Below are 115,343 nucleotides of genomic sequence, written 5' to 3'. Positions count from 1 at the left end.
ACCCGCGTATCGTCGCGGTGAAGGATGCGAAAGACGATCTGTACGCCGGGGCCTGGCTGCTCGAGAGCACCGGCCTGGAGGTGTACTCCGGCTCCGATCAGCTGAACCTGCCCTGGCTCAGCATCGGCGCCTCCGGCATGATCAGTGTCGTCGGCCATGTCGCGGCCGGGCCCTACCGCCGGATGGTGGAGGCCGTCGACGCAGGTGACCTGGTCACCGCGCGGCGGATCAACTCCGAGGTACTGCCCGCGGTGCGCGGCGTCATGACCCGCGCACAGGGCGCGGTGATGGCGAAGGCCGCCCTGGAACTCATGGGTGTACTGCCCACAAGAACAGTACGACTGCCGCAGATGGCGGCGACGAACGAGGAGGTAGCGCTGCTGCGCAGCGACCTCGAGGAGGCAAAACTTCTTTGAACCTGGCAAATCACACCGGCTCTGCGCTCTCGACGCGCGCCGGCACTGACGCGCGCCGCGAGGTGACCGCGTGACCAAGACCCTCAGCGAGCTCGGATCCCCGCGAGCCATCAGGGCCGGCGCCCTGCGCGTCGTCGCCCTCGGTGGCCTCGGCGAGGTCGGCCGCAACATGGCGGTGCTGGAGCACCAGGGCAAGCTCCTGGTCATCGACTGCGGCGTCCTCTTCCCGGAGGACCACCAGCCCGGCGTCGACCTGATCCTGCCCGACTTCTCCTACATCGCCGACCGTCTCGACGACGTGGTCGCCGTGGTGCTGACGCACGGCCACGAAGACCACATCGGCGCGGTGCCCTACCTGCTGCGTCTCAAGCAGGACCTGCCCCTGGTCGGCTCCCAGCTCACCCTCGCCCTGGTCGAGGCCAAGCTGAAGGAGCACCGGATCACCCCGATCACGCTCGCCGTGAAGGAGGGGCAGGTCGAGGAGTTCGGCCCGTTCAGCTGCGAGTTCGTCGCGGTGAACCACTCCATCCCGGATGCCCTGGCCGTCGCCGTCACCACCTCCGCGGGCACCGTCCTGCACACCGGTGACTTCAAGATGGACCAGCTGCCGCTCGACGGCCGGATCACCGACCTGCGCGCGTTCGCCCGCCTCGGCGAGGCCGGCGTCGACCTGTTCATGCCCGACTCGACCAACGCCGAGGTCCCGGGCTTCACGATCTCCGAGCGCGAGATCACCCCGGTGCTGAACTCGGTGTTCGCCGGGGCCGAGCGCCGCATCATCGTGGCCTCGTTCGCCTCGCACGTGCACCGCGTGCAGCAGGTGCTCGACGCCGCGCACGCCCACAACCGCCGCGTGGCCCTGGTCGGCCGCTCGATGGTGCGCAACATGGGTATCGCCCGCGACCTGGGCTACCTCACCGTCCCGCCGGGTGTCCTCATCGACATCAAGGCCGTGGGCGACCTGCCCGACGAGCGCGTCGTGCTGATGTGCACGGGCTCGCAGGGTGAGCCGATGGCCGCACTCTCGCGGATGGCCAACCGCGACCACCGCGTCGAGGTGGGGGTGGGCGACACCGTGGTGCTCGCCTCGTCCCTCATCCCCGGCAACGAGAACTCGGTGTTCCGCGTGATCAACGGGCTGACCCGCCTGGGCGCGAAGGTCGTGCACCAGGGCAACGCCCGGGTGCACGTCTCCGGCCACGCCAGCGCCGGTGAGCTGCTCTACTGCTACAACATCATCAAGCCGAAGAACGTCATGCCGGTGCACGGCGAGATGCGGCACCTGGTGGCGAACGCGGAGCTGGCCATCAAGACCGGTGTGCCGCGTGAGCGCGTGCTGGTGGCCGAGGACGGCGTGGTCGTCGACCTGATCGACGGCAAGGCCACGATGGTCGGCAAGATCGACTGCGGTCTGGTCTACGTCGACGGCTCCACGGTCGGCGAGATCACCGAGGCCGACCTGAAAGACCGGCGCATCCTCGGTGAGGAGGGCTTCATCTCGATCATCGTGGTCGTCGACCCGGCCAGCGGCAAGGTCGTCGCCGGGCCGGAGATCCACGCCCGTGGTTTCGCGGAGGACGAGGCGGTGTTCGACCAGGTGCGCCCGCGCATCGTCGACGCGCTGCGCGACGCCGCGAACAATGGCACCAACACCGACACGCACCAGCTGCAGCAGATCGTGCGGCGCGTCGTCGGCCGGTGGGTCAACGAGTCCTACCGCCGCCGGCCGATGATCATCCCGCTGGTGATCGAGGCCTGAGGCCGCACGGAAAGAAGGGGGCGCCCGTGGTGGGCGCCCCCTTCTTCGTGTCCCGCGGTCAGCAGCCGAGCCGCGCGGCCTCGGTCATCGCCGTCACGTAGGCCGGCACCCCGGCGGGGGACAGGTGGATCGTGTCCTTGCCGAACCACGCGTCCGCCGTACCGAACGCGTGCTGGTCACCCTGGGCGCCCCAGTCGTAGAACGCGAGCCGGCCCTGGCTGTCGGCATTGGCCCGCAGCACCGCGTTGATCCGCGCCGCGGCCAGCTCGAACCGGTCGCCGCGCTGGGTGCCGGTGCCCTTCTTGCCCTGGCTGGCCATGCTCATGACCACCGTGCAGTGCCCGCTCACCGCCATCTCGTCGAGCATGCTCTGCAGGTTCGACAGGGTCCAGCTAAGCCGTTCCTCGAACTGCGCGTCGGTGCGGGCCTGGCTGGCCCAGCTGGCGTCGTTCGTGCCCAGCGCCACCACCACGGAGCCCGCCTCGCGCAGCCCGCGCAGCTCGTCGAGCATCGTCCAGTTGGCCTGGTCGATCGGTTCGGTCGCGTCGGGGTCGGTCACCCAGCGGCGCCCGCCCTGACCGTCCACCTGCGGACGCATCCCGAGCGCGGTCAGAGAGGCGGCCAGCGGCCCCAGCTCGGGGACCGAGGTGGTCGGGACGGCGGACGGGGTGCTCCCGACGGCCGCGGCCGTCGGGTACAGGCTCGAGGTGACGGGCGGGACGTTCTCGTCGGCCACACCGCCGTCCTGCCCCACGGCGGGCACGATCAGCTGGGCGGTCAGGCTGTCGCCGACCACCGCGACCGAGCCCTTGCCCACGGCTCCCGGCCCGAACGCGGCCGCGTAGACCGTGCAGGCGCCGTCCGGCGTGACGTACCGCGGTGACATCGCGGCCGAGACGGCCACCCCGGACAGCCCCGACATCGGCGCGGTCAGCGAGTGGTCCCAGGCGAAGTCGGTGCCCGCGGCCTCGGCCGGGGCCTGGTTCCAGCGCAGCTGCCAGCGGTCGCCGCCGCGGTCGGTCCAGGCGCCGTCGGGCAGCGTGCGCGCGGCCATCGCGGTCGGCACCACGCCGATCTGCGGGGTCACGGTCCACGAGACCCGCCACTGCTGGCTGCGCGAGGGATCGGTGCAGGTGGACGAGCCGGTCTGCCCGGCCTGGGCGGGCCACGCGGGCACCGGGTCGGGTTCGAGCCGCCGGATCCCGACCACCGCGGCGATCACGGCCACGGCGACCAGCACGACCACGAACAGGGCCGGTCGGGTGTAGGGATGATGATGCAAGGGGCGGGCCGCACCGGTTTCCGGCTCGGCGTCCACCCGTAGTTCCTGGGCCGGCACGCCCCTGAATGTAGGGTGCCCGGTGCGTGCACCCGTAATCGCCCCTTCGGTGTGTCAGTCTCGAGGGGGTAAAGAGTTGAGTACGGAACAGGCGTTCACCCCGGCCCCGTGACGCTCGGCGTTGCACCCGTGATCAGGCGTGGCTATCGCGTAGCCTCGCCACCATGGCGACCCGTACGTCCACATCTGGCGGCAGATCTTCACGCTCGGCTGCCTCCCGAAGTGCGGCCGGCCGCTCCCGCAGCACCAGTGCGTCCAAGGGCCGCGCGCCGGCCAAGAAGGCAGCCGCGAAACCCCCCGCCCGCCGCAGCGCGCCGTCCCGTCCCGCCCTGCCCTTCCGCATGCTCGCGGCCCTCTACATGGGCGTCGCCCACCTGCTCGGCGGGGGAGCGCGGCTGGTCGGCCAGGGAGCCCGCGACCTCGACCCCGACCACCGCCGCGACGGCCTCGGCTTCATCCTCATCGCCGCCGCGATCGTGGTGGCGGCCCGTGAGTGGTGGGGGCTGCCGGGCGCGGTCGGCGTCGGCGTGCACGCGGTCGTCGCGGGCACGGTCGGCAAGGTCGGTCTGGTGCTGCCCCTGCTGCTGTTCGTCTGGGGCACGATGGTGATGCGGCGTCCCGAGGAGGTCGCCTCGGTCAACCGGATCGTCATCGGCACCACCGCGGTCTGCGTCTCCGCCACCGGCCTGACCCACCTGGCCGCCGGCATCCCCGGCCCCTCCGACGGCGCCCGCGAGATGCGCGCGGCGGGCGGCATGATCGGCTACCTGAGCGCCGCCCCGCTGAACGCCGGCGTGAGCCTGTGGGGTGCCGTGCCGATCCTGTTGCTGCTGGCCTTCTTCGGCGTCCTGGTCGTCACCGCCACCCCGGTCTACGCCATCCCCGAGCGCCTGCGGTACCTGCACGACTCGCTCACCGGCATGGGCACCGACGACGACGTGCGCTACCTCACCCGTCGCCGCCGCGGGCACTCCGACGACGACGGCCCGCTGCACGGTGACGAGGCCTACGCCCAGGCGATCGTGAAGCCGGAGGACGGCGACACCGCGCCGATCCCGACGAGGCCCCGCAAGAAGCAGAAGGTCTTCGACCTCGACGCGGCCGAGGAGGCCGACCGCGAGCGCGAGGCCGGTGAGATCGGGTTGTCCGAGCTGATGGACGCCGGCCGCGCCGCTCCGAAGCCGAAGCCCGACCTTCCGCCGCCCCCGCCGCCCGCCCCCTCGGCCAAGCTCCAGCCGGTCCCGTCGAAGGCTCCCGAGGCCCCGGAGACCACCCAGCTGCCCGAGCGCGTCGAGCAGCTGCTGCTCGCCGGTGACGTGACCTACCACCTGCCGCCCTCCGACATCCTGGCCGCCGGCCCGCCGCCCAAGGAGCGCAGCGAGGCCAACGACAAGGTGGTCGAGTCGCTCACCCGGGTGTTCGAGGACTTCGGCATCGACGCGCAGGTCACCGGCTTCAGCCGGGGCCCGACGGTGACCCGCTACGAGGTCGAGGTCGGCCAGGCGGTGAAGGTCGAGAAGGTCACCGCGCTGAGCAAGAACATCTCCTACGCGGTGGCCAGCGCCGACGTGCGCATCCTGTCGCCGATCCCGGGCAAGTCGGCGATCGGCATCGAGATCCCGAACACCGACCGCGAGACCGTCTCGCTCGGCGACGTGCTGCGCAGCCAGACCGCGCGCCGCTCCGAGCACCCGATGGTGATGGGCGTGGGCAAGGACGTCGAGGGCGGCTACGTCATCGCGAACCTGGCCAAGATGCCGCACATGCTGGTGGCCGGGGCCACCGGTGCGGGTAAGTCGTCGTTCGTGAACTCGATGATCACGTCGCTGCTGATGCGCTCCACGCCCGACGAGGTGCGCATGGTGCTGGTTGACCCCAAGCGCGTGGAACTGACCGCCTACGAGGGCATCCCGCACCTGATCACGCCGATCATCACCAACCCGAAGAAGGCCTCCGAGGCCCTCCAGTGGGTGGTGAAGGAGATGGACACCCGGTACGACGACCTGTCGGCGTTCGGGTTCAAGCACGTCGACGACTTCAACAAGGCCATCCGCAACGGCTCCGTGGTGCTGCCCCCGGGCAGCGACCGGCAGCTCACGCCGTACCCGTACCTCCTGGTCGTGGTCGACGAGCTCGCCGACCTGATGATGGTGGCCCCCCGGGACGTGGAGGACGCGATCGTCCGCATCACCCAGCTCGCCCGCGCCGCCGGCATCCACCTGGTGCTGGCCACCCAGCGTCCGTCGGTCGACGTCGTCACCGGCCTGATCAAGGCCAACGTGCCGTCGCGGATGGCGTTCGCCACCAGCTCGGTCACCGACTCCCGGGTGGTGCTCGACCAGCCCGGCGCGGAGAAGCTGATCGGCCAGGGTGACGCGCTGTTCCTGCCGATGGGTGCCTCCAAGCCCATGCGCGTGCAGGGCGCCTGGGTCAGCGAGAGCGAGGTGGAGCGGGTCGTCGAGCATGTCAAGACGCAGCTCCAGCCGGTCTACCGTGAGGACGTCGCCGCGCAGGTGGTGCGCAAGGAGATCGACGAGGACATCGGTGACGATCTTGAGTTGCTGCTCGCGGCTGCCGAACTGATCGTCACCTCGCAGTTCGGGTCGACCTCGATGCTGCAGCGCAAGCTGCGGGTCGGGTTCGCGAAGGCCGGTCGCCTGATGGACCTGCTGGAGTCCCGTGGCGTGGTGGGACCGAGTGAGGGCAGCAAGGCCCGTGACGTCATGGTGAAACCGGACGATCTTCCTGGCACGCTGGCTCTCATTCGGGGGGAGACCCCGCCGGATGACGATGCCGGGCGGGTAGAAGATCTATGGGAACCAGGTATGGATGATGATTGACGAAATGGGCGAGGAAGCCGCCCCCCTTTCTGCGGACGATGTGACCGGTACCGAGCTGGACCTGCTGGTCTGGGACGCGCCCAACATCGACATGACGCTCTCGAACGTGATCGGCGGCCGTCCCTCGGCCCAGTCCCGGCCGCGGTTCGACGCGGTCGCCAAGTGGCTGCTGGCCCAGGCGGGCGAGCGGGAGGTCGAGGGCGCGGTGTTCGCGAACGTGCCGCCCGGTGGCGCCGCCACCATGCGGGGCTGGGTGGAGGCCATCCGGTCGTTCGGTTACGCGGTGTTCGCCCGGCCCAAGCTGGGCCCGCTCGACGACGTGGACGCCGACATGCTGGCCCACATCGCCGAACGGCACCGCACCCACACGCTGCGGCGTCTGGTGGTGGCCAGCGGTGACGGGCGTAACTTCAACGAGCCGCTCGAGGAGCTGGCGCGCGAGGGCGTCGACGTCACCGTGCTGTCGTTCGTCGAGGTGGCGGGCTACGCGCAGGAGTCCGAGGTGATCCGGTTCGTCGACCTCGAGGACGTGCCCGGGGCCTTCACCACGCCGCTGCCGCGCGTGCGTCTCGACAACCTGCCCGCCGGTGGTGCGTGGCTGCAGCCGACGCGCTCGATGCGCTCGCTGCTCAACGAGAACGCCGGCGCGAACACCGGCGCCTGAGCTCAGCTGCTGTCCCCGGGGCGGTCCGACTGCTGTCCCCAGGGCGGTCCGACTGCTGTCCCCAGGGCGGTCCGATGGTGGACGACCCGGTCGCCGAACGCGGCCGGGTCGCCTGCCGTCGGGGGTCGGGACCGCTGCGGTTCGCCCTCCGAACGGGGCTTCCGGGACTCACAACCTGCTCACATCCGGCGCCTTCGGGGCCAGGGCAGAAACGGCACACCGAAACGGCCAGTAGTCTGTGGCCGTGGTTGCCCCTCGTTCCGACACCCGTTCCGTCGCTCTGGTCACCCTGGGATGCACCAGGAACGAGGTCGATTCGGAAGAATTGGCCGGTCGCCTGGCCGCTGCCGGGTGGGAGCTCGTCGACGACGCCGAGAACGCCGACGTCGCGGTGGTCAACACCTGCGGCTTCGTCGAGCAGGCGAAGAAAGACTCCATCGACGTGCTGATGGAGGCGGCCGAGCTGAAAGACGGCCCGGCCCGCACCAAGGCCGTCGTGGCCGTCGGCTGCATGGCCGAGCGGTACGGCGAGCAGCTGGCCGAGTCGCTGCCCGAGGCCGACGCGGTGCTCGGGTTCGACTCCTACGCCGACCTCTCCACCCACCTCGACGCGATCCTGCACGGTGAGAAGCCGAAGTCGCACGTGCCGGTCGACCGGCGCACGCTGCTGCCGCTGACGCCCTCCGCGCGCGCCGGTGCCGGCGCCGGGGTCTCGGTGCCCGGTCACGGCGCCTCGTCCGACCCGGTGATCATCGGCGACCTGCCCGACGGCGTGGCCCCGGTGAGCGGCCCGCGGGTGATCCGCCGCCGTCTCGACGGCCGGCCCTGGGCCCCGCTCAAGCTGGCCTCCGGCTGCGACCGCCGCTGCGCGTTCTGCGCCATCCCGGCCTTCCGTGGTGCCTTCCTGTCGCGCCGCCCGGCCGACGTGCTCACCGAGGCCCGCTGGCTGGCCGAGCGCGGCGTCAAGGAGCTGTTCCTGGTCAGCGAGAACTCCACCTCGTACGGCAAGGACCTGGGTGACATCCGCCTGCTCGAGACGCTGCTGCCCGAGCTGACCGCGGTCGAGGGCATCGACCTGGTGCGGGTCTCCTACCTGCAGCCGGCCGAGCTGCGTCCCGGTCTGCTCGACGCGATCGCCACCACGCCCGGCGTGGCCCCGTACTTCGACCTCTCGTTCCAGCACTCGTCCAACGCGGTGCTGCGGCGGATGCGCCGCTTCGGCAGCACCGGCGACTTCCTGAGCCTGCTCGGCACCGTGCGCCAGAAGAGCCCGCTGGCCGGCGTCCGGTCCAACGTGATCGTCGGGTTCCCGGGCGAGACCGAGGCCGACGTCGAGGAGCTGGCCGGCTTCCTGACCGAGGCCCGCCTCGACGTGGTCGGCGTGTTCGGCTACTCCGACGAAGACGGCACCGAGGCCGCCGGGCTCGACGGCAAGCTGTCGGCCGACGAGATCGCCGACCGGGTCTCGCACATCACCGGCCTGGTCGAGGAGCTCACGGCGCAGCGGGCCGAGGAGCGGATCGGCGAGCGCGTGCGCGTGCTCGTCGAGGGTGTCGACGAAGACGATCCGGACACCGTGGTCGGCCGGGCCGGTCACCAGGGCCCCGAGGTCGACGGGCAGGTGCTGCTGCCGGGGGTTTCGGCCACGCCCGGCGAATGGGTGGACGCGGTGGTCACCGAGTCCCTCGGGGTCGACCTGGTCGCCTCACCCGTCTCCGCCCTCGACGGTGTCCCGTCCGTCGCGGTGACCTCAGCAGGGTGAGCGCCACGACCACGGCGCCCAGCAACTGGAACATCGCGAACGCGCTGACGGGGCTGCGCATCGCGCTGGTCCCGTTGTTCGCCTTCCTGATGCTGCACGGCGACGGGCACGAGACCAGCTGGCGCATCGCGGCCACGGTGGCCTTCGGCGCCGCGATCATCACCGACCGCATCGACGGCGACCTGGCCCGCAGTCGCGGCCTGGTCACCGACCTGGGCAAGATCGCCGACCCGATCGCCGACAAGGCCCTGATCGGCGCCGCCCTGATCTCGCTGTCGATCATCGGGGCGCTGTGGTGGTGGGTCACCGTGCTGGTGCTCTTCCGCGAGCTCGGCATCACCGTCATGCGCTTCTTCATGATCCGCTACGGCGTGATGGCGGCCTCGCGCGGTGGCAAGGTGAAGACCGTTGCCCAGTCGTTCGCGATCATGCTCATGGTCTGCCCCCTGCCCTCCGTGGTGGAGCCGGTGGCCTTCGTGGCGATGGCCGTGGCCGTGGCCCTGACGCTGGGGACGGGCCTCGACTACGTCTTCCAGGCCGTGCGCCTGCGCCGTACCGCGAGAGGCGGGACCCCGGCCTAGGTGCCGGGTGCGCCCGGCGACCGGCCGGGGTTGTGCCTTGCCTGGTCTGTGCCTTGCCTGGGCTTCGTCTTGCCGGACCGGGCGCGGGCGCTGCTTCCCGCCACCTCGCGGGCGGTCTCTCTGCCCAAGCCCTCGACGCGCACCGATGGCAGTCTGTGCGGGTGCCTGAGACCCGTACCGACGACGCCCCCGAACCTCGACCCGGCAAGGCCGACGTGAGCGAGCTCGAGGCGTCCCCGCACCACGTCCTGGTCGACGAGTCAGCTGCGGATGTCGACCAGAGCGCGGCCCAGATCGTTTCAGCCCTGAGCGAACAGGGGCGCACCGTGGCGGTCGCCGAATCGCTCACGGGCGGCATGGTCTCGGCCTCGCTGGTGGCGATCGCGGGTGCGTCGGCGGTGCTGCGCGGGGCCGTCGTGGCCTACGCCGTGGACGTCAAAAGGGATGTTCTGGGCGTCGATCCGGATCTGCTCTCGGCGAACGGCCCCGTCGATCCGGAGGTCGCCGCACAGATGGCTCACGGGGTCCGGCGCCTGCTGAAGGCGGACTTCGGCCTCGCGACGACCGGGGTCGCCGGGCCCGGGCCGGCCGACGGGGCCCCCGCCGGGCGCGTTTTCGTGGCCGTCGCGGGCGCCCTGCCGAAGGTCCCGGAACCGGCGACTGATCAGCGCTTTTACCTCCCCGTAGGTCACGGCGAGATCACGGCCGCGGTGCTCCGGCTGGACCTGCCGGGAGACCGTGCGGCGGTCCGCCTGGGCAGCACCGGCCGGGTGCTCGAACTGCTGGCCGACCTCATCAGGTGACGCCCAGCTGAAGGCCTCACGCGAGGGCCCGGGAGTCAAGGGGTTGTCAAAGGTGAGTCAGGTCGCCTCAACCCCGGAACACCGGCATCCTCCGCACCGTTGATGCTCACATGTCGCCAGCTGCCAACCGGTCCGAAAGTGCTGTCTCGGCACGCGCAGTCCGGACTCCTACGCGACCGTTGTCGGTGCCGCGGGGTACGGTAAATCCACCACGACGCACATCGGCCGGTCCTCATGAATCGCGCACGATGAACGATCTGGGTATAGAACAGTCCGTCAAGTCGAACGGGCGCCGGACTGTCGGCCACACGGTCGTAACGGTTCGGGGGCAAGATGGTGCCAACACCGTCGAGTCCCGCCTTCCGGGCGGGGCGCCGAGGGTAGGACCACAGAAAGGAGGGCGCGCCATGGTGCTTCTACGGCAGGAGATCGGCGACGTGCTCCGTGATGCCAGGCGCCAGCAGGGCCGCACCCTGCGTGAGGTGTCCTCGGTGGCCCGTGTCTCCCTCGGTTACCTGAGCGAGGTCGAGCGCGGTCAGAAGGAGGCGTCGTCCGAGCTGCTGGCCTCGATCTGCGGGGCGCTCGCCGTGCCGCTGTCGTCGGTGCTGCACGAAGTGAGCGAGCGGGTCGCCGCCGCCGAGAACATCGTTCCGGCCGGTGTGCGGGTGCCCGACACCGTTCCCGACGGGCTGGCCGACGAGCTGGCCGGGGCCGCATAAACCCTAGAGTTTCTCACCACGCTGATGCCCCTCGATCCTCGCGGATCCCGGGGCATCGGCGCTTTGGGGCCGTCTCGGCGCCGGTTGGTCCGGGCCGCCGCCGAGGCCGGCCGCCCGCGATTGTGGGCCGTCCGCGAACCGGGGATCCCTTGACCTGCCCTGTTCGACGACCTGCCCTGTTCGTCGACCCGGCGGGCGCGCCCAGCCGCCGGGCCCGCGGACTGTCCGCGTCGTCCCTCGTCGTCAGCGCCGGTAGGGCGACCGGGGCGAGGTTCGCCGCCCCGAAGGTGCGCGTTCCGCGCCCAGGGGCCGCCGCTCGCGTCCGTCGTCGGTCGGCACCACCCCCGGCTGGCAGTGCGGGCACCAGAACACCGCGCGGTCGTTCGGTGCCTCCCCGAGCTGTGCCACCCGGATCGTCGTCCCACAGCGTCGGCAGGGCCGCCCCGACCGCGCGTGCACGTACGCCTCCTGCCCCTTCCGCGCATTGCCCGTGGTGACCTGCGTGGCCCGGTCGACGTTCACCACCATCAGCTTGTGCGCGAGGCGCACCAGCTGGTCGAGCTTCGTCACCGAGGAGGTCGGCGTCCACGGATTCACCCCGCGCAGGAACGCCGCCTCACTCATGAAGAACGTGCCGATCCCCGCGATCACCCGCTGATCGAGCAGCACCAGCCCGATCTCACGGGTGCCCTGGTCACGCACCCGCTGCACGGCGACGTCCGGATCCCAGGCGGGGGAGAGGATGTCCATGCCCAGGTGCCCGACCAGTGTGTGCTCCCGGTCGGTGGCGACCAGGTCGAGCATGCCGAGGTGATGGCCGATCGCGGTCCACTCCGAGTTGGCCAGCACGGCACGGATCTCGTGCTCGGTGCGCGGCCTCCGCCACGGCTCGCCGGTGCGGTGCACGTGCCAGGAGCCCTCCATGCGCAGATGGCTGTGCAGCGTGGCGTTCTGCTCGAGCCGGATCAGCAGGTGCTTGCCGATCGCGACGACCTCGAGCACCTCCAGGCCGACCAGGTTCTCCTCGGCGAGCGACGGCCAGCGCAGGTCCGCCGTGATCAGCTCACGTCCCGCGAGCGCGGCGTGCAACCGGCGCGCGGACCGCAGAACGACGTCACCTTCGGGCATCTGCCCAGCATGCCCGCAGGTCGGTGAAGGAGCCCGCCGGACCGGCCGGGTCAGTTCCACAAGGAACATTGCACAAGAAGTCTTGTGGAACTAGCCTGGGGGACATGACGCCGAGTGGAGACCCGGAGCAGCGTGACGGTGAACGGCCCGACCGTGCCGCCGAAACCGTCCGCCTCACCGATCCCAAGGCCATGCGTGTGCTGGCCCACCCGCTGCGCATCACGCTGCTCGGTGAGCTCCGGGTGCGCGGCCCGCAGTCGGTCGGCATGCTCGGCGACCTGGTCGACGAGGCCCCGGGCACGGTCAGCTACCACGTGGGCAAGCTGGCCGAGTTCGGCTTCGTCGAAGAAGCTCCCGAGCTGGCCCGCGACCGGCGCGAGCGCTGGTGGCGGGCGGTGCACGCGTCCACGAGCTGGTCGCCGGCCGACGATCTGAAAGACCCGGAACGCCACGTTGCCTCGAGCGCGCTGCGGCGCGCGATCGCGCATCGCTACGCCGATGTCTTCGAGCAGTACCTCGTCGCCGAACCGGCGATGCATCCCGACTGGGTGCACGCGTCCACCACCGGAGACGCCTATCTGCACCTCACCCTCGATCAGATGCGCGATCTGCAGAGTGAGGTGAACGATCTGGTCGAGCGCTGGGAAGCCCGGTCCGTGGCCAACGACCGCGAGAGCACGCAGACCGCGGTCCTCGTGTACCAGCTCTTCCGGAGGCCGGAATGACGCCGGCCGGCAGGCCGCTCCGCGCGCTCTACGCCGCCCACACCATCTCGCTGACCGGCAACATGATCACGCTGATCGCCCTGCCGCTCTACGTGCTCGAGGTAACCGGCTCGGCGTCCGCCACCGGTGCCGCCGGAGTGATCGCCAGCCTGCCCATCGTGCTCGGTGACGTCTTCGGCGGGGTCGTGGTCGACCGTCTCGGCTACCGGCGTGCCAGCATCCTCACCGATGTCCTCGGCGGCCTCTTCGTGGCCCTGGTGCCGATCCTCCACGTCACCGTCGGCCTGCCGCTCGGCGCGGTGCTGGCCCTGCTCTTCGTCGGCTCGCTGATCGACGCACCGGGCCAGACCGCGCGTCGCGCCCTCCTGCCGGAGGTGGCGAAGGAGGCCGGGGTTCCGCTGGAACGTGCCGTCGGCTGGATGGAGGCCACCGAGCGGGGCGCGCGGTTGCTGGGGGCGCCCGTGGCCGGGTTCCTCGTCGTGGCGCTGGGGGCGCTCGAGGCCCTGTTCGTCGACACGGCCACGTTCATGATCTCGGCGTTGCTCGTGGCCCGCCTCGTGACGTTCAGGAAACCGACGGTGGACGGGCCGGTCGAGTCGGCCACCTCGTCCGGCATCGGTGGGGTCACCTCGAAGGAGCAGAGCTACTGGACGGGATTGCGGGAAGGGCTGACGTTCGTCGCGAGAGAGCCCGTGCTGCGGGCAATCGTGCTGCTCGTCGTGGTGACGAACCTCTTCGACGCCGCCGGCAGCACGGTGCTCACGCCGGTGTACGCGCAGCGTGAGCTCGGGGGAGCGGTGGCCCTGGGGCTGATGGTGGGGGCGATGGGTGGCGGGGCCATGGTCGGCTCGCTGCTCTTCGGCGCGATCGGCCACCGTCTGCCCCGCCGGCGCACCCTGGTCGTGGCGTTCACCATCTGCGGCGGCCCGGTGTTCTTCGCGCTCGCGGCCGGGCTGCCGCTGTGGGCGCTGGTCGTGGTGAAGGCACTGGCCGGGCTGGCCGCGGGGGCGATCAACCCGATCCTCGGCACGGTCATGCTCGAGCGCATCCCCGACCGCATGCGAGCGCGGGCGTTCGGCCTGATCAACGCCGGGTGCTGGGCCGGGATGCCGCTGGGCAGCCTGGGGGCGGGCTTCGCCGTCGACCACCTGGGGCTGCGGCCCACGCTGCTCTTCATCGGGGTCGTCTACATGGTGATGACGCTCCAGCCGGCGAGGGGCGGGGTCTGGGTGGGCATAGACCGCATGGCCAAACCGATGCCGGTCACGGCCTGACGTCGCGCAGCTCGCCCGGGTCCCGCGACAGTCCGGGGCGCCCGTTGGGGCTGTGCAGCGCCTGGGCCAGCACGCGCCGTTTCGGGTCAAGACCCTCGGCCAGCGCGGCACCGATCGCGGTGAGCTGCTCGAACTGCTCGGCGGAGAGCCGGTTCACGAAGATTTCGTTGACCAGGCCGATGTGGCCGGCCGAGGCGGTGGTGAGCTTGTCCCAGCCGGCATCGGTCAGCTCGATCTGACGGGAACGGCCGTCGCGGGCGTGCATCCGGCGCTGCACGAAAGCATCGGCCTCCAGGCGGGCCACCACCCGGGAGATGCGGGGCAGGCCGAGGTTGGTGGTGGCGGCCAGGTCGGTGAGGCGCAGGGTGTGCCCGTCCGACTCGGCGAGCTGGGCCAGCACCAGGAACTCGACGAACGACAGGTCGCTGTCGCGCAGGAGCTGGGCGTCGAGCGCCACGGGCAGCAGCTCGACCACCGCGACCAGATTGAGCCACGCGTCCGCCGCCCGGCGGTCCAGCCAGCGGGTGCCCTCGGAGGCCATGTCCGGTCCCGGTGTCCCGGGACTCTCGTCGTGCTTCGTCATGAACAGCCCGTCTCGTCCCGTGTCCTTGGTCCCGATGTCAGGGCCCATGGTTGCGATCGCAATCATCCAGTGCTCTACTTGCGATCGCAAGTAAGTAATTGAGCACTCAAGCATGGAGTAGGTCATGAAGATCGGCATCATCGTCGGCTCGGTCCGTGACGGCGCGCGGCGCACGGAGGCCATCGCCAAGTGGGTCCTCGCCGCGACCGACGGCCGGACCGACGCGGAGTTCGAGCTGATCGACCTGAAGGCGTTCGACGTTCCGCTGCTGACCTCGTCGGTGGTGCCCGCCGCGGCCGGCAAGAAGTACGAGTCGGCCAACGTGCAGCGCTGGAGCGAGGCGGTCGACGCGGTCGACGGCTTCATCTTCGTGACGCCGGAGTACAACCACGGCGTGCCCGGCGCCTTCAAGAACGCCTTCGACTCACTCGGTGCCGAGTGGGCCAGCAAGCCGGTCGGTTTCGTGTCGTTCGGGGCCGACGGCGGTATCCGCGCCGTCGAGCAGTGGCGTCAGATCGTGGCGAACTTCCACATGGTGGACGTGCGGGCGCAGGTCGCGCTCTCGATGTTCTTCGACGTCGAGCCCAGCACCCAGGAGTTCGCGCCGATGGAGCGTCGTCAGGGGGAGGTCGCCGGTCTGCTCGAGCAGCTCGTCGCCTCGGTGAAGCTGCACTCGCAGGCTGTCTGAGCGCCCGTCCTCTCTCGCCGCGCAGGACCGCATCCGTTCTCACGGGGTGGGCCTGCGCGGCTTCGGTGTCGAGAGGAGTTCGCCGATCGGACGGGACCTGCCAACCTGGTCGTCTGCCCGGCGACAGGAGCCTGACATGAGCGAAACCTGGCCCTCCGGCCTGGCCGGGGTCCTGAGGCTGCCGTCCGGACGTCTCGTTCGTGGCCGCGGCCTGCGACACGGCCCTCCGCCCGGCCCTCCTCCGGAGTTCGGCCTCTACCTGCTGGGCGGCCCGCCGCCGGAGGTCGGATGGGAGTCGAGGTGGCTGCGCTGGCCGGACTTCCGTCTGCCCGGCGACTCGGCCGACGCGCGGGAAGCCTTGCGGGACATCCTGACCCGCGCCGGCACCGAGCGCGTCGAGATCGCCTGCAACGGTGGACGCGGGCGCACCGGCACCGCCCTCGCCTGCCTCGCCGTGCTCGACGGTGTGCCGCCCACCGAGGCCGTGGCCTATGTGCGCGAACGGTATTCACCACATGCGGTCGAGACGCCGTGGCAGAAGCGCTACGTCAGACGGTTCGGGCAACCCTGACCTGCCGCACCACCGTGACCCCATCTCAACCCCCGGTGCTCGACGGTCTATGTCCGGCCCCGGCGAGCGCTCCCTGGGGCCGGTGCTGCCGAGCCCGGTGCTGCCGAGCCCGGTGCTCCTCGGGCCGGTGCTGCCGGACTCAGCGCTTCTCGGGCCAGCGCTGCCGGGCCAGTGCTGCCGGGCCAGTGCTGCCGAGCTCAGCGCTCCCCGGCCCAGCCCTCCCCGGCCCTGGGCCCTGGGCCTTCGCCTCCTGGGGCCTACAGCCACTGACCCGTCCGTCCGATCCACCCGTCAGGCCCTCAGCCGCAACCCCCTCGGCGTCGCCCGGAACCCGGCGTTCTCCAGCGCCAGGGCCAGCGGGTTGTCGCGGCTGAGCACGTCTTCGCCGTCGGCCTTCTCGACCGTCAGCTTGCCCAGCGCCCCCTCGCGCACGGCCAGCGCGAGGGCATCGGCCGCCGCACCCAGCAGTTCTTCCTCGTCGGTCCAGGAGAGCAGCGTGCGCCCGCCTCTCTCGACGTAGAGCGTGAGCGCCCCGTCGACCAGGATGACGATCGCCCCCGCCTTGCGCCCCGGCCGGTGCCCGGCGTTGTCGGCCGGCCGCTCGGGCCACGGCAGCGCCGCGCCGTAGGGGTTGGCCGGGTCGGCGGCCGCGAGAACGACCGTACGCAGCCCACCCTCGGACGCGAACGTCTCCCCGGCCGGCCTCGCCGACGCCCGGAGCCGGTCGACCGCCCCGGTGCCCGCGAACTGGGAGGCCCCCAGCCCCTCGACGAAGTAGCCGCGCCGCACCCGGCCCGCGTCTTCGAAGCCGGCCAGCACCCGGTAGGCCGCCGCGAAACCACCGACCACCCGTTCGGCCATCACCGCGCCCCGGGTGACGACGCCGTGCCGCTCGAGCAGCACCTCGGCCTGGGCATGGGCCCGGGCGGTCGGGTCGGGTTCGCGCTCGGGAAGCAACGACCAGCGCCCGGCCGCCAGCGGCGGCCCGGTGCGGCTCGGCATCGACGGACGCCCGGCACCCGCCCCGGCCCGCCCCGCCCGCAGTCCGCCGTACCGCCCGTAGCGGGCCCGCGGCGTGGTCAGGCGGGTCTTGTGGGCCGTGCGGCCACCGGACAGCCGCGCCCGCAGTGCCGCCAGCGTGTCGTTGCTGATGCGCCCCGCCCACACCAGGTCCCACAGGGCCTGCGTGAGCTTCTGGTCGTCGGTGCTGGCCACCGCGTCGCTCAGCGCCCGGAAGAAGTACGCCCCACCGCCGGCCAGGGCGTCGAGCACCGCCAGATGCAGCTCCTCGGGCTCGAACTCGGCCTCCTCGGGCGCCAGGGTGAGCGGTGCCAGGTCGGCCGGGTGCAGCGAGACCCAGCCATCGTCACCGGGCAGGCTGCCGTGCCCCGCCCAGACCACCTCACCGGCGGATGTCAGCTCGTCGAGCATGGCCGGGGCGTAACCGGGCACCCGCCCCGGGATCACCAGGGTCTCCAGCGCGCTCGCCGGGATCCAGGCCCCGGCCAGCTGCTCGACGGTGCGCAGCACCCCGTCCACCCCGCGCGTACGACCGCCGACGCCCTGCCAGCCGGGCAGGAACCGGGCCAGGTCGAGCGCGGGAACCGGTTCCACCTCGGCCCGCAGCGCCGCCAGCGAGCGCCGCCTCAGCGTGCGCAGCACCTCGGCGTCGCAGTAGTCCATGCCCTGCCCGCCGCCGCTCTCCAGCGGGCGCAGCTCACCCTGCACCAGGCGCCCGGAGTCGGTGAGCCGCCGCAGCCCGTCGATCACCACGACCGCGCCCAGCCCCAGGCGGGTCGCCAGGTCCGCCGCCGTGAACGGGCCGTGCGACCGGGCGTACCGGGACAGCAGGTCGCCCAGCGGATCGGGCACCGGCTCGGTGAACACCTCGGCCACACCGACCGGCAGTGCGGTGCCGAGTGCGTCGCGCAGACGGCCGGCGTCTTCCACCGCCGCCCAGCGCTCCTCGCCGGCGACGCGCACCCGGATCAGCCGCCGAGCACCCTCGAGCTCGCTCAGCCAGTGCGCCACCTCGGCCGGGTCCACCGTGGGAACAGCCGGGGAGTAGCCCTTTTCGACCACCGACGCTTCCGGCGCCAGCTCGACACCCGGGTCGATGCTCCCGCCATCCGCACGCGGACTCTCACCGTCGTCGCCCGCCGCCGCGTGCCGCTCGGCCTCGGTCTCGTCGGACCCCCAGTCTTCGGCCCCGGCCCGAGGCCCCGGCAACTCTGCACCGGATTCACCGGATTCACCGGATTCACCGGATTCACCGGATTCACCGGATTCACCGGACGAAGCCGCCTCGACCAGCGCCCAGGCCTCGGCGTCGATCGTGCGTTCCACCACCTCCGCGGTCGACAGCGGCCCGATCATGCGCACCAGGTCGGCCACCTGCTCCAGCGTGCGGGCCCGCCGGTTCGGCGCCAGCCGCTGCAGCTCCTCCTCGGTGCGCCGCAGTGCCGACGGGTCGAGCAGGTCACGCAGCGAGGCCCCCTCGCCCCGCCCCAGCAGTTCGGCCAGCAGCGCCGGGTCGAGCGCGAGCGCGGCCGCCCGCCGTTCGGCCAGCGGTGAGTCACCCTCGTAGAGGAACTGCGCCACGTAACCGAACAGCAGACTCCGGGCGAACGGCGACGGCTGCTGCGTGGTCACCTCGAGCACCTTCACCGACCGCGAGCGCACGTCGCGCATCAGCGTCTCCAGCCCGGGCACGTCGAACACGTCTTGCAGGCACTCGCGCAGCGTCTCCAGCACGATCGGGAACGTGCCGTAGCGCGAAGCCACCTCGAGCAGCTGCGCCGCCCGCTGGCGCTGCTGCCACAGCGGCTGCCGTTTGCCCGGCTGACGGCGCGGCAGCAGCAGTGCCCGTGCCGCGCACTCGCGGAACCGCGACGCGAACAGCGCCGAGCCCCCGAGCTCGGCGGTGACCATCTCCTCGACGTCTTCCGGGTCGAGCACGATCAGGTCGGTGACGTCGGGCGCCGAGCCGTCGTCGGTCTCGATGTCGGGCAGCCTCAGCACGATGCCGTCGTCGCCCGGCGCGGCCTGCACATCGACCCCGAAACGCTCGCGGAACCGCGCGGCCAGCGCGAGCGCCCAGGGGGAGTGCACCTGACCGCCGAACGGCGAGTGCACCACCACCCGCCAGTCACCGATCTCGTCGCGGAAACGCTCGACCACGATGGTCTTGTCGTCGGGGAGGTGGCCCGTGGCCTGCTTCTGCTCGTCGAGGTAGGCCAGCAGGTTGTCGGTGGCCCAGTCGTCGAGCCCGGACGTGAGCACCCGCTCGCGCGCGGCCTCGGGCTTCATCCGGCCCACCGACCGCACGAAGGCGCCCACGGCCCGGCCCAGCTCGGCCGGCCGGCCCTGCTGGTCGCCCTTCCAGAACGGCAGCCGCCCGGGCTGGCCGGGAGCGGGCGTGACGAGAACCCGGTCGTGCGTGATGTCTTCGATGCGCCAGGCCGAGGAGCCGAGGGTGAAGACGTCGCCCACCCGTGACTCGTAGACCATCTCCTCGTCGAGCTCACCCACCCGGCGCCCGGCTCCCTTGCGCGCCTCGTCACCACCGGCCAGGAACACCCCGAACAGCCCCCGGTCGGGAATGGTGCCGCCGCTGGTGACCGCGAGGCGCTGCGCACCCGGCCGGGCGGTGAGCACGTCGCCGTGCCGGTCCCAGACGAGACGCGGCCTCAGCTCGGCGAACTCGTCGCTCGGGTACCGCCCGGCCAGCATGTCGAGCACCGACTCCAGCACACCCCGGGTGAGTGACGCGAACGGCGCGCACCGCCGCACCAGCTCTTCGAGTTCGGCGACCGGCCACTCGTCCATCGCGACCATCGCCACGATCTGCTGGGCCAACACGTCGAGCGGGCTGGCGGGCACCGAGAGCTGCTCGATCGAGCCCTCACGCATGCGCTCCACCACGACGGCCGTCTGTACCAGGTCTCCGCGGTACTTCGGGAACAGCGCCCCCTGCGACACCGCGCCCACCTGGTGACCGGCGCGGCCCACCCGCTGCAGACCGCTGGCCACGCTGGGCGGCGACTCGACCTGTACCACCAGGTCGACCGCGCCCATGTCGATGCCCAGCTCCAGGCTGGAGGTGGCGACCACGGCGGGAAGGCGCCCGGCCTTGAGCTCACCCTCGATGATGGCCCGCTGCTCCTTGCTGACCGACCCGTGGTGCGCCCGGGCCAGCACCGGCGCGGCCCCGGCGGAGGCACCGGACTGCGCCATGATCTCGGCCGGCTGCACGGAGCCGTGATCGGGCAGCTCCTCGAGCGCGAGCCGTTCGGCCCAGATCTCGTTGAGCCGTGCCGTGAGCCGCTCGGCCAGCCGCCGCGAGTTCGCGAACACCAGCGTGGAGCGGTGCTCGGCGATCAGGTCGACGATGCGCTCCTCGACGTGCGGCCAGATCGACGGGCGCCGGGCCGCGCCGGCCGCGGCGCCGGTGAGGTCGCCGTCCGGTTCGGGCGTCGCCCCCGGCATCCCGTTGTCGAGCTCGGCCATGTCGGGCACCGGCACGATCACCCGCAGGTCCCACTGCTTGGTGGACGCGGGCTGCACCACCTCGACCGGGTTGCGCCCGCCGAGCCACCGGGCGATCTCCTCGATCGGGCGCACCGTGGCGCTGAGCCCGACCCGCTGGGCGGGCCGGTCGAGCAACGCGTCGAGCCGCTCCAGTGAAAGGGCCAGGTGAGCACCCCGTTTCGACCCGGCGACGGCGTGCACCTCGTCGATGATGACGGTCTCGACGCCGGCGAGCACCTCGCGCGCCTGCGAGGTGAGCATGAGGAACAGCGACTCGGGCGTGGTGATCAGCACGTCGGGCGGGGTGCGGGAGATGGACCGGCGCTCGTCGGCCGGGGTGTCGCCCGAGCGCAGCGCCACCTTGACCTCGGGCAGCGGCAGGCCGAGCCGCCCGGCGGCCTGGCGGATGCCGGCCAGCGGTGAGCGCAGGTTGCGCTCCACGTCGACCGCGAGCGCCTTCAGCGGCGAGATGTAGAGCACCCGGCAGCGGCGCTTGGGGTCTTCGGGCGGAGGTGTGGAGGTCAGCCGGTCGAGCGCCCAGAGGAAGGCCGACAGCGTCTTGCCCGAGCCGGTGGGGGCGACGACCAGGGCGTGGCGCCCGGCGCTCACCGCGTTCCAGGCTCCGGCCTGGGCTGCCGTGGGCGCCGCGAAGGCCCCGGTGAACCACGCCCGCGTGGCCGGGGAGAACCTCTCGAGCACCTGATCCGTCACAACCGAAATCCTCACACGGACCACCGACAATTTCGGTTCGAGCCGCCGTCCGCCCAGGTCAGACCGCTCGCCCGGATCACGGCGCGCAGGGCCGGAACCACAATCCGCGAGCGCGCGCGGCCGGACGGGTGGCATGCTCGTGCGGTGCGCAGCAGTGAGTTCTGGGAACTGGTGGACGAGGAGTTCGGGCGGGCGGGTGGCCGCGTCCTGGTGCGTGACCACGTTCTGCTGGGGCTGGGCAACCGCACCGCGGAGCAGGCCATGGAGGCCGGGGAACCGTTCCGCGAGGTGTGGTTCGCCCTGTGTGAATCGATGGATGTGCCCCCGGAACGACGATGGGGCAAGGACGAGAAGGAGCAGCGCCGGGCATGACAGGCATGGCAGGGGAGGGGCCCACGACCGGTTCACGGACGACCGGGACGGGAACGACCCGGCCACCGGACGAGCAGGACGACCTCAGGATCGTGCAGGACGCCGACCGAGGTGCGAACGAGAACAGCCAGGACTTCGACGACGTGCTCCGGCACGCGGGTCTCCCGGCCGGCACCGGCCGCCACGACGTGGTGCCCGGGCCCGACAAGGCCCCACCCGCGTCGGTGACCGACACCGAGACCGCGCCCCGACGCGTCCAAAAGCCCGAAACCAAGCCAGAACCGAAGCCGGGACCCGAACCCGAGCCGGAACCGGAACCCGACATCCTGATCAGCGCCCGCGGCCTGACCAAGCACTTCGGCGACTTCGTCGCCGTCGACGGCATCGACCTCGACGTGCGCCGCGGGGAGGCCTTCGGTTTCCTGGGCCCGAACGGTGCCGGCAAGTCCTCGACGATGCGCATGATCGGCTGCGTCTCCCCGCTCACCGACGGCAGTCTGAGCCTGTTCGGACTCGACCCGGCCACCGACGGCCCGGCCATCCGCGGCCGGCTCGGCGTGGTGCCACAGAAAGACCTGCTCGACGAGGAACTCACCGTCCGCGAGAACCTGCTGGTCTACGGCCGCTACTTCGGCCTGTCCCGCTCCGAGGTCGCCCACCGCGCCGACGAGCTGCTGCGGTTCGCCCAGCTCAGCGACCGCGCCGACAGCCCGGTGGAACCGCTCTCGGGCGGGATGAAACGGCGCCTGACGATCGCCCGCGCCCTCATCAACGCCCCCGGCATCCTGCTGCTCGACGAGCCCACCACGGGCCTCGACCCGCAGGCCCGGCACGTGCTCTGGGACCGGCTCTACCGGCTCAAGCAGCAGGGCGTCACCCTGGTGCTGACCACGCACTACATGGACGAGGCGGAGCAGCTCTGCGACCGCCTGGTGGTGATGGACCACGGCAAGATCGTGGCCGAGGGCTCGCCCCGGCAGCTGATCGAGCGCTATTCGAGCCGTGAGGTGGTCGAGCTGCGCTACCCCGACCTCGAGCTCGAACCGCACCGCGACCGGCTGGACCTCGGTGACCTGGCCGAACGCGTCGAGGTGCTGCCCGACCGCCTGCTGATCTACACGCAGGACGGTGACACGGTCTCGCGCGTGGTCGAGGAGTCCGACGACCGCCCGATGTCCGTCCTGGTGCGCCGCAGCTCGCTGGAAGACGTCTTCCTGCGCCTGACCGGCCGCACCCTGGTCGACTGAGAGGACGACGATGAGCACACCCACCGTCGAGCTCGGTGACCCCGCCCGTTCCCTGGCCGCTTTCGAGTACTGGCTGCGCGCCTACCGCCGCACCTGGCGTTCCAGCGCGGTCACCGCGTTCGTCATGCCGGTGCTGTTCCTGGGCGCCTTCGGCCTCGGGCTGGGGAGCCTGGTCGACGCCGAGGGCCAGGGCATCGGGGGAGTGCCCTACCTGGAGTTCGTGGCGCCCGGCATCCTCGCCGCCTCCGCGATGCAGAGCGCGTTCTCGGAGTCGACCTGGCCGATCCTGTCCAGCAAGAAGATGAACGGCCACTACTTCGCCCAGGCCGGCTCACCCCTGACCGTCCCCGACATCGTCTCCGGCCAGCTCCTGTTCATCCTGTTCCGGCTGAGTCTCGGGGCCGTCGCCTTCACCGTGGTCGGAGCCCTGTTCGGTGCCTTCGCATCGCCCTGGGTCGCGCTCGCCGTGCCGATCGCGGTGCTCACCGGCCTGGCCCACGTGACGCCGCTGCTCGCCTTCTCGATCACTCGGGACTCGGACGCGGCCTTTCCCATGCTCATCCGCTTCGTGATGGTGCCGCTCTACCTCTTCGCGGGCACGTTCTTCCCGGTGAGCCAGCTCCCCGCGGTGGTCGAGTTCCTGGCCTGGCTCACCCCGCTGTGGCACGGCACGCAGTTGTGCCGGGACATCGCGACGGGGGACGCGCCGGTGCTGGCTCCCCTGGGGCACGTCGCCTACCTGGTCGCCTGGGTGGTAGGCGGGTACGTGCTCGCCGTGCGCAGTTACCGCAAGGTGCTGCACGCGTGAGCGTGACCTATCGGGTCGCCGCCGCGCTGGGGGAGTTCCGCGGGGCCGGGGCCGTGGTCGCCCGCAACGGACGCGCGGCGCGGCACGGGTACGCGGTGGTGCTGTCCGGCATCTTCGAGCCGGTGTTCTACCTGCTGTCGATCGGCGTCGGGATCGGCGCGGTGGTGGGCGGGGTGACCTACGGCGGCTCCCGGGTGAGCTACGCGGAGTTCGTCGCCCCGGCGCTGCTGGCGGCCTCGGCCATGAACGGCGCGGTGGCGGACTCGACGTTCAACGTGTTCTGGAAGCTCAAGTACGCCCGCGTCTACGACGGCATGCTGGCCACGCCACTGCGGCCTCGCGCGGTGGCCGCGGGCGAGATCGCCTGGGCTCTGCTGCGCGGGGCGGGCTACGCCACGGCGTTCCTGCTGGTGCTGCTCGTGGCGGGCTATGTGAGGTCGTGGTGGGCGGTGCTGGCGGTGCCGGCCGCCACGCTGATCGGGCTGGCCTTCGCCGGAGCCGGTATGGCGGCGACGACGTTCATGCGGTCGTGGCAGGACTTCGACCTGGTGAATCTCGTGGTGTTCCCGCTGCTCCTGCTGTCCACCACGTTCTACCCGCTCTCCACCTACCCGGCGGCGTTCGGCGTGCTCGTTCAGCTCACCCCGCTGTATCACGGGGTCGAGCTGGAGCGTGCCCTGGTACTGGGCACGGCGGACGCCTCACTGATCGTGCACGTGCTCTACCTGCTGGCGCTGGGCGCGGCCGGTCTGCTGCTGGCCGGCCGTCGGCTGGAGCGGTTGCTGCTGTCCTGACCGGCCCGAGGGGGCGCTGCCGCGGCTCTGGCTCAGGGCTCAGTCGCGCTGGCGGGGCAGAGCAATGGACGCGGTGGTCGCCGCGGAGGTGCGGTCGGCCTGGTCTCCGGTCAGGTTGCCGAGCCCCATGCGCTCGGCCAGACGGCGCGGGCTGATGCCGGTGGAGTTCGCGGCGTCCGGGTCGGCGCCGTGGGCCATGAGCGCCTCGGCGGCGGCCCGCTGGCCGTGCGCGGTGAAGACGGCGCGCCACAGCGGGGTGTTGCCCCAGCGGTCGGTGGCGGTGGTCTGCGCACCGGCGGCGATCAGCACGGCGACCACCTCGGGGTGCTGCTCCTGGGCGGCGAAGTGCAGCGGCGTGAAGCGCACCGCGTCGGGCTGGCCCGGGTCGGCGCCCTCGGCCAGGAGACGTGCGACCTCGGCGACGTCACCGTCGGCGGCGGCGTAGTGGAGCGCGGTACGCCCGAACTCGTCAGTTTCGCGGAGAGCATCGATCATGTCCGGCATTGTGCCTCTAAGTAACGCTGACCGCCACCCCATAAGAGCGTGTGTCACGGTGTGTTCCAGATTTTGTCATCAAGGCCCTGGCCAGTGATGATGCAGTGTCAACAGTGAACTACGGGGCGAGAGTGACATGACTTTGGGAGCTTTCGTGGCTCCTGTCTGTGATCACGCAACGTGTTGGGCTGCAGTTGCAGAGAGTTAAAAATCTAGGTTCACGAAATCGTGGACAGCGAATGCAATGTGGGCGTTTTCGCTGATTTGCGCCCCTGGCGTGACGGTTCGGATCCCCGGCGTGTCCGGCTCCCGTCCGAACACGTGTTCGGATAGAGTCCTCGCGTTCCGGTGGTCGTGGTCAACGGCGATCGTGTTTTCCACCGGCGCATCGAGTGCCCTGTTTTCCACAGGGCGAAGAGACTCGGCCAAGACTGTCGGTGGTCACGTCTAGCGTTTCCATCGACGAAGAACCCGGCGCCCGCGATCCCGCGATGCCGGCCGACTGTGAGGTGAACACACATGCCCGCTCCCGCGGACCGTGAAAAGGCTCTCGACGCCGCTCTTGCCCAGATCGACCGGCAGTTCGGCAAGGGTTCCGTCATGCGTCTCGGCGACGACACCCGTCCGCCGATCGAGATCATCCCGACGGGCTCCATCGCGCTCGACATCGCGCTCGGCATCGGCGGTCTTCCGCGTGGCCGTGTCGTCGAGATCTACGGCCCGGAGTCCTCCGGTAAGACGACCGTCGCCCTGCACGCCGTGGCCAGCGCCCAGCGAGCCGGCGGTATCGCCGCCTTCATCGACGCCGAGCACGCGCTCGACCCGGAGTACGCGAAGAAGCTCGGTGTCGACACCGACGCCCTGCTGGTGTCGCAGCCCGACACCGGTGAGCAGGCGCTGGAGATCGCCGACATGCTGGTGCGTTCCGGTGCGCTCGACATCATCGTCATCGACTCCGTGGCGGCCCTGGTGCCGAAGGCGGAAATCGAGGGCGAGATGGGCGACAGCCACGTTGGTCTGCAGGCCCGCCTGATGTCGCAGGCGCTGCGAAAGATCACCGGTGCGCTGAACAACTCGGGCACCACCGCGATCTTCATCAACCAGCTGCGCGAGAAGATCGGTGTGATGTTCGGGTCTCCCGAAACCACCACCGGTGGTAAGGCCCTCAAGTTCTACGCCTCGGTCCGGCTCGACGTGCGCCGCATCGAGACCCTGAAAGACGGCACCGACGCGGTCGGTAACCGCACCCGGGTCAAGGTCGTCAAGAACAAGATGAGCCCGCCGTTCAAGCAGGCCGAGTTCGACATCATCTACGGCCAGGGCATCTCCCGTGAGGGCGGCCTGATCGACATGGGTGTCGAGCACTCGTTCATCCGCAAGTCCGGCGCCTGGTACACCTACGAGGGCGACCAGCTCGGCCAGGGCAAGGAGAATGCGCGCGGCTTCCTGCGCGACAATCCCGACCTGGCCAACGAGCTCGAGAAGAAGATCAAGGAAAAGCTTGGTGTGGGCGCGAAGGCTGACGCTCCCGCCGAGGTCGCGGTCGCTTTCTGATCCCTCGTGACGTCCCGCTGCGGGTTCCGGCCGACCTCCTCCGGTACCGGTCGGTGTTCGTAGCGGGCCTCACACGGCCTTGTGGTGGGGCCTGAAAGGTGACGAAGGCATGACCGAAGACCAGCGACGGCCCCGGGGGGTCCCGGAGGGGGGCACCCCGGGGCTGGCGTCTGTCCACGATCTTTTTTCCGGACGGGGCAGCGGTGCAGCCGGTGCATCCGACGACAGTCGCCCGGCGCGAAAACGCAAGGTAGGCAAGAGCAGTCCCGGTGACGCTGCGTCAGACGCGGGCGCTGTCGTGAGCCTCGACGGCACCCGGCTGAACCAGCACGATCTGCGCGACATGATCGCCCAGAAAGAAGCCGAGTGGCGGGCCGGTCAGGGCGCTGCCGAAGACAGCGACGATGGCGGCAACCGTCACGGTGCCAGTGGCCGTCGCGGGGCCGAGAGTCGCGGGGCCGAGAGCCGCAGGGCCGAGAGCCGTCGCGCGACCGGTAGCGGTGCCGACGTTCTCCCGGACACCGATCCGGGTGCCGGGAACGGCGAGGTCCAGCCGCAGTGGTCGACTCCCGGCTGGGGGCCGGCCACCGCGAAATCCCGCGTGGGCCGAACCGCCCGTGAAGAGGTCGCGTCCCCCGGTGAGAGCACGCCCGGCGCCCGTAAGCCCCGAGGGCTGAACCGGCAACGTCGTGAGGCGGGGGATTCGCCGTGGGGGAGGTCGGGCAATTCGCTGCGCCGGCGTCCGAGGTCGGAGCGACGTGATGCCGACGACGCGGAGAACCCCGGGCTCGAGACCTCTGAGGGTGACGACGAGAGCGGTAGGGCTGGTCGCGAGGCCGGCCGGGAGCGGCCCCGTCCGCCCGCCGATCCCGAGCAGGAAGCCCGCGACATCCTGCTGAGGCAGCTGCATGCCGGTGCCCGCACCCGCTCGCAGCTGGCGAAAGTGCTGGCGCAGAAGGAGATTCCCGACGACGTGGCGTCCGCCGTGCTCGACCGGTTCGAAGAGGTCGACCTGGTCGACGACGCGGCGTTCTCCCAGCAGTACGTCGAGACCCGGCACTCGGGCAAGGGCCTGGCCAAGCGTGCCCTGGCCTACGAGCTGCGGCAGAAGGGCGTGGCCGACGAGACGGTCCGTGAGGCCGTCGACCAGCTCAGCTCCGACGACGAACTCGCCACCGCCCGCGACCTGGTGCGCAAGAAGGCCCGCAGCATGATGAAAGACGACCCGGAACGCCGCCTCCGCCGCCTCGCCGGGATGCTCGCCCGCAAGGGCTACAGCTCCGGCATCGCCTACCAGGCCATCCGGGAAGAACTCGCCGACCTCGACGCCGAGGCCCTGGACCACCCCGACCTCGACTGACGCCTGCCCAGACCTGGCGCCTGCCCGGACCTGGCGCCTGCCCGGACCTGGCGCCTGCCCGGACCTGGCGCCTGTCTCGACCTGCCGCCCGCCTAGACCTGCCGCCGACCTCGACTGACGCCCGCCTCGACCGAAACGGCACCGCCGGGTCGGCCGGTTCCGAGGTGAACCCGGCCCGAACCAAGGGCCGGGTTCAGGCGGCGCCGGGCCACGCGTCCGTCATCGGCGCGCCCCTACGGTGCGAAATTGCCGTTCCCCTGCAGGGTCACGTCGTGCGGCTCACCCGGCGCCGGGGTGCCCGTGCCGAACACCGCCTCGTGTGCCCTCCCGGTGAAGGGCGTCTCGGCCGGGTCGGCCGACGGGTCGGCCGCCGCCCCCGAGGTCGCGCTCGTGATCCGGGTGCGCCCGTCGAACGTGTGGAAGAACTCGTGCAGCCGCGCCACCTGGGCGTTCGACAGCGCGCCGTCGTGCGGCTCGATCTTCGGCTGGTTGTCGAGCATGCCCCGGTCGAACGTCAGGGAGAGCTGGTCGGAGGCGTCGGAGGTCAGGGCGGAGGCCGGGACGAACGAGACGTTCTCCCCGTCCGTGACCGAAAGCCATTCCGCATCATGGCCGGCGTCGTTGAAGTACACGCCGCTCACGTCACCGAGGCGCTCGCCCCGCACGTCGTGAAGGGTACGGCCCACCAGGTCACGGGCCTCTTCGGGCTTCAGATCCACGTCTCCTCCTCGGGTCGTGCACGTGCTGGCCAGTCTCACGCGACCGGCCGTGAACACCACTCGAGAGCGCCCGGACGTTGAACTTTCTCTGAAATCACCGACCTACCGTCACCGCCATGACTGGGACGATCGACTACCTGATCATCGGCGCCGGGCCGGCGGGACTGCAGCTCGCGGCCCGTCTGGAGCGCTCCGGCCGCAACTACCGGGTGCTCGAGGCGGGCGGGGGTCCCGGGACGTTCTTCGAGACGTACCCCCGGCACCGGACGCTGATCTCGGTCAACAAGCGGTACACCGGCTCGAGCGATCCCGAGTTCAGCCTGCGCATGGACTGGAACTCGATCCTCAGCAGCGACACCGACGACAACGACCCGAGTCTGCTCTTCACCGCCCGCACCCGGAAGTACTTCCCGGACGCCGACGAACTCGTGCGCTACCTGCGGGACTTCGCCGAGAAGACCGGTGTGAACGTGAGCTACGACAGTCGCGTGGAGAACGTCGTCAAGAAGCAGGGCCTGTTCGAGATCATCACCCGTCACGAAACCCTCACGGCGAGAACGGTCATCGTCGCCACGGGCGTGTCCAAGCTCAACTTCCCCGACGTCGAGGGCGCCGACACGATCGAGCGCTACGACACCGTCTCCGTCGACCCCGACGACTTCATCGACCAGCGCGTCCTCATCCTGGGCAAGGGCAACTCGGCCTTCGAGACCGCCGACAACCTGGTCGAGACCGCCGCCGTGCTGCACGTGGCCGGTGCGAGCCCGATACGGCTGGCCTGGCGCACGCACTACGTGGGTCACCTGCGCGCCGTCAACAACAACTTCCTCGACACCTACCAGCTCAAGTCGCAGAACGCGATCCTCGACGGCACCGTCAAGAGCATCCGCAATAACGAGAACGGCACCTACACCGTGGTGTTCAGCTTCTCCCGGGCCGACGAGGTGCAGAAGGAGCTCACCTACGACCGGGTGATCGCCTGCACCGGGTTCCGTTTCGACGCGAGCATCTTCGAGGGCGACGCCCGGCCCGAGCTGGTGATCAACGACCGCTTCCCGAACCAGACCTCGGCCTGGGAGTCGACCAACGTGCCCGGCCTGTACATCGCGGGAACGCTGAGCCAGGTGCGCGACTTCAAGAAGTCCACGAACGGGTTCATCCACGGATTCCGTTACGGTGTGAGGGCTCTGGGCAAGATCCTCGACCAGCGGTACGAGAACCAGGAATGGCCGTCGCGAGGCATCGAGGCCACCCCGGAGGCGATCACCGGCAAGATCATCGAGCGCATCAACCGCACCTCCGCGCTCTGGCAGCAGTTCGACGTGCTGGCCGACGTCGTCACCGTGCAAGGTGGGCAAGGCGTGCAAAGCCTGCAAGGCGGGCAGGACGCGCAGGACGGCCGGGCGAGTTACCTCGAGGAGGTACCGGTCGCGTACTTCAAGGACGGCGGCATCGGCAGTCCCGAGCATGCGTTCCTGGTCACGCTGGAGTACGGCCCCGACCACGACAAGGTCGACCCGTTCGACATCACGGTGACCCGCATCGCCCAGGACACCCCTGGTCAGGCGCACGACGCGGCCTACTTGCACCCGGTGGTGCGGCACTACCGCGACGGCGAGCTGGCCGGCACGCATCATCTGGCCGAGAACCTCGAGAACGAGTGGGACCGGCCCGCCGTGCACGTGGAACCCCTGATCGCCTTCGTCAAGGAGCAGCTGGGTGCCCGCTGACACCCGATGGTTCAGTCTTGACGACATCGAGAAGGCCGCTCAGAACACCCTGACCAAGGAGCACGCGGACTTCTTCGCCGGCGCCGCCGGTGACGAGAGCACGCTCCGGTCGAACCGGGACGCGTTCGAGCGGATCCGGCTGCGGCCACGGGTGTTACGGGACGTCTCGAGCAGAAGCACGGGCATCACCCTGCTCGGTCGTCACCTCGACACCCCGGTGATCGTGTCCCCGACCGCCTTCCACCGGCTCGCCCATCCGGACGGGGAGATCGCCACCGCCCGGGCGGTCGCCGCGGCCAACACCGTGATGATCGTGTCGATGGCCGCCACCACCCGGATCGAGGCGATCGGTGAGGAGACCGAGCGCTGGCTCCAGCTGTACCTGCAGCCCGACGGGGACTTCACGACCGCGCTGGTGCAGCGGGCCGAGAAGGCCGGGTACGGCGCACTCGTGGTCACGGTCGACTCGCCCGTTCTCGGTCGCCGGGAACGCGACCACCGCAACGGTTTCCACGATCTCCCGGCGGGCCTGAGGTGCGAGAACATGGTGGACGACGCGGGCACCCTGCGCTCGATCGCGATGGACGCGTCGGTCACCTGGGAGTCGGTCGACCGCCTCCGGGCGGTCACCGGGCTGCCGGTCCTGCTGAAGGGTGTGCTGCATCCCGACGACGCGCGCCGGGCCGTGGACCACGGGGTCGCCGGGATCGTCGTCTCCAACCACGGCGGCCGTCAGCTCGACGGGACGGTCGCCACGATCGACGCGCTGCCCGCGATCGCCGAGGCCGTGCCGGACGGGTTCCCTCTCATCCTCGACGGCGGGGTGCGCCGCGGCATCGACGTGGTGCGGGCCCTGGCCCTCGGGGCGAGCGCCGTCGGTATCGGCCGGCCGGTGCTCTGGGGGCTCGCCGCCGGCGGTCAGGACGGCGTCAGCCAGGTGCTCGACCTGCTGCGCACCGAGGTCGACGAGGCCCTCGCACTCTGCGGGGTGAGCCGTCCGGACCACCTCGACCCCGACGTCATCTGGACCGGCCCACCGACTCACCGCCGCGTCCCCAAGCACCCTGGAGGCCACCCATGATCGGCCGCACCCTGGCCGCCGCGGCCGTGACCGCGACCGCCCCCTGGTGGTTGCCCCCGGCCGTGATCCGCCTGCGCGAGAACATCTTCACCTGGATCAACGGCGAGGAGGGCATCCCGGTGCCCGGCCCGGCGATCGGCGCTGAGCACTTCGAGACGCTCTACTCACACCCCGCCGCCGACGGCCGCAGTGTGGGAGCGGGCCTCTCGGACCTGTTCTGGTACTGGCTCGCCCCCGGACCGCAGATGCACCAGGAACACCTGGAACCTGGCCCTCGCTACCGCACCGTGGCGAGGGCGACGCGGCAGGCGCTCGCGATCCCGCTGGCCGACGCGGAGCGACTGGCGCACGAGAAGACCGCGAAGATCCTCGACGAGCTGCCGCTGGAAGACGTCACCGCGGTCAGGCTGCGCGATCTGATGATGCCGATCTGGGCGGAGGCCTACTACGAACTGGTCTTCGGCGAACCCTGCCCGCGTGAGGCCCGCGACCTGATCGTGGGTAACGCCGACGACGTCATCACCGCGCTGAAGGGCTGCAGCCTGCGGCACATGGACCGCCGCGACGCCCTGACCCGTTATCTCGAAAAGCGCCTGGAGGCCGGGGAGTCACTGGTCACCCTGCCCGCCGACGAGTTCAGCACCCGGGAGACCGCCTGGTACCTGCAGGGCGCGTTCTTCAACACCGCGGTCGTGCAGATGTCGGAGGCGATGGCGCACCTGCTGATGGTGATCGCGCAGCATCCCGACGTGCAGCGTGACCTGCGGGAGAACCTGCACGACGACGACGCTCTCGACCGCGTCATCGACGAGGGCCTGCGCGTGAACCCCCTGTTCGGCATCGCGCACCGGGTGACCACCGCCCCGATCGAGCTGCCCGGCCGCACCCTGCCCACCGGATCGGTGCTGCTGTTCAACTACCTGGCCTTCCAGCGCACCGGCCCGGCCGCGGACGACGACTTCCGCCCCGACCGCTGGAAGACGCTGAAACGCAGGGACGCTCACTTCATCCCGTTCGGGGTGACGGCCAATCGGGCCTGCCCGGCGCGCGGCATGGCCCCGGTGATGATGCGCGCGGCGGCCCGGGAGGTGCTGCGCCGTCACGGTCTGGCCTCGTCGGCCTCGCACACCCGCTCGATGCCGAACCGCGGGCCCTGTCTGCTGGTGCGCGATCCGGACGCCGACCTGAGGCCGCGCCTGGCCCGGATGCGCGCCCGCGACCGCGTCGACGACGTGACCATCAGCCTCACGCAGCTCGTGCTGGGCACGTACATGGTGGCCGACGCCCGCCGGAAACGGCTCTGCGCGAGCTACTTCGACGATCATCCGGAACACGGCCCGGCCTCGAGGCAGGAGGTGAACCGGTGACCCCGTCCGAGCTCGCGCCCCGGCTCTTCATCGCCATGGTCGTCATCGTGCTGGTCTGCCGGGGTGCCGCCTGGCTGCTCGGCAAGGCCGGTCAGCCGCCGGTGGTCAGCGAGATGCTGGCCGGCGTGCTGCTCGGGCCCAGCCTGCTCGGCCTGCTGCTGCCGGGGGTGCAGGACGCGCTGTTCCCCGACCAGTTGCGTCCGGTGCTCTACGTGCTGGGGCAGATCGGCCTGATCCTGTTCATGTTCACGGCCGGGTACGAGTTCGCCGCGCACCGGCCCGGGAAGATCGCCGGGACCGCCGGAATCGTCTCGCTGGCAGGCATTCTCGCCCCACTCACGCTGGGGGTGGCACTGACGTTCGTGGCCCGTGACCACGTGGACGTGTTCGCCGAGGGGGTGTCGACCCCGGTCTCGGCCGCGTTCGTCGGCGTGGCCCTGGCCATCACCGCCTTCCCGATGCTGGCGCGCATCGTCACCGAGCGCGGGCACGCCGGCACTCCCCACGGTTCGCTGGCCCTGGCCAGCGGGGCGATCGACGACGTGGTGGCCTGGATCCTGCTGGCGTTCGTGCTGGCCACGGCCTCCGGCGAGTTCGGCCCGGCCCTGCTCACGGTGGGCGGTGCGATCCTGTTCGCGGTCGGCCTGGGGCTGGGCGGCCGGCGGGTCACCACGGCGCTGTTCGAGCGCACCCGGTTCGACCCGCAGAAACGCCTGATCGGTGTGCTCCTGCTGCTGCTCGCGGTGGCCTGGTACACCGACGAGATCGGCCTGTACGCGGTGTTCGGCGCCTTCTGCGTGGGACTGGTGCTGCCGCGCCGGGCCGAGAGCGAGGAGGTGATGGGAGCGGTCGCCCCACTCGGCACCGGCCTGTTCCTGCCGTTGTTCTTCACCTACTCCGGGCTGAACACGAAGTTCGGGCTGCTCGGTGATCCTGCGGTGCTGCTGTTCGCGCTGGCCTGCGTGCTCACCGCGGTCGTCGGCAAGTTCGGTGCCTGCTGGGTCGCCGCCCGGGCCTCCGGGCAGCCGCCCCTGGTGGCCGCGCGGGTCGGGGCGCTGATGAACGCCCGCGGCCTGATGCAGCTGATCGCGCTGAACGTCGGCCTGGAGGCGGGGATCGTGAGCGACCGGATGTTCACGGCGCTGGTGCTCGTGGCGCTGGTGACCACGCTGATGACGACGCCCGCGCTGACGCTGATCGACCGGTTGGAGGCCCGGCGCGCGACGGCCCGGATTCCTCAGGAGATAGCGTAACTTTCAACTTTTATCGTGCCGTGATGCTGTCCTTTACGTACCGTATGTCACTTTCAAACGATGGCAAGCACCGAACGTCGACGGCCTGTGCGTCTGCTCCTCGCGGAGGGGCAGACCGAGCCCCTCTCCTGTCTGATCCCGGTGCTTCGTCACGAGGGCTACCTCGTCGACCATGTGCGGGACGGGCAGACCGCTCTGCACCGGGCCCTCACCCGGGAGTACGACGTCCTGGTGCTGTCGCGCTCGCTGCCGGTGGTGGGGGGTGTGGATCTGGTGCGGCGACTGCGGGCCCAGGCCGTCACCGGGCGGGCGCTGCTGCTGGCGCCCGGCCGCACCACGACCGAGCTGGTGGAGGCCCTGGACGCCGGGGCCGACGACTACCTGCCCTGGCCGGTCGAGTTCGGCGAGCTCACCGCGCGGCTGCGGGCGCTGTGCCGTCGGCCGGCGGAGCTGGCCCGGGAGCTGCGCATCGGGGAGGGCCGGCTCGACCTCGGCAGCCGCACCGCCGTGCTGCCCGCCGGAGGCCGGATCCAGCTGTCCGACCGCGAGTTCCACCTGATCCGGATCCTGGCCGACCGGCCCGCCTCGGTGCACCCGCGGGAAGAGCTGGCGCGCCGCGTCTTCGAGGACGCGACATCGGCCTCGCTGGTCGCCACCTACGTCTACTACCTGCGCCGCAAGCTGGGCCGCACCGCTGTCCGAACCGTGCACAAACTCGGCTATCAACTGGGAGAGCTGTGAGCGACCGGTTTCCTGCCCGCGTCCTGAACCGCCTGGAAGAGCTCGACGACGCCGTCGTGCTCGAGTGGCCCGGGGGCGAGGTCACCGCCGCCGGGATGCTGCGGCTGGTGCGGAGAGTCACCGCTGCCCTGCGCTCGGCCGGGGCGGGTCCCGGTTCAGGGGTCGCGTTCATGCCCGGGGTCACCCCGGTCGGCTTCGCCGCGCTGCTGGCGGTGCACCTGGTGGGGACGCGGGTGAGCGGGGTGCGTCCGGGCCTCACCGCCGAGCAGCTCGCCCACCTGCTCGACGACCGCGTCGGCTGGGCGGTGGTGGACGCGTCGACCGACGTCTCGGCCGTGGTCAAGGCGCGGCCGGATCTGGTGCTGGTGGACCTGGGGCCTCTGGGGGCTCCGGACGTTATGGGACTCGACGAGGACGACGACCTGACACCTCGGGGCCGGCCGGAGGATGTCGCCCGGGTGACCTACACCAGTGGGAGCACCGGCAATCCGAAGGGCGCCGCGCAGACCTACGCCGCGTTCGAGCAGGAGTGGCCCTCGCGCGCGGAGCTGCACAACGAGGTCCTGAGTGATCTGGGGTCCCGGCTCGACCGGTACCTGCTGCACGGCACGCTGAACAGCGTCGTGATGGTCGACTACGCGCTCGTGTGCCTGGTGCACGGGGGCCGTCTGGTGATCCCCTCGGCCGGCGGTTCCTTCGCCGAAATCGTCGAGCGGCACCGCATCACGGGCAGCATCGTGACGGTGCCGAAGCTGCTCGAGCTGCTGTCGGTGGTGCGGGCGGGCACGGGTGACGTGAGCTCGCTGAAGGGGGTGATGGTCTCCGGGTCGCCCCTCGACCCACGCCGTTACGCCGAGGCCCTCGAGTTGCTCGGCCCGATCGTGTTCCAGGGGTACGGGCAGACCGAGTGCGGGCTGATCAGCATGCTCGCGCCGTCGCAGGCACTGGCCTCGGAGAACGCCCTGACCTCGGTGGGACGCCCGCTGCCGCGCAACCTCGTCGAGACCCGTGACGGTGAGATCTACGTGCGCACGCCGCAGCAGACGATCGGCTACGTCAACGAGGGCGACATCGTGCGCGAGCAGGCCGAGGTCTTCACCGACGACGGCTGGATCCGCACGCGGGACCTCGGCGGTCTCGACGGCGAGGGGTTCCTGCACCTGTCCGGCCGGGCCCGCGACGTGATCATCGTGAACGCGAACGTGCAGTACGCGGGCCCGATCGAGCGCGCCCTGGCCTCCCACCCGGCCGTCGACCAGGCCTACGTGGTGGGGGTGCCCGACCCCGCGACCGGTGAGGCGATCGAGGCCTTCGTGGTGTTGCGTGAGGACGTGGTGGCCGGGCTGGACGACGAGCTGCGCCGGATCGTGGGGGAGCGTCTGGGGGAGGTGTGCGTGCCCCGGGCGTTCACGGTGATCGACGCGGTGCCGCTGACGTCCGCCGGGAAACCCGACAAGAACGCTCTCAGGCTTCTCTAGGGAGCGTGGTTCCCGGTGCCCTGGAGCGTGACGTCGTGCGGCTCGTTGGGCCCGGGAGCCCCGGTGCCGAAGGCGGTTTCGTGCGAGCGGCCGCTGAACCGACTGCGCGGGTCAGGCACGAGGTTGCGCTGCGGGAACATCGGCGCGCCCTCGTGGGCGGAGGTGAAGTGCTCGCCCGAGAAGGTGCCGAAGAACTCGTGCAGCCGGGCCACCTGGGCGCTGGAGAGCGCGTGGTCACGGGGCTTGATGCGGGGCATCAGCATGATCACGTCGCGGCCGAGCGGGATCGAGAGTCCCTCCGCGAACGGGATGATCTGCGCGGAGGGCACGAAAGCGTCGCGCTCCGCGAAGAAGTCGGTGTGGAAGGCGACCCAGTCGGGGGTGCCCGTGGCGTCGTTGAAGTAGATGCCGTCGACCTGGCCGACCAGCACGTGGTCGGCGTCGAAAACGGTTCGGCCGAGATACTTCCGGGCTTCTTCGCCGGTCAGAGTCATGGCTCCTCCTGCCGCGGGGCGCTCATGAGAAGGCGCCGGTGCGAGGGACCCAGTGTCCCGCGCGCCGGCGCCTCACGCACTCAGGCAGTCACCCGATCGGCCCAGGCCGCCGGGCGTCAGGTGGTGCCGGGATCGACGTGCAGGGTGTTGACCCCGCGGCCGGCCGAGCGGCGCGACATCCGCTTCTCGGCGAAGACCGCCAGCTGCGACAGCGCGAAGTTGATGACGATGAAGATCAGGCCGATGAGCAGCAGGGTCTGCAGCGGGTTGTTCGCCGTCTGGAAGATCCGCTTGGCCGTGTTGAGCAGTTCGTCGTAGCCACCGATGAACGTGACCAGCGAGGTGTCTTTCAGGATGACGACCATCTGGCTGATCAGCGCCGGCAGCATCGTGCGGAACGCCTGGGGCAGCTGGATCTGCACCATGGTCTGCAGCGGCGTCAGCCCGATGACGAGCCCGGCCTCCCGCTGGCCGCGGGGGAGGGAGGCCACCCCCGAGCGCAGGATCTCGGCGATGACCACCGAGTTGTAGGCGGTCAGGCCGACCACGACGTACCAGAGCGCGTTCTCGCCCGGCAGCGGGTCGTAGTTCACGCCCAGGTCGGGCAGAAGCTGGTAGGCCATGTAGATCAGCACGATGACGGGCAGGCCACGCAGCGTCTCGATCACCACGACCAGCGGGATGCGGGGCGCGGGACGGGACATCACCCGGGCCACGCCGAACGCGGTGCCGATGACCATGGACAGCACGATCGCCAGCACGGCCGCCGTCATGGTCTTCTGGAAGCCGGACCAGATGTTCTCCCAGACCGGCTGGAAGAGGTCGTCGGACGGGTCGAACAGCGGGGCCCAGCGGTCGCGGTCGAACTGGCCCTGGTCGGCGAGCCGGACGTAGACGACGTAGAGCACGGCCAGGAGGACCACGGCCACCACGCCGCTGCCGATCAGGGCCCGGCGGCGGGCCTTCGGGCCGGGCGCGTCGTACAGAACGCTCAGGTTGGGCGTGCTCATCGCAGGATCACCGCCTTGCGCTCGAGGTACATCAGAAGCAGACCGGCGGGGATCGTGATCAGCAGGAAGAAGAAGCCGATGCTGAGGTAGACCGGGGTCGGGTCCTGACCGCGCGAGCTGGTCAGCATGATCGCGTTGCTCAGCAGGTCACCGCTGACGCCGAAGGCGCCCAGGATGGCCGAGTTCTTGAACATGGCGATGATGACGCTGCCGACGGGCGGGATCGCGGTGCGGAACGCCTGCGGAAGGATCACCGAGCCGAGGTTCTGCGAGAAGGTCAGGCCGATGGCCCGGGCCGCCTCGGCCTGGCCGGCCGGGATGGCGTTGATGCCCGAGCGCAGGGCCTCACAGACGAACGCGGCGGTGTAGATGATCAGCGACGCGCAGCCGAAAACGTAGTAGGACTGGTTGATCCCGATCTCGGGCAGCCCGAACGCGATGAGGAACAGCACGACCGTGAGCGGGCAGTTGCGCACCACGTTCACGTAGAGCGTGCCGACGCCGCGCAGCGGGGCCACCGGGGAGACCCGGAATCCGGCGATGACGGTGCCGAGGGCCAGCGACCCGAACAGGCAGATGATGCAGATACCCAGGGTTTTCAGGAATCCCTGGAAGAACAGGTCGAAGTTGTTCGTGATGACGCTCACGACCAGTGACTCCTTTCAGCTCCGGGACGGTCACGGGTCCGGCACCGCGGGAGCGCCGGTGCCGGACCCGTCAGGACATCAGGCGCAGGCGTCGGCGGTGGGCAGGGTCGGCGTCTGGGCGCCCTCGACCTTGCCGGCCGTCTCGGTCCAGGCCTTCTCGTACGAGCCGTCTTCCGAGGCCTTCTTCAGGGTGTCGACGATGTAGTTGCAGAAGGCGACGTCACCCTTCTTGATGCCGATGCCGTAGGGCTCCTTGGTGAAGGTGTCGCCGACCACCTTGAACGCGCCGTCGGAGTCGCCGACCAGGCCCAGCAGAATGACGTTGTCGGTGGTGACGGCGTCGACCTGCTTGGTGCGCAGGGCGTCGGCGCACTTGCTGTACACGTCGAACGTGACCAGCTGGCTCTTGCTCGCGAGGTACTCACCGATGTTGTCGGCGGGCGTCGAACCGGCCACCGAGCACACCTTGAGCGCGGAGTTCTCCTTGAAGGAGTCCGGCCCGGTGATCGCCGAGTCGTCGCTGCGCACCATGATCTGCTGGCCGGCCTCGTAGTACGGGCCGGCGAACGTGATGCGCTTCTTGCGCTCGTCGTTGATCGTGTACGTGGCGGCGACCAGGCTGACCTCGCCGTCCTCGATCTTGGTCTCGCGCACGGCGGACGGGGTCTCGACCCAGGTGATGCCGTCGTCGTCGATGCCCAGGCCGGCCGCGATGATCTTGGCGATCTCGACGTCGAAGCCCTCGGGGGCGTCGCTCAGGCCCTTGAGGCCGAAGCCGGGCTGGTCGAACTTGGTGCCGATGGTGATCTTGCCGGCCTTCTGCAGGGTCTCCATCGTGGTGCCGGCCTCGAAGGTGGCGTCGTCGTTCACCGCCGCCGCGCCGGTGTCGTCGGAGTCGCTGCCCCCGCCGCAGGCGGTGAGGGCCAGGACGGCGACGGCCGCGGCCGCGGCGGCCTTGCTGATGCGCATGCTGCTGGTCTTCATCGTGTGCGCCAATCTCTTTCGCTGGAGTACGGGCTGGACTTCTCGCTGGACAGAGCGGAAACGCCTCAGTGCGTAAGGATCTTGGAGAGGAAGTCCCGGGCCCGCTCGCTGCTCGGGTTGGTGAAGAAGGTGCTCGGCGGGGCCTGCTCGACGATCTGGCCGTCGGCCATGAACACCACACGGTCGGCGGCGCGGCGGGCGAAGCCCATCTCGTGCGTCACCACCACCATCGTCATGCCCTCCTTGGCCAGCGAGGTCATCACGTCGAGCACCTCGTTGATCATCTCCGGGTCGAGCGCCGAGGTGGGCTCGTCGAAGAGCATCACCTTCGGCTTCATCGCCAGCGCGCGGGCGATCGCCACGCGCTGCTGCTGCCCGCCGGAGAGCTGGGCCGGGTACTTGTCTTTCTGGGTGGCCACCCCCACGCGCTCGAGCAGGGCGAGTGCCTGCTGCTCGGCGTCGGCCCGCTTGGCCTTGCGCACCTTGATCGGGCCGAGGGTGACGTTCTCGAGCACGGTCTTGTGCGCGAACAGGTTGAACGACTGGAACACCATGCCGACCTCGGAACGCAGGTTCGCCAGCGCCTTGCCCTCGTCGGGCAGCGGCTTGCCGTCGAGCTCAATCGTTCCGGCGTCGATTGTTTCGAGCCGGTTAATCGTGCGGCAGAGGGTGGACTTGCCGGAACCGGAGGGGCCGATCACCACCACGACCTCGCCGGTCTTCACCGTGAGGTTGATGTCGCGCAGCACGTGAAGCGACCCGAAATGCTTGTTGACGCCGGTCAGGCTGACCAGCGCGGCCGAGTCGGAAGATTCGCTGACACTCTTTGGTGTCAATGAATCATCGCCCGGTGCAACGTTTTCCGCCGTCATGGCTGATTCCTCCTCCGGCATCGTGTGTCTGGAAGGTAGGGAACACCTTCCCCCAGGGAGAAGGTCAATTGAGGATCCTCTGAGGTCACCGTCTGGTTACGTGACTTCCCCGAAACACCCCGCTGATGGATGGTAGGGGGATGCGTGTGCTGCTGGTGGAAGACGACGCGCGGCTCGGAGCCGCGTTGTCCGACGTGCTGCGTGTGCACGGCATGGAGGTCGAGCACGTCACCACGGCCCGCATGGCGCTGTCCCGGCTGAACGCCCGCACCGAGGCGGTCGTGCTCGACCTGGGCCTGCCCGACCGTGACGGCTTCGAGGTCTGCAGCCGCATCCGCCGCACGCACGACGTGCCGATCCTGATGGCCACGGCCCGCTCCGACCTCACGGCCCGGGTGCACGGCCTCAACCTCGGCGCCGACGACTACCTGGTCAAGCCCTACGACGTGCGCGAGCTGCTCGCCCGCCTGCACGCCATCTCCCGGCGGCACAAACGGGACTCGGTCCCGTCCGGCCCGGGCGCCACGGATCCCGCCGACGACCCCGAACTGCGGACGCCTCTGGGAACCGGTGACGCACCGGTCACCGAGGAGCCGCCCGGGTTGTCACCCGACGAGATCGTCATCGACGTCAGCAGCCGCACCGTGGTCAAGGGAGGCACCGCGATCGCCCTGACCCGCAAGGAGTTCGACCTGCTGGCCCTGCTCGCCCGCCATCCGGGCGTGGTGTTCCGGCGCGAGCAGATCATCAGCGAGGTCTGGCAGTCCACCTGGGACGGACTCGGCCGCACCCTCGAGGTGCACGTGGCCGCGGTGCGTTCCAAGACCGGGTCACCCGGGCTGATCGAGACGGTGCGCGGCGTCGGGTACCGGCTGGCGATCGGTGCGGCGAGCAGTACCTGGACCTGAGCGCATTCCCTTGAGAACCCGTCTCTCCGCCCTGCTCCTCCTGCTCATGGGTGTCGTGCTCGCCTCGCTCGGGGTGCCGCTGATGTCCGGCATCGCCTCCGACGAGGCCCGCACCCTGCACACCGACCGGATGGCCGACCTCTCGCTGTTCGTCAGCAAGGTGCAGTTCGACCCGGACGACGCCGCGGTCGAGGAACTCGCCCTCGAACGCGACCTGCGCCGCTACGAAGATCTCTACGACGTCTCCGTCACCGTCTACGACGCCGCCCGCGTGCCCCGCTTCAGCGGCCACGAGAACACCGCTCCCCAGATCACCCCGGCCCAGGACGCCGCCCTCGACACCGCCCTGTCCGGCCGCCTCACCGAGGTCTGGGACCAGATCCAGCCCTGGGACTCCGAGCCCCTCGTCGCCGCCCAGCCGGTGGTGCGCGACGGTGACGTGGTCGGCGCGGTGGTCAGCGTGTCACCCGTCGACTCGGCCGCCGGGCGCGTGCTGCAGCGCTGGTCGATCCTCATCGCCCTCGAGCTCATCGCCCTGGTCGGCGCCGTCGCGCTCGCCGACCGGCTGGCCCGCTGGCTGCTCAAACCGGTCGGGCGGCTCGACGAGGCGGCCCACCAGATCTCCGCCGGCGACCTGTCCGCCCGCGTCCCCACCGGCTCCGGCCCACCCGAACTGCGCCGCCTCGAGACCTCGTTCAACGAGATGGCCGTGCACGTCCAGGACGCCGTCGAGGCCCAGCGCGCGTTCGTCGCCGACGCCAGCCACCAGCTCCGCAACCCGCTGGCCGCCCTGCTCATGCGGCTCGAGGCCCTCAATCTCGCCGCCGACCTGCCCGGCGCCTCACCGGCCCGGCAGAGCGAGGCGATGGAACGCGCGCTCGCCGACGGCAAGCACCTGGCCGGCACCCTCGACCGGATGCTCGCGCTGGCCCGGGTCGAGAACGGCGGTGCCCCGGCCGCCCCGCTCGACGTCGCCGAGGTGGTGGACGAGCGGCTCGCCTTCTGGATGGTCGTCGCCGACCGTCGGGACATCCACCTGGTGCGGCGCGGCGCCGCGCACGCCCGGGCCCAGCACGACGCCGGCGCGCTGGCCGGGGCGCTCGACGCCGTCCTCGACAACGCCCTCAAGTACTCACCGGAGGGCGGCACCGTGACCGTGCTCGTGCGTCCGTCGTCGGTGACCACCCCGCAACCGCCGCCGGTGCCGCTCGCCGGGCCCAGTTCGTCCCCCGTTCTGGCCCTGGTGAGCACCCCACCCGCCCCGGACACGGGGGTCGAGGTGATCGTGAGTGACGACGGCCCCGGGGTGCCCGCGGAGGAGCTGCCCCGGGTGGGCGACCGGTTCTGGCGTTCCGAGGCCTCGGAGGCGTCCGAGACCGAGGGCACCGGCCTGGGCATGTCGATCGCGAAAACCCTGATGGGACGCCACGACGGCACCCTCGACGTGACCGCGGGGGAGGAGAGTGGCCTCAGCGTCCGGCTGTGGGTGCCACCGGTGCCCGGCCCTCGCTAGGGCCCTGATCCGCGGGACCGACCCTGGCGCTGGTTCCGCCGTTCACAGCTTGGCCTTGCGGTAGTACGCCTCCGCCGCCGGGTGCAGCGGCAGGCCACCGGTGAAGATGGCCGAGCGCCGGTCGGTCTGGTTCGCCGCCGGGACCCGCTCGGCGATCGCCGCCCGGTGGTCGAAGATCGTCGAGGTCACGGCCGTCACCAGCTCGTCGTCCGCGTCGGCCCGCACCACCAGCAGATTGGCCAGCGCCAGGGTGTCGACCTGCTCACCGATCCCGTAGCGCCCGGGCGGGATCGCCGCCGGCCGGTAGACCGCGCCGAACTCCGCGCGCATCCGCCGGGCCAGGTCGCCCAGCCCCAGCAGGCGCAGGGGCATGCGCTCGCTGGCGTCCTCGACCGCGGTCGTGGGCACGCCGCCCGACCAGAACACCGCGTCGACCTCGCCCTTCTCCAGCGCCTGGAGCCCGTCGACGATGCCGAGCTCCTTCTCCTTCACCCCGACCTCGGCCAGGCCGAGCAGACGCCGTGCGATCAGGGCCGTTCCCGACCCGGGGTCACCGATCGCGACCCGGTGACCGGCCAGGTCGTCGACCGACCGCAGCGTCGACCCGCGCGGCACGATCAGGTGGTAGTAGTCGTCGTAGATCCGCGCGACCGCCCGCAGCGGCACCGAACCGCTCTCGGTCTCGTTCTCGGAGGCCGTGCGCTCGGCGGCGTCGCCCGCGCTCACCGCCAGGTCGGCCGTGCCGTCGGAGAGTCGTTGCAGGTTCTCGATGCTGCCGCTGGAGGGCACCACCTCGACGTCGAGCGACGGGTGCGCCTCGCGGAGCTGGTCGCGCAGGGCGAGACCCCAGGCGTAGTAGACGCCGGCGGTGGTGCCGGTGGTGATCACGATGCGGTCGCTGATCGGCTCCTCGTCGGACAGCGCCCGCTGATCGCCCGAGGCTGACACGGAGCAGGCCAGGGGCAGCACGAGGAGCATCGCCACCACGAGAGCCCGTACCTGCCGCATCGCCCCACCATGCCTGATCCGAGGGGCGGGGACCCAACCGGCAATACACCCGAAACACATCCCGTGACGGCCGTGCGCCGGACGGGTGCGATACAACTCTTGGGTACGGGCCGGCGACGTCTTGATCGTCACCGGCGCGTGCACGGGGGACGACGGGGGTGACGGCCACTGGTTTCCCGCGCAGAAAGAAGTGCCTTCCGTGAGCACCACCCGGGCCTGGCTGGTCTGGTCGATCGGCCTGCTGGGCTACGTCCTCGCCATCGCCAGCCGCTCGTCGCTGTCCGCGGTCGCGGTCGAGACCTCCGACCGTTTCGGCATCGCGGCGGCCACCCTCTCCACCTTCGCCGTGCTCCAGCTGGGCGTGTACGGGGCGATGCAGCTGCCGGTCGGGCTCATCCTCGACCGCGCCGGGCCCCGTCGGGTGCTCACCGTGGGCCTGCTCGTGATGGCCTGTGGGCAGGCACTTCTCGCGGTCACCGGGAGCGTGCCGGGCGCGTTCGCCGCGCGGATCCTGGTCGGTGCGGGCGACGCGACCATCTTCGTGTCGGTGGTGCGGCTGATCATCGCCTGGTTCCCGGCGCGCAGCGCGCCGTTGCTGACCCAGGTGACGGGCGTGGTGGCTCAGGCCGGGCAGATCATCAGCGTGGTGCCGTTCCTGGCACTGGTGCACGCGCGCGGCTGGACCCCGGCGTTCCTCACCCTCTCGGCCTGCCTGCTGCTGGTGGCCGTCGCGGTGGCCGTGACGGTTCGCAACCAGCCCACCGACCGACCGGCACCCGACCTCCCGGCCGCCCCGGGCGTCCGCAAGCAGGTTCTCGAGATCTGGGCCAACCCGGGCACCCGCCTGGGCTTCTGGACGCACTTCGTGACCCCGGCCGGGGGCAACGTGTTCGCGTTGCTCTGGGGATTCCCCTACCTGACGGCGGGGGAGGGGCTCAGCAACGGCCGCGCCCAGGGGCTGCTCACCCTCTACGTCATCGCCAACGGCGCCTTCGGGCTGCTGATCGGGCGTTTCGCCGGACGCCACCCGCTGCGCCGCTCGTGGGTGGTGCTGGCGGTGGTCGCGATCCAGGCCCTGGCCCTGCTCTCGCTGGTGGTGAGGCCGGACGAGGCACCGCTGTGGCAACTGGTGCTGTTCGTGATGTGCCTGGGCGCGGGCGGCCCGGGATCGCTGGTCGGCCTCGACTTCGCCCGCACCTCGAACCCGCCGCACCTGATCAGCAGTGCCACCGGGCTGGCCAACAGCGCCGGGTTCTTCGCCTCGCTCCTCGGGGTGCTGATGCTGGGGGTGCTGCTCGACCTGCAGGGGGCGGGGACGCCGGACACCTACGACCTGCACGCCTTCCGCAACGCGTTCTGCGGCTGGTACCTGATCTGGCTGGTCGGCGTGATCGGGGTGCTGCACAACCGGCGGAGGCTGCGGGTGCTCATGGCTTCCCACGGTGTCCACGTGCCCCCGCTGCGTGACGTCGTGGGACGTTACCGGCGCTCCCGGTAGCTGAACTCACACGACAATCCGGCGTCGTAGCATTGACCTGCCATGACGACGATCGAATCAGCGCCCTCCGCCGGGGCCGATGCCCGCACCTACGAGGTGCGCACCTTCGGCTGCCAGATGAACGTCCACGACTCCGAGCGCCTCTCCGGCATGCTCGACGCGGCCGGCTACGTGCCCGCCGACCCGGGGGGAGAGGGCGCCGACCTGGTCGTCTTCAACACCTGCGCGGTCCGTGAGAACGCCGACAACAAGCTCTACGGCAACCTCGGCCAGCTGGCCCCGGTGAAGGCAGGCAAGCCCGGGATGCAGATCGCGGTCGGGGGCTGCCTGGCCCAGAAAGACCGCGACACGATCGTCAAGAAGGCCCCCTGGGTCGACGTCGTCTTCGGCACGCACAACATCGGGTCGCTGCCGGTGCTGCTCGAGCGCGCCCGGCACAACGCCGAGGCGCAGGTCGAGATCCTGGAGTCGCTCGAGGTCTTCCCCTCGACGTTGCCCACGCGGCGCGACTCGGCCGCCGCGGCCTGGGTCTCGATCAGCGTCGGGTGCAACAACACCTGCACGTTCTGCATCGTGCCCTCGCTGCGCGGCAAGGAGCGCGACCGCCGGCCCGGCGAGATCCTCGCCGAGGTCGAGGCGCTCGTCGCCGAGGGCGTGGTCGAGGTGACCCTGCTCGGGCAGAACGTGAACACCTACGGCGTGGAGTTCGGCGACCGGGGCGCGTTCGCGGCGCTGCTGCGCGCCGTCGGCTCGATCCCGGGTCTCGAGCGGGTGCGCTTCACCAGCCCGCACCCGGCCGCGTTCACCGACGACGTGATCGAGGCGATGGCGGCCACCCCCACGGTGATGCCGCAGCTGCACATGCCGCTGCAGTCGGGGTCCGACCGCATGCTCAAGGAGATGCGCCGCTCGTACCGCTCGAAGAAGTTCCTCGGGATCCTCGAGAAGGTGCGCGAGCAGATCCCGCACGCCGCGATCTCGACGGACATCATCGTCGGCTTCCCCGGAGAGACCGAAGAAGACTTCCAGGGCACGCTCGACGTGGTCGCGCAGGCCCGGTTCGCCCAGGCCTTCACGTTCCAGTACTCGCAGCGGCCGGGCACTCCCGCGGCGACCCTGCCCGACCAGCTGCCGAAGAAGGTCGTGCAGGAGCGCTACGAACGGCTCCTGAAGCTGCAGGAAGAGATCTCCTGGCGCGAGAACCAGAAGCTCGAAGGACGCGTGGTCGAGCTTCTCGTCACCGAGAGCCAGGGGCGTAAAGACGGCGCGACGACCCGTCTGTCCGGCCGGGCTCCCGACAACCGGCTGGTGCACTTCACCGTGCCCGACGGTGCCGATTCGCCCCGTCCCGGTGACTTCGCCACGGTGCGCATCTCCTACGGGGCCCCGCACCACCTGGTCGCCGACGATCTGGGCAGTGAGTACGCGGTGCGTCGCAGTCCCGCGGGTGACGCCTGGGAGCGCCGGCAGGTGGACGCGTGTGGTCCTGTCGCTCCGGCGGCCTCCGGTGGTGGGGTCTCCCTCGGGATCCCGGTGCTGCGCCGGGGCTGATCCCTTGGGGTGTGGCCCCTTTGGGGCACATCGGCGTGTGGATGTCACGTCGATTTGACCTGGTGGTGGCATCTCCGTAAAGTTCTACGTGTTGGCAGCGCGGGAGGCACGGACACGCAAGTGGCCGGTCCCGGGTCAACTTCCCCGAACTTCTTGCCGAGGTTCAACCCATGCGGGTTGAGCCTCCAGAGGTTCGCCTGGGAGTCCGGATGGACGGAGCAGCGAAGACCTTCTGGTAAGGTTTACACCGCTCGGTCAGCCGGGTAAGTTAGAGAGGTTGCCCCGAAAGGCCTTCGGAAGAGGGTCTGATGGTGAGCGTCCGCTCCTTGAGAACTCAACAGTGCATCTGAACAACCGATGCCAAATGATTGTCCCGATTGGGACGGTCTTCTTGGCTGATGGATCAGGCTTCGGATATCTCGACCCCCGTCGAGGTGTTCGGTTCGGGTCTGGTTCTTTCGGTCAGGATTCTTGCAACACTTCGCTAAAAGTCTTCCTAGAAGATTATTTACGGAGAGTTTGATCCTGGCTCAGGACGAACGCTGGCGGCGTGCTTAACACATGCAAGTCGAACGGTGAACCTCTTCGGAGGGGATCAGTGGCGAACGGGTGAGTAACACGTGAGTAATCTGCCTCTGACTCTGGGATAACCACGGGAAACGGTGGCTAATACCGGATATGACACATGGCTGCATGGTCTGTGTGTGGAAAGTTTTTCGGTCAGGGATGAGCTCGCGGCCTATCAGCTTGTTGGTGGGGTAATGGCCTACCAAGGCGACGACGGGTAGCCGGCCTGAGAGGGCGACCGGCCACACTGGGACTGAGACACGGCCCAGACTCCTACGGGAGGCAGCAGTGGGGAATATTGCGCAATGGGCGAAAGCCTGACGCAGCGACGCCGCGTGAGGGATGAAGGCCTTCGGGTCGTAAACCTCTTTCAGCAGGGAAGAAGCGCAAGTGACGGTACCTGCAGAAGAAGCACCGGCTAACTACGTGCCAGCAGCCGCGGTAATACGTAGGGTGCAAGCGTTGTCCGGAATTATTGGGCGTAAAGAGCTCGTAGGCGGTCTGTCGCGTCTGCTGTGAAAACCTAGGGCTTAACTCTGGGCGTGCAGTGGGTACGGGCAGGCTAGAGTGTGGTAGGGGAGACTGGAATTCCTGGTGTAGCGGTGAAATGCGCAGATATCAGGAGGAACACCGGTGGCGAAGGCGGGTCTCTGGGCCACTACTGACGCTGAGGAGCGAAAGCATGGGGAGCGAACAGGATTAGATACCCTGGTAGTCCATGCCGTAAACGTTGGGCGCTAGGTGTGGGGCACATTCCACGTGTTCTGCGCCGCAGCTAACGCATTAAGCGCCCCGCCTGGGGAGTACGGCCGCAAGGCTAAAACTCAAAGGAATTGACGGGGGCCCGCACAAGCGGCGGAGCATGCGGATTAATTCGATGCAACGCGAAGAACCTTACCAAGGCTTGACATGGGGTGAAAACTCGTAGAGATACGGGGTCCGCAAGGGCGCCTCACAGGTGGTGCATGGTTGTCGTCAGCTCGTGTCGTGAGATGTTGGGTTAAGTCCCGCAACGAGCGCAACCCTCGTTCCATGTTGCCAGCACGTTATGGTGGGGACTCATGGGAGACTGCCGGGGTCAACTCGGAGGAAGGTGGGGATGACGTCAAATCATCATGCCCCTTATGTCTTGGGCTTCACGCATGCTACAATGGCCAGTACAAAGGGCTGCGAGACCGTGAGGTGGAGCGAATCCCAAAAAGCTGGTCTCAGTTCGGATCGGGGTCTGCAACTCGACCCCGTGAAGTCGGAGTCGCTAGTAATCGCAGATCAGCAACGCTGCGGTGAATACGTTCCCGGGCCTTGTACACACCGCCCGTCACGTCATGAAAGTCGGTAACACCCGAAGCCGATGGCCTAACCCGTAAGGGAGGGAGTCGTCGAAGGTGGGACTGGCGATTAGGACGAAGTCGTAACAAGGTAGCCGTACCGGAAGGTGCGGCTGGATCACCTCCTTTCTAAGGAGCACTCGAAAACCTCACCGGCTCAGGCTGGTTGATGGTTCAGAGGTATGCCATTGCCTGCGCGATGACGGTCATCCATTCCGGTGACCGCTAGTTGCGGGGTGGCTGCTCAAGGGTGGAACATCGGTTGGCTCTCATCTCCGGGGCGGAGATGGGGATGCACTGTTGGGTCCTGAGGGAGCGGACCACGAGGCTGGAAACAGTCTGGTGGGCCGTGAACTTGGGTCTGAGGCTTGGAAGAGCTTCTTTCCGAAGGCATGACAGTCCTTCATCACAGTGCCTCGCAGCGGGTCTCGTGCCGGCGGTGGGGTAATTGGTGAGCTTGAGGGTTGTGTGTGTTCGTTGCTTGTGAACTGCATAGTGGACGTGAGCATCTTTAATTCTGTGCTTAATTTTTCCGAGTGCATCCTGATTTGATTCGGGGTGTGTTGGTAAGTTTTTAAGGGCACACGGTGGATGTCTTGGCACCAGGAGCCGATGAAGGACGTAGGAGCCTGCGATAAGCCTCGAGGAGCTGGCAACCGAGCTGTGATTCGAGGATTTCCGAATGGGGTAACCCGGCTGGAGGCAAGTCCAGTCACCTGCACCTGAATATATAGGGTGTTGGGAGGGCACGACGGGAAGTGAAACATCTCAGTACCGTCAGGAAGAGAAAACAACAGTGATTCCGTGAGTAGTGGCGAGCGAAAGCGGATGAGGCCAAACCGGGCGTGTGTGATAGCTGACAGGCGTTGCATGTCCGGGGTTGTGGGATCCCACTTATTACCGCTGTCGAGGTAGTGGAGAGTCAAAAAACCTGCATGTAGTCGAACGCCATTGAATGGGCGACCGTAGAGGGTGTTAGTCCCGTAGACGAAATGTGCTGGTCTTTCTTGTGGGCGTCCCAAGTAGCACGGGGCTCGTGGAATCTCGTGTGAATCTGGCAGGACCACCTGCTAAGCCTAAATACTCCCTGGTGACCGATAGCGGACTAGTACCGTGAGGGAAAGATGAAAAGTACCCCGGGAGGGGAGTGAAATAGTACCTGAAACCGTGTGCCTACAATCCGTCGGAGCCTTGCGGGGTGACGGCGTGCCTTTTGAAGAATGAGCCTGCGAGTTAGTGGTGTGTGGCGAGGTTAACCCGTGTGGGGTAGCCGTAGCGAAAGCGAGTCCGAACAGGGCGATTCAGTCGCATGCTCTAGACCCGAAGCGGAGTGATCTACCCATGGCCAGGTTGAAGCGCGGGTAAGACCGCGTGGAGGACCGAACCCACCAGGGTTGAAAACCTGGGGGATGAGCTGTGGGTAGGGGTGAAAGGCCAATCAAACTCCGTGATAGCTGGTTCTCCCCGAAATGCATTTAGGTGCAGCGTTGCGTGTTTCTTGCCGGAGGTAGAGCTACTGGATGGCTAATGGGCCCTACAAGGTTACTGACGTCAGCCAAACTCCGAATGCCGGTAAGTGAGAGCGTGGCAGTGAGACTGCGGGGGATAAGCTTCGTAGTCGAGAGGGAAACAGCCCAGATCACCAGCTAAGGCCCCTAAGCGTGTGCTAAGTGGGAAAGGATGTGGAGTTGCTGTGACAACCAGGAGGTTGGCTTAGAAGCAGCCACCCTTTAAAGAGTGCGTAATAGCTCACTGGTCAAGTGATTCCGCGCCGACAATGTAGCGGGGCTCAAGTACACCGCCGAAGCTGTGGCATTTGTTCATGACCCTAGACCGGCTTGATCCGGCTTTCAGGGGAACAGATGGGTAGGGGAGCGTCGTGTGGCGAGTGAAGCGTCGGGGTGACCCAGGCGTGGACGCCACACGAGTGAGAATGCAGGCATGAGTAGCGAAAGACGGGTGAGAAACCCGTCCGCCGAATGACCAAGGGTTCCAGGGCCAGGCTAATCCGCCCTGGGTAAGTCGGGACCTAAGGCGAGGCCGACAGGCGTAGTCGATGGACAACGGGTTGATATTCCCGTACCGGCGTAGAACCGCCCATAGCGAACCCGAGGATACTAACATCGTGAAGCCAATGGGACCTTCGGGTGCCGGCGGTGGAGCCTTGGACCTGAATCGGTAGTAGTTAAGCGATGGTGTGACACAGGAAGGTAGCCTCCGCGTGGCGATGGTTGTCCACGTTTAAGCATGTAGGGCGAGCTGTAGGCAAATCCGCAGTTCTTTCTTTGATGATGAGCCTGAGATGTGATGATGACCGCATTGGCGGGAAGTGGGTGATCCTATGCTGTCGAGAAAAGCATCTAGCGAGGTTCGAGCCGCCCGTACCCTAAACCGACTCAGGTGGTCAGGTAGAGAATACTAAGGCGATCGAGTGAATCGTGGTTAAGGAACTCGGCAAAATGCCCCCGTAACTTCGGGAGAAGGGGGGCCTGAGGCGTGACCTGGACTTGCTCCGGTGAGCGTTTGAGGGCCGCAGAGACCAGGGAGAAGCGACTGTTTACTAAAAACACAGGTCCGTGCGAAGTCGCAAGACGATGTATACGGACTGACGCCTGCCCGGTGCTGGAACGTTAAGGGGACCGGTTAGCCTTTCGGGGCGAAGCTGAGAACTTAAGCGCCAGTAAACGGCGGTGGTAACTATAACCATCCTAAGGTAGCGAAATTCCTTGTCGGGTAAGTTCCGACCTGCACGAATGGCGTAACGACTTCTCCGCTGTCTCAACCGCGAACTCGGCGAAATTGCACTACGAGTAAAGATGCTCGTTACGCGCAGCAGGACGGAAAGACCCCGGGACCTTTACTATAGCTTGGTATTGGTGTTCGGTACGGCTTGTGTAGGATAGGTGGGAGACTGTGAAGCTGGCACGCTAGTGTTGGTGGAGTCGACGTTGAAATACCACTCTGGTCGTTCTGGATGTCTAACTTTGGTCCGTGATCCGGATCAGGGACAGTGCCTGGTGGGTAGTTTAACTGGGGCGGTTGCCTCCTAAAGAGTAACGGAGGCGCCCAAAGGTTCCCTCAGCCTGGTTGGCAATCAGGTGTCGAGTGTAAGTGCACAAGGGAGCTTGACTGTGAGACCGACAGGTCGAGCAGGGACGAAAGTCGGGACTAGTGATCCGGCAGTGGCTTGTGGAAGCGCTGTCGCTCAACGGATAAAAGGTACCCCGGGGATAACAGGCTGATCTTGCCCAAGAGTCCATATCGACGGCATGGTTTGGCACCTCGATGTCGGCTCGTCGCATCCTGGGGCTGGAGTAGGTCCCAAGGGTTGGGCTGTTCGCCCATTAAAGCGGTACGCGAGCTGGGTTTAGAACGTCGTGAGACAGTTCGGTCCCTATCCGCTGCGCGCGTTGGAAACTTGAGAAGGGCTGTCCCTAGTACGAGAGGACCGGGACGGACGAACCTCTGGTGTGCCAGTTGTCCTGCCAAGGGCACCGCTGGTTAGCTACGTTCGGAAGGGATAACCGCTGAAGGCATCTAAGCGGGAAGCTCGCTTCAAGATGAGGTTTCCATGCACCCTCGAGGTGTGAGAGGCTCCCAGCTAGACTACTGGGTTGATAGGCCGGATGTGGAAGCAAGGACTGAAGACTTGTGAAGCTGACCGGTACTAATATGCCGATGACTTACTCACTCACTCGTTGAGTTGAGCGCGTAAAGATTGTTCACGTCCACTATGCGGTTCACGGGAAACGACCACGCCCACCCCTGAGGGTGGCTGGTTGTGCCGGTAGAGTTACGGCGATCATAGCGGCAGGGAAACGCCCGGTCTCATTCCGAACCCGGAAGCTAAGCCTGCCTGCGCCGATGGTACTGCACTGGTTACGGTGTGGGAGAGTAGGACATCGCCGGACAATCATTGAAAGACAGAAGTGGCGGCCCCCGCCTTCGAAAGAAGGCGGCGCGGGCCGCCACTTCTGCGTTTGGCAGAGGAGCTGTGTGACCATCCATCGGGTAGTGACCGCGGCCCTGGTCGAAGAAGGCCACCTGCTTCTCTGTCACCGGTCGCCCTCCCGACGCTGGTACCCGAACGTCTGGGATCTGCCGGGTGGACATGTCGAAGCTGGCGAGAGTGAGACGGATGCCCTGCGCCGCGAGCTGCGGGAAGAGGTCGGCGTCGAGATCCGCGCGTTTGATGCGGAGCCTCACGCGCGCATCCGCGGCGGAGCCGAGGACGCCCCGGAAGGCGTTCTCCGGCAGGGCATCTGGGTGGTCCGGACCTGGCTCGGCACGCCGGTGAACCGGGAGCCGGCCGAGCACGACGACATGCGGTGGGTGGCGCTGCCCGAGCTCGCGAGGCTGGACCTGGCGCATCCCAGCTATGCCCAGGTCTTCGAAGAGATCCTGACGAGCTGAGCAACGATTCGGTCTGCCCATGGCTGAGCCTTAGTCGGCGGTCTTCGCCCTAAGGCCCTTAGACCGCCGACCACGAAAATCTGAGGTTTGCCGACCATCAGGACTGCGTGACTGCCCGATCCGCGAGGTGGGGCCTTAGCCGGAATCTGGATGTACCGAGAAAGACAGACACCAGACCGGTTGGGGGCACGTGTGATGGGTACGTCATTCAGTGGTTTTCGTTCGGACCTCGCCGTCACGTCGACGGTCGGCATCGCTCGTGGAGTCTCGCTGCCCTACCAGCGGCTCGAGAGCAACGCGGAGGCCGAGATGCGTTACCGGCAGCAGCGCCTGCTCGAAGAGGCGACGCGGTGGCAGAACCGGCGGCAGAGCCGCAAGCAGGAGCGTGCCGCGAGCAAGAAGAAGTAAGCGGTGTCGTCAGCTCTGAGAAGTCGTCCCACGGGCGAACAACTCGCAGGCATCAAACTGGGGGGAGGTGACACGATGGATGGCGTGGCTTTCGTCGGTTCTGCCGCGCCCTTCGTCGCGCGGGTCGGGCAGCTGGAGCGCTTCCGGGAGCTGATGGGCCTGGCCCGCTCCGGTACTGCGACCGGGGTGATCGTCGGTGGGGATGCCGGGGTCGGCAAGACCCGCACCCTCACCGAGGTCGCTCAGCATGCCACGGCCACGGGGTTCCAGGTGCTCCTCGGCCGGTGTGTCGACCTGGGCACCGGGTCCCTGCCGTACTTGCCGTTCGCCGAGGCCCTCAGCCAGCCGCTCCGGTGGGGAGAGCGGGACAGCGCCGAGAAGAGCCGCACGGCCGAGATCATCCGGCAGGTCTCGGCCGAGCGGCCAGGGCTGGCGCAGATCGTCGGCGCGGCGGCCGACGTCCCACTGCGCAGTGTCGGCGAGGCGGGGCTCGACCGGCTGGCTCTGTTCGAGTCCGTCGCCCACGTCCTGAGTCGCATCGGGTCTGAGGTCGCACCGCTGCTGCTGGTGCTCGAAGACCTGCACTGGGCCGACTCATCCACCCGCGACCTGGTCCGCTTCCTCTTCAGCCGGCTCGGTCCCGACCACCTCCTGGTACTGGTCAGCTACCGGGCCGATGACCTGCACCGCAGGCATCCGCTTCGGCCCCTGGTCGGAGAGCTCACCCGCCTGCCGCGGGTCGAGCAGATGGATCTGCCGCCGCTGTCGCACACAGAACTGGGCCAGTTGCTGGCCGGTCTGAACGGTGGCCCGGTCAAGCCGGCGCTGCTGAGGCGAATCGTGGCCCGTTCTGCCGGAAACCCCTACTACGCACAAGAACTCCTCGCGGCCGGAGAGAGCGGCCGCCTGCCCGAGGGGCTCACCGATCTGCTGCTCGACCGCCTGGAGCAGCTGTCGGCGCCCGCCCAGAGAGTGGTGCGGCTGGCGTCGGTGCACAGCTCGGCGCGTATCGGAGACGCGTTGCTCCGCGCGATCCTCAGTGGTCCGGATGCCCACGACCGGCTCGATCCGGATGCTCTCGAGAGTGCCCTGCGTGAGGCGGTCGCCCAGCAGGTCCTGGTGCCGGAAGATCTCGACCGTTACCGGTTCCGGCATGCGCTCCTGCAAGAGGCCATCTACTCAGACCTGTTGCCCGGAGAGCGGGTTCGGCTGCACAAGAGCATTGCCGACTACCTGCGTCCGCTCATGGCCAGCCCCGGGGCGCGCGGCATCGCGGCGGAAACGGCACGGCACAGCCTGGCCGCCAACGACATGCCGAGCGCCCTGAACGCCTCGCTGCGGGCCGCCTGGTTCGCGGCCTGTGCCAACGCCCCCGCCGAAGCGCTGCAGCACTACGAACAGGCGCTTCAGCTGTGGGATGTCGTTCCGCCGCAGCAGCGCGACGACGACACCTCCCGTAGCGACGTGAGCCTGCGGGCGGCCAGCGTGGCGAGTGACGCCGGGCTGCTGGAGCGTGCCGTCGGCCTGGCCCAGGCCGCGACCGGCGAGGCCGAGCTCGAGGGAGATGCGGTCGCCATGGCCCGGGCCCGGGCGGCGCTGGCCCTGCACACGTTTCTCGCCGACCGTCCGGAAGAGGCTCTCGAGCAGGCGCTGCGGGTGATCAACGACCTGGCCGACGATCGCGATCCCTCGTCGGCCCGAGCGCTGACCTGGTCGATCGTGGCGCGTGCGCATCTCGGCGCGGGCAATCCGCAAGATGCCCTGAAGGCGGTGGTGCAGGCACTGGCCGAGTCGCAGGCGCTGGGGATGACCGCCCTGCAGGTCGAGCTCCTCACCACCCAGGCCGTGGCCCAGGGCATGTTGCGTCGAGACGAAGACTCGGCCAGGTCCTTCCGGCTGGCCAAGGCCGCGGCCGAGCTGTCCGGTGACACGGCCGGCGCTGTTCGCGTGCACTACAACCTCGCCCTGAATCACCTTGACCAGGGCGACCTCACGGCCGGCATCGCCGATCTCCTCACCGCGATCGAGGCCGCCGACTCCAGCGGCCTGGCCGCCAGCGTCTACGGGGCCAACGCGCGGCAACTGCTGATTCTCACGTTCTGGCACGCCGGTGACGTCGAGCGAGCGCTGAAAGTGGTCCGTCCCGACATGGGGGCGTCCCGGCTGCCGATGGCGCTGGTCACCCACCTGAAGCTGTTCGAGCTTCCGGTGATTGCCACTCGCGATCCGGAGCAGGTGCTGCGCGCCGACGAGTGGCTGGTCGTGGTCGACGACGCCTGGGAACGGCCGGTGCACCTCAAGGCGCGGGCCGAGGCCCTGAACTGGCTGGGGCGGTGGGAAGAGGCGGCGGCCGAGGCTCGCCTGGCACTCGGCTATGCGCTCGCCGATGCCGAGCACTGGCACCTGTCAGGCATCGAGACCGATACCCGCGCCATCAGTGCGCTGGCCGACGGCGTGGAAGAAGCACGGCGTGCCGGTGATCTGGAGGCCGAGCGCCAGACCCTGGCCGAGATCGGATACTTCCTCGAAGACGGCCGCACCCGCGCCAGACTCGGGCTCCCACGGCGCGGGGTGATGGGGCCGGAGGGCAACGCGTGGATTCTGCGCCTGGAGATGGAATGGGCCCGCGCCCAGGGCATCGCCGAGGCGGAGGGCTGGCTGGAGCTGGCGAGGGCATTCGAGGGCGTCTCGGTGTTCGAGGTGGCCCGGGCCCAGTGGCGCGCCGCGCAGGTGCTGGTGCGCGACGGCCGCACGCACGAGGCCGAGCAAAACATCATCGCCGCCCGCCGGTGTGCAGCGGAGCTGGGGGCGAAACCCTTGCTGGGCGAGCTCGAGAAGCTGGCCCAGAAGGCCGGGCTCGACCTCGAACCCCTGCCGGCCGACGCCGAATCGGCCCGTGAGCCCGACCTGCCCGCCGGGCAGGGCGCCGGAGCAGCGTCTGGCGGCGAGAGCGAGCGAAGGGGGTCCGCGGTGGCCGGGCCCACGAGCTCGGCAACGTCTGGGGCCGCCACGACTTCACAAGCCATCGAGGCCTCGCTGACTCCGCGCGAGCGCCAGGTCATGACGCTGGTCGCGGAAGGCCTCACCAACCGCGCGATCGGCGAGCGCCTGCACATCAGCGAGAAGACGGCGAGTGTGCACGTGTCCAACGTCCTGGCGAAGCTGGGGGCGTCCGGGCGCACCGAGGCGGTGGCGATCATGAGTCGCGTGGGCCTGATCCCATGAGTGGGCAGGGGTCCGGGTCTGTGCCGGGGCAGATGAGCGGGAGCCCGGTCCTGCGGGCTGGGCAGGGCTGGGCAGGGCAGGGCTGGGCAGGGCAGGGCTGGGCAGGGCTGGGCAGGGCTGGGCAGAGCTGGGCTGGGCAGGGCTGGGCAGGGCAGGGCTGGGCAGGGCTGGGCAGGGCTGGGCAGGGCAGGGCTGGGCAGGGCAGGGCTGGGCAGGGCTGGGCAGGGCAGGGCAGGTGCTTACGAGCTGGTGGTGCACGGCGGCATGACGTCACCGGCGTTAGGGTCGGGTGGTGCTCGTCGCTGCGTTCGTCCCTTGCCCCCCGCTGCTGGTCCCGGAACTCACGGGCGTACCGGTCGGTGAGCGAGCTGTGCCGGGCGAGGCTGTTGACGGGTGGGCGGTGTCGGTCACTGAGGCAAGCAAGGGCGGCCGAGTCAGCGGGGTCGTGGGGTCGGAGATGGCTCGGCCGTTCCGGCCCACGATCGGTGACAGCGACGGCATGGCCGCCGGCGCCGGGGAATCGCTGGCCGCCCAGACCGGGCCTCTCCTGCACGCGTGTGACCAAGAGGTGGCCGCCCTGATCCAGACGCTACGACGACCCACGGCGGCGTCCGTCACCGAGAACCGGTCCGAAACCCGTTCTGGGGCAGAGGCCTCCGTCCGCATCATGAGCTCGCCGGGGCCTCGGACGCTGGTCCTCGTCGGCCCGGGCGAGCAGACCCGTCGTCACGCGGCCGGGGCCTGGGGCACCCTCGCGGGCTACGGCGCGGAGGTCGAGGCGCCGCGGGAGCACGACGAGGCAACTGTCCCCGAACTCCCCTTGTCCCTGACCATCGGACGCTGGCTGCTCGACCGGGCCGGCGTGAACCGGAGGGCGGGCGAGAACCAGCGGGCTGACAGGAACTGGCAGGTCGGCGAGACCCAGCGGGCGGGCGAGAACCAGCGGGCCGACAGTAACCGGCAGGCGGGCGAGAACCGGGGGGCGGGCGAGAACCGGCAGGCGGGCGAGAGCTGGCGGGCCGGCGAGAACGAACGCGCCGACGAGAACGAGCCGCCCACCCGGTTGATCGTGCAGGAGGTCTCGGCCGCCGCGTCCCCCGATGAATGTCTGCGGCTGGGACGTGAGCTCGCGCAGGAGGCCGGTCCGGACGCGGCCTGGCTCGTGCTCGGCGACGGCAGCAACCGGCGCGGCATCCGGTCGCCGGGCTTCGAGGATCCCCGCGCGTCCGCGTTCGACGCCGAAGTGGCCGGAGCCCTCGGCGCGCTCGACCCGGAGCGGCTCGCGGCCATCGACCCCACCCTCGCCGTCGAGCTGGGCTGCCGGGGCCGGGTCGCCTGGCAGGTCGCCGCCGGTGCACTCCGGAGCACGGGTGCAGGTGGCGACGACGTGGGAACGGGCGCAGGTGGCGACGACGTGGGAACGGGCGCGGGCAGCGACGACACGAGAACAGGCGCGGGCAGCGACGACACGGGAACAGGCGCAGGTGGCGACGACGCGGGAGCAGGCGCGGGCAGCGACGACACGGGAGCAGGCGCCGGAACAGCCGTAGGCGCAGCAGCAGGCACAGCAACAGGCACAGGAAGCAGCACGGGCAGGAGCACGTTGCGGTACGAGGGAGCCCCCTTCGGCGTCGCCTATCTGGTGGCAGGCTGGGACTTCCGGGCATGAACGAGGAGAGCGTGAACACCCCTGGCGTCATCGCGGTGGTCGGTCCCACCGCCAGCGGAAAATCAGACCTGGCCCTGGATCTCGCGGAGGCCCTGGACGGCGAGGTGATCAACGCCGACGCCATGCAGCTCTACCGGGGCATGGACATCGGCACGGCCAAGCTCCCGCCGTCCGAGCGTCGGGGCGTCCCTCATCATCTGCTCGACGTGCTCGACGTGACCGAGGAGGCGAGCCTCGCCGCGTACCAGAGGGAGGCCCGTGCCGCCCGCGACGACATCCAGGCCCGGGGCAAGGTGCCGATCCTGGCGGGCGGTTCCGGCCTCTACGTCCGCGCGGTGCTCGACCAGCTCGAGATCCCGCCGACCGACCCCCGGGTGCGCCTGCGCCTGGAGCGTGAGGGCGAGAAGGCGGGCGCCGAGGAGATGCACCGCCGGCTGGCCGCCCAGGACCCGGCCGCGGCGATCGCGATCCTGCCGGGCAACCTGCGCCGCATCGTGCGGGCACTGGAGGTGATCGAGCTGACCGGCCGTCCGTTCAGCGCGACCCTGCCGAGGCCGGAGTACGACACCCCCGCCGTGCAGATCGGCCTGCTGGCCCCCCGCGAGGAACTCGACGACCGGATCGCCGCCCGGGTCGTGCGCATGTGGCGTGACGGGCTGGTCGAGGAGACGGTCCGGCTGGTGTCGGAGGGCCTGCTCGACGGCAGGACCGCGCCCCGCGCCCTCGGCTACGCCCAGGTGCTGCGCATGCTCGAGGGCGAGCTCGACGAGGTCGAGGCCCAGGTCGACACCGTCAACACCACCCGCAAGTTCGCCCGGCGGCAGGAGTCCTGGTTCCGCCGGGACACCCGGGTCACCTGGTTGCCGTACGACGCCCCGGACCTGAAGGAGCAGGCGCTCGCGGCGATCGCCGGCCCGCGTAGCCTTACCCCGTGACGACGTTCGTGAAGGGCCACGGCACGGAGAACGATTTCGTGCTGCTCGACGACCCCGAGGGCACCCTCGACCTGACGCCCGAGCTGATCCGGCACCTCGCCGATCGCCGGGCCGGTCTGGGCGCCGACGGGGTGATCCGCGTGGTGCGCAGCGCCGCCGCGGGTCAGGACGCGGCCGGCGAGTGGTTCATGGACTACTGGAACTCCGACGGCAGCGCGGCCGAGATGTGCGGCAACGGCAGCCGGGTCTTCGTGGCCCACCTGCTGCGCCGGGGCTGGATCACCCTCGGCGACGGTGACGAGGTCGCGATCACCACCCGCGGCGGCGTCCTGCCGGTGAGCCGCCGGGGCGACCTGTTCAGCATCGACCTGGGCGCCTGGCAGGTCGCCGGTGGCCCGGCCGCGGTCACGGCGGGCGGCGACGTCACGGTCACCTTCCCCGGAATGCCTCCCCTGCCAGGCCTTTCCGTGGCCCTGAGCAACCCGCACGTCGTGGTCGTGCTGCCCGACGTCGCTACCCTCGAGGCCCTCGACCTGACCGTTCCGCCGGTCGTCGAGCCCGCCCCGCCGCACGGCACCAACGTCGAGATCGTGGTGCCGATGCACGACCAGAGCATCCAGAACGAGCTGGGGCACCTGAGGATGCGGGTGCACGAGCGTGGTTCCGGCGAGACCCGTTCCTGCGGAACCGGAACCGTCGCCGCCGCCATCGCCGCCCGGGCCTGGGGCGGTGACCTCGCGCCCGACCACTGGCGCGTCGACGTCCCCGGCGGCACACTCTACGTCGACGCCGAAGGCACGTCCAGCGAGGGTGATTCGGCGAAGCTGACGGGGCCCGCGGTCATCGTGGCCGAGGGCGAGCTGGTGGACGTGGTGGTCTCCTGAGAAGTCGGGGTGCGCCTCAGGCGCACCCCGGCACCCCGGGGCACCACGACGTCCTCAATTCGACGACGGAGCCGTGACCCGCAGGACCCGGAAACCCTTGGCGCTCCCCGCGCGCACCACCGTCCAGCCCGTGGGCAGGGCGGTCTGCAGCCACCCGTGCAGAGAGTCGGCCCCCAGGTTGCGCTGCACCACCAGGTGCGCGGACGCCTCGGGCAGCAAGCGGGGGAGCCAGCGCAGCAGCATCGCGTGCAGCTCGGCCTTGCCCACGCGGATCGGAGGGTTCGACCAGATCGCGGCGAACCGCACGTCGTCGGGCACCTGATCGGGCAGCACCGCGGTGACCGGGGCGCCCGCGCGGCGGGCGTTCAGGCCGGTCAGCTCGAGCGCGAGCTCGTTGACGTCGATCGCCCAGACCTTCGCCTCCGGCGACAGCAGCGCCTGCGTCATCGCGATCGGGCCCCAGCCGCACCCGAGATCGAGCAGGTCACCGGTGGGTGGGGGAGTGGGCGCCTCGCGCAGGAGCACCCGGGTGCCCAGGTCGAGACGGTCACCGCTGAAGACGCCGCCGGCCGTGGTCACCGTGACCTCACGGCCGGCCAGGGTGATCTCGACGTCCTGCCGGGCCGACGGCCGGGCAGGAGTGCGGAAGTAGTGAGGTTCGGAAGATTCGCTGGTCATCGCGCGTACACGATAGAGCCACCGGGCGAAGCGCCGGGAATCTCAGTCGCCACCTGCGGTGTTGACGTGTCAGGCTGGATGCCGTAAGTCCAGCCAGTCCGAACTACGGAGGATGCCCTGAGTAACAAGGATCGCAGCACCGCCGACCGCAGTGACGCCGTCGAGCGCATCCTGTCCCGCCAGGGGACCGCGCTCGCCGAGGGAACCACACGCTGGGGTGAGCACGACGGCGACCAGACCGATCTGGCGGACCGCCAGGCACTGCGCCGGGTCTCCGGGCTGTCGACCGAACTCGAGGATGTCACCGAGGTCGAGTACCGGCAGCTGCGCCTCGAGAAGGTCGTGCTGGCCGGGGTCTGGACCACCGGCACCGCGACCGACGCGGAGAACTCGATCCGCGAGCTCGCGGCCCTCGCCGAGACGGCCGGCTCGGAGGTTCTCGACGGCGTGATGCAGCGTCGCCAGTCGCCCGACCCGGGCACCTACCTGGGCCAGGGCAAGGCCGACGAGCTGCGCGTCATCGTCGAGGCGAGCGGCGCCGACACCGTGGTGTGCGACGGCGAGCTCTCGCCCTCGCAGCGCCGTGGCCTGGAAGACGTGGTGAAGGTCAAGGTCATCGACCGCACCGCGCTCATCCTCGACATCTTCGCCCAGCACGCCAAGTCCAAGGAGGGCAAGGCACAGGTCGAGCTCGCCCAGTACGAGTATCTGCTGCCGCGTCTTCGTGGTTGGGGTGAGTCGATGTCCCGCCAGGCCGGTGGCCAGGTGGGTGCCGGTAACGGCATGGGCTCGCGTGGTCCCGGTGAGACGAAGATCGAGCTCGACCGCCGGCGCATCCGCTCCAAGATGGCCAAGTTGCGGCGTGAGATCGCGGCGATGAAGACGTCCCGGGTGACGATGCGCGACTCGCGTAAGCGGAACGCGGTGCCCAGCGTCGCCATCGCCGGCTACACCAACGCCGGCAAGTCCAGTCTGCTGAACCGGCTCACGGGCGCGGGGGTGCTGGTGGAGAACGCGCTGTTCGCCACCCTCGACCCGACGATCCGCCGGGCGTCGACCCCGGACGGTCGCGAGTTCACGCTCGCCGACACGGTCGGGTTCGTGCGCAGCCTGCCGACCCAGCTGGTCGAGGCGTTCCGCTCGACGCTCGAGGAGGTCGGCAACTCCGACCTGCTCCTGCACGTGGTCGACGGCAGCCACCCCGACCCGGAGGGCCAGATCAGCGCCGTGCGTTCGGTGCTGGCCGAGCTCAAGGGCGACGTGCCGCTGGAGATCGTCGTCATCAACAAGATCGACGCCGCCGACCCGGAGGTGATCAACCGGATCGTGCTGCGCGAGCCCCGGGTGATCGCGGTGTCGGCGCGCACCGGCGAGGGGGTCGACAAGCTGCTCGACCTGATCCAGGACGAGCTGCCCCGCCCCGACGTCGAGATCGACGTGCTGGTTCCCTACGACCGGGGCGACCTGGTCAGCAAGATCCACGAGCGGGGCGAGGTGCTGAACTCCGAGCACGTCGCGGAGGGCACCCGGATCACCGCGCGGGTGAACTCCGGGCTGGCCCACCTGCTCGCGTCGTACCGCACGGGCACGCCCGTGGCGTAAGGGGTTACCGGTGGCGCAGTTTCAGCGTCACCGAGACCACGCTGCCGCCGGACGGGCGGGGGGTCACCACCAGGTCGTGCGTGAGCTGCGCGATCAGGTAGAGCCCCCGCCCGCCCTCGGCCAGCGCGTCGTCGGGCAGCGTGGGCAGCCGGTCGAAGCCGGGTCCGCTGTCCGCGACGCTGAGCAGGGGATGCGGCCCGTTCCAGCTCAGAGTCAGCCAGGCCGGTCCGGTGGTGTGGGCGAGCGTGTTGCTCAGCAGTTCGGCCACCACGATCTCGGCCGAGTCCAGGTCGCTTCCGAGGGCGGCGCGCAGCCGCAGTGCGGCCATCACCTGGTGCCGCACCCGGGGGACGTGCGCGGCGTCGCCGGTCTCGAGCCGCCAGCCGGTGAACCCGGACGTGGCCCACTGGTACCGGGCCCAGTCGCCGGAACGGGCAGCCCACTGGTCGGCCTGCCGGGTGGTGCTCATCCGCACGTTCCTCCAGTACGCCGGTCTGCGGCCTCGTCGTCCCGCGCCGCGGTCCAGGACCTCTGCGCCGCGGTCGAACCCCACGACGCAGCCGAGGACACCTGCTCGGCAGCTAAGGACAAAGGTGCAGTACGAGGGCGCTTTGCCGGGGGCCGGAGCGGCACATTCAGGTCTTTGGCCGACGGGCCATTAGGCTGGTCCGATGGCTTCCAGCACCGATCCCGAGCAGGACACGAGGATCGGGACGGAGCCCGATGCGTCACCTGAGACACCTGGGAACCACGAGCTTGAAGACGACGCGGAGACCGCGGCAGAACCCTCGGCTCCCGAAGGTGACGGGTCCCCGGGAACCGCACCGGCGCGTCCGTCGTCGAAGACATCCTCGAAGGGCCGCCGGCGCAAGGTGACCGACCTGCTCTCGGCCGCGGTCGCCGAGATCGGTGGGGTGCCGCGCGAGGGCCAGGTGCAGATGGCCGAGGCCGTCGACGAGGCGATCAACGCCCGCCGGCACCTGCTCGTGCAGGCCGGCACCGGCACCGGCAAGTCGCTCGGCTACCTGGTGCCCTCGGTCAAGAAGGCCGTGAACTCCGAACGGCCGGTGGTGATCTCGACCGCGACGCTGGCCCTGCAGGCACAGATCGTGGAGCGCGACCTGCCGCGCCTGGCCGGCGCCCTCACCGAGAAGCTGGGCCGCTCCCCGAGCTGGCAGCTGGTGAAGGGGCGCCGCAACTACGTCTGTGTGCACAAGCTGGCCGGTGGTTTCCCCGACGAGGACACGCTCTTCGACGCGCCGTCGGAACTCCCGCTGCACGACCAGACCGACAAGGGTGTCTCCCACCCGGCCCCGGTGACCGGCGTGACCTACAGCGCGGCCGCGGGCAAGCTCGGGCGGGAGGTCGTGCGGCTGCGTGAATGGGCCGAGACCACCCGCACCGGTGACCGCGACGAGCTGGTGCCGGGCGTGTCCGAGAAGGCCTGGCGGCAGGTCTCGGTCAGCGCCCACGAGTGCCTCGGCGCCTCGCGCTGCCCGATGGCGGGCGACTGCCACGTGGAGCTGGCGCGTGAGCGCGCTCGCGACGTCGACATCGTCGTGACGAACCACGCGCTGGTGGCGATCGACTCGTTCGAGGGCCGGCAGATGCTGCCCGAGCACGAGGTGCTGATTCTGGACGAGGCGCACGAGTTCGCCGACCGGGTCACCTCGGTCACCACCGACGAGATGACCGGCCCGATGATCGAATCGGCCTCGCGCGGCGCCCGCCGGGTCGGTGTCGGCGACACCACGCTGCTCGAGGTGGCGGGCGAGACGCTCGAGGCGGTGCTGGAAGACCTGCCCGCCGGGCGCCTCGAACACGGTGTCCCCGACGGGCTCCTGGCCGCGATCAGCTCGGTGCGCGACAACGCCCGGGCCGTCACGTCGTCGATCCAGCAGCTCTCGAAAGACGAGAAGGGCGGCGAGGGCGACGGCGCGCTGCAGGTGGCGCGGGCCGCCGTGCAGGAGGTCTTCGACGTCGCCGAGCGGTTCATCCAGGCCGCGGCGCAGGCCCAGGCCTACGACGTCATCTGGGTCTCGCGCACCCGGCGGCCCGACGGGGGCGAACGGGTCGGTCTGCACGTGGCGCCGCTGTCGGTGGCCGGGCTGCTGCGCGAGCGGCTGTTCGAGAGCCGCACGGTGGTGCTGACCTCGGCCACGCTGACCATCGGGGGCAACTTCGACTCGGCTGCGGGCGGGGTCGGGCTGGGCGGTGAGGGGGCCCCGGAGTGGACGGGGCTCGACGTCGGCAGCCCCTTCGACTACCCCCGGCAGGGCATCCTCTACCTGGCCAAGCACCTGCCCCAGCCCGGTCGCGACGGCACGCCGACGCAGGCCATGGATGAGCTGGAAGAGCTGATCAAGGCCTCCGGCGGGCGCACGCTGGGGCTGTTCTCGTCGCGCCGGGCCGCCGAGGCCGCCGCCGAGGAACTGCGCGAACGCCTCGACGTGCCGATCCTGTGCCAGGGCGACGACAGCATGAACACGCTGGTCAAGGAGTTCGCCGCCGATCCGCGCACCTGCCTGTTCGGCACACTGACGCTGTGGCAGGGCGTGGACGTGCCCGGGCCCTCGTGCCAGCTGGTGGTGGTCGACCGGATCCCGTTCCCACGTCCCGACGACCCGCTGGCCTCGGCTCGTCAGCGCGCCGTGGCCAAGGCCGGGGGCAACGGGTTCATGTCGGTCGCGGCGACCCACGCGGCGCTGCGCCTGGCACAGGGGGTGGGGCGGCTGATCCGGTCATCGGGCGACAAGGGGGTGGTCGCGGTGCTCGACCCGCGCCTGGCCACGGCCCGCTACGGCAACTTCCTGCGGGCCTCGCTGCCGGCGTTCTGGACCACGACCGACAAGGACGTGGTGCTCAAGGCACTGCGGCGCATCGACGAGGCGGCCGACGACGCCTGAGGGCAGCGGGCCCGGCCTGTTCGAGCAGGCCGGGCTGCATGGCTTTCCGGGTTTCCCGGGCTCCAGGGCTTCCGGGCTTTTCGGGAGGTCGGGCTTTCCCGGGCTCTCAGGCCCGGAGCGACACCCGCACCGCGTCACTCAGGTCGGCGACCGTGTGGACGCCGTCGAGGAAGTCGTCGGGGAAGGTCGCGTCGAACACCTCGCCCATGGCGGTCAGCAGCTGGGGGCGCTCGGCCTCGTCCAGGTCGAGCCGCACGGGCGCGCCGGGGGAGAGCTCGGCGGTGGGCAGCCGGAGCTGCTGGGCGACGACGGCGCGCACGGCCGAGTCGAGTTCCACGACCGTGAGGTCGACAACCACGGGATCGGGCACAGCGATCCTTCCTGTCCGGCCGGCCGGGATCAGCCCGGGCCGGGTCGGTGACACGTATCTGCCAGAGACTTCAGCGACGCCGTTCCCGCCCGTCACCACTCGTGCAACCTGGGTGAAACACGCTTGACGTCCGCAGGACAGTAGCGCGGCGCCGAGGCCGGAAAAGCGCCGCGGCCGGTCAAACCCCTGATCGGACCCGGTGAGATATCAGACACCCGGCCGGTGGCGTTCACGGGCGAAGGGCACTGGACAGGCCCTGGGGTGAGCTCGTGCAGCTGCCCCGGACACGACGAAGCCGGCTCCGCACAGGCCAGGCGGAGCCGGCTTCGGCCCATGGGGTGCCCCCGCTTCCGTGCGGAGGCCGTTCGGGTGTGCTCGCGGCAGGAGCTGAATCAGACGCGGCGCATGACCGCGACCACGCGGCCCAGGATCGTCGCGTCGTTGCCCGGGATCGGCTGGTAGGCCTCGTTGTGCGGGAGCAGCCAGATGTCGCCGTCCTTGCGCTTGAACGTCTTGACGGTGGCCTCGCCGTCGATCATCGCGGCCACCACCTCACCGTTCTCGGCCACCGGCTGGCGGCGCACCGCGACCAGGTCGCCGTCGCAGATCGCCGCGTCGATCATCGAGTCACCGACGACCTTCAGCAGGAACAGCTCACCGTCGCCGACCAGCTGGCGGGGCAGGGCGAAGACGTCTTCCACGGCCTGCTCGGCGAGGATCGGGCCACCGGCAGCGATCCGGCCGACCAGCGGCACGTACGAGGGCGCCGGCTGGGTCTCGCCACCGGCGTCGGCCCCGAAGGCGGACGTGCGGTCGAGCTCGCCCCGCTCGCCCGGCATGATCACCTCGATCGCGCGCGGCCGGTTCGGGTCGCGGCGCACGAAGCCCTTCTTCTCCAGGCTGGTGAGCTGGTGGGCGACGCTGCTCGGGCTGGTCAGGCCGACGGCCTCACCGATCTCGCGCATGCTCGGCGGGTAGCCACGCCGGTCGACGGTCTCCCGGATGGTCTCGAGCACCCGCCGCTGGCGCACGGTCAGACCGTCGCCGTCGGGAGGCCCGTCGGGGAGCGTGCGCACCGTAGCGCCCCCCTTCTCCGGTTCCGCCGCGCCGGCGGTCGGATTGTTCGCCATCTGCCACCTCCATGACCCTGTGCCCGGCAGTCCACCGGACGTGATCACCCTAGGAAAGCCCGGCGACACTTTCAAACAAGTGTTCGAACGTGTCGCGAGTTTTCCGGGCTCGAGTGGTAGACATGGAACACCTGTTCGATCGAACCTGTGTTCGAAGATGATTCTCTCGCTCACCGATTGGAGTCCAGGATGAGCCTGATGTCCGCTTCGCCGTCCGCCCGGTCCCGGGTCGCGCCGCGCATGCGCTCCGGCCGTTCTGACCGTCGTCCGGTGCACCCCCTGCTGGCCGGGTCGCCCCACCCTCGCCCCCGGCCCCGGCTGCGGGTGGTGGGGGAGAACGAGCGGGCGCTGTCCGGGCCGCCGCCGCTGCGCCTGACCCGGCGTGGCCGCCTGGTGGTGCGCGGAGGTGTGCTCCTGCTCGGGGTCGTCGCCGTGGTGGCCGGGGTGCTGCTGCTCACCCGTCCCGCCGAGGCGGGCTCCGCCGTTGGCCACGTGCCGGTCAGCTATCACCGGGTGCTCCCGGGCGAGACGCTCTGGGAGATCGCCGGTGACGTCGCGCCCGGCACCGACCGGCGCGACACCGTCGCCGAGATCATCGAGCTCAACGCCCTGCCGGGTGCGGCCGTGGGGGCCGGGCAGCGCATCGCCCTTCCGGGCAGTTAACTGCGCATGTTCGGTCGGTGCTGAGCGCGGGCCACAAGATGTAGGGCGTCAGTGTCGATCGCGCCACTGTTCCGCCGGGCGTGTCCCGCGATGCGGACACCCCTCGATGGTGGCTGAAAGTAGCTTTATAGTTGCGGCCGGTAGTCACTCGGGTGGGTGAGTGAGGCCGGTAAAGACGCAGGTCGCACGCAGGAGTGCGGGTCGCCCGAGGAGGTGCGGGGAATGCAGAACCGGCCCCGGGGATCCTGTCCGGAACCTATCCTGGGGCGTCGCCGCAGTGGGCCGGGCGGGCTGTCCGAGCCATGGGACCGGCTTGCAACGCGTCGGCCACAGGCCTAGCGTTACCCCCAGATGTAGTAGTTACAGAGCTGTGAAGCTCCACATCTAGTCAACAACCAGTCAACGGTTACCCACAGGGCGTCCCGGTGCCATCTCGGCCCGGCCCTGCGAGTGTCCCGGGAGGAGTCGCGCCGTGCACTGTCCCTTCTGCCGCAACACCGATTCCCGGGTCGTCGACTCCCGCAGCACCGACGACGGTGCCGCCATCCGCCGGCGCCGGCAGTGTCCCGAGTGCGGCCGCCGCTTCAGCACGCTCGAGACGGCCAGCCTGACCGTGGTCAAGCGGTCCGGCGCCACCGAGCCGTTCAGCCGTGCCAAGGTGGCCAACGGTGTGCGCAAGGCCTGCCAGGGCCGGCCCGTCGGTGAGGACGACCTGGCCCGCCTGGCGCAGAAGGTCGAGGAGGCGATCCGCACCACCGGCTGCGCCGAGATCGACGCGCACGAGGTCGGGCTCTCCATCCTCGGCCCGCTGCGCGAGCTCGACGAGGTCGCCTACCTGCGGTTCGCCAGCGTCTACCAGGCGTTCGAGTCCCTCGAGGACTTCGAGTCCGCGATCACGGTGCTCCGCGCCGAGCGGGAGCCCACCGGCGTCGAGCCGGGTACCACCTGAATCACCTCCGAGTCACCGCTGTCGCCCGGCTGGGGAAGGCCGGGCGACAGCGGTCCGTAACGAAGCTCATACCCGGTCATGAAGGCCACCACTACGCCGTGCCCGGTCTGCCTCCGGTCGCGGCGACACAAAGGGGAACGCACAAGATGACGGAGACCGCGTCGGGCCGAGGCTCGCGTAAGACGCGAAACGACGCACCCCAGGTGCGCCGCACCGGCCTGAAGATCGAGCGGATCTACACCACCGAAGGGGTCCACCCCTACGACCAGGTGACCTGGGAGCGACGCGACGTCGTCCAGACGAACTGGAAGTCGGGTGAGACGATCTTCGAGCAGAAGGGCGTCGAGTTCCCCGACTTCTGGAGCCTCAACGCGTCCACCATCGTCACCACCAAGTACTTCCGTGGTGCGGTCGGCTCGGACTCGCGCGAGTCCAGCCTCAAGCAGCTCATCGACCGCGTCGTGCTGACCTACACCAAGGCCGGCCGCGACAACGGCTACTTCCTCACCGAGGAAGACGGCGACGTGTTCGAGCACGAGCTCACCTGGATGCTGCTCAACCAGGTCTTCGCGTTCAACTCGCCGGTCTGGTTCAACGTCGGCACCAGCGCCCCGCAGCAGGTCAGCGCGTGCTTCATCCTGTCGGTCGACGACTCGATGGACTCGATCCTGAACTGGTACAAGGAAGAGGGTTTCATCTTCAAGGGCGGCTCCGGCGCCGGCCTGAACCTCTCCCGCATCCGCTCCTCCAAGGAGCTGCTGAACTCCGGCGGCACCGCCTCCGGCCCGGTCTCCTTCATGCGCGGCGCCGACGCCTCGGCCGGAACCATCAAGTCCGGTGGCGCCACCCGCCGCGCGGCGAAGATGGTCGTTCTCGATGTCGACCACCCCGACATCGAGGAGTTCATCGAGACCAAGGCCAAGGAAGAGAACAAGATCCGCGCCCTGCGCGACGCCGGTTTCGACATGGACCTCGGTGGCAAGGACATCACCAGCGTCCAGTACCAGAACGCCAACAACTCGGTGCGCGTCACCGACGAGTTCATGCGTGCCGTCGAGTTCGGCGAGCAGTTCGGCCTGACCAGCCGCACCACCGGTGAGGTCATCGAGTACGTCGACGCCAAGGCCCTTTTCGACAAGATGGCGCTCGCCGCGTGGGAGTGCGCCGACCCGGGCATCCAGTACGACGGCGTGATCAACGACTGGCACACCACGCCGGAGTCGGGCCGCATCACCGCCAGCAACCCGTGCTCGGAGTACATGCACCTCGACAACTCCAGCTGCAACCTGGCCTCGCTGAACCTGCTCAAGTTCGTGCAGGCCGACGGTGGTTTCGACGTCGAGAAGTTCACCCGGGCCGTCGAGATGGTCATCACCGCGATGGACATCTCGATCTGCTTCGCCGACTTCCCGACCGCGGCGATCACCGAGACCACCCGCGCCTACCGCCAGCTCGGCATCGGCTACGCCAACCTCGGTGCCCTGCTGATGGAGTCGGGCCTGGGCTACGACTCCGACGGTGGCCGCGCGCTGGCCGCCTCGATCACCTCGCTGATGACGGGCGCGGCCTACCGCCGCTCCGCCGAACTGGCCGGTGTGGTGGGCGCTTACGACGGTTACGCCCGCAACGCCGAGGCGCACCGCCGGGTCATGCGCAAGCACGCCGCGGCCAACGACACGATCCGCACCCTGCACCCCATGGACGTCGCCGTGCAGCGCGCCGCCACCAAGGAGTGGGAGGCGTCGCTGAAGATCGGTGAGGTCAACGGCTGGCGCAACGCGCAGGCCTCGCTGCTGGCGCCCACCGGCACCATCGGCTTCATGATGGACTGCGACACCACCGGTATCGAGCCGGACTTCTCGCTGGTCAAGTTCAAGAAGCTGGTCGGCGGCGGCTCGATGCAGATCGTCAACCAGACCATCCCGCGCGCGCTGCGCAAGCTCGGCTACGCCGAGGAGACGGTCGAGGCGATCGTCGAGTACATCTCCGAGAAGGGCCACGTCATCGACGCGCCCGGCCTGAAGACCGAGCACTACGAGGTCTTCGACTGCGCGATGGGCGAGCGGGCGATCAAGCCCATGGGCCACGTCCGGATGATGGCGGCCACGCAGCCGTTCCTGTCGGGTGCCATCTCCAAGACGGTCAACCTGCCCGAGAGCGCGACCGTCGAGAACATCGGCGACGTGTACTTCCAGGGCTGGAAGCTCGGCCTGAAGGCGCTGGCCGTGTACCGCGACAACTGCAAGGTCGGCCAGCCGCTCTCCGACGCCAAGGCCAAGAAGGCCGACGCGCCGGTGGCGGTCGAGAAGGTCGTCGAGAAGGTCGTGGAGTACCGTCCGACCCGCAAGCGCCTGCCGAAGTCGCGTCCGTCGATCACCACCCGCTTCACCGTGGGCGGTGCCAAGGGCTACATGACGGCCGGCAGCTACCCCGACGACGGCCTGGGCGAGGTCTTCATCAAGCTCGGCAAGCAGGGCTCCACCCTGGCCGGCATGATGGACTCGTTCTCCGTGGCCGTGAGCATCGCTCTGCAGCACGGGGTTCCGCTGCAGACGTACGTGGAGAAGTTCACCAACCTGCGTTTCGAGCCGGCCGGCCTGACCGACGACCCGGACGTGCGGATGAGCTCCAGCATCATGGACTACGTGTTCCGGCGCCTGGCGCTCGACCACCTGTCGTTCGAGGAGCGCTCGGCGCTCGGCATCTACTCGGCCGACGAGCGGGCCCGGGAGCTGGCCACCGGTTCGTACCTGCCGGTGGACGAAGACGGTGACGACGTCGAGGAGGAACTCGAGACGCTCGCCCAGTCGGCCCCGGCCAAGCAGGAGGCCAAGCCGGAGCACAAGCCGGAGCCCCTGAACACGGGCACCGCGACGAGCACCGCCAAGACGACCGTGAACGTCGACGGTGCCGCCACCGCCAAGTCGGCCCCGACCGCGGTGCACTCCTCGGCCGAGCTGTTCGAGGCCATGCAGGGCCGCACGTCCGACGCGCCGATGTGCTTCACCTGTGGCACGAAGATGCGCCCGGCCGGTTCCTGCTACGTGTGCGAGGGCTGCGGCAGCACGTCCGGCTGCAGCTGATCCGCACCTGACAGTGCGAAAGAGGGCCCGGTGAGCGGAATTCCGCTCACCGGGCCCTCTTTCGTGACAGCTCAGCCGGCGACGAGCTCGGACACCGTCGCGAACGAGTAGCCCTTGGCCTTGAGCCCGGCGATGGTCGCGGGCAGGGCGCCGAGGGTGACCAGGCGGCCCTTGTGACCGACGTCGTGAGCCAGCACGATCGAGCCGGGGTGCAGTGTCTCGGCGAGGTCGGCGGCCATCCCGGCCGAATCACCGGCGAACACGCGCTCGTTCACCGAACGCGTCCAGAGCGCGATGTCGTAGCCCATGCCGACGGCGGCCAGCACCGTCGAGCCGCCGAGGTGGCCGTACGGGGGCCGCATCAGGGTCGGTGTGCGCCCGGTGTGCTTCACGATCGCGTCGTGCGTGGACTCGAGCTGGTTCCGTACCCCGGCCAGGTCGAGGGTGGCCAGATCGGCGTGCGACCAGGAGTGGTTGCCGACCTCGTGCCGGTCGAGCCGGCCGCGCAGCAGGTCCGCGTGCTCGACCAGGTTCTTGCCGACCAGGAAGAAGGTGGCCGGGACGTCGGCCTCGTCGAGCACGTCGAGGAACCGGGGCGTCCAGTCCGGCTTGGGGCCGTCGTCGAACGTCAGCGCGATGACCTTCGCGTCGGTCTCGGCCCGGTAGTGGATCCGGACCCCTCCGTGCGTCAGGCGGCCGAGCTGGTCGGCGGCGGCGGCGTACCCGCCGTCGAGGGGCGGCGGCCGTTCCGGCACGAGCAGTTCGTCGATTAGCAGGCCGGTTCCGGCGCCGCCGACGGCCAGCAGGGATCCCCCGAAGAGCGAGCGGCGACGGATCGCCTTGTCGAGCGCCTTCACCGGGCGCCGGGCCACGCCAACGTCGCGACGACGGGGCGGCGGGATGTCTTGATCGCAGGTTCTGCGGACACGTGGAGGTGCACCAGGCTTTCATCGGTGAGACCGGCGGTCTCATGAGCGGATGAAAACAGTACTAGCACCGCGAAGGGGGCAAGACCCGGCACAGTGCTGTTCACGTGCATCTTCGGGAAAAAGGGATGTACCCGGACGCCGTCCCAGTCGTACCGGTCGAACAGCAGGTCACCGATCGTCCCCACACGCAGCCCGACCCGGGCCCGGGCCGCGAACCATGACGATCACCACGTGCGAGTCACGGGAGTGCGTGCATCAAAAGGTGGGCCGGCCGCGTCTGACCGGTGCCGGACCGAACGCAACCAGGAGGTGCACCGTGGACGACCCGTTCAGCAGTGTCGAGAGCGGGATGACCGCCTTCGGCGTCATCTTCGTCGTCTTCGCCGTCGTGATCCTGCTGGTCTTCCTGATCGTGTTCGCGGTCATCGTGATCGCCGTGGGCAAGGGCATCTCGGCCTGGAACCGCAACAACAACTCGCCCGTGCTCACCGTCCCCGCCACCGTCATCGGTAAGCGGCAGGAGACCCGGCGCAGTGACGACAGCTCGAGCACGTCGTACTTCCTGGGCTTCGAGCTGCCGGGGCACCAGCGCGTCGAGCTTCCGATCAAGGGCAGCCAATGGGGGACGCTCCGGGAGGGCGACCGCGGTCGCCTCACCTATCAGGGCACCCGGTTCAAGGGCTTCGACCTCGGCCCGCAGGACGTCTGAGCCCGGAGGACGCCCTGCGGCCGAGGTGAGGATGCCGGCGTGGGGAGGCCGGCGTGAAGAGACCGGGGGGACGGGACGGGCTCAGTCCTCGTCCGGCTCCTCGCCCTGGTACACGCGGTCGCGGCCGGCCCCGCCGGACAGCTTGTCCCGGCCGGACTCACCCTCGAGCCGGTCGTTGCCCGAGTTGCCCCAGAGCCGGTCGTGGCCGGACCCGCCCTGGATCTCGTCGTGACCCGCGCCGCCGTACAGCTTGTCGTTGCCCGACTCGCCGTCGATCTCGTCATTGCCGGAGCCCCCGAAGACGGTGTCCGCCCCGGCCCCGCCGTCGATCTCGTCGGCCCCGGCCCCGCCGCAGATCAGGTCGTTGCCGCCGTTGCCGTCGATCTCGTCGTGGCCGCCGAGCGCCACGATCACGTCACGGCCCCGGGTGCCCTCGATCTCGTCGCTGCCGTTGGTACCGACAATCGTCGCCTTCACACCGTTGCAGGTGTGGCTCTTCGCGGCAGCGGCCGAGGGAGCGGCCTGCGCGGGGCCGGCGAGAAGGAAGGTGCCCGCGCCGATCGCGGCGGCGGCGGTGAGGGCGAGGGGGATCGTGCGCTTCATGGTGGCTCCTGTGACATCGGCGTTTCTTGCTGACGTCACCTACTTCACCGGTGGGCCGTGAGGGCAGAAGGAGAACGAGATGAAGGCCCTCTCATGTTCGTGACCACTACCGTGGCCCGGTGGACCGTCGCCAGCTCGAGTACTTCCTCGCGGTCGCCGAGTGCGGCAGCTTCACCCGGGCCGCGGCGGCCCTGACCATCGCTCAGCCCAGCCTCTCTCACGCCATCGGTCTGCTCGAACGGGAGCTCGGCTCGCCGCTGTTCGAGCGCCTGGGCCGCGGCGTGCGCCTGACCGCGGCGGGCCAGGCCCTGCTGCTGCCCGCCCGGCGAACCCTGCGTTCGTTCCAGCTCGCGGCCTCGGCCGTGCGCAGCGTCAGTGACATCGGGTTCGGGCGGCTCACGGTCATCTCGAACACGCTCTGGGCGATCGAGCCGCTGACCCAGCTGATCGGCGAGTTCCGGCAGGCGCACCCGGCCGTGCAGTTCAGTGTCGGCGACCCGGTACGGCGCTCGGACGTGCTGGAGGCCGTGCGCTCCGGGGACGCCGACTTCGGGCTGATCGACGGCACTCCGCCCGCCGGGGTGCTGGAGAGCCGATGGCTCGCCGAGCACCGGCTGGTGGCCGTGCTCCCGCCCGGCGCGCTGCCCGGGCAGACCACGGTGAGCGTGTCCGACCTGGTCCCGTCGGGCATCGTGTGCACCTTGCGCGGCACCGCGCTGCGGGAGATGCTCGACAACGAACTGCACGTGGCCGGTGAGGCTTCCGAGATCGCCGTGGAGACCGCGCACCTGGCGTCGGTGATCCCGCTGGTGCTCGCCGGGGCGGGGGCGGCGCTGCTGCCGGAGGGGCTGGCCGAGGACGCCTCGCGCCGGGGCGCCCGGGTGCTGCCCCTGCGCCGGCCCACGGTGGCCGCCGTGCACCTGATCTGGCGCTCGCGTGGGCTCAGCAGTCCGGGGGAGCACTTCCGGGCCCTCGCGGGGTCGCTGTTCGCCGACGAGGCATAGATAATCTCTATAGGATTGAGAGAGAAATAGTCGGTGTTCGCAGGTCAGGGCTATCGACCCCGGCTGCGCGGGCTGTCACGATCGGGTGAACCGGTCGATGGGAGCCAAGGGTGCCGAACGCGGACACGTTCCTCGCGGGTGCCGTGCCGCTCCGGGAACCGGACGTGCGGGCCCGGGCGACCACGTCGTCCGTCATCACCCCGGCGACCGGTGCGCTCACGACACCGGTGTGCCACGCCTTCGCCGTCACGACCCCGACGGCCGGTGAGGCGAACGCATCGGTGACCACGCCGTCCCTCATCACCCGACGCCCACCCGAGGTGGCCCCGGGCGGCTGTGGTAACGACCGCCGAAATCCTCGCCTGAACGGGCTTCCGCACCGGATTCCTGGCATGGTGGTATGCCCCGAACCGCGCGCCGAGGACGTCGTGTGCCATCAGTGAGCCATTTCACGGGCGCCGAGCGCCGCCCGTCCCAAGGATTTTCGGTCGCGATCCGGCCGTCACCCCCCGAAGTACCACTGGCAGAAGGAGAAGCAGGATGAAGCCTCCCGGCAGACGACGCGGTCTAAGGATGCTGGCCCTCGCGGTCTGTGCGGTGGCGGTCACGACGGGCTGCTCCAGCGCCGAGGACAAGGGCGACTTCGCCCTGGTCGCCGACTCCGGCGGCGGCGAGGACGGCCAGGAGTCGGTCACCCTGATCCAGCAGCCCTGGGTCGATCTCCAGGTCGAGAACGAGATCAGCAAGCAGATCCTCGAGGAACTGGGCTACTCGGTGAAGGTCGACGAGGTCTCGGTCGAGCTCGGCGCGCAGGCGCTGTCGACCGGTGACGCGGACGCCTACCTGGGCAACTGGTGGCCCTCGCAGCAGCCGACCTTCGGCGACCTGATCGACAAGGGCGACGTGACGGTGAACTCGACGATCCTCGAGGGCACCGAGTACGCCCCGGCCGTGCCCGCGAAGACCGCGGAGCGGCTGAACATCAAGTCCCTGGCCGACCTCGACCAGCACGGTGACGAGTTCGGCCGGCGCATCTACGGCATCGAGGCCGGCTCCCCGGGCAACGAGACGATCCAGAAGGCCATCGACGACGACGCCTACGGTCTCGGCGACTGGAAGCTCGTGGCCAGCGGCACCGCGGCGATGCTGACCCAGGTGCAGAAGGCCGACTCCTCCGGCCAGGCCATCGCTTTCCTGGGCTGGAGCCCGCACTGGATGACCGTCCAGTTCGGGGCGACGTTCCTCGAGGACCCGGACAAGGTCTGGGGCGGCGCCGGGGAGATCCGCACGGTCTCGCGCAAGGGCTGGGCCGAGAACAACCCGAACATCGCCACGTTCGTCAAGAACCTGACCTTCACCACCGACGAGGCCGGGCAGTTCTACTTCGACAAGGACAAGGACGCGAAGTCCCTGTCCGACATCGCGGCCGCGTGGATCAATGAGAACCCCGACAAGGTGCGGGAATTCCTGCAGGGCGTGAAATCCAGTGACGGCCAGGACGCGGAATCGGTGATCATCAAATGATCGAGGGCAAGGGACTGAGCAAGGCCTACGGGCTGAGCGACTCGGCCGCACGGCGCGCGCTGGCCAGTGACGACCCGGCCGCCGCGGTGGCCCGGGCGGGCGGCTACCTGGGCGCGCACGACGTGAACTTCCGCATCGAGACCGGCGAGATGTTCGTCGTCATGGGCCTTTCGGGCTCGGGCAAGTCGACGGTGCTGCGGATGATCAACCGTCTCAACGAGCCCAGCGCCGGAGAGCTGCTGATCGACGGTGAGGACATCGTCGGGGTGCCCGACTCGCGTCTGCGGCAGATCCGTAACCAGAAGATCGGCATGGTCTTCCAGCACTTCTCGCTGTTCCCGCACCGCACGGTTCTCGAGAACGCGGCCTACGGGCTGAAGGTGCGCGGTGTCTCGAAGGCCGAGCGTTTCGAGAAGGCCGAGGCCGCGCTGAAGCGGGTCGGGCTCGACGGGCGCGGCTCGAAGTACCCGCACGAGCTGTCGGGCGGTATGCGCCAGCGCGTCGGCCTGGCCCGCGCGCTGGCCGTCGACCCGCCGATCCTGCTGATGGACGAGCCGTTCTCGGCCCTCGACCCTCTGATCCGCCGTGACATGCAAGACCTGCTCGTGCAACTGCAGGCCGAGGACCAGCGCACCACCGTGTTCGTGACGCACGACCTGAACGAGGCCATGCGCATCGGAGACCGCATCATGGTCATGCGTGACGGCAAGGTGGTGCAGATCGGTTCCGGCGTCGAGATCGTGGCCAAGCCCGCCGACGACTACGTCAGCGAGTTCGTGGCCGACGTCGACCGGGCCCGCGTGCTCACGGCCGCCGACCTGGTGCGCCCGGCGCTGCTCACGTTCACGGTCGGGGAGCCGCCGCGCTCGGCGCTCACCCGGCTGGCCGACAACGAGGCCGTCGGCGCGTTCGTGCTGGAAGACGACGGGCACCTGCTCGGCGTCGTCACCGACACCAACCTGCACGAGGCGATCAACCGCGGCCGCACCGACCTGGCGCTCGCCGTCACGAAGGACTATCACGCCGTGAAACCCTCTGACGTGGTGGGCGATTTCATGCACCTGGCCGGGCGTCAGGTGGTTCCGGTGACGGTGGTGGGTGAGGACGGCAAGCTCGCCGGGGTGGTGCCGCGGGCCGCGATCCTGTCCAGCCTGTCGAACGTGGCCGAGGTGCGCGAGGAGGCGACCGTCAATGCCTGACCTGAAGATCGGCCAGCACGGCGAAGACGTCATCAACTGGTTCACGAAGCACTTCGAAGGCCTTTTCGACTTCCTCACCACCTGGCTCAGCCACCTGCTGCGCTGGACCTACGACATCGTCGCGGGGCTGCAGCCGCTGCCCATGACGATCGTGTTCGCCGTGATCGCGCTGGTCATCACCCGGCGCATCGGGCTGACGGCGCTGCTCGTGGTCGGGCTGCTGCTCGTCGACTCGATGGGCCTGTGGTACGAGACGATGCAGAGCCTGGCGACGGTTCTCGTGGCCACGATCATCGCGCTGGTCATCGGCATCCCGGTGGGCATCTGGACGGCTTTCAACCCGGTGGCACGGGCGATCGTGGCGCCGCTGCTCGACTTCATGCAGACCGTGCCGACTTTCGTGTACCTGCTGCCGACGGTGCTGTTCTTCGGTATCGGGGCGGTGCCGGGCATGATCGCGACGATCGTGTTCGCGGCGCCGCCCGCGGTGCGGCTGACCCAGCTCGGTATCCGCCAGGTCGACCCCGAGACGGTCGAGGCCTCGGCCGCTTTCGGGGGGTCGCGCTGGGAGATCCTGCGGGAGGTGCAGCTTCCGCTGGCCCGGGCGTCGATCATGGCGGGCGTGAACCAGGTGATCATGCTGGCGCTGTCGATGGTGGTCGTCGCCGGTCTGGTCGGTGGTGAGGGCCTGGGTGGCGTGGTGGTCTCGTCGGTGCAGAGCCTGCAGATCGGCGCGTCGATCGAGGGTGGTCTGGCCGTGGTGGTTCTCGCGATCTACCTCGACCGGGTCTCCGCCGCCCTGGGTGGTCAGGGCCGGGGCAACCCGTCGTGGTGGCCGCGCCGCAAGGCCTCCGAAGGGCTCGAGCAGGCGCAGGTGCAGCCGGAGTCCCGGGAGCTGGCCGCCGCCGGCTGATCGGTTCTCGACGGGGGACGACGTGCGCACCAGTGCGCACGTCGTCCCTTGCTGAGGGGCGGGACGAGGGCTGGGGGCGAGGGCTGGGACGAGGGTCGCTTCAGTCGTCCTGCCCGGCCACCACCAGGCCGTTCTCGTAGGCGAAGACCACGGCCTGCACCCGGTCGCGCAGACCGAGTTTCAGCAGAACGCTGCTGACGTGCGTCTTCACGGTGGCCTCGGTGACGTGCAGAATCACGCCGATCTCGGCGTTCGACCGCCCCCTGGCCACCTGGACGAGCGTCTCGCGTTCACGGGCTGTGAGCCTTTCGGTGGCGGTGCTCACCGGCACCGGCTGCGGGCGGCGGGAGAAGACCTCTATCAGGCGGCGGGTCACGGCGGGCGACAGCAGCGAGTCGCCCTGGTGCACCACGCGGATGGCCTCGACGAGCTTGTCGCGCGACGCGTCCTTCAGCAGGAACCCGGCGGCTCCGGCCCGGAGCGCGCCGAACACGTACTCGTCCTCCTCGAAGGTGGTGAGCACGAGAACCCGGGTTCCCGGCCGGGTTTCGGTGATGCGGGCCGTGGCGGTGATGCCGTCGGTGCCGGGCATGCGGATGTCCATGAGCACGACGTCGGGCACCAGGCGCCGGGTCTCGGTGACGGCCTGCTCGCCGTCGGCGGCCTCGCCCACCACGTCGAGATCGTCGAAGGTGCCGAGCACCATGCGCAGGCCGAGGCGCACGAGTTCCTGGTCGTCGGCGAGGAGGAGGCGAATGGTCACGGGGATGTCCTCGGGAGGTGGGCTGTCAGCCGGAAACCGCCGGTGGCGGCCGGGCCGGTGCTCAGGGTGCCGCCCGCGGTGCGTGTTCTCTCGCGCAGCCCGACGAGACCGCGGCCCGGGGTGGAGATCCCGGGGACGACCGCCTGGCCGTCGTCCTCCACCGAGACCTCCAGGTGGCTGTCGGTGAAGGTGACCGACACGTCCACCCTCGTGGGGTTGACGGCGTGCCGGGCGACATTGGTGAGACCCTCCTGAACCACACGATAGGCGGTCAGCTCGATGCCCGCCGCCGCCCGCTCGTCATCCGGAACCCGCAGGTGGACGGGCATTCCGGCCGCCCGGTGCGCGGCCACCAGCTCGGGGATCCGGGCGATGGTGGGGGCGGGCGCCCGGTCGGCGTGAGGCTCGTCGCGCAGCACCGCCAGCATGCGCCGCAGTTCGGCGATGCTCTCCTCACCGCTCTTCTCCACCCGGCGCAGTGCCTCCTCGGCCAGGTCGGGATCGGTGCGCAGCGTGTCCCGGGCCCCACGCACCCCCAGCAGCATCACGGTGACGGAATGAGCCACGATGTCGTGCAGTTCGCGGGCGACGGCGGCCCGCTCGGCCTGGGCGGCGTTGCGGGCCACCTGGGCGTTGCGGTCTTCCAGGGTCGCGATGTAGCGCAGCTGGGTCTGCGCGAAATAGCCCACGCCCCAAGCGATGACGGGAACCGGTACGGCGCTGATCGAGCCGGCCTGGAGCACCACCGCGGTCACCGCCAGGGCCGGCAGTGAGCGCCGCCGTTCTTCGTGAAGGGCCACCAGCCCGAGCGCCACCAGGGCGGGAGCCCCGCCCGGGTAGGAACCGGCGGCGGCGAGCCCGGCCTCGATGCCCACCACCGCCGCCAGCACGGCCAGCGGCCACCGGCGATGGACCAGGAGCAGCAGGCCGGCCACCACGCTCAGCGCCACGGTCAAGACGGGCGCGGGTGTGCCCGGGGCACCGAGACTGTCGGACAGCAGGCCGATCTCGATGCCGATCGTGCCCGCGGCCAGGGGCAGGTCGAGCAGCCGGGCCCTCACGTTCACGCCAGGTCCCGTCGCCTCTCCACGATCAGGGCGGCGAACACCAGCGCCGCGGTCCAGGCCGCCAGCACCGACCCGGCCTGCGGCACGGTCAGCGTGGTGTGGTGGGTCATGCCCGAGAGTACCGAGGCGGCGCCGAACGGGGTGAGGTTCGCCAGGTCCTCGTCGGCCCCACCGACGAGCGGTACCACGGCGAAGTCGAGCACGAGCGCGGTGACGACCCCGGCGACCTGGTTGCGGATCAGTGCCCCCAGCGCGGCCCCGAGCACGGTGGCCAGGACCGACGCGGCGAGGTTGGCGACGGCCAGTGCGCCCAGGTCGGCACGGGTCAGCTGCTCACCGGGCATGTCGCCGACCAGCGGCAGGGCCACGGCGAACGACACGGTCGAGGTGATCGCGCCGAGGGCCAGCCCGGTGGCCGTGTACACGAGAATGCGCAGGCCGAGCACGGTTTCCCGGCTTCGGCCCGAGGCCAGCGCGGCCGGGGCGGCGGTGCGGTGCCGGTACTCACCGGCCACGCCGACCAGGCCCCACACCAGGAGCAGCACGGGCAGGCAGGTGAAGGCCTCCTTCTTCTCACCGATGGTGTCGAGCTCACCCGAGGCGGCGCCGATGACCACCGCGTTGAGCGCCCCGAACCCGGCGCTGATCAGCACGAAGGCGTAGAGCGTGCGGGTGCTGAGGGTCTTGCCGAGTTCACCGCGCAGGATGCCGATCACGGCCGGGCTCCTTCCACGAGCTCGAAGAACAGGTCTTCGAGGGAATCCGGGGTCGGGCCCTGGTGCAGCACCCGGCCCCGGTCGATCACGATGACGTCGTCGACGGTGCGGTCCGCCTCGCTCAGCACGTGGCTGGACAGCAGCACGGTCCCGCCCCGGGAAGCCCTGTCCCGCAGCAGGTTGCGCAGCCAGCGCATCCCGGCCGGGTCGAGGCCGTTGACCGGTTCGTCGAGCACCAGCAGGGGCGGGTCGGCCAGCAGCGCGGCGGCCAGGCCGAGGCGCTGCCGCATGCCGAGCGAGAAGCCGCCCACCCGGCGGCGGGCGGCGTCCTGCAGGCCGACCTCGTCGAGCACCTCGCCGACCCTTCGCCGGGGGAGCCCGGCGATCCGGGCGAGCGCGGTGAGGTGGGCGTGCGCGGTGCGGCCCGGATGGGCGCCGCAGGGCTCGATGTACACGCCCATCGACGAGGGGCCGGCGACGGACACCGACCCCGAGGTGGGCCGGGCGAGTCCGGTGATCATCTTCAGGGCGCTGGTCTTGCCGGCGCCGTTGGGGCCGAAGAAGCCGGTGACGGCTCCGGCCCGCACGGTGAACGAGGCGTGGTCGACCACGGTGGCGCGGCCGTAGCGTTTGGTCAGGGCGTCGGCCCGGATCATGTCCATGCGTCCAGGCTGATCTCAGCGGTGGGGGCCCGGCCTCGGCCGCGAGGGGGAGACCCGTGTCCGACTCAGGACGGAGATCAGCGCAGCCGGTGGGCCACCAGCACCCCGCACACCAGCACCAGCACGATGACCGCGGGGAACAGGGCACCGGAGAAGGCGAGGGCGGCGGCGAGCAGCAGTGCCAGCCCGCACCCGATCCACACCCAGGACGACGGCTTCATCGCCTCACATTACGACGGCGTAACGCTGTTGCCCAGAGTGTTCAGACGAGTTCGAAGCTGATGCAGGTGACCAGGGTGTCGTCGGTGACGGCCTCCACGTACTGCTCCCAGAACGCCCGGTGCGAGTCGGCCCACTCCTGCCAGCCGGCGTAGCCCTCACCCTCCGACCGCGCGAACTCGTCGGTGACCTCGGTGAATGGCACGGTCACGACCTGGGTGACGCGGATCCGGCCGATCTCGGCGCCGACGTCGTCGACCAGCACGAGGATCTCGCCGACGTGCTCGAGCTCCTCACCGTCTCCGGCATAGTCGTCGAACAGGCCGGCCGTGCCGACCTTGTGCCCGGCCAGCACCAGGCCGGTGAGCTCGGCGCGCATGGCACCGGGACTGCCGATCTCCATCGTGCGCAGGCCGTCGATCCGGGGCCAGGGCATCAGAACAGCACCGGGATGAGCAGGGCCAGCAGCGTCAGGACCAGACCGGCACCGCCCAGGCGCATGATCTGGGTGCGCTGCTCGTCGGTGGGCACGAAACCCTTGCGTGAGGCCTTGACCGCGGCGATCACGACCCGCAGGGTCAGGCCCATCACGACCACGGCGGCGACCAGGACGACGATCAGGATGGCGATCTCCACCCGCGTCACTATAGGTCAGGGGCCGAGGAGCCTTGTGCTCAGGCCGGTTTCGAGACCGCTCGTGAGACCGGCGGCCAGGTCGGGGGCGAGCGTGCGGATGAAGGTGGCGGTGGTGTGGTGATCGTCGCGGTACAGCAGGTAGCCGTCACGCACGGCCGGGCAGGTGGTCTCGGTGCAGAAGTCGTCGATCAGGTCGACGACCGGGGCGCCGCTGCGCCCGGCCGCGGCGGCCACCAGGCCGGAGTCGGCCGTCACCTCGGCCCGGGGGCGGGCGCAGAGGTCGAGGTCGTCGGGATGCTGCTGCACGCAGGCCGGGGTGTTGAAGCCCATGATCGGGGTCTCGGCGATGGTGGCCACCGGGATCCCCGCGTCCTGCACCGCACTGATCCGCGCGCTCAGCCCGCGCACCAGCTCCTCGCGGTTCGCCGGGTCGTCGACCCGCCGGCCGTTCACGAGCGCCGGGTACCGGGGGAACTGCGTGGTGACGAGCAGATCGGGTTTCAGCTCCTTCACCTGCTCGAGCGCCGCGTCGTTCCAGGTGACGCACGAGGTGTACTCGCCCTTCACCCGCTGCCGGTGGATCTCCGAGAACGGGCACCCGGACTTGGTCATGCTGATCAGCTTCCAGTGGTGCCGCGTGGCCAGCTCCTGCAGCGCCGGCATCCACTGGGCCACCTTCGAGTCACCCACGGCCACCACCACGGGGGAGTCCTCGGCCGCCGAGTCGTCGAAGACGCACGGGTGCACCTCCGGATCCTTGTAGCCGGACGAACAGCCCCGGGCGTAGAGGTCACCGTTGTCCTGGCGGGCCTGTTCGGGCAGGGGACGCAGGGGCGGCGGGGCCTCGGGGGTGGCCGCGGAACACCCGGACAGAGCCAGAAGCATCGTCAGAACCAGGGCCAGGGCCGACACCACGGGCAGCCCGAGGGCCTGGCTGACGCTGGTGCGGCTGAGCATGCGGGGCCTTCCAGACCGGGGAAGCCGACAGACCGGAGTGCGCCGACCGGCCGGGGCGGCCGGCCGACCCGGTCACCAGCATGGTCAAACGGGTGGATCCGGGCAATTCGAGGAACCCGTCAGGGCCCACGGCTGCAGTATCCCGGCGTACGGCTTCACCGGCGGCCGGGCGAACTCGCCCAGCTTCCCCGTCGACAGACCCAGCCGCACCAGTGACTCGACGAGAACCGTGGCGGCGGCCACCCCGTCCACCACCGGCACCCCCACCGCCGCCGAGATCTCGCCGCACAGATCGGCCATACCCGCGCATCCCAGCACGATCGCGTCCGACCCGTCGGTCTCCAGCGCCCGGCGGCACACCGACGTGATCACGGCCCGCGCCCCCGGATCGGTCTCCAGCGCCAGCACCGGGATCTCGCAGCTGTGCACACCCCGGCAGCGCTCGCCGAATCCGTAGGCCCGGGCCAGGTCCCAGGCCCGGCCCTCGGTGCGCGCCAGCGTGGTGACGACGCTGAAACCCCGCCCGAGCAGCGACGCCGCGTGCATGGCGGCCTCCGCGATACCCACCACCGGACCGCTCGCCAGCTCCCGGGCCGCGTCCAGCCCGGGGTCGCCGAAGCAGGCGATCACGTGGCCGTCGGCCCCGGCGCGGGCGATCTCGGCGAGCAGCCCGGGCACGGCCAGGGCCTCGTCGTAGTGGCTCTCGATCGACGCCGGGCCGGTGTCCGGGTTCACCGCCTCGACGACCGTGCCCGGGAGGGCCACCGCGCGGGCGGCCCGGGAGATCGTCGCGGTCATCGAGGCCGTGGTGTTGGGGTTGACGACGCGGACGACGGTCATCCGGCCAGCGCCCGCTGCGTGGCCGACCCGACCCGCCCGGCGAGCAGGCGGTAGGCCACGAAACCGATGCCGCAGCCGATGAACCAGCTGTAGTCACTGACCCAGCCACCCGAGCCGGTGACCGAGGGGATCACCACCGAGGCGATCGAGAACAGCCCGGCGACGGCGGTGGCCAGCACCGCGTCCGGGTTGTAACCCCCGGAATACCAGTACCGTCCGCCCTCGGACATCGTGAACAGGTCGTCCACCACCACCCGCTCCCGGCGGATCAGGTAGTAGTCGGCGATCAGCACCCCGAACAACGGCCCGATCAGCGCGCCGAGCACGCCCAGCGTGTACTGGATGGCGTCGGCGTTGTCGTACCAGTTCCAGGGCGTGAGGATCACCGAGCCGACCGCCGCGATCATCCCGCCGGCCCGCCAGCTGATGCGCTGCGGCGACACGTTCGAGAAGTCGAAGGCCGGGGAGATGAAGTTCGCGACGATGTTGATGCCGATCGTGGCGGTGGTGAAGGTCAGGGCGCCGAGCACGATGGCGAACGTGTTGTCGATGCGCGAGACGGTCTCGACCGGGTCGGTGATCAGCTCGCCGAACACCGGCAGGGTGGCGGCGGCGGTGAGCACCGTGAGGATCGAGAACAGGAAGAAGTTCACCGGCAGCCCGAGCAGGTTGCCACGCTTGACCGCCTCGAAACTGCGTCCGTAGCGCGAGAAGTCACCGAAGTTCAGCATCGGGCCGGAGAAGTAGGAGACGACCAGCGCGATCGCCGAGAACATGGTGCCGACGACGCTCCAGCCGGTCAGGTTCTGCGACGACAGGTTGAGCGACACGTGCCAGCCCGACGTGTGGAGCAGGTAGCCGCACAGCGCGAACATCACCACGTAGACGGCCGGGCCGCAGAAGTCGATGAACCGCCGGATGCTCTCCATGCCCATCCAGAACACCCCGGCCTGCAGCACCCAGAGCAGGGCGTAGGTGCCCCAGCCCAGCGCCGACAGGCCCAGGAAGCTGTGTGATCCGGACGGACCGTAGGGGGCCAGGCCGTCGAAGAGCCGCACCAGCACCACGTCGAGCGCGGCCGAGGCCAGGTAGGTCTGGATGCCGTACCAGGCCACCGCGATCGAGCCGCGGATGATGGCCGGGATGTTCGCGCCCCTCACCCCGAACGGCGCCCGGCAGATCACCGGGTACGGAACACCCGCCACCTGGCTGGGTTTCGCCACCAGGTTGCAGAAGAACTGCACGATGACGATGCCGGTGACCAGCGCGACGAGTACCTGCCAAGAGGTCAGGCCGAGCGCGAAAAGGCTTCCGGCGGTGAGGTATCCGCCGACACTGTGCACGTCGGACATCCAGAACGCGAAGATGTTGTAGGTACCCCAGGTCTGCTCGGCCAGGGGTGCCAGGTCGTCGTTGGTGAGGCGGGGGTCGTAGCTGTCCTTCAGGGCCGGTGCTCCGGCCGGATGGACAGTGAGATCGTCAGCCATGAAACAACTCCCGGGGCAGGCGGAGGGGGCTCGTCCGACGCTAGGCCCGCTTTGTTGCTACCGGATGTCGCCGCACATATATCTTGCTCAGCGGCCGGGATCGGTCAGGAACCCGGCCCGTTCGGGCAGCACCGCGATCACCGACTCCAGCCGCCGGTGGTGCCGTTCCGCCACCGCCAGCAGCCGTTCGCCGTCCCGGTCGACGAACGCCTCCAGCATCGCGGTGTGCTCGTCGTGCAGCCGCTCCCGCTCGGACCGTTCCAGCCAGCGCATCGGCTGGAACGGCTCGGTCACGTTCCAGGCCGACGTGAACATCCGCAGCAGCCGCCGCATCCGGCACGGTGCGATCAGGGCGAGGTGGAAGTGCCGGCTCTCGCGGTGGTAGGCCCGGGGATCCCAGTCGGTCTGGAGTGCCGCCAGAGCCGCGTGGGCCGCGCGGACGGCGACCACGTCGTCCGTCGTCGCCGTCTCGACCGCGGCCCGCAGCGCCGCCGACTCGAGCACCCCACGCACCAGGTAGATCTCGGCCAGCTCCCGGCGGGTCAGCTGGGCCACCACGTACCCGGCGTTGGGGCGGTGGGCCACCAGGTTCTCGCCGACCAGGGTCTTCAGGGCCTCGCGCACCGGGATCGGGCTGACGCCGAACAGGTTCGCGACTTCGGCGAGCGGGATCGGGGTACCCGGCGGCACACCGCCCTCGAGGATCACCCGCCGCAGCTCGTCGAGGATCACCTGCTGCGGGCTGCCCGTGCGGTGCGGGACCAGGGCCTCGAGCAGGAGTGAACGCCGTCCGTGGCTCATCCGCGCACGCTATCGGTGGTTTGGGGCGGGCCAACGGTTCACGGGGTGGTCGGGGTGGCGACGGAGGTCAGGGGACGGGGTGGTCGGGGTGGCGCCGGACGTGGTGGTCGGGCGCATGACGGTGGACGTGGTGGACGTGGTGGACGTGGTGGACGTGGTGGTCAGGTGGACGTGGTGGTCAGGTGGTCGGGTGGACGTGGTGGTCAGGCCCGCATGAGGGCGTCACCCAGGTGGGAGCGCCGGTAGAGCACCGACCGGCCGGAGCGTTCCGAGGTCAGCAGCCCGGCGTCGTGCAGGGCCCGCAGGTGCTGGGTGACGGCCGCCGCCGTGGTGCCCCGGCGCACGGCCAGCTCGGTGGACGACGCGGGCACCCCGAGCTCGGCCAGCAGCTCCGCCCGCACCCGGCCGATCAGGTTGCGCAGGGCCTCCGGCGTGACCGGGCGCGGGGGCTGCCAGAGCGTGCCGACGCCGCGGGCCGCGTACATCACGGCCGGTTCCTCGGCGGCCGAGATGGGTGTCATCGCGTTGCGCGTGAACGTGGTCGGCACCAGAGTGAGCCCGCTGCCGTCGGTGCCGCGGGTGTATCCGAGCGGGCCGTGACGGCGGATCTCGAGCACCCCGTCGCGCAGCCGGATCGCGTCGGACAGGCCCCCGAACATCGTCGCGGCCCCGTGCCGCACCATCTCCCGGCCGCGGTGGGCCACGTCGGCCTCGAGCAGCGCCTTCAGCCGGGGCCAGTGCGCCGCCAGACAGGCGTCCCAGTACTCCTGCAGCGCCCGCACCACCCGCCGCCGCACGGACACCCCGCGCCCGGTCAGGGCCGGGGGCAGGCCTTTCGGGTGCACCGCCGCCAGGTCGGCGAGCAGGCGGCGCGGGGGCTGGGCGGCCAGCGCGGCCAGCTGCTGGTCGAAGCGGCCCAGCGGCAGCTCCGGGCGGGGCGTGAGCAGGTCGGGCAGCGACATCACCTCGTTGGTCAGGGCCAGCAGCACCTCACCGTCGAGGTCGGGCAGCGCCGCCTGCACCTGCGTGACGAACGGCAGGTGCAGCGGGAACCGCCCGGGATCACGGAAAACCTTGAGCGAGAGCGCCGTCTCGTGCAGCGGGGAGACCGCGAACCGCACCTCGGCGAGATCGGCCGGGGCGAGCTCGTAGCGAACCATCATGAAGCACAATGCTAAATGCTTTCCGCCGGGCCTGACCCGCCTGGAAGAACTGCGATGTGCACCGGCTGAAACAGATCCTGCGTCCCGACCATCCCACCGTCCGCGCTCTCACCCTGGCGACCATGGCGTCCGCCACCGCGAACGGCGTCTTCTACACCGTGAGTGCCCTGTTCTTCACCCGCGTCGCCGGGTTGCCCGCCACCACCGTGGGTCTGGGGCTGACCATCGCCGGAGCGGCCGGTGTGGCAGCGTCTTTCGCCGCCGGCCGCCTCTGCGACCGCTTCGGCGCCGACCGCGTCCTGCTCATCGTCACCGCCACCCAGGCCGTCGCGCTGCTGCTCTACACCAGCGCCCGGGACGTGCTCACCTTCACCGTGATCGCCTGCGTCGCGGTCGGTTCCCGCGCCATGCAGGGCACCGCGCGGCAGACCGTGCTGGCCGTGGCCTTCCCCGGGCCCGACCGGGTGCCGGTGCGCGCCCGCATGCGGGTCGTCACCAACGTCTTCATCGGCCTCGGCTCGCTGCTCGGCGGAGCGGCCCTGCTCGCCGACACCCACGCCGCGTACACCACCGCCCTGGTCGTCGTCGCGGTGCTGTCCGGGTTCTCGTGCCTGCCGCTGCGGGCGCTGAAGCTACCCGCGCCCGAACCGGTTTCCCGCTCCGGCCTCGACGGCTCGCCGCTGGCCGACCGCCGCTACCTCGCCGTCACCGCCCTGAACAGCCTGATGAGCATGCACTTCGGCCTGGCCAACGTCGGGATCCCGCTGTGGGTGGTGTTCCACACCGACGCCCCGGCCGTGACCGTCTCCGGCCTGCTCCTGCTCAACACCACCCTGGTCGCGCTGCTGCAGGTGCGGCTGGCCAGGGGCACCGACGACGTGGGCGCCGCGTCCGGGGCCGTGGCCCTCGGTGGTCTGCTGCTGGCCCTGGCCTGCGCCCTCTACGCGGGTGCCGCCTCGGCCGGGGTGCTCGGCGCGGTGGTGCTGCTGGTGCTGGCCGGGGTCGTGCACGCCCTGGCCGAGATGCGCGGTGAGGCCGGGGCCTGGGGCCTGGCCTTCGAACTGGCCGACCCCCGCCGCCCGGGCGCCTACCAGGGCGTGAGCCAGACCGGCTACGCCCTCGGCGGCATGCTCGCCCCGCTGGTGGTGACCACTACCGCCATCGACCACGGCACCGCCGGCTGGGCGGTGCTCGCCGGCGTCTTCGTCACCGTCGGCCTCCTGACCAGGCTCATCGTCAGAACAACGACATCTGCCCCGCGTCGGCCAGTGCCGCCGCCTGTTTCGCAGCCTTCGTGATCTGGGGGCGGGGGAGCGTGATCACCCGGTCGGGCGCGGCCGGGCGCTGACGCGGCCCCTGCCCGTAGACCCGCTCGCCGTACCACGACGGCGGCTCGGCCCCGGTGAGCGACCACAGCGACGACCCGAGCCGGATGTCCCGCTCTTTCAGCGTGGCCTGCAACCGGGCCTCGTCGAGCGGCAGGGCCATCGTGGCGATCTTCGGGATGCGCAGGTCGCGGCGCATCTCCATGAGGTGCTGGTTGCGCGCCACGTTCGCGCGCGCCTCCTCGCTGCCCAGCGCCGCCGTGGCGGCCGGCCCGACCAGGGCGACCACCACGTCTTCCAGCCCGTCGTCGAGAGCCGCGTAGACGTTCTCGACCGTGTCGAACTCGGCCAGGAGCTTCGCGGCCCGCTTCGGCCCGATACCGAACGCGCCGGGCAGGTTGTCGGAGGCGTCACCCCGCAGCGCGGCGAAGTCCTTGTACTGGTCGGGCCGCACGCCGTACTGGGCGTGCAGCCCGGACGGGTCGATCAGCGGCGAGCCGTCGATGCCCCCGTTCATCACCCGCAGCACCGAGGTGTTGTCGTCGACCAGGGCGAACATGTCGCGGTCGCTGGTGACCACCGTGCTGCGCCAGCCGTGCCGCCGCGCGGACCGCGCCGACGACGCCATCACGTCGTCGGCCTCGTACCCCTTCGGTACCACCACCGTGATCCCGGCCGCGGCCAGGAAACCGGGCGCCGCGTCGAGCTGCAGGCACAGGTCTTCGGACTTCTCCGGGCGCCCCGCCTTGTACCCGTCGTAGTCCCCGCGCCGCACCGACTCGCCCGCCGCGCAGTCGAAGCCCACCACCAGCGCGTCGGGCCGCAGCCGCGCGCTCGCCGTGGCCAGGAAACTGATCAGCCCCTTCAGCGCCCAGACCGGGGCGCCGGTGGAGTCGCGCAGATCACCCTGGGACATCGCGTGATGAGCGCGGTGCAGGAGGCTGTTGCCGTCGACAGCCAGCAGCAGGGGAACGGGCACGCGTTCCAGGATGCCCTCATCCGGCCGGACGCGCACGCATCCACCGGCAAAATCTCGAACGGCTGTTCGACGGTGTGCACACTGTTGTGTCGTGCGTCACTGGTGAAGTGGGGATACGACGCGTGAGTCTGACTCACCGGTGGGCCGAAAACCCTGGATAAGGTGTGCCGGTGAGTGAACCGCAGTGGCTCAGCGAAGAGGAACAGAAGGCCTGGCGGAAGTTCGCCGCGGTCTTCACCCTGCTCCCGGCCTCCCTCGATGCCCAGCTGCAGCACGACGCGCAGCTCACCCATTTCGCCTACTTCGCACTGGCCATGCTCTCCGAGGCGCCCGACCGGGCGCTGCGCATGAGTGAGCTCGCCGCCCGCTCGAGCAGTTCGCCGAGCCGCCTGTCGCACACCATCAGCCGCCTCGAGAACCGTGGCTACGTGCGCCGCAGCCGGGCCGCGGAAGACGGCCGGGGGCAGGTCGCCTCGCTCACCGACGAGGGCATGGCGGCCATCGTCGACTTCGCCCCGGGCCACGTCGACGCGGTGCGCCGCTACGTGTTCGACGCGCTGAGTGCCGAGCAGGTGCAGCAGCTGGGCGAGATCTGCACGGCGGTGCTGTCGAAGATCGACCCCGACGGCACGCTGGTGCCACCGCCCCCGAGCGCTTCCTGACGGCTCGGTCCCCGGGGGCGGCGGCTCCTACTTCAGGTCGGCGATGGCCTTGCGGACGCGCTGTTCCGACACCGGGTAGGCCGTCTTGAGGCCCCCGCCGAACAGGCTCACCCGCAGCTCCTCCATCATCCAGCGCACGCCGATCACGTCGTCCTCGTGCCGCCGGGCCACCGGGAGCTTCGCCACCGCGCCCTGGAACTCCGCCCGCAGGGCCAGAACCTGCTCCTGCAGGCCCCGGTCCCGCTGGTAGCGCTCGGGCAGTTTCTCCAGCCGCCGCTGCATGGCCTGCAGATACCGCACCAGGTCGGGCAGTTTCGCGGCGCCGGTCGCGGTCACGAACCCCGGGAACACCAGCGCCGCCAGCTGTGAGCGCAGGTCGGTCAGCCCGGGCAGCAGGTTCGGGCTCGACGTCGACCTCAGTTCCACCTCGATCTCGCGGGCCAGTCCCAGAATGGTGGACGTGGTGGTCAGGACGTTCGTGACGGTCGGGTGGACCTCCTGCCGGACCTCCAGCTGGAGCCGCTCGAACCCGGCCCGGTCCCAGGCCGGGCCGCCGGCCCGGTCGACGAGGTCGTCGACGGCGGCGGCCATGCAGTCGTCGAACAGGTCGGACGGCGTCTTGTGCGGGGCCTGGGCCAGCGCCAGCTTCTGCCGGTTGCTGAGCCGGGCCAGCACGGTCTTGGCCGGTGACGCGATGCTCAGCAGGATCAGCCGTCGGGTACCGGCTTTCATGGCCCGCCGTTGCTCGGCCGCGCTCTCCAGCACCTTCACGTCGACGGTGGCGCCGCGGTCGACCAGCGCCGGGAATCCCTTCACGGTCAGGCCGGCCACCTGGTGCTCGACCGACCGCGGAACCGGCACGGCCGGGAACGCCGTCAGCCCCTGCGACTCGACCCCCGACACCGCCGACGAGATCTTCTCGCGCAGCTTCGGTCTCAGCTTCGTGCGCAGCTTCTCGAGGCTCTTGTCCTCGGCCAGCCGGGCGCCCTTCTCGTCGTGCACCCGGAACGTGACCTTCAGGTGCTCGGGCACCTTGGCGAGGTCCCAGGAACCGACCGGCACGTCGACGCCGGTGAGCTCGTACAGCTCGTCCTCGAGCGCCGGGAACAGCGGCTCGGAACCCGGTTCGGTGTCGGCCAGCCGCTCGAGCACGGCCTTCGCCCGGTCGGGGGCGGGGGACAGGCCCTTGCGGATCGGCTTGGGCAGTGACCGGATCAGCTCGGTGACCAGTTCCTGCCGCAGCCCCGGGATCTGCCACTCGAAGTCCTGCTCCCGCACCTGGTTCAGCGCGGCCAGCGGCAGGTGCACGGTGACGCCGTCGGCGGCCGTGCCCGGCTCGAACTGGTAGGTGACCTTCAGGTCGGTGCCGCCCGCGCGCCAGGTGGCCGGGTAGTCCTCGGCCGAGACCTGGGGGGCCTCGGGGGCGAAGAGCATGGACGTCCAGAAGCTCAGCTGGTCGGGCCGGTCGCGGCGGGCCTTCTTCCACCACGAGTCGAAGTGCGCCACCGACACCACGTCGGCCGGGATGCGCTCGTCGTAGAAGGCGAAGAGGGTCTCGTCGTCCACCACGATGTCGCGGCGGCGCACCTTGTCCTCCAGCGACTCGACGTCGTCGAGCAGCTTGCGGTTCTCGTGGAAGAACGCGTGGCTGGTGCGCCACTCGCCCTCGACCAGTGCGTGCCGGATGAACAGCTCGCGCGACAGCTCCGGGTCGATGCGGCCGTAGCCGACCGTGCGGCCGGTCACCACCGGAATGCCGTACAGCGTCACGCGTTCCGTGGCCACCGCCGACCCGCGCTTCTTCTCCCAGCGCGGCTCGCTGTAGTGCCGCTTGACCAGGTGACCGCCGAGCCGCTCGATCCACAGCGGGTCGATCCTCGCGGCGGTGCGGCCCCACAGGCGGCTGGTCTCGACGAGCTCGCCCACCATCACCCAACGGGGGGTGCTGCGGGCCAGCGCCGAGCCCGGCTGGATCGCGAACTTCGCGTTGCGCGCGCCCTGGTACTCCCGCGTCTCACCCTCCTTCAGCCCGACCTGCGACAACAGACCCGAGAGCAGTGACAGGTGAACGCTTTCCGCCATCGCGTCGGAAACCGGCTCGACCGCGTCCTCGAGTTCGTCGACCTCGGCCTCCGGATCGAAACTGGACGTCGCCCGCCCACCCGGCACTCGGATCCCCGCGCCGCGCAGCACCTGACGCAACTGACCGTGCAGGTCCTGCCACTCGCGAATGCGCTGGCTGTGCAGGAACTCGTCGCGGCACATCCGGCGGAACCGCCCGGAGCCGTACTCCTTCTGCTTGGCGACGACGTAGTTCCAGAGGTTGATGTAGGCCAGGAAGTCCGAGCGCTGGTCCTTGAACCGGGCGTGCGACTGATCGGCCTGGGCCTGCTTGTCGGTCGGGCGTTCGCGCGGGTCCTGGATCGACAGGGCGGCCACGATCACGAGAACGTCGGCAAGACAACCGTTCCGGTCGGACTCGACGAGCATGCGGGCCAGCCGCGGGTCGACCGGCAGCTGGGCCAGGGTGCGGCCCATGCCGGTGAGGCGCTTGCGATCCTCGGTCTGCTCCGGGTCGATCGCGCCGAGTTCGTGCAGCAGCGCCACACCGTCTTTGATCTGGCGCGGGTCGGGGGCGTCGAGGAACGGGAACTTCGCCACGTCACCGAGATTCAGCGACGTCATCTGCAGGATGACGGCCGCCAGGTTGGTGCGCAGGATCTCCGGATCGGTGAACTCGGGCCGGTTCTCGAAGTCCTCCTCGCTGTAGAGACGGATGCAGATACCGTCGCTCAGCCGGCCGCAACGGCCTTTCCGCTGGTTCGCCGAGGCCTGCGAGACCGGCTCGATCGGCAGCCGCTGCACCTTCGTGCGGAAGCTGTAGCGGCTGATCCGGGCCGTGCCCGGGTCGATCACGTAGCGGATTCCCGGTACGGTGAGCGAGGTCTCGGCCACGTTGGTCGCCAGCACGATGCGCCGGCCGGAGTGCGGCGAGAACACCTTGTGCTGCTCGGCCGCCGACAGCCGGGCGTACAGCGGCACCACCTCGGTGTTGTTCCCGACGTGCCGGTTGAGGGCCTCGGCGGCGTCGCGGATCTCGCGCTCACCGCTGAAGAACACCAGCACGTCGCCCGGGCCCTCGGCCTCGAGCTCGTCGACCGCCTCGATCACGGCCTCGATCGGGTCACGGGTGACCTCGGTGGTGACGCCCTCCTCGTCGGTCTCGGTCTGCAGCACCAGGGGTCGGTAACGGACCTCGACCGGATAGGTGCGGCCGGAGACCTCGACGATCGGTGCGTCGTCGAAGTGCCGGGAGAACGCCTCCGGGTCGATCGTGGCCGAGGTGATGATGATCTTCAGGTCGGGGCGGCGGGGGAGCAGCTGCTTGAGGTAGCCGAGCAGGAAGTCGATGGTGAGGCTGCGCTCGTGCGCCTCGTCGATGATGATCGTGTCGTAGCGGGTGAGCAGGCGGTCGCGCTGGATCTCGGCCAGCAGGATGCCGTCGGTCATCAGCCGCACCAGGGTCGCCTCGCTCGCCTGGTCGGTGAAACGCACGGTGTAACCGACGGTTTCGCCCACCTCGGAGCCCAGTTCCTCGGCGATGCGCTCGGACACCGACCGGGCCGCGAGCCGCCGGGGCTGGGTGTGGCCGATGAGCCCGCGCACGCCCCGGCCCAGCTCCAGGCAGATCTTGGGCAGCTGGGTGGTCTTGCCCGAGCCGGTCTCACCCGCGACGATCACGACCTGGTGCTCGGCGATTGCCGTGAGCAGGTCGTCACGGCGCTGGCTGACGGGCAGTTGCTCCGGATAGGTGATCGTCGGCACGGACGCCCGGCGGTTCTCCACCCGGGCCCTGCCGATGCCGATCTCCCGCTCGATGCGGGCGAGTTCGGCGGTCTTCTCGTCGTCGCTGCGCCGCCGCGAGTGCAGCACCGAGTCGAGCTGCCGGCCCAGGCGGCGTTCGTCGCTGAGCGGCACCTCGCTCAGGCCGACTCGCAGCTCATTGACAGCGGAAATCCAGGTTTGTGTGTCGGTCACCGCGAAATCCCAGACATGCCAGAGAAACTTGCGAAGTTCACAGCCTCGGTCACTACTATTTGCACCTTCAACGACCTCACGGGAGGATCAAACATGACTGCAGCCCTCCGCAGCACCGGAGAGACGCAGGCGGCTTCTGAGGCCCATTCTGTCGCCACCGAGGAAGCCGGTAACGGCTTCAGCCGCCGCCGGGCCATGGCGGTCTGCTCGTTCACCCTGCTGGGCGCCGCCGGGCTGGCCGCCTGCGGTGGCGGGAGTGATGACGATACCGCCGGTGCACCGGCGACCAGTTCGGCGCCGCAGCCCTCGGCCTCGAGCGACTCCGGTTCCGACTCCGGTTCCGGCTCGGGTGACGCCAAGGTCATCGCCGCCGTGGACGACATCGCCACCGGTGACGCCGCGGGCTTCGAGCTCGACGGCAAGCCGATCATCGTGGCGATGCCGGAGGCCGACAAGCCGGTCGCCTTCTCCGCGGTCTGCCCGCACCAGGGCGGAACCGTGGCGGTGCAGGGTGACCAGCTGGTGTGCCCGCTGCACAATTCGGTGTTCGAGAAGGACACGGGCGCTTTCGTCTCCGGGCCGGCGAACGCGCCGCTGACCTCGATCGCGGTTTCGGTCGAGGACGGCAACATCGTGACCGCCTGACTCATTCCAGGTCAGCTTGTGCGGCCGGGGCCCGGTGAGTCAACTGACTTACCGGGCCCCGGGCCGTTCCGGAGCCACCGCGCTGATCTCGATCGTGCCGCGGGCCCGGGCCGGGGAGTCCGCCGAGGTGAGCGTGCCCCCGCCGTCGGTGGCGGTCGCGGTCAGCTCCCAGTCGTAGGGACCCTCGGGCAGCCGCATCCCGGCGTTCGAGCGCCCGTCCCAGGTGATGCCGCGCAGACTGCCGTCGCCGCCGCCCTTGATCTCGAACGTGCGCATCACCCGGCCGGACGGCGCCAGGATCCGCAGCCGGGCCTTCTCCACCGGCCGGGTCACGTCGAACTGCGGCTTCCAGGTGTCCTGCCGGCCGTCGCCGTCCGGGGTGAAGCCGAGCGGAGCGGCCGCCGCGATCAGCCGGGGACGCTGGTTCACCGTGAACGGCGCCTTGTCGATGACCAGTTCGCTCGCCCCGCCGGTCGTGACCTCGCGGGCCACCAGACCGGCGTCCACCGTGAAGCGGCCGGTCGCGCCGGGCAGCACGATCGGTGAGGAACCGGCGTCGGAGAGATCGAGCAGGCTCAGCGCGTTGCCGTCCTTCCAGGCCAGGAGCCCTTCGCCGAGCGTCAGCCCGGTGATCGGGGCCGGGTCCGAGCCGACGATGAGGCCCAGACCGGTGTCCACGTCGCGGATCTGGCCGGTGGTCAGGTCCTGCACCGTGATCCGGGAGCCGTCGCAGGTGGCCCAGGCCGCCGAACCCGCCCAGATCGCGACCTCGGGGGCGGTGGCGCAGCTCTCGGTGTCGAGGCGCACCGGCAGCGGCCGCTCGGCGTTGACCGACCAGACCCCGGCCAGGTCGTTGCCCTCGTCGTCCTGCCCGCCCGCCGGCACCGAGTAGACGATGTCGGCGCCGTACAGGTCGTCCTGCCCGGCCAGCGCGGCGGCCGCCGGCTCGGTCCAGACCAGTTCGCCGTCGGGGCGGAACACCTGCCCCGCGACCAGCGTGTAGGAACCCGACACCGCCGGCGTCGCGTCGTCCACGCGCTGCTTCTCGCCGTTCAGCGTCACCAGCCGCTGCCCCACCACCGCGTTCGTGCGGCCCTGGTCGAGCAGCTGCCACTGGCCGGGCCCCCGCGGGTCGGCCAGGGCGGCACGGCCCGCCGACCAGCCGATCGGGATGGTGGTCCCGCCGGCCCCTCGGGCCGGGGAGGTGCCCCCGGCGGTGGTCCCGGCCACCTGCTCGCCCCGCTTCGTGGGGCCCAGGGTGATGCTCCCGTCCGTCCCGCTCACCGTGCTCGAGAACACGTGCGCGCGCTTGCCCGACGAGTGGTCGGTGTAGTGCACCGATCCGCCGGACAGGGCCCATGAGCCGATCGGGTACCGCGCGGCGGGAACGTCGGCGACCTTGGTGACACGGCTGCCCTGCACCACCCAGACCGCCGGGTGCAGACCGCTGGAGACGGTGTAGAGCCGGTCGCCGACCGCGTCGAGCCCCGAATTGACGTTGATGTCCTGGGGCAGCACCGCGCGGGTGACGGGTTCGCCGCCGCGGCGGGACTCCAGCACCCAGCGGCCCTCGTGCGCCACGATCCGCGCCGACAGGCCGCCGAACTCCAGCCAGCGCCCGGGCTCGGTGGTCGCGAGCGTGCCGTCCCCGTCGATCTGGGTGTACGGCGTGGTCGCCCCGCCGCCCTTGATCTTCTGGCGCACGGCGAGGGACGCGGTGCGGTCGTCGGTGACGTCGGCGCCCCCGGCCAGGTCGAGCCGCTTCTCCTGCGGGTAGGCCGTGGTGTCGCCCTCACCGCCGAGCTCGTACCAGGTCAGCACCGGACCGGCCACGCTCAGCCGCACCAGCGCCCCGGCCCGGGTGGAGGCCCCGGCCCCCGGCCGCTCGGTGAGCCGCATGGTTCCGTCGGCGCCGGTCAGCGCCCCGGTGTAGACGGCCTGAGGGCGGCTGAGGTCCGTGTCCAGCCCGCCGGCCGCCCCCTGCCAGATCGCGATCCCGTGCTCGGACGCGCCGATCAGCCGCACCGCGCTGGGCGCCGGGTGCCCGGACAGCACCAGCGACGCCGCGGGCGTGACCGTGCGCGCGGTCAGGGCCTGCTCCCGCGTGCGCACCGGCTCGTCGCTGCTGCCGGGCGCGTCGACCGCGCCGCTCAGCACCAGCGACAGGGCGAGCACGCCCGGCACCAGCCGGACGTGCCGCATCGGGTGCGCCGGTCGTCCACCACCGGCCCCGGGGGTCTCGGGGTTCTCGGGAGGACCCGGGGGAGGGGGGACGTCCCGCGAGACGCTGAGCGTGTCGTCGGCCTCGATCCGGACCTCGAGGTCGGGGGCGCTGCGGGGCCGCACCACCCTCGCCCCGGTGACCGCCGGGCCCGTGACCACTGGTTCAGGGGCCATCTGCGCTTCTCCCGCCTGCGACCGGACACCTCGGCATGGTGCCCCCGGATCGGTGTGGATGCACGCATCCCACCAGCACCACCGGTCCGGGCGGGGACCGTTCCCGGTCGTGCCGCCTGCGGATCGCCGGGGACGACCGAAAGGTGCCCCGGCGCGTCCGCAATTGGTGTGGACCCGCCGCTTTGGCCCCATCACCCGCCCCGTCAGCCCGCCCCGTCAGCCCGCCCCGTCAGCCCGCCCCGTCAGCCCGCCCCGTCACCCCGCCCCGTCACCCCGCCCCGTCACCCCGCCCCGTCACCCGCCCCGTCACCCGCCTGTCGGCCCCACCCGCTCACCGCCGGAGGCGTCAGCGGCTCAGCTCGATCCGCCCGGCGATCTTCTTCCCGTCCGCCGCCGTGGTCAGGGCCGCGCCCGTGGGGGACTCGGCCGTGAGACTCCAGGTGTAGTAGCCGCGGGGCGCGCCGAGACCCGAGGCCAGGAAACCGTCCCAGCGCAAGTCCCGGATCCCGCCGTCGGCCACGTCCCGCGTGGTCTGCGAATACACCGTCCTGCCGGTCTTCTCGGAGGTGATCCGCAGCGTCGCCGAATCCAGCGCCTCGGTGGTGTCGAAGGTGGGCGCCCAGACGTCGCGCACCCCGTCACCGTCGGGGCTGAAGCCGAGCAGACGGGTCAGGCCGGTCAGCCGCGGGTGCGAGGCGACCTCGAACGGCAGGGGAGCGACGGTGAGGCCGGAGGCGTCCGTCGTCGCGATCCGGCCGGTGTCCAGGGCCAGCGACGTGATGCCGGTGCCGGCCAGCGGAACCGGGGCGCTCGCGGGCCCGGACAGGTCGAGCACCGTCACCGTGCCGCCGGTCAGCCAGGCCAGGGCCCCTTCGCCCAGGGTCAGGCCCGGATCCGGGTCGGTGGTGCCGGTCGCGACGCTCCGGGTCGTGCCGGTGACCAGGTCGCGCACGGCCGCGCGGGTGCCCGTGCAGTTCAGCCAGACGGCCGTGCGTCCCCACAGCGCGACGGCCGGGGCGTGGGCGCAGGTCTGCTCGAAAAGCTTCACCGGCCTGGGCTTCTCGGCGTTCACCAGCCAGACCTGACCGCGCCGGGACGCGGTGGTGCCGTAGAGCGCCTGCGAACCGAAGAGCGAGACCTGGGCGGCGGTGCGGGCGGCCGCCGGCAGTGTGAACAGGGGCTGGCCGTCGGTGCGCTGGATCTGGCCGCCGAGCGAGACGTACGGTCCCGAGATCTGCGGATCGGCCTCGGGAAACTCCCGGTATCCCCGGTTTTTCACCGGTGTCTGTTCCAGGACCGCGATCCGCTCACCCCGGTCCAGCACGTCCCACTGCAGGTTGTACCTCGGGCTGCCGACCAGGCCACGGGCGCCGGAGAACGCGACGGGCAGCTCGATCTGGTCGGTGGGCCGGCCGCTCGGGCCCGGCAGGCTGCCCGCCGGTGCGGACAGCTCGGTCTCGGCCCCCAGCTCGGCCCCGACCGCGCGGCTGAAGATCGGAAGGCTGCGGGCGCTGCCCCGGGAACGGTCGGTGTAGTAGACGCGCCCGGCCGCGAGATCCCAGGCCCCGAGCGGGTATCCGGCCGGTGTCAGTGGAGCCGCGAGCACGGGGGAGCCGCCGGGGCTGATCCGGTACACGCCCGGTGCGGTGCCCCGGCCGGTCGCGGTGACGAAGTCGCGGCCGACCGCGTCCAGGCCCGCGCTGCCGGCGGGGAGGGCGAGATCCGCGGTGGTCGAGCCGTTCACGGTTCGCAGGGTGACGCCGGTGCTGCCGCCGGGGACGAGGTAGCCGACGGTTCCGTCGTCGGTGACGGACAGGTGGGCCAGGTCGGCGTCGGCGTCCGTCTCGACGCGGGTGAGTGGGGTGCCGCCGGTGCGGGCCACCGCCGAGACGCTGCGGGTGGTGCCGGAGTCGGTGGCCCAGGCGACGGTGGACGCGCCGATCGCCAGACCGGTCAGCCCGGCGGCCGGCCCGGTCGCCAGGAGCTGCGGCGTGCCGCCGCCCAGCGGCACGCCGAGGATCTGCAGCGGGCCGTCGGGCTGGAAGGACGAGCCGCCGTCGATCGAGCGGGTCGCGACGACGGCCGAGGTGGTGTCCGCAGCCCACGCGGTCAGGGTGTCGACGGGGGTGGTGCCGGAAGGGACGCCGGGTTTCCACAAGGTGGTGGGCAGCGAGGCCCACTCCCCGTTCGGCAGGCTCGACAGGGGGTACTCCAGCAGCTTCTGGCTCCCGAAGGGCAGCACCGACCACGGGTCCGGGCTCGACACCCACGACGACCCGGTCAGGGTGAAGGAGCGGCCCGAGATCCGGCCGTCGGTGGTCGTGGCGCCGGTGATCAGGTCGGTGCGGTGCAGGTGGGTGCTGGAGGAGATCGATCCGACGAAGGCCATGCCCCAGCCCAGCGTCCCGTCGCTGACGGCCCCTTGCTGGAAGTACTCCCGGAACCCGGGCGTGGTGACGACCTCGGGCCGCGGCTTCAGCGTCGCGCCCCAGGCCCCGGTCTGCACGACGTCCGGATCCTGCGCCGACGGCGCCGTCTGGAGCACCGCGGCCCCCGTCGTGGACGCCCCGATCAGGGTGACGTCGGTGGCCCGGGTGTGGAGCGGCACGGTCAGGGAGACGTCGTCCGCCCGGGCCGGTGACGCCAGGGAGGTGATCACCGCCACGCCCGTGAGTGCACAGATCAGTAATCGGGTGACGGCAGGACGAACGGGCACGGCGATCCCCCCAGAACGCGTGGTGGCCAGGAGGTCCGAGCCTGCGGGACGCCGGGGGCAAACGCACGTCGCCGCCTCGGGGGACAGACCCCTGAGGCGGCGGACGGGTGAAAGGTACGGACGTCGTCCGTTATTCGTTCGGCACTTCGTCCTGGCTGAAGAGCGAGGTGACCGAGCCGTCTTCGAAGACCTCGTGGATCGCCTGGGCGATCAGCGGGGCGATCGAGAGAACGGTGAAGTTGGGCAGCAGCCGGTCGGAGTCGATCGGCAGCGTGTTGGTGAGCACGATCTCGGTGGCGCCGCAGTCTCGCAGCCGCTCGGTGGCGGGGTCGGACAGGATGCCGTGGGTGGCCGCGATGATCACGTCCTTGGCGCCCTGCTCGAACAGCTTGGTGGCCGCCTTGGTGATCGTGCCCCCGGTGTCGATCATGTCGTCCACCAGGACACAGGTGCGGCCCTCGACATCGCCGACGACGCGGTTGGTGACCACGGTGTTCGGCATGCGGGGGTCACGGGTCTTGTGGATGAACGCCAGCGGCGCGCCCCCCAGACGGTCGGCCCAGCGCTCGGCCACGCGCACGCGGCCGGAGTCGGGCGCGACCACGGTGATGTCCTCACCCTTGTACTTCGACGCCACGTGGTCGGCGAGCAGCCGCATGGCGAAGAGGTGGTCGACGGGGCCGTCGAAGAAGCCCTGGGTCTGGTCGGTGTGCAGGTCGACCGTCATCAGGCGGTCGGCCCCGGCGGTGTGGAGCAGGTCGGCGATGAGCCGTGCCGAGATCGGCTCGCGACCCTTGTGCTTCTTGTCCTGCCGGGCGTACGGGTAGAACGGCAGCACCACGGTGATCCGGTCGGCCGAGGCGCGCTTCAGCGCGTCGACCATGATCAGGGTCTCCATCACCCAGGTGTTGATGCCCTGGCCGCAGGCCTGGACGACGAACGCGTCCGCACCTCGCACCGACTCCTCGAACCGCACGAAGATCTCGCCGTTCGCGAACTCGTAGGCCGACTGCGGCGTCAGGCTGACGTCGAGATACTTGACGATCTCCTCGGCCAGCTCAGGGTATGCCCGGCCGGAGAAGACCTGGAGCGTCTTCCGGCTCTGTATCGAAACAGTGTTCACCAGCGGTACCTCTCACGGGGGTGTTGCCGCCATGTTCCCAGACTTTTCGTGCGACAGGCTTTTGGGGGATTGAAGCACCCTTCCTTCTCGCCGACTGAGTATCGACGATGACCGAATTTGGCCCCTCCGGCTCGGGGAGGGGGTGCTGAATCGGTATGGCTGATTCGCAAGGGGGCTGGAAATGTCCACATTCGTGCAGTTGGGTCGGGTGGAGGCGGGGTTGCCTCCGGCGCTCGTCGACGATGCCGTCGTACCGACCGAGCAGTTCGTGTATGTGCGCAAGGTGTTCACGGGTAGTGCGAGTCACGTCTGGCAGGCGCTGGTGAGCCCGACGGGAACCGCGGTATGGCTCGGCCACGGCGCCGTGCTGCAGGGTAAGGGCCAGACGTACGTCAGTGACGACGGCGACGCGGGTGTTGTGCAGAGCTTCCACCCCCTGGAGCAGTTGCGGCTGTCGTGGCACTCCGGCGTCGATCTGGACACCAGTCTGGTCGAGCTCGACCTGACCCCGGTGGCGGGCGGTACGCGGTTGCGACTCTGGCACGAGGGGCTGCCGTCGCAGCTGCGGCCCCGGATGCAGTCGCGCTGGGAGCACCGCCTGGACGACTTCGCCCAGGAGTGCCTGTAGGAGCGGGTTTCAGACCCCCGGCCGGAATTCACCCGGTCGGGGGCACGGTTGCGCCCTGCGTGACGAGTGCTTACGGGTTCCAGCTCAGCATCAGCCAGCCGCCGGCCACGATGCACACCAGGCTGAGGACGAAGAAGACCGTCACCCAGAGCACCCCGGGCACGTGGCTGAGCCAGGCCAGCTGATCGGCGTCGGAGGTGACCGGCGGCCCGCCCCGGCGCCCGCTGCCCTGCGCCCGGCGTGAGCGCTGCAGCTCGATCACCGCGCGCAGACCGCCGATGAGCAGCAGCCAGGTCACCGCGCAGGCGAAGCCGAGGGCCGTGCGCTCGTTGCCCCAGACCATCACCGCGACCGCCGCGCCGCCGGTGAGGACCACGGTCAGCACCCCGAACGCGTTGCGGATCTGGGTGAGCAGGATCGCCAGCAGCGCCACCACGACCCACAGCAGCACGGTGATCAGGTCGAGCCCGATCAGCGCGGCCAGCCCCACCCCGAGCAGCGACGGCGCCGGATAGCCCGCGAGCGCGGTGAAGATCATGCCCGGCCCGCGCGGCTTGCCCCGGGAGAGCGTGACCCCGGAGGTGTCGGAGTGCAGCTTGATGCCGGCCAGCTCGCGGCCCATCAGCAGCGCGATCACCGCGTGACCGCCCTCGTGCGCGATCGTCACCACGTTGCGCAGCACGTGCCAGGTGGTGCGCTCGCCGGTCAGCACGATCGCCGCGACCGCCAGGACCACCACCATGACGCGCTGGTCGCCCAGCGAGTCCCAGCCCAGGTTGTCCCAGCTCAGATTCGAGTCCACCGCAGATCTTGCCGCTGACATACCGCTGACTTCCCGCCTAGGTCAGGGCTCGCGCGGGGGCGAGCCTGCGGTCCGGCTGATCACTCACGGGCCCGAAGGCCGGATCGTCCGCACCGCCTTGTCGTACCGGATCGGCCTGGGGCCGGTAGATCGTGTGGATGATCATGCCGCAGATGATCACCACCAGCAGGTCGCGCAGCAGCACCACGGTGAGGAAGCGCTCGGCCGAGTTGCCCAGTCCCGGATCCTGCAGCCCGAGGAAGTAACCGAGCCGCGGGTACCAGACCCACGCGTCCACCAGCATCCAGGTCAGCAGGATCCAGACCCGGGGCAGGGCGAGCACCGCCAGGGGCACCAGCCACAGCGAGTACTGCGGGCTCCACACCTTGTTGGTCAGCAGGAACGCGGCGACCACGAGGAACACGAGCGAGGCCAGCCGGGGCCGGGTCGGGGCGCTCAGCCCGATCACGCCGATCACCAGGCACAGGCCCAGGAAGGCGACGAGGGTGAAGGCGTTGAGCTTCTCCGGCGACTCACCCGCGTAGACCGGGCCGTCGAAGCCCGTCCAGCTGGTGAACGTGGTGAGCGCGTTGTAGATCGAGTCGTGGTCGGCGACCCGGGTGGAGTTGAGGCGGAAGAACTCCCACCAGCCGCGCGGGTAGAGCAGCGCGAACGGCGCGTTGCAGGCGATCCAGGCGGCCGCCGCGGTGATCGTGGCCTTCCACCAGGGGCCCAGCGTGCGCGAGCGCCAGCAGAGCACCAGCAGCGGCCCGAGGATGAAGAGCGGGTAGAGCTTGGCCGCCGCGCCGATCCCGAGCAGCAGACCGGCCAGCACGGGCTTCTGCCGGGCCCAGGCCAGCATCCCGCCGGCGGCCAGGGCCACGGCCAGGGTGTCGAAGTTGGTGAAGGCGTGCACGAACACCAGGGGGGACAGCGCCATCAGCACGGCGTGCCACTTCTTCGTCACCAGCGGCAGCGTGCAGGCGACGGCGATCAGCCAGGCCACGGCCAGCACGACCGCCATGATCACGAAGTAGGGCACGACCTCCGGGCCGGTGTACCCGGCCGAGCCGACCCAGGCCTTGGTCACCTTCATCACGCCGTACTGGAGCATGCCGGTCACCACCGGGTACTCCATGGCGCGCTCGTTACCGCTGTCGTCGAGCCAGGTGGTCTTGTACGGCAGGGTGCCGTCGGACAGCCGGTCGACCCCGTAGAGCGGGATCGCGTCGGAGTAGCAGTGCAGCGCGTACTGCCGCCCGTCCCGCCAGTCGAGCGCCACCTGCCCGCCGCCCACCTGGTAGGTGTCGACACAGGGGGCCTTCGCCACCCAGCCCACCGCCAGGCCGACTCCGGCCAGGAGCATCACGACCAGCCAGGTCACCAGGGTCCGGTCGAATCTGCTGGTCATTCCGGTCATCGCCAGCGGACTCTACCCATCCTTCCGATGGGTGGAGGTTACGACGCGAGATCGCTCAGGAACTTCTTGGCGATCGGGGCCGCCGTCTTGCCCCCGAAGTCACCGTCCTCGACCAGCACCGCGAAGGCGATGTTCCCCTGGAAACCGGTGAACCAGGCGTTGGTCTTGGGGGGTACGTCGGTGCCGTACTCGGCCGTGCCGGTCTTGCCCGAGACCGGGCCACCGGGCGTGTTCTTCATGACCACGCCGGTTCCGTCCGTGACCACCTCGCGCATCAGGGCCCGGATGGTCTTCGCGTTCGCGGCGTTCAGCTTCACCGGCTCCACCTCGGGGGTGTCCCGCCCGTTCAGCACGAGCTTCGGCGCGTTCCAGGTGCCGCTCGCGATCGCGGCCGAGGCGCTCGCCACGGCCATCGGGCTGGCCAGCACCTTGCCCTGGCCGATCATCGCGGCGGCGTGGTCGACGTCGGTGCCGCCGGTCGGCACCGAGCCGGTGAAGGCCGTGACCCCGGTGGCGTTCTTCTGGCCGTAACCCAGCGAGGCCGCGGCCTCGGCCAGCTCCTCCTGGCTGATCAGCTTGGCGCTGCCGACGAAGGCGGTGTTGCAGGAGTGGGCGAAGTCACTGGAGAAGGGCACCTTGCCGAGCACCTCGTCCTCGGCGTTCATGAACTTCTTGCCGCTGACCACCAGGGCCTTGGGACAGGCCACGGTCTTGTCGGCCTTCATCCCGCCGTACTCGACCAGGCCCAGGCCCGAGGCGATCTTGAAGGTCGAGCCGGGGGCGTACTGGCCGAGCAGGGCCCGGTTGTAGCTGTTGCCGTTCGGCCCGCCGTTCGCGACCGCCAGGATGTTGCCGGTCCTCGTGTCGATCGCGACCATCCCGGCCAGCTGCGGCGCGGTGGCGATGGCCTTGTCCGCGGCCTTCTGGACCTCTTCGTCGAGGGTGATCTTCAGGTCCTCGCCGTCGGTGGCCTCGGCGCGGAACAGCTCCTTGGCGTCCCCCTCCTCGGGCTCGGCCTCGACCACGACGCCCGGCGTGCCGGCCAGCTGCTCGTCGTACAGGCGCTGCAGGCCCGACAGGCCGGTCGTGTCACCGGCCTGCACCCGGCCCTCCGACTCCTTCACGATGTCGGCGGTGGCCGCGCCCACGTTGCCGAAGAGGGGACGCCCGAAGTCGGCGGTGGGGGTCAGCGGCAGTTCCTTCTCCTGGTAGACCACCCCGTCGGCCTTCTTCAGGTCGGCGCTCACGTCGTCGTAGGCGGCGCGGCGCAGTGTGATCACGTCGACGAAGACGTCGGCCCCGGCCGCGTTCACCCGCTTCAGCAGGGCTGCCTCGTCGACGTCGAGGATGTTCGCGACCCGGGCCACCGACGTGGACACGTTGCCGGCCTTGGATTTCTGCATCCCGACCACGACCACCGGCCGGTTCTCGACGAGCACCCGGTCGTTCGCCCCGAGGATCCGGCCGCGCTCCCCGGTCACCGAGTCGGCGTCGAGCGTCGCGGTGGCCAGGTCACCGGTGAGGTCGGGGTGCACCAGCGTCGGGGCGTACTGCGGCAGCCAGGCATCGTCCTGCCGGACCAGGGTGAGCGTGGAGTCGTACTCCCACTTCTGGTCGCGGGCCAGCGTCCAGGTCACGTGCAGAGGCACGGTGGCGGTGTCGCCGCTGTCGGAGGCGACCGGGTCGCCGGCGGTGACCCCGGACGGCTTGTCGGTCTTCTCGGAGGTGAGGCCGGCGGTGATCTTCTGCACCGAGCCGGAGGCGTCGTCCGCGCCGGGCGCCCAGCCCAGCGTGCCGAGGTTGCCTCCGGTCCAGGCCCGCCCGAAGGCCTGGGCGGCGGTCTTCTGGGGCCCGCTCTGGTCACTGTCGCGCAGGAGCAGCAGGTACAGGGCTGTACCGCCTCCTCCGGCGATGACCAGCACACCAACCAGTACCGAGATCAGGACGCGACGGCTCACGGTGCTCGACGGTAGCGGTCAAGCCGGGCCTGCGGTACGAAAGGGGGCGTGCCCTCCTTGATCCTCGGTCCCGTTCTCCGGCACGTCGGCCCCACCCACGCCACGGTCTGGGTCGAGACAGACACTCGCTGTGACGTCTCCGTGCTCGGCTCCTCCCAGAAGACCTTCGAGGTCAGCGGCCATCACTACGCCCTCGTGCAGGTCACCGGCCTGGACCCCGCGCAGTCGATGAGCTACGACGTGTGCCTGGACGGTGAACGCGTGTGGCCACCGGTGCGAGATTCCGAACAGTCCGGTTCCGGCGGCGTGTCGCCGGGTTCACCTGATGGGGCACCCGGTGTGCTCCCGCCGTCCCGCATCCGCACGCTGGAGGCGGGCCGTCCCCAGCGCATCGCCTACGGTTCGTGCCGGGTCGCCACGCAGCGCACGGTGAAGGGGCGCCGCAAGTACGGGGTGGACGCGCTGGAGGCCTACGCGGTGCGGATCGCCAACGACCCGGACGACGGCTGGCCCGACCTGATGGTGATGCTCGGCGACCAGGTCTACGCCGACGAGACCACCGAGCTGACCCGTGAGCGCATCGCCGGGCACCGGGACATCTCGCAGCCCCCGCACGGTCAGGTCGCCGACTTCGAGGAGTACACCTGGCTGTACCACGAGTCGTGGAGCGACCCGCAGATCCGCTGGCTGATGTCGACCGTGCCGACCGCGATGATCTTCGACGACCACGACGTGCACGACGACTGGAACACCTCGCGCTCGTGGCGGGAGGACATGAAGAAGACCAGCTGGTGGGGCGAGCGCATCGTCGGCGGGCTGGTCTCCTACTGGGTCTACCAGCACATCGGCAACCTCTCGCCCGACGAGCTGGCGGCCGACGAGGTGTACCGGCGCGTGCTCGGGATGGCCGACTCCGGTGAGGACGCGGCGCCCTACCTGCGCGAGTTCGCCCGGTTCGCGGACGCCGAGGCGGACGGCGGAAAGGGCTACCGCTGGTCGTTCTGGCGAGATCTGGGCCGTACCCGGCTGGTGGTCATCGACTCCCGCTGCGGCCGGATGCTCGACGGTGACTTCCGCTCGATGCTGTCGGACGCCGAGTTCGACTGGGTCGCCGAGAAGGCCCGGGGCGACTTCGACCACCTGCTCATCGGCACGTCCCTGCCCTGGCTGATGGCCCCGGCGCTGCATCAGATCGAGGCCTGGAACGAGCATCTCGCCGAGGGCACCGGGCGAAAGGCGTGGCTGGGGGAGCAGATGCGGCGCGCGGCCGACCTGGAGCACTGGGCGGCGTTCCGGGGATCGTTCGACCGGCTGGCCCGGCTGATCGCCGACGTGGCGTCGGGTCCGCAGGCCCCGGCGACGGTCTGTGTGCTCTCGGGCGACGTGCACCACAGCTACATCTGTGAGGCCGACGTGACCCCGCTGATGGCGAACCGGCCCGAAAACCCTTCCCGGGTCTACCAGCTCACCTGCTCGCCGGTGCACAACACGATCCCGGGGGTGATGCGCCTGGCGTTCAGCGTCTCCTGGACCGCTCCGGTGACGCGTCTCGCCCGGCTGTTGTTCACGCGTCCCCGCACGATCCCCGAGACCGTGATGACGTGGCGGGCCGTCGGGGGCCCGCTCTTCGGGAACGCCATCTCCACACTGGTTCTCGAGGGGCGGGCCGCCCGGGTGGTGCTGGAGTCGACGCGCCGGGCGAAGCCGCTGCCGCCGCGCAACCAGCTCAGCATCCCGGCCGCCGGGAACGAGCCGGAGAACCAGTGGGCGCTGAGCGAGGAGGACTGGGACCCGTCGCGTTACCCGCTGGAGGTGGAGGTCGCCCGCGACCTCTCGGGTCGCTGAGGGAGCTTCTCCCCGGGGGCTTTCGTCGAGGCCGTCGCGGGTTTCCGTGATGGGGGACTTCGCGTCCTGAGGTGTTCGGGTGCTGGACGGCGCATGCGCCGTCCAGCACCCGCTCGCGTTGGATCAACGGGTGTACGGGAGGCGGCCGTTTCGGTCGCGGTGTCGACAGCGATACGTTAGCGATATATCGTTGACGTATCGCCGATGCTCGCACGGAGCGGTCGGCCGATCCTGAGGAGCAGACAGATGCAACAGGCAGAGATGAACGAGGAGCGTGCTCGCCGACTGCGTGAGCACGCCGACGAGATGAACGAGGGCGGGCCCGAGTGGGGTTCGCCGGACGGCGAAGGTGGTCCCGGGGCGTTCGGTCCCGGGCGGCGGTCCGGTCGTGGTCACGGTCACGGCGGTGGTCGCGGTTTCGGTCGCGGTTTCGGTCCCGGTTTCGGTCCCGGTTTCGGCCCTCGCCGGGGGGCCTTCGGTGCCTTCGGCGCCCGGGCGGCCGGCCCGGGGATCGATCCCGAGGACTTCCCGGAGGGGGAGGACGACGGCCCCATCCACGGTGGACGTGGTGGTTTCGGTCGCTTCGGTGGTCCCGGCGGTTTCGGGCCCGGGGGATTCGGGCCGGGCGGGTTCGGTCCGGGTGGCTTCGGTCCGGGTGGCTTCGGCCGGGGCGGTTTCGGCCGCGGCGGCTGGGGACCGGGCGGTCCCGGTGGTGACGGCCGGGGTCCGGGGCGCGGTGGGCGAGGTGGTCGCCGCCCGCGGGGCAACGTGCGGGCCGCGATCCTGGCCCTCCTCGACGAGGAGCCGCGCCAGGGCTACCACGGCTACGCGATCATGGGTGAGCTGACCAAGCGCAGCGGTGGCCTGTGGCGCCCGAGCCCGGGATCGGTCTACCCGGTGCTGCAGCAGTTGCAGGACGAGGGGCTGATCCGGGCCGAGGACGCCGAGGGCGGCCGCAAGGTCTTCTCGATCACCGACGCCGGTCACGAAGCCGTGCAGCAGAACCCGTCCGAGTTCCACGAGCCCTGGTCGATGGCCGGTCCCGGTCAGCGGCAGCGGGTGCAGAGCCTGTTCGAGGGCATGGGAGCGCTCGGTCTGGCGACGCAGCAGGTCGCCCGGCTCGGCTCGGACGAGCAGGTGGAGCGCACCCGGCAGGCGCTCGACGAGGCCCGGCGCGCCATCTACCGGATCCTCGCCGAGGACGAGTCGGCCGCTCCTTCCGCGGGGGCGGATGACGCTGAGTGACGGGCGTCAAGAGCTCACGGGAACCCCGTCCGGGGTGCCGACCGGATGCGGTTCCCGTGGGTTTCCCGCACGCTGTTCGCTGAGGGTGGATCTGGATCGGGGATTCAGACACGGGCCGGTAGCGTTATAGGTGCCGGGTGCCCGTTTCGGAGCACCGACCCCAGAGTCGGTGTCGTCGCGGATCGGGCCGATACGAGCACAGTGCGCGACGGTGGTTGGCGCGCCCGGCGATGGAGGAGGACGTTCGTGCTGGATCCGAGGGATCTCTACACGCTCGCCGACGAGCAGCCCGAAGAAGGAGCGCTCGAGCGGCCCGTGCTGCTTCACGCCCTCGGGGGCTTCATCGACGCGGGCAATGCCGGCCGGCTGGCCGGTGAGCACCTGCTCAGTTCGCTCGAGCACAAGGTGCTGGCCGAGTTCGACGTCGACCAGCTCTACGACTACCGCGCTCGTCGGCCCCCCATGACGTTCATGGAGAACCACTGGGAGAGCTACGAGGCGCCGCGCCTGATCCTCGAAGAGGTCAAGGACGTCGAGGGCCGCGGGTTCCTGATGCTGACGGGCCCCGAGCCGGACATCCAGTGGGAGCGTTTCGTCGCCGCGGTCACCCAGCTCGTCGACCACTACGACGTGCGCCTCACCGTCGGGGTGCACGCGATCCCGATGGCCGTGCCGCACACCCGCCCGTCCGGGATGACCGCGCACGCCACCCGCAAGAACCTGATCGACATCAAGAACGTCTGGGCCGGCAACGTGCAGGTGCCCGGCAACGTCGCGGGCCTGCTCGAGCTGCGGTTGGGCCAGGCCGGTAAGGACGCGGCCGGTTTCGCTGTGCACGTGCCGCACTACCTGACGCAGGCCGAGTTCCCCGACGCCGCGGTCGCCCTGGTCGACGCGGTGGCCGACGTCGCCGACCTGACCCTGCCCACCGGTTCGCTGATCGAGGCGGGTATCGAGACCCGCGCCGCGATCGAGGAGCAGGTCTCCGGGCAGCCCGAGGTCGCCGCCGTGGTCAGTGCGCTCGAGCAGCAGTACGACGCCTACGTCGCCGGTGAGGGCAACGCGCTGCCGCTGGCCGACGGTCCGGGTGAGCTGCCCACCGCCGACGAGCTGGGGGCCGAACTCGAGCGCTTCCTGGCCGAGGAGAACGAGCGCAAGGGGCGCGGCGACAGCTGATTGGTCCGTTACGCTGCAGCTTGTTCGTTCGGTGATTTCCGGTACACGGGGAGTGCAGATGAGCATCGACAGCGGATGGATCAAGGCCAGCGGCGCCGAGGGCGCTGACGAGTTCGTCGAGATGCGGCGTCTTGAGGGCATGATCGAGGTGCGCTACTCGAAAGACGGCGAGACCGGCGACGTGCTGTCGTTCACGCCCGGCGAGTGGGATGCGTGGCTCGACGGGGCGAAGAAGGGCGAGTTCGACCACCTGGTCTGAGTCTGCTTGCGGTCGTGGCTTGCGGACGTTGTGGCTTGCGGACGTTGTGGCGCCCGCGCCTCTCGGGTCACCGAGGGCGCGGGCTGCCTCGTTTTGCGGGCTGCCTCGTTTTGCGGGCTGCCTCGTTTTGCGGGCTGCCTCGTTTTGCGGGCTGCCTCGTTTTGCGGGCTGCCTCGTTTTGCGGGCTGCCTCGTTTTGCGGGCTGCCTCGTTTTGCGGGCCGCCTCGTTTTGCGGGCCGCCCCGGTTTCAGGCCCGGGCTTTTCGCGGCCAGAGTTTCAGGGTGCTGCTCTGGCTGAACGCCACCAGGGTGATCATCAGCACCGAGAGCCCGAAGAAGAACCCGCCGACCACGTCGGTCAGGTAGTGCACGCCGAGTCCGAGGCGGTCGAGCGCCACCAGCACCGGGAACGTGAACGCACCGGCCCACAACCCGACGCGCGCCCGGGTGCTGCGCACGAAGTGCCCGTCGCGGGGCAGACGCACGTGGTGGCGCAGACTCGGGTCGAGCAGCACCACCACGATGCCGGCGAACATCACCGCGTTGGTGGTGTGCCCGGACGGGAAGCTGGACCCCGCGGCCAGGTAGATCGGATCGGGCAGGTCGGGGCGGGCCCGGTCGACGAGCAGTTTGACCACGGCGTTGAGCGTGCCCCCGATGGCCAGGGTGGCGACCATCCAGGCCACGGCCCGCCGGGCGCCGTGCCGCCACAGGACGAACGCCGGGATCAGGAACACCGCCCGGATCACGAACGGCTCGGTGGCGTGACCGGCGAAGTTGAGCACCGCCTCCAGCCCGGGCCGGGCGACGACGTAACCGTGCAGACCGGTCGCGACGTCGTGATCGATGCGCGGTACACCCGGCAGACCGGTCGCGACGAGTACCAGCACCAGCACGAACCCGCCGAACAGCGCGACACCGAGGAACAGCAGCAGCCCGCCGAGGACCAGCCGCCCCTCGTGCTCGGAGGGCGGGTCGTCGGCCAGGCTGTCGCCCGGCGTCGGACCGGCACCGGAGGTCGGACCGGCACCGGAGGTCGGACCGGCACCGGAGGTCGGACCGGCACCGGAGGTCGGACCGGCACCGGAGGTCGGACCGGCACCGGAGGTCGGACCGGCACCGGAGGTCGGACCGGTACCCGCGGTCGGACCGGTACCCGCGGTCGGACCGGTGCCGGCGGTCGGACCGTGTGCGGCCGGCGCGCCCAGCCCTCTCCTCGCGACGACGGCACCCTCGTCGCTGCGGTCTCCCTCGTGCCGAAGGTCTTTCCCGCCGTGCCGGTCTTCCTTGCCCGTCGTCAAACCTGCTCCGTCTCCTCGGCTTCGGCGGCCGCCTCGTCGTCGACGACGTGATGACCGCGCACGGTGGTGATGGTGTCGGCCTCGGCGGCGGACTTGTCCGGACGATGGGCCAGCACCCGGGCGAAACGTAACGCGAGTCCGGCCGGATAGCGCGGCGAGCGCTGCACCCCGTCGAACGCGATCTCGACGACCAGCTCGGGCCGCACGTGCACGACCCACTTCGCCTCACGCTCGGCCAGCGCCTGCAACCGCTCGGTCTGCCACGCCAGCATCTGGTCGGTCAGGCCCTTGAAGGTCTTGCCCAGCATGACGAATCCGCCGGGCGGGCCGTACTCGCCGTCGGGATCGCGGGCGCCCAGGTGCAGGTTCGACAGCTTGCCGGTGCGCCGCCCGTGCCCCCACTCGGCCGCGAGCACCACCAGGTCGAGCGTGATGCGCGGCTTGACCTTGACCCAGCCCGCCCCGCGCCGGCCCATCGTGTATGCGGCCTCGAGCGACTTCACCACCACGCCCTCGTGCCCACGGGCCAGGGCGTCGGCGGCAAAAGCCTGCGCCCGCGACACGTCTTCGGCCTCGGAAGGATCTTCGACCACGTGCCGGGGCACCACCAGCGACGGCGCCGCCGCCTCCAGACGGGTGCGGCGGCCGGAGCCGGGCCGGTCGATCAGATCGTCACCGTCGACGTGCAGCGCGTCGAACAGAGTCAGGCTCAGAGGAGTTGCGGCGCTCGCCTTCTCGACGTCACGCCGGGCCACCCGGGCACTCGTGACCTGGAACGGCGCCGGCCGGCCGGACGCGGTGGCCGCGATCACCTCACCGTCGAGAATGGCCTGCCCGACGTCGAGTTCGCGCACGACCCGCACCACTTCGGGCACCCGGGCGGTGATGTCGTCGAGCGTGCGGGTGAACACGGCCACCTCGTCACCCTGCCGGTGGATCTGCACGCGCACGCCGTCGAGCTTCCACTCCACGCCGGCCGGGCCGGTCTTGGCCAGCGCCGCGTCGAGTTCGGGGGCGGGCGCGGCCAGCATCGGGGCCAGGGCCCGGCCGACCGAGAGCTGGAACGCGGACAACGCCGCCTCACCGCCCTCGAGCGCGGCGGCGGCCACGTCGGGCAGGTCGCCGTGCACGGCCAGAGCCCGCCGCACCGAGGCCAGGGGCACCGCCGCGGCCTTGGCCACCGCGTCGACGATCAGGCCGGCGGCCGCCCCCTGCCGCAGCTCACCGGAGATCAGGCCGGTCAGGAGCCGTTGCTCGGGCGCGGTGGCGGCCGTCATCAGCTCGAGCACGATCTGCTGTCGCTCTCCACTCGACCCCGGGCCGGTGAGAAGAGAGGCGCGGGCGAGCGACGCGTCCACCATCTGCACCGTGAGAGAGGGCGAGACGGCGGGCGGGGGAGCGGACCGCAGCGACGCCCAGCCCAGACCGGTGCGCCGCTGGAAGGTGCGCCCGGACAGCCACGCCGCCACCACGGGCGCATCGGTGCCGGACGCCTGACGCAGGCAGGCGGCCAGCAACGCGATCTTGTCGCGCCGGGCGGAGGCGGCGGCGACGGCCTCGGAGGCCGCCGCGATGTCGGCGAGAAGCACGAGACCTACTCTGCCCGCGACCACCGACAAGAACGACTTGAAGCGCTACACCCTGCACGCACGTCCCGCGCACTCAGTCACCAGCGGCTCAGCCTTCGGTGACCGTGCCCACGCCGTCCTTCGCCGACACCGCGAAACGCCGGTTCACCCGCACCGCCTCGAGCATGCGCCGGTCGTGCGAGACCAGCAGCAGCGTGCCGTTGAACGACTCCAGTGCCTGCTCGAGCTGCTCGATCGCGGGCAGGTCGAGGTGGTTCGTCGGCTCGTCGAGCACCAGCAGGTTCACCCCGCGGGCCTGAAGCAGCGCCAGGCCGGCCCGGGTGCGCTCGCCGGGGGAGAGGGTGCCGGCCGGACGCGCCACGTGCCGCTGCCCGAGCCCGAACTTGGCCAGCAGCGTGCGCACGTCGGCGTCGGGCCAGTCCGGTACCTGCGCCCCGAGCGCCTGGGCGACGGTGACGTCACCGGTGAACGCCGAGCGGGCCTGGTCGATCTCCCCGACCACGACGCCCGACCCGAGGGCCGCGCGTCCGCTGCTGGGCTCGACGCGTCCCAGAAGCATGGACAGCAGGGTGGTCTTGCCGGAGCCGTTGGGGCCGGTGATCGCGATCCGGTCGGCCCAGTCGATCTGCAGGGTGACCGGACCGAGACGGAACTGACCCCGGGTGGCGACCGCCGCGTCCAGTGTCGCCACCACCGCCCCCGAACGGGCCGCGGTGGCGATCTCGAACTGGAGCTTCCATTCCTTGCGGGGTTCCTCGACCACGTCGAGACGCTCGATCATCCGCTGGGTCTGGCGGGCCTTCGCGGCCTGTTTCTCCGATGACTCGGCCCGGTGGGCGGCGCCGATCTTGTCGTTGTCGGGAGCCTTGCGCCGGGCGTTGCGCACCCCCTGCGCCATCCAGTTGCGCTGTGTGCGACCGCGTTCCTCGAGGCCGGCCTTGGTGTCGGCGTAGTCGTCGTAGGCCTCGCGGGCGTGCCGGCGGGCCACCTCACGCTCTTCGAGATAGGCCTCGTAGCCACCGCCGTACACACTGACTTGCTGCTGGGCCAGGTCGAGCTCGACCACGCGGGTCACGGTGCGGGTCAGGAACTCCCGGTCGTGACTGACCACCACGACCCCCGAGCGCAGCTGCGTCACGAATTGCTCCAGCCGGTCGAGCCCGGCCAGGTCGAGGTCGTTCGTGGGCTCGTCGAGCAGGATCACGTCATAGCGGCTGAGCAGCAGCGAGGCCAGGCCGGCACGGGCCGCCTGGCCTCCCGACAACGAGACCATGTGCGTCTGCAGCCCGTCGACCAGCCCGGTGCGCAGGCCGATCTCGTCGGTGACCTGTTCGGCGCGCTCGTCGAAGTCGGCGGCGCCCAGCGCGAGCCAGCGGTCGAGCGCCACCGAGTAGGCGTCACCGTCACCGCCGTTCGCGAGTTCCTCGGTGGCGGCGTCGAGTTCGGCCTGGGCAGTGGTGATGCCGCAGCGCCGGGACAGGAACTCGAGCACGGTCTCGTCGGGGCGACGCTCGTGCTCCTGCGGCAGGTAGCCGACCGTGGCCTGCTCCGGGCTGAGCGACACCTTGCCGTGCTCGGCGTCGTCCAGCCCGGCCAGGATCTTCAGGAGCGTGGACTTGCCCGCGCCGTTCGCCCCGACCAGGCCGACCACGTCACC

The 115,343-nt window shown here is 70.2% G+C and carries 95 protein-coding genes and 3 rRNA genes (2 of these 98 cut by a window edge); 57 read left to right on the top strand and 41 right to left on the bottom strand.

Annotation, left to right across the window (positions count from 1 at the left end; genetic code table 11):
* Positions 1 to 416, top strand: the end of a protein-coding gene (dapA, locus tag J2S57_RS02075) for a 4-hydroxy-tetrahydrodipicolinate synthase (RefSeq protein WP_307237638.1). The gene continues 484 nt to the left of window position 1, outside the view; 416 of the gene's 900 nt are visible here — the last part of the coding sequence; its start codon lies beyond the left edge, outside the window; it ends in the stop codon at positions 414 to 416.
* A 70-nt stretch (positions 417 to 486) separates the two neighbouring features.
* On the top strand, positions 487 to 2,175 hold the full coding sequence (locus J2S57_RS02070; protein WP_307237636.1) for a ribonuclease J: 1,689 nt from the start codon (positions 487 to 489) through the stop codon (positions 2,173 to 2,175).
* A gap of 58 nt (positions 2,176 to 2,233) precedes the next feature.
* Here J2S57_RS02070 and J2S57_RS02065 read toward each other — a convergent pair whose 3' ends face one another.
* A complete protein-coding gene (locus J2S57_RS02065; RefSeq protein WP_307237634.1) occupies positions 2,234 to 3,514 on the bottom strand; it encodes an SGNH/GDSL hydrolase family protein in 1,281 nt (426 codons plus the stop codon).
* Positions 3,515 to 3,678: 164 nt separating this feature from the next.
* Between J2S57_RS02065 and J2S57_RS02060 the strand changes: the two genes are divergently transcribed.
* The 6 genes from J2S57_RS02060 to J2S57_RS02035 all read left to right on the top strand — a co-directional run bounded on the left by J2S57_RS02060 (position 3,679) and on the right by J2S57_RS02035 (position 10,883).
* Positions 3,679 to 6,354, top strand: a complete 2,676-nt coding sequence (locus J2S57_RS02060; RefSeq protein WP_307237632.1) for an FtsK/SpoIIIE family DNA translocase — start codon at positions 3,679 to 3,681, stop codon at positions 6,352 to 6,354.
* Positions 6,355 to 6,358: 4 nt separating this feature from the next.
* Positions 6,359 to 7,018, top strand: a complete 660-nt coding sequence (locus J2S57_RS02055) for an NYN domain-containing protein (RefSeq protein WP_307237630.1) — start codon at positions 6,359 to 6,361, stop codon at positions 7,016 to 7,018.
* A 244-nt stretch (positions 7,019 to 7,262) separates the two neighbouring features.
* A complete protein-coding gene (rimO, locus tag J2S57_RS02050) occupies positions 7,263 to 8,780 on the top strand; it encodes a 30S ribosomal protein S12 methylthiotransferase RimO (RefSeq protein WP_307237627.1) in 1,518 nt (505 codons plus the stop codon).
* On the top strand, positions 8,777 to 9,361 hold the full coding sequence (gene pgsA, locus J2S57_RS02045; RefSeq protein ID WP_307237625.1) for a CDP-diacylglycerol--glycerol-3-phosphate 3-phosphatidyltransferase: 585 nt from the start codon (positions 8,777 to 8,779) through the stop codon (positions 9,359 to 9,361). Before rimO ends, pgsA begins: the two co-directional genes overlap by 4 nt.
* A gap of 248 nt (positions 9,362 to 9,609) precedes the next feature.
* Positions 9,610 to 10,164: a CinA family protein gene (locus tag J2S57_RS02040; RefSeq protein WP_370882548.1), complete on the top strand. Its 555-nt coding sequence runs from the start codon at positions 9,610 to 9,612 to the stop codon at positions 10,162 to 10,164.
* Between the two features lie 407 nt (positions 10,165 to 10,571).
* The gene (locus tag J2S57_RS02035) at positions 10,572 to 10,883 is read left to right on the top strand and encodes a helix-turn-helix domain-containing protein (protein WP_307237621.1); all 312 of its coding nucleotides are present in this window, start codon (positions 10,572 to 10,574) and stop codon (positions 10,881 to 10,883) included.
* 243 nt (positions 10,884 to 11,126) lie between these two features.
* On the opposite strand, the gene J2S57_RS02030 is transcribed toward J2S57_RS02035, so the two are convergent.
* On the bottom strand, positions 11,127 to 12,011 hold the full coding sequence (locus J2S57_RS02030; protein ID WP_307237619.1) for a DNA-formamidopyrimidine glycosylase family protein: 885 nt from the start codon (positions 12,009 to 12,011) through the stop codon (positions 11,127 to 11,129).
* A 104-nt stretch (positions 12,012 to 12,115) separates the two neighbouring features.
* Between J2S57_RS02030 and J2S57_RS02025 the strand changes: the two genes are divergently transcribed.
* On the top strand, positions 12,116 to 12,736 hold the full coding sequence (locus J2S57_RS02025; RefSeq protein WP_307237617.1) for a winged helix-turn-helix domain-containing protein: 621 nt from the start codon (positions 12,116 to 12,118) through the stop codon (positions 12,734 to 12,736).
* Positions 12,733 to 14,010, top strand: a complete 1,278-nt coding sequence (locus J2S57_RS02020; RefSeq protein WP_307237613.1) for an MFS transporter — start codon at positions 12,733 to 12,735, stop codon at positions 14,008 to 14,010. The genes J2S57_RS02025 and J2S57_RS02020 overlap by 4 nt, the downstream gene beginning before the upstream one ends.
* Here the strand turns inward: J2S57_RS02020 and J2S57_RS02015 are convergent.
* On the bottom strand, positions 14,000 to 14,593 hold the full coding sequence (locus tag J2S57_RS02015) for a MarR family winged helix-turn-helix transcriptional regulator (protein ID WP_307237610.1): 594 nt from the start codon (positions 14,591 to 14,593) through the stop codon (positions 14,000 to 14,002). The genes J2S57_RS02020 and J2S57_RS02015 overlap by 11 nt on opposite strands.
* A 124-nt stretch (positions 14,594 to 14,717) precedes the next feature.
* Between J2S57_RS02015 and J2S57_RS02010 the strand changes: the two genes are divergently transcribed.
* Positions 14,718 to 15,281, top strand: a complete 564-nt coding sequence (locus tag J2S57_RS02010) for an NADPH-dependent FMN reductase (protein WP_307237607.1) — start codon at positions 14,718 to 14,720, stop codon at positions 15,279 to 15,281.
* Between the two features lie 136 nt (positions 15,282 to 15,417).
* Entirely contained in the window at positions 15,418 to 15,852 is a 435-nt protein-coding gene (locus tag J2S57_RS02005) for a protein-tyrosine phosphatase family protein (protein ID WP_307237604.1), read from the top strand.
* Between the two features lie 291 nt (positions 15,853 to 16,143).
* Here J2S57_RS02005 and J2S57_RS02000 read toward each other — a convergent pair whose 3' ends face one another.
* Entirely contained in the window at positions 16,144 to 21,093 is a 4,950-nt protein-coding gene (locus J2S57_RS02000; protein WP_307237600.1) for an Lhr family helicase, read from the bottom strand.
* A gap of 144 nt (positions 21,094 to 21,237) precedes the next feature.
* Here J2S57_RS02000 and J2S57_RS01995 point away from each other — a divergent pair, with 144 nt between their 5' ends.
* The 4 genes from J2S57_RS01995 (at position 21,238) to J2S57_RS01980 (ending at position 24,314) form a co-directional block, all read left to right on the top strand.
* Complete coding sequence (locus J2S57_RS01995; RefSeq protein ID WP_307237597.1) at positions 21,238 to 21,465, top strand: DUF3046 domain-containing protein; 228 nt, start codon at positions 21,238 to 21,240, stop codon at positions 21,463 to 21,465.
* Between the two features lie 323 nt (positions 21,466 to 21,788).
* Positions 21,789 to 22,712, top strand: a complete 924-nt coding sequence (locus tag J2S57_RS01990) for an ABC transporter ATP-binding protein (RefSeq protein WP_370882547.1) — start codon at positions 21,789 to 21,791, stop codon at positions 22,710 to 22,712.
* Positions 22,713 to 22,722: 10 nt separating this feature from the next.
* The gene (locus J2S57_RS01985) at positions 22,723 to 23,520 is read left to right on the top strand and encodes an ABC transporter permease (RefSeq protein ID WP_307237591.1); all 798 of its coding nucleotides are present in this window, start codon (positions 22,723 to 22,725) and stop codon (positions 23,518 to 23,520) included.
* Positions 23,517 to 24,314, top strand: a complete 798-nt coding sequence (locus J2S57_RS01980) for an ABC transporter permease (RefSeq protein WP_307237589.1) — start codon at positions 23,517 to 23,519, stop codon at positions 24,312 to 24,314. Before J2S57_RS01985 ends, J2S57_RS01980 begins: the two co-directional genes overlap by 4 nt.
* A 39-nt stretch (positions 24,315 to 24,353) precedes the next feature.
* On the opposite strand, the gene J2S57_RS01975 is transcribed toward J2S57_RS01980, so the two are convergent.
* Positions 24,354 to 24,809 (bottom strand): ankyrin repeat domain-containing protein, encoded by a 456-nt coding sequence (locus tag J2S57_RS01975; protein ID WP_307237585.1) that lies wholly within the window; start codon positions 24,807 to 24,809, stop codon positions 24,354 to 24,356.
* A gap of 519 nt (positions 24,810 to 25,328) precedes the next feature.
* On the opposite strand from J2S57_RS01975, the gene recA reads away from it, so the two are divergent.
* Positions 25,329 to 26,363 carry a recombinase RecA gene (gene recA, locus J2S57_RS01970; protein WP_307237582.1) on the top strand — a complete coding sequence of 345 codons (1,035 nt, stop codon included), beginning with the start codon at positions 25,329 to 25,331 and terminating at the stop codon, positions 26,361 to 26,363.
* A 298-nt stretch (positions 26,364 to 26,661) separates the two neighbouring features.
* Positions 26,662 to 27,723, top strand: coding sequence for a RecX family transcriptional regulator (locus J2S57_RS01965; RefSeq protein ID WP_307237579.1), 1,062 nt, complete (start codon positions 26,662 to 26,664; stop codon positions 27,721 to 27,723).
* A 233-nt stretch (positions 27,724 to 27,956) separates the two neighbouring features.
* On the opposite strand, the gene J2S57_RS01960 is transcribed toward J2S57_RS01965, so the two are convergent.
* Positions 27,957 to 28,442 (bottom strand): PRC-barrel domain-containing protein, encoded by a 486-nt coding sequence (locus J2S57_RS01960; RefSeq protein ID WP_307237576.1) that lies wholly within the window; start codon positions 28,440 to 28,442, stop codon positions 27,957 to 27,959.
* Positions 28,443 to 28,558: 116 nt separating this feature from the next.
* On the opposite strand from J2S57_RS01960, the gene J2S57_RS01955 reads away from it, so the two are divergent.
* From J2S57_RS01955 to J2S57_RS01930, 6 genes are read left to right on the top strand one after another with little or no spacing between them, the layout of a single operon-like run.
* A complete protein-coding gene (locus J2S57_RS01955) occupies positions 28,559 to 30,172 on the top strand; it encodes an NAD(P)-binding domain-containing protein (RefSeq protein ID WP_307237573.1) in 1,614 nt (537 codons plus the stop codon).
* The gene (locus J2S57_RS01950) at positions 30,162 to 31,253 is read left to right on the top strand and encodes an alpha-hydroxy acid oxidase (RefSeq protein ID WP_307237570.1); all 1,092 of its coding nucleotides are present in this window, start codon (positions 30,162 to 30,164) and stop codon (positions 31,251 to 31,253) included. Before J2S57_RS01955 ends, J2S57_RS01950 begins: the two co-directional genes overlap by 11 nt.
* Positions 31,250 to 32,620 carry a cytochrome P450 gene (locus J2S57_RS01945; protein WP_307237566.1) on the top strand — a complete coding sequence of 457 codons (1,371 nt, stop codon included), beginning with the start codon at positions 31,250 to 31,252 and terminating at the stop codon, positions 32,618 to 32,620. The genes J2S57_RS01950 and J2S57_RS01945 overlap by 4 nt, the downstream gene beginning before the upstream one ends.
* Entirely contained in the window at positions 32,617 to 33,873 is a 1,257-nt protein-coding gene (locus J2S57_RS01940) for a cation:proton antiporter (protein ID WP_307237562.1), read from the top strand. The genes J2S57_RS01945 and J2S57_RS01940 overlap by 4 nt, the downstream gene beginning before the upstream one ends.
* 60 nt (positions 33,874 to 33,933) lie before the next feature.
* Positions 33,934 to 34,614, top strand: coding sequence for a response regulator transcription factor (locus J2S57_RS01935; protein ID WP_307237560.1), 681 nt, complete (start codon positions 33,934 to 33,936; stop codon positions 34,612 to 34,614).
* Positions 34,611 to 36,092 (top strand): class I adenylate-forming enzyme family protein, encoded by a 1,482-nt coding sequence (locus tag J2S57_RS01930; RefSeq protein ID WP_307237557.1) that lies wholly within the window; start codon positions 34,611 to 34,613, stop codon positions 36,090 to 36,092. Before J2S57_RS01935 ends, J2S57_RS01930 begins: the two co-directional genes overlap by 4 nt.
* Here the strand turns inward: J2S57_RS01930 and J2S57_RS01925 are convergent.
* The 5 genes from J2S57_RS01925 to J2S57_RS01905 form a co-directional block, all read right to left on the bottom strand.
* Positions 36,089 to 36,586, bottom strand: a complete 498-nt coding sequence (locus J2S57_RS01925; protein WP_307237554.1) for a PRC-barrel domain-containing protein — start codon at positions 36,584 to 36,586, stop codon at positions 36,089 to 36,091. The genes J2S57_RS01930 and J2S57_RS01925 overlap by 4 nt on opposite strands.
* A gap of 116 nt (positions 36,587 to 36,702) precedes the next feature.
* On the bottom strand, positions 36,703 to 37,596 hold the full coding sequence (locus tag J2S57_RS01920; RefSeq protein WP_307237550.1) for an amino acid ABC transporter permease: 894 nt from the start codon (positions 37,594 to 37,596) through the stop codon (positions 36,703 to 36,705).
* On the bottom strand, positions 37,593 to 38,243 hold the full coding sequence (locus tag J2S57_RS01915; RefSeq protein ID WP_307237547.1) for an amino acid ABC transporter permease: 651 nt from the start codon (positions 38,241 to 38,243) through the stop codon (positions 37,593 to 37,595). The genes J2S57_RS01920 and J2S57_RS01915 overlap by 4 nt, the downstream gene beginning before the upstream one ends.
* Before the next feature lie 78 nt (positions 38,244 to 38,321).
* A complete protein-coding gene (locus J2S57_RS01910) occupies positions 38,322 to 39,212 on the bottom strand; it encodes a glutamate ABC transporter substrate-binding protein (RefSeq protein ID WP_370882546.1) in 891 nt (296 codons plus the stop codon).
* A gap of 80 nt (positions 39,213 to 39,292) precedes the next feature.
* Positions 39,293 to 40,021, bottom strand: a complete 729-nt coding sequence (locus tag J2S57_RS01905; RefSeq protein WP_307250983.1) for an amino acid ABC transporter ATP-binding protein — start codon at positions 40,019 to 40,021, stop codon at positions 39,293 to 39,295.
* 218 nt (positions 40,022 to 40,239) lie between these two features.
* Between J2S57_RS01905 and J2S57_RS01900 the strand changes: the two genes are divergently transcribed.
* Together J2S57_RS01900 and J2S57_RS01895 are read left to right on the top strand one after the other, a co-directional pair.
* Positions 40,240 to 41,007 (top strand): response regulator transcription factor, encoded by a 768-nt coding sequence (locus J2S57_RS01900; protein ID WP_307237540.1) that lies wholly within the window; start codon positions 40,240 to 40,242, stop codon positions 41,005 to 41,007.
* A 10-nt stretch (positions 41,008 to 41,017) separates the two neighbouring features.
* Positions 41,018 to 42,520, top strand: coding sequence for a sensor histidine kinase (locus J2S57_RS01895; protein WP_307237537.1), 1,503 nt, complete (start codon positions 41,018 to 41,020; stop codon positions 42,518 to 42,520).
* Positions 42,521 to 42,562: 42 nt separating this feature from the next.
* On the opposite strand, the gene J2S57_RS01890 is transcribed toward J2S57_RS01895, so the two are convergent.
* Complete coding sequence (locus tag J2S57_RS01890) at positions 42,563 to 43,528, bottom strand: TAXI family TRAP transporter solute-binding subunit (protein WP_307237533.1); 966 nt, start codon at positions 43,526 to 43,528, stop codon at positions 42,563 to 42,565.
* A gap of 199 nt (positions 43,529 to 43,727) precedes the next feature.
* Here J2S57_RS01890 and J2S57_RS01885 point away from each other — a divergent pair, with 199 nt between their 5' ends.
* The 11 genes from J2S57_RS01885 to dapF all read left to right on the top strand — a co-directional run bounded on the left by J2S57_RS01885 (position 43,728) and on the right by dapF (position 60,006).
* Positions 43,728 to 45,026 (top strand): MFS transporter, encoded by a 1,299-nt coding sequence (locus J2S57_RS01885; protein ID WP_307237530.1) that lies wholly within the window; start codon positions 43,728 to 43,730, stop codon positions 45,024 to 45,026.
* A gap of 42 nt (positions 45,027 to 45,068) precedes the next feature.
* A complete protein-coding gene (gene miaB, locus J2S57_RS01880; RefSeq protein WP_307237527.1) occupies positions 45,069 to 46,577 on the top strand; it encodes a tRNA (N6-isopentenyl adenosine(37)-C2)-methylthiotransferase MiaB in 1,509 nt (502 codons plus the stop codon).
* Positions 46,578 to 47,084: 507 nt separating this feature from the next.
* Positions 47,085 to 48,601: ribosomal RNA gene (locus tag J2S57_RS01875) — 16S ribosomal RNA — on the top strand.
* Between the two features lie 435 nt (positions 48,602 to 49,036).
* Positions 49,037 to 52,163 (top strand): 23S ribosomal RNA (locus J2S57_RS01870).
* 103 nt (positions 52,164 to 52,266) lie between these two features.
* Positions 52,267 to 52,383: ribosomal RNA gene (gene rrf, locus J2S57_RS01865) — 5S ribosomal RNA — on the top strand.
* The 16S, 23S and 5S rRNA genes sit together here, the layout of an rRNA operon.
* 85 nt (positions 52,384 to 52,468) lie before the next feature.
* Positions 52,469 to 52,885 (top strand): NUDIX domain-containing protein, encoded by a 417-nt coding sequence (locus J2S57_RS01860; protein WP_307237525.1) that lies wholly within the window; start codon positions 52,469 to 52,471, stop codon positions 52,883 to 52,885.
* 195 nt (positions 52,886 to 53,080) lie between these two features.
* On the top strand, positions 53,081 to 53,293 hold the full coding sequence (locus J2S57_RS01855) for a hypothetical protein (RefSeq protein ID WP_307237522.1): 213 nt from the start codon (positions 53,081 to 53,083) through the stop codon (positions 53,291 to 53,293).
* A 75-nt stretch (positions 53,294 to 53,368) separates the two neighbouring features.
* Positions 53,369 to 56,518: a helix-turn-helix transcriptional regulator gene (locus tag J2S57_RS01850; protein WP_307237520.1), complete on the top strand. Its 3,150-nt coding sequence runs from the start codon at positions 53,369 to 53,371 to the stop codon at positions 56,516 to 56,518.
* Positions 56,519 to 56,975: 457 nt separating this feature from the next.
* Complete coding sequence (locus J2S57_RS01845) at positions 56,976 to 58,187, top strand: class III extradiol ring-cleavage dioxygenase family protein (protein WP_307237517.1); 1,212 nt, start codon at positions 56,976 to 56,978, stop codon at positions 58,185 to 58,187.
* A complete protein-coding gene (gene miaA, locus J2S57_RS01840; protein WP_307237513.1) occupies positions 58,184 to 59,122 on the top strand; it encodes a tRNA (adenosine(37)-N6)-dimethylallyltransferase MiaA in 939 nt (312 codons plus the stop codon). Before J2S57_RS01845 ends, miaA begins: the two co-directional genes overlap by 4 nt.
* Entirely contained in the window at positions 59,119 to 60,006 is an 888-nt protein-coding gene (gene dapF / locus J2S57_RS01835) for a diaminopimelate epimerase (protein WP_307237510.1), read from the top strand. Before miaA ends, dapF begins: the two co-directional genes overlap by 4 nt.
* Positions 60,007 to 60,060: 54 nt before the next feature.
* On the opposite strand, the gene J2S57_RS01830 is transcribed toward dapF, so the two are convergent.
* Positions 60,061 to 60,684 (bottom strand): class I SAM-dependent methyltransferase, encoded by a 624-nt coding sequence (locus tag J2S57_RS01830; protein ID WP_307237507.1) that lies wholly within the window; start codon positions 60,682 to 60,684, stop codon positions 60,061 to 60,063.
* A gap of 117 nt (positions 60,685 to 60,801) precedes the next feature.
* Here J2S57_RS01830 and hflX point away from each other — a divergent pair, with 117 nt between their 5' ends.
* Positions 60,802 to 62,286 (top strand): GTPase HflX, encoded by a 1,485-nt coding sequence (gene hflX / locus J2S57_RS01825; RefSeq protein WP_370882545.1) that lies wholly within the window; start codon positions 60,802 to 60,804, stop codon positions 62,284 to 62,286.
* A 4-nt stretch (positions 62,287 to 62,290) separates the two neighbouring features.
* Here the strand turns inward: hflX and J2S57_RS01820 are convergent, their stop codons facing one another.
* Complete coding sequence (locus J2S57_RS01820) at positions 62,291 to 62,755, bottom strand: ATP-binding protein (RefSeq protein ID WP_307237501.1); 465 nt, start codon at positions 62,753 to 62,755, stop codon at positions 62,291 to 62,293.
* Positions 62,756 to 62,957: 202 nt separating this feature from the next.
* Here J2S57_RS01820 and J2S57_RS01815 point away from each other — a divergent pair, with 202 nt between their 5' ends.
* On the top strand, positions 62,958 to 65,192 hold the full coding sequence (locus J2S57_RS01815; RefSeq protein WP_307237498.1) for an ATP-dependent DNA helicase: 2,235 nt from the start codon (positions 62,958 to 62,960) through the stop codon (positions 65,190 to 65,192).
* A gap of 106 nt (positions 65,193 to 65,298) precedes the next feature.
* Here J2S57_RS01815 and J2S57_RS01810 read toward each other — a convergent pair whose 3' ends face one another.
* Positions 65,299 to 65,562 carry a hypothetical protein gene (locus J2S57_RS01810; RefSeq protein ID WP_307237496.1) on the bottom strand — a complete coding sequence of 88 codons (264 nt, stop codon included), beginning with the start codon at positions 65,560 to 65,562 and terminating at the stop codon, positions 65,299 to 65,301.
* Positions 65,563 to 65,954: 392 nt separating this feature from the next.
* Entirely contained in the window at positions 65,955 to 66,692 is a 738-nt protein-coding gene (lexA, locus tag J2S57_RS01805) for a transcriptional repressor LexA (protein ID WP_307237493.1), read from the bottom strand.
* Positions 66,693 to 66,890: 198 nt separating this feature from the next.
* Between lexA and J2S57_RS01800 the strand changes: the two genes are divergently transcribed.
* The 3 genes from J2S57_RS01800 to J2S57_RS01790 all read left to right on the top strand — a co-directional run bounded on the left by J2S57_RS01800 (position 66,891) and on the right by J2S57_RS01790 (position 71,387).
* The gene (locus J2S57_RS01800) at positions 66,891 to 67,355 is read left to right on the top strand and encodes a LysM peptidoglycan-binding domain-containing protein (protein WP_307237490.1); all 465 of its coding nucleotides are present in this window, start codon (positions 66,891 to 66,893) and stop codon (positions 67,353 to 67,355) included.
* A gap of 472 nt (positions 67,356 to 67,827) precedes the next feature.
* Positions 67,828 to 68,304 (top strand): transcriptional regulator NrdR, encoded by a 477-nt coding sequence (gene nrdR, locus J2S57_RS01795; RefSeq protein ID WP_307237487.1) that lies wholly within the window; start codon positions 67,828 to 67,830, stop codon positions 68,302 to 68,304.
* Positions 68,305 to 68,450: 146 nt separating this feature from the next.
* Complete coding sequence (locus J2S57_RS01790) at positions 68,451 to 71,387, top strand: vitamin B12-dependent ribonucleotide reductase (protein WP_307237483.1); 2,937 nt, start codon at positions 68,451 to 68,453, stop codon at positions 71,385 to 71,387.
* A 71-nt stretch (positions 71,388 to 71,458) separates the two neighbouring features.
* Here J2S57_RS01790 and J2S57_RS01785 read toward each other — a convergent pair whose 3' ends face one another.
* Entirely contained in the window at positions 71,459 to 72,259 is an 801-nt protein-coding gene (locus J2S57_RS01785; protein WP_307237480.1) for a polysaccharide deacetylase family protein, read from the bottom strand.
* Positions 72,260 to 72,632: 373 nt separating this feature from the next.
* Here J2S57_RS01785 and J2S57_RS01780 point away from each other — a divergent pair, with 373 nt between their 5' ends.
* Positions 72,633 to 73,025: a DUF2500 domain-containing protein gene (locus J2S57_RS01780; RefSeq protein WP_307237477.1), complete on the top strand. Its 393-nt coding sequence runs from the start codon at positions 72,633 to 72,635 to the stop codon at positions 73,023 to 73,025.
* 81 nt (positions 73,026 to 73,106) lie between these two features.
* Here J2S57_RS01780 and J2S57_RS01775 read toward each other — a convergent pair whose 3' ends face one another.
* Positions 73,107 to 73,628, bottom strand: coding sequence for a calcium-binding protein (locus J2S57_RS01775; protein WP_307237474.1), 522 nt, complete (start codon positions 73,626 to 73,628; stop codon positions 73,107 to 73,109).
* 119 nt (positions 73,629 to 73,747) lie between these two features.
* On the opposite strand from J2S57_RS01775, the gene J2S57_RS01770 reads away from it, so the two are divergent.
* From J2S57_RS01770 to J2S57_RS01750, 5 genes are all read left to right on the top strand, one after another.
* The gene (locus J2S57_RS01770; RefSeq protein ID WP_307237470.1) at positions 73,748 to 74,632 is read left to right on the top strand and encodes a LysR family transcriptional regulator; all 885 of its coding nucleotides are present in this window, start codon (positions 73,748 to 73,750) and stop codon (positions 74,630 to 74,632) included.
* A gap of 110 nt (positions 74,633 to 74,742) precedes the next feature.
* On the top strand, positions 74,743 to 75,075 hold the full coding sequence (locus tag J2S57_RS01765) for a hypothetical protein (protein ID WP_307237467.1): 333 nt from the start codon (positions 74,743 to 74,745) through the stop codon (positions 75,073 to 75,075).
* Between the two features lie 130 nt (positions 75,076 to 75,205).
* Complete coding sequence (locus J2S57_RS01760) at positions 75,206 to 76,156, top strand: glycine betaine ABC transporter substrate-binding protein (protein WP_307237463.1); 951 nt, start codon at positions 75,206 to 75,208, stop codon at positions 76,154 to 76,156.
* Positions 76,153 to 77,355: a quaternary amine ABC transporter ATP-binding protein gene (locus J2S57_RS01755; RefSeq protein ID WP_307237460.1), complete on the top strand. Its 1,203-nt coding sequence runs from the start codon at positions 76,153 to 76,155 to the stop codon at positions 77,353 to 77,355. Before J2S57_RS01760 ends, J2S57_RS01755 begins: the two co-directional genes overlap by 4 nt.
* Positions 77,348 to 78,268, top strand: a complete 921-nt coding sequence (locus J2S57_RS01750; protein ID WP_307237458.1) for an ABC transporter permease — start codon at positions 77,348 to 77,350, stop codon at positions 78,266 to 78,268. Before J2S57_RS01755 ends, J2S57_RS01750 begins: the two co-directional genes overlap by 8 nt.
* Before the next feature lie 100 nt (positions 78,269 to 78,368).
* Here J2S57_RS01750 and J2S57_RS01745 read toward each other — a convergent pair whose 3' ends face one another.
* The 11 genes from J2S57_RS01745 to J2S57_RS01695 form a co-directional block, all read right to left on the bottom strand.
* A complete protein-coding gene (locus J2S57_RS01745) occupies positions 78,369 to 79,031 on the bottom strand; it encodes a response regulator transcription factor (RefSeq protein ID WP_307237455.1) in 663 nt (220 codons plus the stop codon).
* Entirely contained in the window at positions 79,028 to 80,098 is a 1,071-nt protein-coding gene (locus tag J2S57_RS01740) for a sensor histidine kinase (protein WP_307237452.1), read from the bottom strand. Before J2S57_RS01740 ends, J2S57_RS01745 begins: the two co-directional genes overlap by 4 nt.
* Entirely contained in the window at positions 80,095 to 80,814 is a 720-nt protein-coding gene (locus tag J2S57_RS01735) for a hypothetical protein (protein ID WP_307237449.1), read from the bottom strand. The genes J2S57_RS01740 and J2S57_RS01735 overlap by 4 nt, the downstream gene beginning before the upstream one ends.
* Positions 80,811 to 81,476 carry an ABC transporter ATP-binding protein gene (locus J2S57_RS01730; RefSeq protein WP_307237446.1) on the bottom strand — a complete coding sequence of 222 codons (666 nt, stop codon included), beginning with the start codon at positions 81,474 to 81,476 and terminating at the stop codon, positions 80,811 to 80,813. The genes J2S57_RS01735 and J2S57_RS01730 overlap by 4 nt, the downstream gene beginning before the upstream one ends.
* 77 nt (positions 81,477 to 81,553) lie before the next feature.
* Complete coding sequence (locus tag J2S57_RS01725) at positions 81,554 to 81,697, bottom strand: hypothetical protein (RefSeq protein ID WP_307237443.1); 144 nt, start codon at positions 81,695 to 81,697, stop codon at positions 81,554 to 81,556.
* Positions 81,698 to 81,738: 41 nt separating this feature from the next.
* Positions 81,739 to 82,131 carry an ASCH domain-containing protein gene (locus J2S57_RS01720; RefSeq protein WP_307237440.1) on the bottom strand — a complete coding sequence of 131 codons (393 nt, stop codon included), beginning with the start codon at positions 82,129 to 82,131 and terminating at the stop codon, positions 81,739 to 81,741.
* Positions 82,131 to 82,331, bottom strand: a complete 201-nt coding sequence (locus J2S57_RS01715; protein WP_307237437.1) for a hypothetical protein — start codon at positions 82,329 to 82,331, stop codon at positions 82,131 to 82,133. The genes J2S57_RS01720 and J2S57_RS01715 overlap by 1 nt, the downstream gene beginning before the upstream one ends.
* Positions 82,332 to 82,346: 15 nt before the next feature.
* Positions 82,347 to 83,288 (bottom strand): SGNH hydrolase domain-containing protein, encoded by a 942-nt coding sequence (locus J2S57_RS01710; protein ID WP_307237434.1) that lies wholly within the window; start codon positions 83,286 to 83,288, stop codon positions 82,347 to 82,349.
* Positions 83,289 to 83,372: 84 nt separating this feature from the next.
* The gene (locus J2S57_RS01705; RefSeq protein WP_307237429.1) at positions 83,373 to 84,128 is read right to left on the bottom strand and encodes an aspartate/glutamate racemase family protein; all 756 of its coding nucleotides are present in this window, start codon (positions 84,126 to 84,128) and stop codon (positions 83,373 to 83,375) included.
* A complete protein-coding gene (locus J2S57_RS01700) occupies positions 84,125 to 85,615 on the bottom strand; it encodes an NCS1 family nucleobase:cation symporter-1 (RefSeq protein WP_307237426.1) in 1,491 nt (496 codons plus the stop codon). The genes J2S57_RS01705 and J2S57_RS01700 overlap by 4 nt, the downstream gene beginning before the upstream one ends.
* A gap of 87 nt (positions 85,616 to 85,702) precedes the next feature.
* Entirely contained in the window at positions 85,703 to 86,416 is a 714-nt protein-coding gene (locus tag J2S57_RS01695; RefSeq protein ID WP_307237424.1) for a GntR family transcriptional regulator, read from the bottom strand.
* A gap of 88 nt (positions 86,417 to 86,504) precedes the next feature.
* Between J2S57_RS01695 and J2S57_RS01690 the strand changes: the two genes are divergently transcribed.
* Complete coding sequence (locus J2S57_RS01690) at positions 86,505 to 86,633, top strand: hypothetical protein (protein ID WP_307237422.1); 129 nt, start codon at positions 86,505 to 86,507, stop codon at positions 86,631 to 86,633.
* Here the strand turns inward: J2S57_RS01690 and J2S57_RS01685 are convergent.
* Complete coding sequence (locus J2S57_RS01685; protein ID WP_307237419.1) at positions 86,620 to 87,579, bottom strand: ArsR/SmtB family transcription factor; 960 nt, start codon at positions 87,577 to 87,579, stop codon at positions 86,620 to 86,622. The two genes, J2S57_RS01690 and J2S57_RS01685, sit on opposite strands and share 14 nt — an antisense overlap.
* Positions 87,580 to 87,635: 56 nt before the next feature.
* Here J2S57_RS01685 and J2S57_RS01680 point away from each other — a divergent pair, with 56 nt between their 5' ends.
* The gene (locus tag J2S57_RS01680) at positions 87,636 to 88,877 is read left to right on the top strand and encodes an MFS transporter (RefSeq protein ID WP_307237416.1); all 1,242 of its coding nucleotides are present in this window, start codon (positions 87,636 to 87,638) and stop codon (positions 88,875 to 88,877) included.
* Here the strand turns inward: J2S57_RS01680 and J2S57_RS01675 are convergent.
* Positions 88,816 to 89,883, bottom strand: a complete 1,068-nt coding sequence (locus tag J2S57_RS01675) for a 5'-3' exonuclease (RefSeq protein ID WP_307237413.1) — start codon at positions 89,881 to 89,883, stop codon at positions 88,816 to 88,818. The two genes, J2S57_RS01680 and J2S57_RS01675, sit on opposite strands and share 62 nt — an antisense overlap.
* A 170-nt stretch (positions 89,884 to 90,053) precedes the next feature.
* On the opposite strand from J2S57_RS01675, the gene J2S57_RS01670 reads away from it, so the two are divergent.
* Complete coding sequence (locus J2S57_RS01670; protein WP_307237410.1) at positions 90,054 to 90,545, top strand: MarR family winged helix-turn-helix transcriptional regulator; 492 nt, start codon at positions 90,054 to 90,056, stop codon at positions 90,543 to 90,545.
* 27 nt (positions 90,546 to 90,572) lie between these two features.
* Here the strand turns inward: J2S57_RS01670 and hrpA are convergent, their stop codons facing one another.
* Positions 90,573 to 94,583, bottom strand: coding sequence for an ATP-dependent RNA helicase HrpA (gene hrpA / locus J2S57_RS01665; protein WP_307237407.1), 4,011 nt, complete (start codon positions 94,581 to 94,583; stop codon positions 90,573 to 90,575).
* A 93-nt stretch (positions 94,584 to 94,676) separates the two neighbouring features.
* Here hrpA and J2S57_RS01660 point away from each other — a divergent pair, with 93 nt between their 5' ends.
* Positions 94,677 to 95,228, top strand: a complete 552-nt coding sequence (locus J2S57_RS01660; protein ID WP_307237404.1) for a Rieske (2Fe-2S) protein — start codon at positions 94,677 to 94,679, stop codon at positions 95,226 to 95,228.
* Between the two features lie 48 nt (positions 95,229 to 95,276).
* Here J2S57_RS01660 and J2S57_RS01655 read toward each other — a convergent pair whose 3' ends face one another.
* The 3 genes from J2S57_RS01655 to J2S57_RS01645 all read right to left on the bottom strand — a co-directional run bounded on the left by J2S57_RS01655 (position 95,277) and on the right by J2S57_RS01645 (position 101,464).
* Positions 95,277 to 97,625 (bottom strand): FlgD immunoglobulin-like domain containing protein, encoded by a 2,349-nt coding sequence (locus J2S57_RS01655; protein WP_307237401.1) that lies wholly within the window; start codon positions 97,623 to 97,625, stop codon positions 95,277 to 95,279.
* A gap of 346 nt (positions 97,626 to 97,971) precedes the next feature.
* Positions 97,972 to 100,290, bottom strand: coding sequence for a FlgD immunoglobulin-like domain containing protein (locus J2S57_RS01650; RefSeq protein WP_307237397.1), 2,319 nt, complete (start codon positions 100,288 to 100,290; stop codon positions 97,972 to 97,974).
* A 181-nt stretch (positions 100,291 to 100,471) separates the two neighbouring features.
* Positions 100,472 to 101,464 (bottom strand): ribose-phosphate diphosphokinase, encoded by a 993-nt coding sequence (locus J2S57_RS01645; protein ID WP_307237394.1) that lies wholly within the window; start codon positions 101,462 to 101,464, stop codon positions 100,472 to 100,474.
* Between the two features lie 181 nt (positions 101,465 to 101,645).
* On the opposite strand from J2S57_RS01645, the gene J2S57_RS01640 reads away from it, so the two are divergent.
* Positions 101,646 to 102,092, top strand: coding sequence for an SRPBCC family protein (locus J2S57_RS01640; protein WP_307237392.1), 447 nt, complete (start codon positions 101,646 to 101,648; stop codon positions 102,090 to 102,092).
* 70 nt (positions 102,093 to 102,162) lie between these two features.
* Here J2S57_RS01640 and J2S57_RS01635 read toward each other — a convergent pair whose 3' ends face one another.
* Genes J2S57_RS01635 through J2S57_RS01625 form a run of 3 tightly spaced genes read right to left on the bottom strand, consistent with a single transcriptional unit; the run spans position 102,163 to position 106,272 of the window.
* Positions 102,163 to 102,915: a M50 family metallopeptidase gene (locus tag J2S57_RS01635; protein ID WP_370882426.1), complete on the bottom strand. Its 753-nt coding sequence runs from the start codon at positions 102,913 to 102,915 to the stop codon at positions 102,163 to 102,165.
* 16 nt (positions 102,916 to 102,931) lie between these two features.
* A complete protein-coding gene (locus J2S57_RS01630; RefSeq protein WP_307237386.1) occupies positions 102,932 to 104,305 on the bottom strand; it encodes a glycosyltransferase family 87 protein in 1,374 nt (457 codons plus the stop codon).
* 47 nt (positions 104,306 to 104,352) lie between these two features.
* On the bottom strand, positions 104,353 to 106,272 hold the full coding sequence (locus J2S57_RS01625; RefSeq protein ID WP_307237383.1) for a penicillin-binding transpeptidase domain-containing protein: 1,920 nt from the start codon (positions 106,270 to 106,272) through the stop codon (positions 104,353 to 104,355).
* 48 nt (positions 106,273 to 106,320) lie between these two features.
* Here J2S57_RS01625 and J2S57_RS01620 point away from each other — a divergent pair, with 48 nt between their 5' ends.
* The 4 genes from J2S57_RS01620 to J2S57_RS01605 all read left to right on the top strand — a co-directional run bounded on the left by J2S57_RS01620 (position 106,321) and on the right by J2S57_RS01605 (position 110,797).
* Positions 106,321 to 108,117, top strand: a complete 1,797-nt coding sequence (locus J2S57_RS01620) for an alkaline phosphatase D family protein (protein WP_307237380.1) — start codon at positions 106,321 to 106,323, stop codon at positions 108,115 to 108,117.
* Between the two features lie 246 nt (positions 108,118 to 108,363).
* Entirely contained in the window at positions 108,364 to 109,362 is a 999-nt protein-coding gene (locus J2S57_RS01615; RefSeq protein ID WP_307237377.1) for a PadR family transcriptional regulator, read from the top strand.
* A gap of 246 nt (positions 109,363 to 109,608) precedes the next feature.
* Positions 109,609 to 110,538, top strand: coding sequence for a PAC2 family protein (locus J2S57_RS01610; RefSeq protein WP_307237374.1), 930 nt, complete (start codon positions 109,609 to 109,611; stop codon positions 110,536 to 110,538).
* Positions 110,539 to 110,596: 58 nt separating this feature from the next.
* Positions 110,597 to 110,797, top strand: coding sequence for a DUF397 domain-containing protein (locus J2S57_RS01605; protein WP_307237372.1), 201 nt, complete (start codon positions 110,597 to 110,599; stop codon positions 110,795 to 110,797).
* A 247-nt stretch (positions 110,798 to 111,044) separates the two neighbouring features.
* Here the strand turns inward: J2S57_RS01605 and J2S57_RS01600 are convergent, their stop codons facing one another.
* The 3 genes from J2S57_RS01600 to J2S57_RS01590 form a co-directional block, all read right to left on the bottom strand.
* Positions 111,045 to 112,097 carry a phosphatase PAP2 family protein gene (locus J2S57_RS01600; RefSeq protein WP_307237369.1) on the bottom strand — a complete coding sequence of 351 codons (1,053 nt, stop codon included), beginning with the start codon at positions 112,095 to 112,097 and terminating at the stop codon, positions 111,045 to 111,047.
* Positions 112,094 to 113,686 carry an ATP-dependent DNA ligase gene (locus tag J2S57_RS01595; RefSeq protein WP_307237366.1) on the bottom strand — a complete coding sequence of 531 codons (1,593 nt, stop codon included), beginning with the start codon at positions 113,684 to 113,686 and terminating at the stop codon, positions 112,094 to 112,096. Before J2S57_RS01595 ends, J2S57_RS01600 begins: the two co-directional genes overlap by 4 nt.
* An 88-nt stretch (positions 113,687 to 113,774) precedes the next feature.
* Positions 113,775 to 115,343 carry the 3' portion of an ABC-F family ATP-binding cassette domain-containing protein gene (locus J2S57_RS01590; protein WP_307237363.1) on the bottom strand. Its footprint extends 87 nt past the window's final position, so the window shows 1,569 of its 1,656 coding nt (coding positions 88–1,656); the start codon falls outside the window, past its right edge; it ends in the stop codon at positions 113,775 to 113,777.

The organism is Kineosporia succinea (assembly GCF_030811555.1).
Lineage (GTDB): Bacteria > Actinomycetota > Actinomycetes > Actinomycetales > Kineosporiaceae > Kineosporia > Kineosporia succinea.
The sequence above is the reverse complement of the archived record's forward strand: the minus strand, read 5'-3'. Positions and strand labels throughout refer to the sequence as shown.

What these genes read in the sequence shown, in the direction of transcription:
- J2S57_RS02060 (WP_307237632.1), top strand. Translation starts at nt 3,679, where the DNA reads ATGGCGACCCGTACGTCCACATCTGGCGGCAGATCTTCACGCTCGGCT.
- J2S57_RS02055 (WP_307237630.1), top strand. Translation starts at nt 6,359, where the DNA reads ATGGGCGAGGAAGCCGCCCCCCTTTCTGCGGACGATGTGACCGGTACC.
- J2S57_RS02035 (WP_307237621.1), top strand. Translation starts at nt 10,572, where the DNA reads ATGGTGCTTCTACGGCAGGAGATCGGCGACGTGCTCCGTGATGCCAGG.
- J2S57_RS02030 (WP_307237619.1), bottom strand. Translation starts at nt 12,011, where the DNA reads ATGCCCGAAGGTGACGTCGTTCTGCGGTCCGCGCGCCGGTTGCACGCC.
- J2S57_RS02025 (WP_307237617.1), top strand. Translation starts at nt 12,116, where the DNA reads ATGACGCCGAGTGGAGACCCGGAGCAGCGTGACGGTGAACGGCCCGAC.
- J2S57_RS02020 (WP_307237613.1), top strand. Translation starts at nt 12,733, where the DNA reads ATGACGCCGGCCGGCAGGCCGCTCCGCGCGCTCTACGCCGCCCACACC.
- J2S57_RS02015 (WP_307237610.1), bottom strand. Translation starts at nt 14,593, where the DNA reads ATGACGAAGCACGACGAGAGTCCCGGGACACCGGGACCGGACATGGCC.
- J2S57_RS02010 (WP_307237607.1), top strand. Translation starts at nt 14,718, where the DNA reads ATGAAGATCGGCATCATCGTCGGCTCGGTCCGTGACGGCGCGCGGCGC.
- J2S57_RS02005 (WP_307237604.1), top strand. Translation starts at nt 15,418, where the DNA reads ATGAGCGAAACCTGGCCCTCCGGCCTGGCCGGGGTCCTGAGGCTGCCG.
- J2S57_RS01985 (WP_307237591.1), top strand. Translation starts at nt 22,723, where the DNA reads ATGAGCACACCCACCGTCGAGCTCGGTGACCCCGCCCGTTCCCTGGCC.
- J2S57_RS01975 (WP_307237585.1), bottom strand. Translation starts at nt 24,809, where the DNA reads ATGATCGATGCTCTCCGCGAAACTGACGAGTTCGGGCGTACCGCGCTC.
- recA (WP_307237582.1), top strand. Translation starts at nt 25,329, where the DNA reads ATGCCCGCTCCCGCGGACCGTGAAAAGGCTCTCGACGCCGCTCTTGCC.
- J2S57_RS01955 (WP_307237573.1), top strand. Translation starts at nt 28,559, where the DNA reads ATGACTGGGACGATCGACTACCTGATCATCGGCGCCGGGCCGGCGGGA.
- J2S57_RS01945 (WP_307237566.1), top strand. Translation starts at nt 31,250, where the DNA reads ATGATCGGCCGCACCCTGGCCGCCGCGGCCGTGACCGCGACCGCCCCC.
- J2S57_RS01935 (WP_307237560.1), top strand. Translation starts at nt 33,934, where the DNA reads ATGGCAAGCACCGAACGTCGACGGCCTGTGCGTCTGCTCCTCGCGGAG.
- J2S57_RS01925 (WP_307237554.1), bottom strand. Translation starts at nt 36,586, where the DNA reads ATGACTCTGACCGGCGAAGAAGCCCGGAAGTATCTCGGCCGAACCGTT.
- J2S57_RS01920 (WP_307237550.1), bottom strand. Translation starts at nt 37,596, where the DNA reads ATGAGCACGCCCAACCTGAGCGTTCTGTACGACGCGCCCGGCCCGAAG.
- J2S57_RS01910 (WP_370882546.1), bottom strand. Translation starts at nt 39,212, where the DNA reads ATGCGCATCAGCAAGGCCGCCGCGGCCGCGGCCGTCGCCGTCCTGGCC.
- J2S57_RS01900 (WP_307237540.1), top strand. Translation starts at nt 40,240, where the DNA reads ATGCGTGTGCTGCTGGTGGAAGACGACGCGCGGCTCGGAGCCGCGTTG.
- J2S57_RS01890 (WP_307237533.1), bottom strand. Translation starts at nt 43,528, where the DNA reads ATGCGGCAGGTACGGGCTCTCGTGGTGGCGATGCTCCTCGTGCTGCCC.
- miaB (WP_307237527.1), top strand. Translation starts at nt 45,069, where the DNA reads ATGACGACGATCGAATCAGCGCCCTCCGCCGGGGCCGATGCCCGCACC.
- J2S57_RS01855 (WP_307237522.1), top strand. Translation starts at nt 53,081, where the DNA reads ATGGGTACGTCATTCAGTGGTTTTCGTTCGGACCTCGCCGTCACGTCG.
- J2S57_RS01850 (WP_307237520.1), top strand. Translation starts at nt 53,369, where the DNA reads ATGGATGGCGTGGCTTTCGTCGGTTCTGCCGCGCCCTTCGTCGCGCGG.
- J2S57_RS01845 (WP_307237517.1), top strand. Translation starts at nt 56,976, where the DNA reads ATGGCTCGGCCGTTCCGGCCCACGATCGGTGACAGCGACGGCATGGCC.
- miaA (WP_307237513.1), top strand. Translation starts at nt 58,184, where the DNA reads ATGAACGAGGAGAGCGTGAACACCCCTGGCGTCATCGCGGTGGTCGGT.
- J2S57_RS01830 (WP_307237507.1), bottom strand. Translation starts at nt 60,684, where the DNA reads ATGACCAGCGAATCTTCCGAACCTCACTACTTCCGCACTCCTGCCCGG.
- J2S57_RS01820 (WP_307237501.1), bottom strand. Translation starts at nt 62,755, where the DNA reads ATGAGCACCACCCGGCAGGCCGACCAGTGGGCTGCCCGTTCCGGCGAC.
- J2S57_RS01815 (WP_307237498.1), top strand. Translation starts at nt 62,958, where the DNA reads ATGGCTTCCAGCACCGATCCCGAGCAGGACACGAGGATCGGGACGGAG.
- lexA (WP_307237493.1), bottom strand. Translation starts at nt 66,692, where the DNA reads ATGGCGAACAATCCGACCGCCGGCGCGGCGGAACCGGAGAAGGGGGGC.
- J2S57_RS01800 (WP_307237490.1), top strand. Translation starts at nt 66,891, where the DNA reads ATGTCCGCTTCGCCGTCCGCCCGGTCCCGGGTCGCGCCGCGCATGCGC.
- J2S57_RS01790 (WP_307237483.1), top strand. Translation starts at nt 68,451, where the DNA reads ATGACGGAGACCGCGTCGGGCCGAGGCTCGCGTAAGACGCGAAACGAC.
- J2S57_RS01775 (WP_307237474.1), bottom strand. Translation starts at nt 73,628, where the DNA reads ATGAAGCGCACGATCCCCCTCGCCCTCACCGCCGCCGCCGCGATCGGC.
- J2S57_RS01760 (WP_307237463.1), top strand. Translation starts at nt 75,206, where the DNA reads ATGCTGGCCCTCGCGGTCTGTGCGGTGGCGGTCACGACGGGCTGCTCC.
- J2S57_RS01755 (WP_307237460.1), top strand. Translation starts at nt 76,153, where the DNA reads ATGATCGAGGGCAAGGGACTGAGCAAGGCCTACGGGCTGAGCGACTCG.
- J2S57_RS01750 (WP_307237458.1), top strand. Translation starts at nt 77,348, where the DNA reads ATGCCTGACCTGAAGATCGGCCAGCACGGCGAAGACGTCATCAACTGG.
- J2S57_RS01730 (WP_307237446.1), bottom strand. Translation starts at nt 81,476, where the DNA reads ATGGACATGATCCGGGCCGACGCCCTGACCAAACGCTACGGCCGCGCC.
- J2S57_RS01725 (WP_307237443.1), bottom strand. Translation starts at nt 81,697, where the DNA reads ATGAAGCCGTCGTCCTGGGTGTGGATCGGGTGCGGGCTGGCACTGCTG.
- J2S57_RS01720 (WP_307237440.1), bottom strand. Translation starts at nt 82,131, where the DNA reads ATGCCCTGGCCCCGGATCGACGGCCTGCGCACGATGGAGATCGGCAGT.
- J2S57_RS01710 (WP_307237434.1), bottom strand. Translation starts at nt 83,288, where the DNA reads ATGCTCAGCCGCACCAGCGTCAGCCAGGCCCTCGGGCTGCCCGTGGTG.
- J2S57_RS01705 (WP_307237429.1), bottom strand. Translation starts at nt 84,128, where the DNA reads ATGACCGTCGTCCGCGTCGTCAACCCCAACACCACGGCCTCGATGACC.
- J2S57_RS01700 (WP_307237426.1), bottom strand. Translation starts at nt 85,615, where the DNA reads ATGGCTGACGATCTCACTGTCCATCCGGCCGGAGCACCGGCCCTGAAG.
- J2S57_RS01695 (WP_307237424.1), bottom strand. Translation starts at nt 86,416, where the DNA reads ATGAGCCACGGACGGCGTTCACTCCTGCTCGAGGCCCTGGTCCCGCAC.
- J2S57_RS01685 (WP_307237419.1), bottom strand. Translation starts at nt 87,579, where the DNA reads ATGATGGTTCGCTACGAGCTCGCCCCGGCCGATCTCGCCGAGGTGCGG.
- J2S57_RS01660 (WP_307237404.1), top strand. Translation starts at nt 94,677, where the DNA reads ATGACTGCAGCCCTCCGCAGCACCGGAGAGACGCAGGCGGCTTCTGAG.
- J2S57_RS01655 (WP_307237401.1), bottom strand. Translation starts at nt 97,625, where the DNA reads ATGGCCCCTGAACCAGTGGTCACGGGCCCGGCGGTCACCGGGGCGAGG.
- J2S57_RS01640 (WP_307237392.1), top strand. Translation starts at nt 101,646, where the DNA reads ATGTCCACATTCGTGCAGTTGGGTCGGGTGGAGGCGGGGTTGCCTCCG.
- J2S57_RS01635 (WP_370882426.1), bottom strand. Translation starts at nt 102,915, where the DNA reads ATGTCAGCGGCAAGATCTGCGGTGGACTCGAATCTGAGCTGGGACAAC.
- J2S57_RS01630 (WP_307237386.1), bottom strand. Translation starts at nt 104,305, where the DNA reads ATGACCAGCAGATTCGACCGGACCCTGGTGACCTGGCTGGTCGTGATG.
- J2S57_RS01615 (WP_307237377.1), top strand. Translation starts at nt 108,364, where the DNA reads ATGCAACAGGCAGAGATGAACGAGGAGCGTGCTCGCCGACTGCGTGAG.
- J2S57_RS01605 (WP_307237372.1), top strand. Translation starts at nt 110,597, where the DNA reads ATGAGCATCGACAGCGGATGGATCAAGGCCAGCGGCGCCGAGGGCGCT.